Source organism: Streptomyces sp. SS8, from assembly GCF_054072955.1.
Genome location: NZ_JBSVCZ010000012.1, coordinates 1 through 114,413, shown reverse-complemented (window position 1 = coordinate 114,413; position 114,413 = coordinate 1). Strand labels below are relative to the sequence as shown.

The following is a 114,413-nucleotide window of genomic DNA, read 5'->3' as shown; positions in this document are numbered from 1 at the left end:
AGGACGGCTCGATGCTGTTCCCGCCGGTGCGGGGCATCGTGCCGGACGCGGCGGCGGTGGACGCGGATATGGAGATCGGCGGCGCGGGGCGGGACGGGGGCGCGCGGTGAGCGGCGACGGTGACCTGAAGTTCTCCAAGGAGGCCCTGGACCTCATCACCAAGGGCCTCAACGGGGCGATCGACGAGCTGAAGCAGGTGGGCAGTTCGGAGACCGACTCCATCCAGGGCGCGGGCTTCGACTCGATGGTGCTGACGGCCATGGAGGCCGGCCACCCGGGGCTGGCCGGGGAGTTCGAGGGCTTCTGCGAGGACTGGGAGTGGGGCGTACGCGCCCTGGTCATGGAGGCCAACAAGCTGGCGGCCCGGCTGGACCTGGCGGCGGGCATGGTCCACGCCGAGGACCGGTACTGGGAGGGCACCTACAAGATCGCGGCCAACTCCTTCGTCGGCAACCCCCACCTGTCCGGGCAGGAGGTCACCCAGCGGGAGTGGGACGAGCTGATCTCGCTGGACAACTACCGGCCCGACTACAGTGCCGAGTCGTTCCGCACCGCCCAGCAGGAGATGGCGCAGACCTGGAAGGACACCGCCCGGAACGTGACCAGCGAGGGCCAGGGCGGCTTCCTGAACGACCTGGCGATGGACGCGGCCGGGGTCGAGGAGCACCATCGCGAGACGGTGCGGGACGTGATGTTCGGGCCCTCCCCGGAGGAGCGGGCCCAGCAGCAGGCGCAGCAGCAGGCCGCGCGGCAGGGTGACGGGGGCGAGGGCTGATGGGCTGGGACCTCATTCCCGACAGTCTCGAGGACGGCTTCGAGAAGGGTGTGCGCAAGCTCGGCGACGGCGTCGAGTGGCTGGGCGACAGGACGGCCGAAGGGCTGGACAAGGCCGGCTGGGAGTCCGGCGCGGACTGGGTGCGCGACAAGTCCCGCTCCACCGCGAACGCGATGGGCGCGGACACCGACGAACTCCAGCTCGGGCAGACCGAGGACCCTAAGAAGCTGGTCTACGGCAGCGCGGGCAAGCTCCGCTCGACCGCGGGCCATCTGAAGGACTTCGCCAAGTCCTTCGACAACGTCGGCAAGGGCATCAAGGGGCTGGACTCCTCCGGGATCGAGGGCGAGGCCGCCGACACCTTCCGGACGAAGGCGGCCGAGGAACCTCCCAAGTGGTTCAAGGCCGCCGACGCCTGCGAGAAGGCCGCGGGCGCCCTGGAGGACTTCGCCGACACCGTGGAGTGGGCGCAGGGCCGGGCCAAGGAGGCGATCACCAAGTACGAGGCCGCCGTCAAGGCCTCCGAGGACGCGCGGACGGCGCACAACAAGAAGGTCGACGCGTACAACAAGGCCGTCGACGCCTACAACGCCAAGGTGAAGGCGGGGGACGACCCGGGTACGCCGCCGGTGTGCCCGGCCGCCTTCAAGGACCCGGGTCCGGCGAAGGCGGAGGAGGCCGAGGAGATCCTCGCCGAGGCGCGCAAGCAGCGCGACACGGCGGCGGAGAAGGCCCGGTCGGCCGTGAAGGCGGCGCGGGAGAAGGCGCCGCCCAAGCCGTCGTACGGCGAGCAGTTCAAGTACGGCATGGCCGGAATGCACCTGGAGAACTCGCACATGCTGGGCGGGTTCCTCAAGAGCGGCACCGAACTGGTCGCCCTGGCCCGCAGCCTCAACCCCACCGACCTGTACAACCTCGGGCACCCGGGCGAGTACGCCACCACCCTCAACAGCACGGTCGCCGGACTGCTCCAGGCGTCCAACGACCCGGTGGGCACGGGCAAGCAGATGGTCTCGGCCTTCATGAAGGACCCGGCCGAGGGCGGCGGCCGGCTGGTCTTCGACGCGGCGCTGACCGTCCTGACCGGCGGTGCCGGGGCGGGCGTCAAGGGCGTGCGGATCGCGGCCGACGCCGCGGACGCGGCAGCCGATGCGGGCAAGGCCCGCCGCGCCCTGGACAACGACGGCCCGGAGCAGCACGGCAGCAAGCCGGAGGAGCGCGACTCCGGCGGCACGGACCCGGTGGACCTGGCCACGGGGAGGATGTTCCTGCCGCAGACGGACATCACCCTGCCCGGTGCGATGCCGCTGGTCTTCCGGCGGTACGTGGAGTCCGGGTACACCGCCGGGCGGTGGTTCGGGCCGTCGTGGGCCTCCACCGTCGACCAGCGGCTGGAGGTGGACGCCGAGGGCGTGGTGTTCGTCGCCGAGGACGGGCGGCTGCTGGCGTACCCGCACCCGGCCCCCGGCGTGCCCACGCTGCCGTCGGCCGGCTCGGCACGTATGCCGCTGGAGCGTACCCCGGACGGCGGCTACACCCTCACCGAACCGGACACCGGACGGGTGCGGCACTTCGCCCCGCCGCCCGGGGGCGGGGACGGCGGGGCGGACGGTGTGGCGCGGCTGGAGCAGATCACCGACCGGGCCGGACACCAGATCCTCTTCGCCTACGACGAGGCCACCGGCGCCCCGCTGCGCATCGAGCACAGCGGCGGCTACACCCTGCACCTGACCGTCGAGGACGGCCGTGTCACCGCCCTGTCGCTGGGCGATCAGGTGGTCAGGCGCTACGGCTACACCGACGGCCACCTCACCGAGGTCGCCGACTCCTCGGGGCGGCCGCTGCGGTTCGAGTACGACGACGAGGCCCGGGTGATCGCCTGGACCGACTCCAACGGCCGGCGCTACGACTACGTCTACGACAACCTGCACCGGTGCGTCGCCGAGGGCGGCACCGAGGGCCACATGCAGGTCCGCATCGCCTACGACGGGATCGACCCGGACACCGGCCACAAGGTCACCACCCTGACCACCGCCGCCGGGCACGCCACCCGCCATGTGATCGACGACCGCTGCCGCACGGTCGCCACCACCGACCCGAACGGCCACACCACCCGCTACACCTACGGCGACCACCGGCAGCCGCTGACCGTCACCGATCCCCTGGGCCGCACCACCGTCTTCGCCTACGACGGGCACGGGCGCCTCACCGGCCTGACCCGCCCGGACGGGCGGCGGATCGCCGTCACCCGCGACGGCCTCGGGCTGCCGGTCGAGGTCCGCGAGGTGGACGGGGCGGTGTGGCGGCACGCCTACGACGAGCGCGGCCTGCGCACCGCCACCACCGACCCGGCCGGCCACACCACCCGCTACGCCTACGACGGGTACGGCCATCTGGTCTCGGTCACCGACGCCCTGGGCCGGGTCACGTCCGTGCGCTGCGACGCGGCCGGGCTGCCGGTGGAGATCACCGATCCTCCCCCTGCCTCCGGCGGGGGGACCCCCATGGGCGCCGTCACCCGCTACACCCGCGACGCCTTCGGCCGCCCCACCGCCATCACCGACCCCCTGGGCGCGGTCACCCGCCTGGAGTGGACGGTGGAGGGCAGGCTCGCCCGCCGCACCGGCCCGGACGGAGCCGAGGAGCGGTGGGAGTACGACGGGGAGGGCAACTGCGTCCGCCACACCGACGCGGCCGGCGGGGTGACCACCTACGAGTACACCCACTTCGACCTGCTGGCCGCTCGCACCGGCCCGGACGGGGTGCGCCACACCTTCGAGCACGACGCAGAGCTGCGGCTGACCCGCGTCACCAACCCCCAGGGCCTGAGCTGGTCGTACGAGTACGACCCGGCCGGGCGCCTGATGTCCGAGACCGACTTCGATGACCGCACCCTGTCCTACTCCTACGACGCGGCCGGCCAACTGGCCGCCCGTACCACCCCGCTGGGCGAGACCATCGCCTTCGCCCACGACGAGCTGGGCCGCCTGGTCCGCAAGGAGGCCGGGGGCAGGGTCACCACCCTCGCCTACGACGCGGCCGGACGGCCGGTGGAGGCCGTCGGGCCCGACGCGGAGGTGCGCTGGCACCGCGACCGGCTGGGGCGGGTGAAGACCGAGCTGGTGAACGGCCGGGCCCTGTCGCTGTCCTACGACGCGCTGGGCCGCCGCACCCGCCGCACCACCCCCACCGGGGCGGTGTCCTCCCTGGCCTACGACGCGGCCGGCAACCGCACCGCCCTGACCACCTCCGGCCGCACGCTGGACTTCACCCACGACGCCGCCGGGCGCGAGACCGCCCGCCGCATCGGCGAGCACCTCACCCTGGCCCAGTGGTGGGACCCTGCCGGGCGCCTGACCGGCCAGGCCCTCACCGCCGGGCCGGAGAACGCGGTCACCGTCCAGCAGCGCACGTACCACTACCGGCCGGACGGCCACCTCACCGCCGTCGACGACCTCCTGTCCGGCCACCGCGCCTTCGACCTCGACCCGGCCGGACGCGTCACCGCCGTCACCGCGGCCGACTGGAGCGAGAGCTACGCCTACGACGCGGCCGGCAACCAGACCTCCGCCTCCTGGCCCGCCGGGCACGCCGCCGCCGACGCCACCGGCGAGCGCGCCTACACCGGCACCCGCCTCACCCGGGCCGGGCGCTTCCGCTACGAGTACGACGCGGCCGGCCGCACCGTCCTGCGGCAGCGCGTCCGGCTGTCGAAGAAGCCCGACACCTGGCGCTACGAGTGGGACGCCGAGGACCGCCTCACCACCGTCACCACCCCCGACGGCACCCGCTGGCGCTACCTGTACGACCCGCTGGGCCGCCGTATCGCCAAGCAGCGCCTGGCGGCGGACGGGGAGACCGTCACCGAACAGGTGGACTTCACCTGGGACGGCCCGGTCCTCGTCGAGCAGACCACCACATCACCCGATCTGCCGCACCCGGTCGCCCTCACCTGGGACCACGACGGCCTCACTCCCCTGGCCCAGACCGAACGCCTCCTCGATCCCGCCGACCAGAGCGAGATCGACCGGCGATTTTTCGCCATCGTCACCGACCTCGTGGGCGCCCCCACCGAACTCGTCGACGAGACCGGCACCGTCGCCTGGCACACCCGCACCACCCTGTGGGGCACCACCACCTGGAACCGCGACGCCACCACCTACACCCCCCTGCGGTTCCCCGGCCAGTACCACGATCCCGAGACCGGCCTGCACTACAACTACTTCCGCTACTACGACCCGGCCACCGCCCGCTACACCACCCCCGACCCCCTCGGCCTGGCCCCCTCCCCCAACCCGGCCACCTACGTCCACAACCCCCACACCTGGACCGACCCGCTGGGCCTCGCGCCTTGCGGACCGCAATTCGATTACATGAGCGATCCAGGGGCGGATAACTGGATTCCGTCTGGACACCCCGTGACCCACGGAGAGACAGGCACGTTGATCGGCGACGACGGCGCCAGCGTGAGGAACTTTCAGAACGTCCTAAACCGCGGGGAGCATGATGTGGTAGCGCATGGATCCCGTGATGGTTTCCTTGCAATGCCTGGTGGGTCTGTGAACGGCGGGCAACTAGTCGACGCCGTCCTGAACAACCCTCACTACGGCGGCGGACCTCTTAGACTTATGGTGTGCCACTCGGGAAGCTCTGGAATAGCTCAACAGGTCGCCAACGAGCTCGGCGTGACAGTCCGAGCTCCGACAAACATGGTGGGAACGAACCCCGCCCTTGGCCGAGGGCAGGATCCTTTGATTCATGACGGTGGATACTGGAGAGTTTTCCTTCCGATCATTCAATAAAGGAGAAGTCGTGAAGTTTATCGGTTTCTTTAGGGAAATGCACCACGAAGGAAAAGAAGCGGAAAGGGAGTCAGTCCTTGAAGCGATCCAGATTCAAGGCGATTACAACACAGCAGACATGACCTCTTATCTAGCCTCGGGGCACCCGATTCTCGACATTATGGAAGTAACTTCCGATTTGATTGGAGGTAAATTTCAGTCACCCGGAGGGTCGTCTGTCATGACGGACGGCGAGTACGCATGGAGGGCCGATCTGGTGGAGTACGTCAAGCACTACAGAATTAACCTCCCGCAGGATTTTATCCAATGGGTGGACGAAAAATACTATAAGGTTCCCGAGGTAAGCCAACAGCGCCTCATCGACATCTCCATCTCAGTTAATCAGTTTCTAGGGTTTAAAGCCGCCCCAGGAGCTGGACCACAGAGAAAAGGAGAGGAGAATTAAAGCCCTGTGATAGGAGCTTCCATCCACACGGCTCCGCCGGGATGAGGATGTAAGAATTTCACGGCTGGTTCGGTATCGCGGAATCACCTGAGGAGTCAGGCGCAGGGGGCTTGGAACTAGGTATAGATGGACTGCAGACACGGATCTCTGATATCGACTGGACGACTGCCGAAGCCGAGTTAAAAATTTACAACGGCGAGTACTCCATCATGGTCAACGGCTTGATCAACCGCCGCCGTGATGAGGCTGCCGAACTGGAGAAGCTCTTGCGTTACATCGCGACTCGCTTCCCGGGTTCCTGGGGGCTACTCTACGAACGCTCCGCCGACATGGAGGAGCCGCCGGGGCAAAACGCCTTCCACGTCCGAGTCATGGCCAGAGGTGAAATCCAAACTCGCTTGGACCCTTTCCTCTCCCCCGCCCGGTCTGTCATCGAGGAGTGAGTGAAAAGCTGCGGCCTGCCGACCGGGCTCGGTGAGGTGGATTTCCCATGGACATCACTCTGAACAGCATCGCCCCCGGACTGGCACTGCTCGTTCAGGACGGCGCCGCCGTGGGGTGGAGCCTGACCGATCCGGCGTGCTATCTCACCACCGGGTACCGGCCCCTGACCAGTCCCCGCCCTCCCCGGACACCCGGCGGCAGTTGGCCGAGTACCTGGCTCTGTTCACCCGACCCCTGGTCGACAAGGTGATGGACGAGGAGCCGGGCGCCTGGCACCGGCTGCGTACAGCCGAGCAGGTCCTGCGCAACCAGCGGGAAGACCGACGCAGAGCCGAGATCCTGCACCGGCTCGTCATCCGCATGATCGAAGAATGCGAGTGAGTTGCTTCTTTCAGGTCAAAGACAAGGACGTTTGGAATCCAGCAAACCTTGCATCCAGGACGTTCCATGCGGAGGCCTTGGCGCTCGCGCAAATATTCGGGGTCCCTTCTGGTCTGGAACCCATCATAGATGATGAGTGTCGCGTCGAGATCCATGATTTCGCTCTCTTCATAGAAACCCTTTTGCATGAGCATCAGAGAACCAGCCACGCCGTCCTGAGGCCCCTCCTCAAAGGGTCATCGGAGTTGGGCTGGTGCTACTCAAGCGTGCCGGAGAAGGAGACGAGCCCCTCCTACAGGGTGCTGGGGATTTTTGGGAGAAAAAACGCCAAATCCTTTCCAGCGTAATTTTGCGAGGATGACAGGATCACCAAGTTGGGTAGTAGTCGGCCTTGAAGCGGCGGCGACCACGGCCGATTCCGGACCCCGGACCGAGCAAGGAGGGACGGATGGGGATCATGCTGTTTCCCGGAGATGGTGATGTGACCAGCCCGGATGTCTCCTGGTCATACAGCGGGTTCAGCACGTTCGGGCAGTGGCTGGCACAGGCTGAGGGATTCACTCTCGCCGAAATGTATGGATTCGGCGGAGATCGTCCATGGGACGGCGTTTCCACCCCGCTGGCCCGACTGCTCGACCATCCGGACGATGACGGCCCCAACCTCACGCACTCTCAATGCACTGCCATGCTGCCTCGGTTGGAAGAAATCATCAGTCAGCAGCACAATGACGGTGATCCCAAAATTCAACGACTCGTTGACGATGCTCGCCGGTTGGTCAATGCCATGAAAATCTGCGTGGACAAGGAAGTCGAACTCATCTTCAACTGAACACCGCATGCGATTTTCCGCTGGAGATGAACAGCAATTACGAGAGACCTTCACGATGCGCCACCAATTAAAAACCTAAATCCTTGCCTTCCTCCGGAGAGCACCATGCACAAGACGACATGTTCTCACTGCCGACAGGATTGGGGCTGCCTGTTCCGGCACATGGATACCGGCGAGCGGTTCCATCTGCGCCCTGAATGCGAATCCGTCTGGCTGGAGGGAAGCGATCTGCGTTTGGGCACCGAAATCCACTTGAGTGAATTCCTGTCTTTCGCTGACCCTGGTCAGGAATGGGAGATCATCGAAACCATGGATCAATAACCTCGCCTTGCCCTCAAAACTTCTCTCCTGACGCAAGGCTTCATCCAGGTCGCTGCCGACGTGTTACGGGCCTCCGTCGCGGTGTGCGCCCGCCACCAGGGGAACCGGTGCGCCTGGTGACGGGCGCGGTATAGCGACCGGAGTCGGCCAGCAGGCTCATCCGGTCGCCGGAACCCGTCCGACGTCCTGCCGGTCACCGCCGCCGTTCCCCGGCGCCGGCCGGATGCGGGCTCGTTCTCGCGCCGCGCTCGGCACCCCCGGAAGGTTTCCGGAAGTTTTTCGATCAGTAGCCAGCTCGTTGCCTTCAGATCCAGGGTTCCATCGACCTTACCTGAAGGAAGGATGCCGTCACGGCCTCTTGACCAGGCATGACCTTCTCCTGACAGATCCTCGATGGGCCTTCAACTCCCGTAAAACTTCCGGGAACTGTTGACAACCCAAGGGTGTCGGACCAACCTATCGGCATCGACAGGCCCCACCGCTGTCGAGCCGGGCCGCCCGCCGTGGCCCGGGCCTTCCGGTTGTCCGCCCCACGGCGGACGACCGTCCCCCCACCGTCGTCGATACGACGCCGGCGCGCGGTGGCCCCCCACGGCCGCCGACGGTACGCCGGGTCGTGTCGCGCTGCCCGGCCTCAGGGCCGGCCTTCGCGAGGAGGAAGCGAAGCATGGACAGGAACGACGCCCCCACCCCCAAGTCGATGAGCCGCCGCGGCTTCGTCGGCCGCGCCGGTGCACTGGCGGTCGCCACCTCCGGGCTGATGCTGCCGGGTACCGGCACCGCCCACGCCCAGACCGTCAGCTCGAACCAGACGGGCTACCACAACGGCTACTACTACTCGTTCTGGACCGACGCCCCGGGAACGGTCTCCATGACCATGGGCTCCGGCGGCAACTACAGCACCTCGTGGCGCAACACCGGCAACTTCGTCTGCGGCAAGGGCTGGGGCAACGGCAGCCGCCGGACCGTGCACTACTCGGGCAGCTTCTACCCGTCGGGCAACGGCTACCTGTGCCTGTACGGCTGGACGTCGAACCCGCTGGTGGAGTACTACATCGTCGACAACTGGGGCACCTACCGGCCCACGGGAGAGTACCGGGGCACGGTCAGCACCGACGGCGGCACGTACGACATCTACAAGACCACCCGCTACAACGCCCCCTCCGTCGAGGGCACCAGGACCTTCGACCAGTACTGGAGCGTCCGCCAGCAGAAGAAGACCGGCGGCACCATCACCACCGGCAACCACTTCGACGCCTGGTCCCGGGCCGGGATGCGGATGGGCAGCTTCAACTACTACATGATCATGGCGACCGAGGGCTACCAGAGCAGCGGCAGCTCCAACATCAACGTGAGCTGACGGCGGCGCCCCGGCCCGTCCGGGGCCCGCGCGGGACTGCACCTGTGGCGCGGTGGCCGAGGGCCGCCGCGCCACAGGCATGCTCCACGGGCGTACTCCGCGCCACGGGCGCCGGGGACGGCTACGCCAGTCCCGCCACCAGTTCGGCCAGGTCCTTGCGGCGGCCGGTGTAGAAGGGGACCTCCTCGCGGACGTGGAGGCGGGCGCGGGAGGCGCGCAGGTGGCGCATCAGGTCGACGATGCGGTGCAGCTCGTCGGCCTCGAAGGCCAGCAGCCACTCGTAGTCGCCCAGCGCGAAGGAGGCGACGGTGTTGGCCCGCACGTCCGGGTAGCCGCGCGCCATCTTCCCGTGCTCGGCCAGCATCTCGCGGCGCTCCTCGTCGGGGAGGACGTACCACTCGTAGGAGCGCACGAACGGGTAGACGCACACGTACGCGCGCGGCTCCTCGTCGGCGAGGAAGGCCGGGATGTGCGAGCGGTTGAACTCGGCGGGGCGGTGCAGCGCCATGTTGGACCACACCGGCTCCATCGCGCGGCCCAGCTTCGTGCGCCGGAAGAGGTTGTACGCCTCCTGGAGCGCGTCGGCGGTCTCCGCGTGCCACCAGATCATCACATCGGCGTCGGCGCGCAGCCCGGAGACGTCGTAGGTGCCGCGCACGGTGACGTCCTTGGCGGCGAGCTGGTCGAACAGCTCGCGGACCTCGTCGGCGTGGCCGGCGCGGTCCTCCGGCAGCGCCTCGCGCAGGCGGAAGACGGACCACAGGGTGTAGCGGATGACCTCGTTGAGGTCCTTGGCCTTCTTGCCCGCGTTGGGCGTCTTGCGGGGTTCAGCAGTCATGGGTTCATTCTCCCCCTGTCCGCGGGACGGCCGGTGGCCGGGCCCTCGATCCCGACTGGAGCACCGCCTCGGCGGCGGTGCGGGCGCCGGCGATGCACGCCGGGATGCCGACCCCGTCGTAGGCCGCGCCGCAGACGGCCAGGCCGGGCAGGGCGGCGAGGTCCCGGCGCACACGGGCGACGCGCTCCAGGTGGCCGACGGGGTACTGCGGCAGTCCGCCGTCCCAGCGGGTGACGGTGGAGGCGGCGGGGCGGGCGGTGAGCCCGATGGCGGTCTCCAGGTCCCGCAGGGACAGCTCCACCAGATCGGCGTCGTCGCGGCCGAGGACCTCCTCCTCGCCGTGGCGGCCCAGGGAGGTGCGCAGGACGAACAGGTCCGGGTCCTGGGCGGCGTTCCAGTGCCACTTGTTGGTGGAGAAGGTGGAGGCCTTGATCGCCCGGCCGTCGGTGGCGGGGACGAGGAAGCCCCGGCCCTCGGGCACGCGGGCCAGGTCTCGGCGGCGGAAGGCCATGGTGACCAGGGCCATGGAGGCGTACTCGATCCGCTCCAGCCCGGCCGCGGTGGACGGGGAGTGGCCGGCCAGCAGCCGTGCGGCGGCGGGGGCGGGTGCGGCCAGGACCACCGCGTCCGCCTCCAGCGGGCGGCCCGCGGCGATGACCCTCCAGCCGTCGCCGGTGCGGCGCAGCTCGGTCACGGGGGTGTCGGTGCGGATGTCGGCCCCCGCGGCGCGGCAGGTGTCGGCCACGGCGGCAGGCAGCCGTCCCATGCCGCCCTCGATGCCCATGAAGACGGGCCCGTCCTGCCGGCCGGCCGCGGCGCGTTCCTGGACGCCGCGCACGGCGGCCAGCAGCGAGCGCTCCTTCCGGGCCGCCTCGAACAGGGCGGGTACGGAGGCGCGCATCGAGATCCGGTAGGCGTCTCCGGCGTAGACCCCGCCCAGCAGCGGCTCCACGAGCCGGTCCACGACCTCGCGGCCGAGGCGGGCGGCGACGTACTCGCCGACGGCCACGTCCTCCCCGGTCTCGGTGCGCGGCAGTTCGGCGTCCTCGGCGGCGCGGGCCAGGCCGTCGGGCGAGACGATCCCGGCGAGGACCGCCGGGTCGGCTGGTACGCCCATGACGTGGCCGGTGGGCATCGGGCGGACCTCGCCGCGGGTCCAGATCGCCGCGGTGCCCGTGGCGGGCGGCTGGAGGGCTTCGCCGAGGCCGGCGGCGCGGGCGAGGTCGAGGCCCTCGGGGCGGCGGGCGAGCATCGACTCGGCGCCCAGGTCGACGGCGGCGTCCGCGATCCGGCCGGCGTACAGCTTGCCGCCGAGGCGGGGGGAGGACTCCAGGACGGTCACGCGCGCGCCGCCCTCCAGCAGGCGGTGGGCGGCGGCGAGCCCGGAGATGCCGCCGCCGATGACGATGACGTGCATGGCTCCACTCTCCCAGACCGCCGCCGGACCCGGCGCGCCGCCCCGGCCGGAGGGGACGCGGGACGGCACCGGGTGCGGCGGTGGGCGGCGGTGGCACGGCTGCGGCCCGGCGGTGGCTCTTCCGAGTCCCGAACGTGACCGCTTCGCTACCGGGGACCGGCAACCGGCCCGCGCGTCCGTCCGTCCAACTCCCGACATCCACCGATGCGTTGGGGGGCATTGATGTTCACACGCGGATTCACGGCCACGGCCGGCGGCGGCGCGCCCGCGCGGCGCGGGGCGCCGGCCGCGCTGCTGCTGGCCGCCGCGCTGGCGGTCACCGGCTGCGGCGCGGCGGGGGACGGCGACGGCAGCGCCGGCGCCAAGGCGGACCGGGGCGTCGCGGCGCCCGAGGCACCCCGCCAGGATGCGGGGCAGGAGGCGGGGGCCTACGAGCAGGGCGCCTCGCAGGCCGACCGCGGGAGTGCCGACGGCGAGAGGGTGGCCGACGACGCGCCCGACCCGGCCGCGACCCATGTCATCCGTACGGCGTCGCTCACCGTCACGGCCGAGGACGTGTCCGAGAAGCTGGCCCGGGCCCGCACGGTGGTGGAGACCGCGGGCGGGTACGTGGCCGACGAGGACACCGACAGCGACTCCGAGGGGCACGACCGCTCCCGTATGACGCTGCGGGTCCCGCCCGAGGAGTACCAGGGGGTGCTGGACGAGCTGGCCGGGCTCGGCAAGCAGGTCGAGCGGAAGGTGTCGACGAAGGACGTCACCGATCAGGTGGTCGACGTCGAGAGCCGGATCAGGACGCAGAAGGCCAGCGTGGAGCGGGTGCGCAAGCTGATGGAGGAGGCCGGGGCGCTGTCCGACGTGGTGACCCTGGAGTCCGAGCTGAGCAGTCGGCAGGCGGATCTGGAGGCGCTCCAGTCTCGGCTGAAGTCCCTGGAGAGCCGCACCGGGATGGCCACGATCACCCTGGTGCTGCGCGAGCCGGACGCGGAGCCGGCCGAGCCGGAGGAGGACGGCGCGCCGTCCTTCCCGGACGCCCTGGCGGGCGGGTGGCAGGCCTTCGTCTCGACGGTCCGCTGGATCACGGTCGTCCTGGGCGTGCTGCTGCCCTTCGCCGCGTCGGCGCTGCTGGTGGTGCTGGTGTGGCGGCTGGTGCGTCCCTGGCTGCCGCGCCGCCCGGAGGGGACGCTGCCGCGGCGCACCGGGCCCGCCGTGCCGCCGCCTCCGGTGACGGTCCCGGGGCCGGTGGCGGCGTCCGGTGCCGCGCAGGGCACGGCGCCGGACACGGGCGCGGCGCGGCGGGACGGTGACCGCGCGGAGGGTTCCGGGGCCGCCCCGGAGGAGGCGGGGGCTCGGAAGACCCCGGAGACCCCGGAGGCCCCGGATAAGGAGTGAGTGAACGCCGGTGGGCCGGGTCCCCCCGGAAGGGGGCCCGGCCCACCGGCCTTCCGCGCGTCCCGCCGGGACGGAGCGGTCTCAGCTCGCGGTCTGCTCGTGCACGTACTCCACCAGGCGGGTGAGCGCGTCGGGGTCGGTGTCGGGCAGCACCCCGTGGCCGAGGTTGAAGATGTGTCCCGGCAGGCCGCGGGCGGCGTCCAGCACGCGCCGCGCCTGGGTCTCGACGGCCTCTCGGGGCGCGAAGAGCACCGCCGGGTCGAGGTTGCCCTGCACGGCCTTGTCCGGGCCGATCCGGCGGGCGGCCTCGTCCAGCGGCACCCGCCAGTCCGCGCCGACGACGTCCGGGCCCGCTTCGGACATCGCGCCCAGCAGCTCTCCGGTGCCGACGCCGAAGTGGATGCGGGGGACGCCGTAGTGGGCGACGGCGTCGAAGACCTTGACGGAGGCCGGCAGCACCGAGGCGCGGTAGTCGGCGGGGGCCAGGGCCCCGGCCCAGGAGTCGAAGAGCTGGACGGCGCTCGCGCCCGCCTCGATCTGCACCCTCAGAAAGGCGGTGGTGATGTCCGCGAGCCGGTCCAGCAGGTCGGCCCACAGCTCCGGGTCGCCGTACATCATCGCCTTGGTGTGCTCGTGGTTGCGGGACGGCCCGCCCTCCACGAGGTAGCTGGCGAGGGTGAAGGGCGCGCCGGCGAAGCCGATGAGCGGGGTGGCGCCCAGTTCGGCGGTGAGCATCCGGACGGCCTCGGTGACGTACTCCACGTCGCCCGGCTCCAGCGGGCGCAGCCGCTCCAGGTCGGCGCGGGAGCGGACGGGCCGCTCGACGACGGGGCCCACCCCGGGCCTGATGTCGAGGTCGAGGCCGATGGCCTTGAGGGGCACGACGATGTCGCTGAAGTAGATGGCCGCGTCCACCCCGTGGCGGCGGACGGGCTGGAGGGTGATCTCGGTGACGAGGTCGGGGCGCATGCAGGAGTCGAGCATCCCGATGCCCTCGCGCACCTTCCGGTACTCCGGCAGGGAGCGTCCGGCCTGCCGCATGAACCACACCGGGGTGTGCGGCACGGGCTCGCGGCGGCACGCCCGCAGGAAGGCGGAGTCGGCGAGCGCGGGGTCGGCTGCCGCTGGGGCGGCGGGTCCCGCTGCGGAGGGGGGCTGGGCTGCGGTTCGGTCGTCGGCGGTCACAATCAGAAGTCTCGCACGTGTCCCTACCCGGCCGGAGCACCCGTTCCGCCTACGCTGCCGCTCATGGCAGCGGCGCGAGCACACCAGGCGGACGGTACGGCGGGTCCCGGCGGTGAGGAGGCGCCGCGGGCCTTCCGGCAGGCCGTGGCGGCGCTGGCGGGGGTGCGGCCGCGCCCGGAGGTGCGGCTCGGCCCGCTGCCGCCGCCCAGGAGGCTGGCGCCGTTCGCGCACGCGGTGGAGGCGTCGGTCGAGGCCGGGGGCGAGGAGCTGGCCGACGGGCGGTTCGTGCTGCTGCACGATCCCGCGGGGCAGGAGGCGTGGCGGGGCTCGTTCCGCGTGGTGACCCTGGCCCGTGCCCAGCTGGAGCCGGAGATGGCGGGGGATCCGCTGCTGCCGGAGGTGAGCTGGTCGTGGCTGACGGGCGCGCTGGAGGCGCGGTCGGCCGGGTACGCCGCGGAGGGCGGCACGGTGACGCGGGCGGACTCCCACTCCTTCGGGGAGCTGGCGGACCGGGCGGTGCGGTCGGAGCTGGAGATCCGCGCCTCGTGGACCCCGCGGGAGGGTCCGGGGGAGGCGGCGGCCGGACATCTGGCGGCCTGGTGCGACCTGCTGTGCCAGTGCGCGGGGCTGCCTCCGGAGGAGGGCGAGGGGGCGTCCGTCGTACCACTGCCGCAGCGCCGTGGCCCGCAGCCACTCTGATGGTTCCCCGGATCGAGTTCCTGTCCGATTTGCCGGAATTTTTCACTCACTCATTCGTGATCATTCCCTAAAGACGGACCGGCGGAGTGCCGAAGGATTCTGTGACCCCTCACGGGGCTCATCCCATCCCGACTTCCCCCATAGTCGGCTTCCGTCCGCTCTCCACTCCCCAGGAGGCCCGGTGTCCGTTCTTCTTGAGCACCCCACAAGCCTGGTCGCCTACCGCCCGAACAAGCCGACGGCCATGGTCGTCGTCGCCGACCCCCGGGTCCGTTCCACCGTCACCCGCCACCTGTGGGCGCTCGGTGTCCGGGACGTGATCGAGGCGTCTTCGGTCGCGGAGGCCCGCCCCCGCGTCGCCAACCCGCGCGACATCTGCGTAGCCGAGGTCCACCTGCCCGACGGCTCCGGCCTGACCCTGCTGTCCGAGACCCGGGCGGCGGGCTGGCCCAACGGTCTGGCACTCTCCGCCGCCGACGACATCGGCGCCGTGCGCAACGCCCTCGCGGGCGGTGTCAAGGGCTATGTCGTCACCGGCACCCGCGGCACCCCCGGCCACCCCGGGCGTCCCGGCACCGCACCCATCGGCGCCGCCGCCGCCCGTATGCACCGCCGCCCGCCGGGCGCTCCCGGCCACTCCGGTGGCTACCGCGAGCTGTCCGGCCGGGAGATCGAGGTGCTGCGGCTGGTGGCGGAGGGCCAGTCCAACAAGGCGATCGGCGTCTCCATGGGCCTGTCGGCCCTGACCGTCAAGAGCCACCTCGCCCGGATCGCCCGCAAGCTGGGCACCGGCGACCGCGCGGGCATGGTCGCGGTCGCCCTGCGCACCGGCATCATCCACTGACCCCGTTACCCGGCCTCCCACTCCCCCACCCCTGCGACCACACCCCCTCACCGCTGCGACCGCATCCGCCCGCCCGGCCGGCTCCCCGGCCGGGCGGGCGGATGTGCGGGCGGGCGGATGTACGGCGCCCCCCGTGTGACGTTCCGTCGGCGGACGACGCACATCACGTGCGCATGGATACCCTTGTCGCGTGACCGACGCCCAAGAGACCTCCATAAGCAACGCAGCTCGGCCTCCCGCACGGGAGGAAGGTCCGGCGCCGGTCCCCTTGCTGGAGCCGCGCGAGGGCATCCCGCCCGTGACCGCGGCGCCCGAGGCGCTCGCCGGGGTCGTGGACGCCTTCGCCGCGGGCCGCGGCCCCGTGGCCGTCGACGCCGAGCGGGCCTCCGGGTACCGCTACGGGCAGAGCGCCTACCTCGTCCAGCTGCGCCGCGCGGGCGCGGGGACCGCGCTGGTCGACCCGGTCGGCTGTCCTGACCTGACCGCCCTCGGCGAGGCGATCGCGGACGCCGAGTGGGTGCTGCACGCCGCCACCCAGGATCTGCCCTGCCTGCGCGAGACGGGCATGCGCCCGACCCGGCTGTTCGACACCGAGCTGGCCGGGCGGCTCGCGGGCTTCGCCCGTGTCGGCCTCGGCGCGATGGTCGAGAACGTCCTGGGCTACTCCCTGGAGAAGGGCCACTCAGCCGTGGACTGGTCCACCCGCCCGCTGCCCGAGCCCTGGCTGCGGTACGCGGCGCTGGACGTGGAACTCCTGGTCGACCTGCGCGACGCCCTGGAGGAGGAGCTGGAGCGCCAGGGCAAGCTGGAGTGGGCGCGCCAGGAGTTCGCCGCCATAGCGGCGGCACCGCCGCCCGCTCCCCGCAAGGACCCCTGGCGCCGCACCTCGGGCATGCACAAGGTGCGCAGGCGGCGGCAGATGGCGGCCGTACGGGAGCTGTGGACGGCCCGTGACCAGGTGGCGCGGCGCCGCGACGTCTCGCCGGGCAAGGTGCTCACCGACGCGGCCGTCGTGGAGGCCGCGCTGGCGATGCCCGCCACCGTGCAGGCGCTGGCCGCGCTGCCCGGCTTCGGGCAGCGGATGGGGCGCAGGCAGCTCGAGCAGTGGCTGGCCGCGGTCCAGCGCGCCCGCGTCCTGCCCGAGTCGGAACTGCCGCAGCCGGCCCTGACGCCGGCCGGGCCGCCGCCCCCGCGCGCCTGGGCCGACAAGGACCCGGCCGCCGCGGCCCGGCTGACCGCCGCGCGGGCGGCGGTGACGGCGCGCGCGGAGGAGCTGAACCTGCCCCAGGAGAACCTGCTCGCCCCCGACACGGTGCGGCGGCTGTGCTGGGAGCCCCCGGGCGAGGCCACCGAGTCCGCGGTCGCGCAGGCGCTGCGCGGCCTCGGCGCCCGGCAGTGGCAGATCGAGCAGACGGCGCCGCTGCTGACGGCCGCCCTGTCGGCCGTCCCTTCCGACGTCTGACCGGGGCCGCCCGGGACACGGCCCGGCCTCCCGGTCCCCCTCCCCCGCCGCGGGCGGGGAACCGGGCTTTCGCTCGCGCGCGGTTCCCGCATAGGGTGATCGCGCACTGACAACTCAGGGGGGATGAAAATGTCCTATCCGAACTACCCGAACCAGCCGCAGCCGCAGCCCCACAACCCGTCGAACACGCTCAGCATCGTCGGCATCGTGCTCGGCTGCGTCGCCTTCCTCTTCTGCCCGCCGGTCTTCGGCATCGCGGGCATCATCTGCGGCGCGATCGCCACCTCCAAGGGCGAGCGGCTGGGCAAGACCGCCCTCGGGGTCTCCATCGCGGGCCTGGTCGGCGGCCTGATCCTCGGCTTCGTCGTCTTCCAGGGGATGCAGGGCATCTGATGTCCCCTGGCGCTCCGCGGCCGGGGCCGGCCGCACGGCGCTTTGCGGTTTCCGGGCCCGCTCCCTCGCGGGGCGGGCCCGTGGCGTGCCGCCCGCCCGGCGGCCGGGGCACACGGGAGTGTGACGTGCGACTCCCTCGGAAGGGGGCTGTCCACCTGAGGGTTACCGGCAAGTAGCATAAGCTCCGGGAAGCGCGCCGTACGGCGTACCACCGCACCCCTGGAGGAGAGCCAACGTGCCTCGTACCGCTAGGGACGTCGTCTTCGTCGACGGCGTCCGGACCCCGTTCGGCAAGGCGGGCCCGAAGGGCATCTACCACGAGACGCGCGCCGACGACCTGGTCGTCAAGTGCATCCGTGAGCTGCTGCGCCGCAACCCGGACCTGCCCCCGGAGCGCATCGACGAGGTCGCCATCGCCGCGACGACCCAGATCGGCGACCAGGGCCTGACCCTGGGCCGCACCGCCGGCATCCTGGCCGGGCTGCCGACGACGGTGCCGGGCTACTCCATCGACCGCATGTGCGCCGGCGCCATGACCGCCGTGACGACGACCTCCGGGTCGATCGCCTTCGGCGCGTACGACGTCGTGGTCGCGGGCGGTGTCGAGCACATGGGCCGTCACCCGATGGGCGAGGGCGTGGACCCCAACCCGCGCTTCGTCTCCGAGAAGCTGGTCGACCAGTCCGCCCTGTTCATGGGCATGACGGCGGAGAACCTTCACGACCGCTACCCGCACATCACCAAGCGGCGCGCCGACGAGTACGCCGTGCGCAGCCAGGAGAAGGCCGCCAAGGCGTACGCCGACGGCAGGATCCAGGCCGATCTGGTGCCGATCTCCGTGCGCCGCTCCAACGAGGAGGCCATGGGGTCTCCCCAGCCCGGAGGGCGAGGGGAAGAGACGGGCTGGGGCCTGGCCACCGCCGACGAGCCGATGCGCCCGGGCACCACCCTGGAGCAGCTCGCGGGTCTGAAGACCCCCTTCCGTGCGCACGGCCGGGTCACCGCGGGCAACGCCGCCGGTCTCAACGACGGCGCCACCGCCTCCCTGCTGGCCGCCGAGGACGTGGCCCGGGAGCTGGGCCTGCCGGTCAAGATGCGTCTGGTCTCCTACGCCTTCGCCGGTGTGGAGCCGGAGGTCATGGGCGTCGGCCCGATCCCCTCCACCGAGAAGGCGCTGGCCAAGGCCGGTCTGTCGATCGGCGACATCGGCCTGTTCGAGATCAACGAGGCCTTCGCCGTCCAGGTGCTGGCCCTGCTGGACCACTACGGCATCGCCGACGACGACCCGCGCGTCAACCAGTACGGCGGCGCCATCGCGTTCGGCCACCCGCTGGCCTCCTCGGGTGTGCGTCTGATGACGCAGCTCGCGCGGCAGTTCGAGGAGCAGCCGCACGTCCGCTACGGCCTGACCACCATGTGCGTCGGCTTCGGCATGGGCGGCACCGTGATCTGGGAGAACCCCCACTGGGAGGGCAAGTGAGCAACACCGCCGAACTGCTGAAGGGCGCAGCCGAGCTCTTCCCCGACGAGGTCGTCACCACCGCCCACGTGCGTCACCTCGACCTCCCCCAGGGTGCGGGCCGCTTCGCGCTCATCACCCTGGACAACGGCCTGGACCACACCAAGCCCACCACGCTCGGCCCGCAGTCGCTGGTCAACCTCGACAAGGCGATCGACCAGGTCGAGGCCGAGGCCGCCAGGGGCGAGATCACCGGCGTCGGCGTGACCGGCAAGCCGTTCATCTTCGCCGTGGGCGCCGACCTCAAGGGCGTGGAGGTCGTCAGGAGCCGTGAGGACGCGCTGGCCATCGGCAAGGGCGGCCACGACGTCTTCAAGCGGCTGGCCTCCCTGGCCGTGCCGACCTTCGCCTACTACAACGGCGCCTCGATGGGCGGCGGTGTCGAGGTGGGTCTGCACTGCTCCTACCGGACCGTCTCGCGGGCCATCCCGGCCTTCTCCCTCCCCGAGGTCTTCCTCGGTCTGGTCCCCGGTTGGGGCGGCTGCACCCTGCTGCCGAACCTGATCGGCGCCGACCGCGCGGTCTCGGTGATCATCGAGAACTCGCTCAACCAGAACAAGCAGCTGAAGGGCGAGCAGGTCTTCGAGCTCGGCATCGCCGACGCGATCTTCGACGGCGCCGACTTCCTGGAGCAGTCCCTGATCTGGACCGCCTCGGTGCTCCGCGGCGAGCTCGAGGTCGAGCGCCCGGACGTCGACCGCGGCGAGGCCTGGGACCAGGCCGTGGCCCGCGGGCGCGGCATCGCCGACTCCAAGGTGCACGGTGCGGCCCCGGCCGCCTACCGCGCGCTGGACATCATCGCGGCGGCGAAGAACGGCGACCTGCGGCAGGGCTTCGACGCCGAGGACCGCGCCCTGGCCGACCTGATCATGGGCGACGAGCTGCGCAGCGGCCTGTACGCCTTCAACCTGGTCAACAAGCGCGCCAAGCGCCCCGCCGGCGCCCCGGACAAGAAGCTGGCCCGCCCGGTCACCAAGGTCGGCGTGGTCGGCGCCGGTCTGATGGCCTCGCAGCTGGCGCTGCTGTTCGCCCGCCGCCTGGAGGTGCCGGTCGTGCTGACCGACATCGACCAGGAGCGGATCGACAAGGGCGTGGGCTACGTCCACGAGGAGATCGACAAGCTCCTGCTCAAGGGGCGCGTGGGCCAGGACAAGGCCAACCGCCTCAAGGCCCTGGTCACCGGCTCGCTGGACAAGGCCGCCGCCTTCGGCGACGCGGACTTCGTCATCGAGGCCGTCTTCGAGGAGATGGGCGTCAAGCAGCAGGTGTTCGCCGAGGTCGAGGCGGTCGTGCCCGAGCACGCCGTCCTGGCCACCAACACCTCCTCGCTGTCGGTCACCGAGATGGCGAGCAAGCTGAAGCACCCCGAGCGGGTCGTGGGCTTCCACTTCTTCAACCCCGTCGCCGTGCTGCCGCTGCTGGAGATCGTCCGCGCCGAGCAGACCGACGACGCCTCGCTGGCGACGGCCTTCGCGGTCGCCAAGTCGCTGAAGAAGACGGCCGTGCTGGTCAAGGACGCCCCGGCGTTCGTCGTCAACCGCATCCTGACCCGTTTCCTGGGCGAGGTGCTGCGCTCCATCGACGAGGGCACCCCCGTCGAGGTCGCCGACCGCGCGCTGGCTCCGCTGGGCCTGCCCATGTCGCCGATCGTCCTGCTGGAGCTGGTCGGACCGGCCGTCGCCCACCACGTGGCCGGCACCCTGCACACCGCGTTCCCCGACCGCTTCGCCGTCTCGGAGAACCTGGGCCGCGTCGTCGAGGCGGGCAAGCGCGGCCTCTACGTCCACGACTCCGGCAAGCCGGAGCTGGACCCGGAGGTCGCCGCCCTGTTCGAGACCGGCGACACGGTGCTGACCGAGGAGCAGGTCCGCGAGCGCGCGCTGAACGCGATCGCCGAGGAGATCCGCCTGATGCTCGACGAGGGCGTCGTCGCCGAGGCCCACGACATCGACCTGTGCCTGATCACCGGCGCGGGCTGGCCCTTCCACCTGGGCGGCATCACGCCGTACCTGGACCGCGAGGGCGTCTCCGAGCGCGTGGCCGGCAAGCGGTTCCTGGAGCCGGGCGTGGCCTCCGTCCCGAACTGACGCACCGGGCGGCCCGCCGCCCCCTGCCCGTCCACGGCGCCCGTCCGCACCCCGAGTGCGGGCGGGCGCCGTCGCGTGCGCGGGGCTCCCGGGGGCGGTGGCCGGGCTGTGACCGGGCGGTGGCCGTGGCAGGCTTGGGCCATGCCCGGACGCCTTCGCCCCCTGCTCGTCGTGGACGCCGCCAACGTCGTCGGCTCGGTGCCGGACGGCTGGTGGCGGGACCGGCGCGGCGCCGCCGAGCGGCTGCGGGACCGCCTCGCGGCGCGGGTGGACGCGGCCGGCGAGGACGGCGAGGACGGCGAGGAGATCGTGCTCGTCGTGGAGGGCGCCGCCCGCGAAGTGGCCTCCGTACCCGGGGTGCGGGTGGTGGAGGCGCCCGGCAGCGGCGACGACCGGATCGTGGAGCTGGTGGCGGCCGAGGGCCGCGGCCGGCCCTGCACGGTGGTCACCGCCGACCGCGGGCTGCGCGAACGGGTGGCGGCGCTGGGCGCCGGTACGGCCGGGCCGCGCTCGGTGCGCTGACCTCGCGCTCCCCTCTCAGCGGGCGCCGGCCGCGCCCCCGTCCGCGCGTCCCCCGCGCTCTTCGCTCTCCCCCTGCCCCCGCTGTTCCCCGCGCTCCGGCCGCAGCACGTACACCACCGCGCCGTCCACCCGCTCCGCGCGCTCGTAGTACGCCGCGAGCAGGTAGCGCAGCGTCGGCATCCGGGAGGGGGCGTACGGCTTGCCGCGCGAGTCGTCCACGATCACCTTCGGCGGGTCCTCGGACAGCTCGGCGCGGAAGGTGCGCCAGCCGCCCTCGACGCCGTACCGCTGGCCCACCCGGGGCCCGTCACGGCCGCCGCTGAAGTTGGTGAGCAGGCCGGCGGTGAGGTAGCGGCTGGCCGGACGGCGGTCGGCCAGCCAGTAGCCCTCCGGGTGCATGCCCCACAGCAGCACCTTCTCCTGCGGTCCGGCGTGCCGCCGCGCGGCGTCGGCCACCTTGCGGGCGTGGTCCAGCTCGGCGCTGCCCGCGACCGCGCTCCAGCCCAGGAACAGCGCGCACGACAGCGCCGCGCACAGCGCGGCCCGGCGCGTCCACCCGCCGCCCAGCAGGTGCAGGGCGCCCGCCCCCAGCAGGGCCAGCGGCGGCAGCAGCTGCAGGTAGTAGTGGCCGAAGAAGTGGAAGCCTGAGACCACGGCGACCGCGGCGGCCGCCAGCCAGACCCACAGGTCCGCCGTCAGGACCCGCCGCCGTGCCGGCGGGCGCCGCCGCAGCGCCGCCGCCAGCGGCAGCAGCAGCCCCGCGAAGCCGGCCGCCGCGATGGCGGTGTTTCCCAGTCCCCGGCCGAGCACGTGCAGCTCCGATCCGGTGAAGGAGGCGTACGCACCCGATCCGGTGACCGTCCAGAACAGGAAGCGGGACCAGCCGCAGGCAGCCGCCACCGCCGCCACCGGCAGTACGCAGCCCGCGCCCAGCCGGAGCAGCGCGGCCCGCCGCGGGTCGCCGGGCGGCGCCGAGCGCCACAGCAGGAACAGCACCGGCAGCAGGGTCGCGCCGCCCGTCTGCTTGACCAGGAAGGCGCCGGCGACCGCCAGGCCCGCGGCCGTCCAGTGCCTGCGGTCGGCGCACCACAGGGCCGCCGCGGTGAACGGCAGCATGAAGACCTCGAAGTTCGCCGCCTGGGCGTCCTCGGGGTTCAGGCCCACCGAGGCGAGGACGAACAGCACGCCTGCGGCCCATGCGGCCCGCTCGCCCCAGCGGCGGCGGGCCAGGGAGGCCAGCAGCGCGGCGGTGGCGGCCACCGCCGCCACCGCCGCGGCCTTGACCGGCCACAGCGAGGCGTCGCCGAAGACGGCGAAGGCCCCCTGGTACAGCCAGGGCACCAGAGGTGGTTTGCGGTCCACGACGGTGTCGTAGAGCGTCCCGCCGTCCGCGAGCATCCGGGCCTGGGTGGCGAGGAAGCCCTCGTCGGGGTTCCACAGCGGCCGCAGGAAGGACGGGACGCGGGTGAGTGCGGCCAGCAGCACCAGCACGGGCAGCAGCCGGGGCCACAGCGGGCGCGGCCGGCCGGCGGGCGAGGCCGCGGGCCGGTGGGCGAGGCCGCCGGCCGGCCGGCGGGTGCCGGGCTCCCGCACCCGTGCGGCCTTGTCCGGTGCCGTGCGGGCGCTCGGCAGCCGCACGGACCGGGGTGGGTCGGAGGCGGTCGGCATGGACTACAACCTATCCGTCCCCTCCGCCGCCACCGCCGCTCCGGCGAGCGCCGGTGCGGCGTGCCGGGGCGGCGGAGGCGGCTTCGGGAACCGGGCTCGCCGGTCCGTCCGGGGGCGCCGGACGGACCGGCCGGGGAAGGGGGCTCGGCCGGGCCCCGGGGCGTCAGTCCCGGGCGGCCTCCGCGCCGAGACCCTCCGCGCGCTCGGTGTCGCCGGCGCCGTCGGTGTCACCGGTGCCGTAGCGGCCGCCGAGCTTGGCGACCAGACCGGTGACCTGGCGGGCGATGTCCGGCGCGGTCAGACCGATCTCGGCGAGCACCTCGGCGCGGGAGGCGTGGTCCAGGAACTTCGCGGGGATGCCGAAGTCGCGCAGCGGCACGTCCACGCCCGCGTCGCGCAGCGCCTGCGCGATCGCCGAACCGACGCCGCCCGCCCGGCTGTTGTCCTCCACGGTGACCACGACGCGGTGGCGGTCCGCCAGCGGCGGCAGCGCCTCGTCGACCGGCTTGACCCAGCGGGGGTCCACCACGGTGGTGGAGATGCCCTGCTTCTCCAGCAGGTCGGCCACCTCCAGGCACATCGGGGCCAGCGCGCCGACCGAGACCAGCAGCACGTCCGGCCGCTCGCCCTCCTCCGTCCGCGCCTCGCGCAGCACGTCCATGCCGCCGATCGTGGAGACGGCGGGCACGGACGGGCCGACGGCGCCCTTGGAGAAGCGCACCACCGTCGGGGCGTCCTTCACCCCGACGGCCTCGCGCAGCTGGGCACGGAGCTGGTCGGCGTCGCGCGGGGCGGCGATCCGCAGTCCGGGGACGACCTGGAGGATCGACATGTCCCACATGCCGTTGTGGGAGGCGCCGTCGGTGCCGGTGACCCCGGCCCGGTCCAGCACGAACGTCACCCCGCACCTGTGCAGGGCGACGTCCATCAGCACCTGGTCGAAGGCGCGGTTGAGGAAGGTGGCGTAGACGGCGAAGACCGGGTGCAGTCCGCCGGTGGCCAGTCCGGCCGCCGAGACGGCGCCGTGCTGCTCGGCGATGCCCACGTCGTAGACGCGGTCGGGGAAGGTCTCGGCGAACTTCTGCAGACCGACCGGCTGGAGCATCGCGGCGGTGATGGCCACGACGTCCGCGCGCTCGCGGCCGAGCTCGACCATCTCGTCGCCGAAGACCGAGGTCCAGTCGGCGCCGGAGGCGGCCACCGGCAGCCCGGTGTCGGGGTGGATGACGCCGACGGCGTGGAAGCGGTCGGCCTCGTGCTGGACGGCGGGCTGGTAGCCGCGGCCCTTCTCGGTCAGGCAGTGGACGATGACCGGGCCGCCGAAGCGCTTGGCGCGGGTCAGGGCGGACTCCAGGGCCACTATGTCGTGGCCGTCGATGGGGCCGAGGTACTTCAGGCCCAGATCCTCGAACATGCCCTGCGGGGCGATGACGTCCTTGATGCCCTTCTTGGCGCCGTGCAGGGTCTCGTACAGCGGCCTGCCGACGACCGGGGTGCGGTTGAGCAGGTCCTTGCTGCGGGCCAGGAAGCGCTCGTAGCCGTCTGTGGTGCGCAGGGTGGCCAGGTGGTCGGCCAGGCCGCCGATGGTGGGCGCGTAGGAGCGCTCGTTGTCGTTGACGACGATGACCAGGGGGCGGTCCTTGGCGGCGGCGATGTTGTTGAGCGCCTCCCAGGCCATGCCGCCGGTGAGCGCGCCGTCGCCGATGACCGCGGCCACGTGGTGGTCCTCGCGGCCCAGCACCTGGTTGGCCTTGGCCAGTCCGTCGGCCCAGCCCAGCACGGTGGAGGCGTGGGAGTTCTCGATGACATCGTGCTCGGACTCGGCCCGCGAGGGGTAGCCGGAGATCCCGCCCCTGGCCCGCAGTCTGGAGAAGTCCTGCCGCCCGGTGAGCAGCTTGTGGACGTAGCTCTGGTGTCCGGTGTCGAAGAGGACCTTGTCCCTGGGCGACTCGAAGACCCGGTGCAGGGCGATGGTCAGCTCGACCACGCCCAGGTTGGGGCCGAGGTGGCCGCCGGTCTTGGAGACCGCCTCGACGAGGAAGGTCCGGATCTCCCGGGCGAGCTGGTCGAGCTCTTCGGGGCTGAGCCGGTCGAGATCGCGCGGTCCCGTGATGCGGGTCAGCAGAGCCACCCGTGCCTCCTTGCTGGTCGAGCCGTACGGGCTTGTGCCGATCCGATGAGTCTAATGTTCCGGTCGCCCGGTCGTGCGGCGGCCACCGCGTTGCCGCCGTCCGGGTGTGTCGCGGTGTGTCGCGGGAACGGCCCCGGCCGGGGCACGCACACGCCCGGTGCCGGGCCCCTGGGGCGAGGGGCCCGGCACCGGGCGGATTGAAGGGGCGGGTGGGCGGTCAGCTCCGGCCCGCCGAGCGCTGGGTGCGCCGGGAGACCGAGTCGATGACGACCGCGGCCAGCAGCACCGCGCCCGTGATCATGTACTGGATGGCGGCGGCGATGCCCAGCAGGGCCATGCCGTTGGCGATCGAGCCGATCACCAGCATGCCCAGCAGCGCGGACCACACCGAGCCGCGCCCGCCGAAGAGGCTGGTGCCGCCGATGACGGCCGCGGCGATGGCCTCCATCAGCAGGTTGCCGCTGCCCGCGCCCTGGTTGGCGGCCAGGATGCGGGAGGCGATCATCAGTCCGCCGAAGGCGGCCATGGTGCCCGCGATGGAGAAGACCGAGATGCGCACCAGTTCGACGTTGATGCCGGCGCGGCGCGCCGCCTCGGTGTTGCCGCCGAGCGCGAAGACCTTGCGGCCGTAGGAGGTGCGCTTGAGGACGAAGTCCAGCGCCACCAGCACGACCAGGAAGATCAGCAGCGCCAGCGGCATGCCCCGGTACTGGTTGAGCATGTAGGCGGCACCGAAGGCCAGCAGTGCCAGCACGCAGGTGCGCACGATGATCTCGCTGAGCGGACGGGCGGGGATGCCGGCCGCGGCGCGGCGCCGGGCGCCGGCGAACTGGACGGCGAAGAAGACGCCGACCGCGACCGCCGCGGTGCCGTAGGCGACGGCGATGTCGGTGAAGTAGTGGTTGGACAGGGTGCCGACCAGGCCGTCGCGGTCCAGGTTGATGGTGCCGTCGGTGCCCAGCACCTTCAGCATCAGGCCGTTCCAGGCGAGCAGGCCCGCCAGGGTGACGACGAAGGCGGGGACGCCGATCTTGGCGAAGAAGTAGCCGTGGAAGGCTCCGACCGCGGCGCCGGTGGCCAGCGCCAGGAGGACCGCCAGCCACTCGTTCATCCCGTTCTTCACCGCGAGCACGGCGAAGACGGCGGAGGCCAGGCCGCTGACCGAGCCGACCGACAGGTCGATCTCGCCCAGCAACAGCACGAAGACGATGCCGACGGAGATCAGGCCGGTGCCGACGATGTAGACCGACAGGTTGGAGAGGTTCTCGGCGGACAGGAAGGCGGAGTCCTGGAACTGGAAGATCGCCCAGATGAGGATCAGGCCGACGACGACGGGGACGGAGCCCAGCTCGCCGGTGCGCATCTTCCGCTTGAAGTCGGTCCAGTAGCCCGCCAGGCCCTCCTCGCGCACGAGCAGCCGGGGGTCGACGGCGGGCGTGGCGCCCTGGGCGGCCGCGGCGTTGCCGGAGGCGGAGGCTGCGGCCCCGGAGTTCTCGGGGTTCTTGGAAAGCTTGGTCTCACTCACGGTCGGCTCCCCGCGGTACGCGCCTTGCGGCGGGTCACGGCGTTCTCCGTGGCGCCGGTGATGGCGGAGATGATCTCTTCCTGGGATGTGTTCGCGACGTCGAAGACGCCGTTGTTGCGGCCGAGCCTGAGCACCGCCACCTTGTCGGCGACCGCCTTGACGTCCGCCATGTTGTGGCTGATGAGGATGACGGCCAGACCGCGTTCGCGCAGCCTCTCGACCAGGTCGAGGACCTGGGCGGTCTGCTCGACGCCGAGGGCCGCGGTGGGCTCGTCGAGGATGACGAGTTTCGGCTCGCCCAGCATCGAGCGGGCGATCGCGACGACCTGCCGCTGGCCGCCGGAGAGGGAGGCGACGGGGATGCGGACGCTGGGGATGCGGATCGACAGGGTGTCGAGCAGTTCCCGGGCGCGGCGCTCCATCTCGATCTCGTCGAGGACGCCGGAGCGCAGGATCTCGCGCCCGAGGAACAGGTTGCCGACCACGTCGAGGTTGTCGCAGAGCGCGAGGTCCTGGTAGACGGTCGCGATGCCCAGCTCCTGGGCGTCGTGCGGCCGGCCGACCTCGACGGCTCGGCCCTGCCACTCGAAGACGCCCTCGTCGGCGGGGCCGACGCCGGCGATCGTCTTCACGAGGGTGGACTTTCCGGCGCCGTTGTCGCCCACCAGGGCGACGACCTCGCCGGCGTGGACCTCCAGCTCGACGTCGGTGAGCGCCTGAACGGCACCGAAGCGCTTGGAGATTCCGCGCAACGCCAGTACAGGCGTAGCGGACACGTGAACCAACTCCTAGGACAAAACGGGGGGTGGGGACCGCACGATGCCCGCGCCCGGCGGGGTGGAAGGGGGCGCGGGCACCGGTGGGCCGGCGGAGTGCCGGACCGTTACTTCAGACCGGCCTTCTCGCACGCCTTGGCGTACTTGGCCGTGCAGATCTCCTCCACCGTGTAGAGGCCGTCCTTGACGACGGTGTCCTTGAGGTTCTCGGCGGTCACCGCGATCGGCTCGATCAGGGTCGCGGGCACGTCCTTGGTGGTCGCGCTGTCGACGGTGGTCTCGGTCTCCGGCTTCTCGCCACGGGCCAGGGCGACGGCCATCTCGGCGGCGGCGTAGGCCTCGGGCTGGAAGGGCTTGTAGACCGTCATGAACTGGTCGCCGGAGATGATGCGCTGGACGCCCGCCAGTTCGGCGTCCTGGCCGGTGACCGGCGGCAGCGGGTCGACGCCGGCGCTCTTGAGGGCGGTGATGATACCGCCGGCCATGCCGTCGTTGGCGGAGTAGACGCCGACGATGTTGTCCTTGCCCAGGGAGGCGATGGCGCCGCTCATGTTCTTGTTGGCCTCTTCGGGCTTCCAGCCGGTGGTGTCGTAGGACTTGCCCACCTTGACCTTGCCGTCCAGGACGGACTTGGCGCCCTTCTTGAACATGGCCGCGTTGGGGTCGGTCGGCGACCCGTTCATCATCACGATCTGGCCGTCCTCGGCCTTGTCACCGAGCTCCTCCAGCAGCGCGGTGCCCTGGACCTTGCCGACCTGCTCGTTGTCGAAGGAGGTGTAGGCGGAGATCGGGCCCTCGGCGAGGCGGTCGTAGGCGACGACCGGGATGCCGGCCTGGTCGGCCTTGTTGACCGATCCGGCGATGGACTTGGCGTCCACCGCGTCCAGGATGATCGCGTCCACCTTCTTGGTGATCATCGAGTTCATCTGCTGCTGCTGCGTCGACGCGTCCTCCTTGGCGTTGACGTAGCTGATCTCGCAGTCGGAGCAGAGCTCCTTGATTCTCTTCTCTATGAGCGGCTTGTCGAAGTTCTCGTAGCGGGCCGTCTGGTCCTCCGGCAGCAGCAGGCCGATGGTCAGCGGGCCGTCCTTCTTCTCGTCGTCGCCGCCCGAGGCACCGCCTCCGGCCTCCTTGGCGCTGCCGCAGGCGGCCAGCGAGACGGCCATGGCGGTCGCGGCCGCGGCCACGGCGGCACGGCGCAGTTGCGTGTTCATACAGAAACCTCCCTGACGAGGCCGCGTCACTGCGGCCGAGGTGGCAGGAAGTCAACTCGCAGTAACACCTGCCGTCAAGAAGTAAATTCTTAACGAGACAGCAACGATGCCATGCGTGAACAAGGTGAACATAGAGTGGCGATGAGAGCGCTCTCGCAGACGCGACACGGGCACGAAGGTCCCTTTGCTCCCCGTCCGTCCCGTCCCTCTCTTCGCTTGTTTTCCGCGCGCCCGGCCCGCGCCCGGCCCGAGCCCCCCGGCCGGGCCCGTCAGGCCCCGGCCGAGGCTGCGACGGCCGGCACGCGCCCGGCGGCCCCGTTCAGCGAGCCGTCCAGCAGCGTGGAGTCGCCCATCTCGCTCAGCACCAGCGCCAGCGCGCCCAGCACCTCCGCGCGGCCGCCCAGCGCGCCGGGCACCACCGTCAGCTGCCGGGCCGCGCTGGGGATGGCGTACCGGGAGACCGAGTCGCGGATCGGGCCGAGCACCAGCTCGCCGGCCTCGGCCAGATCGCCGCCGAGCACGACCCGGCTGGGGTTGAGCAGGTTGCACAGGTTGGCCACACCGCTGCCCACGTGGCGTCCGACGTCGGCCACCACCCGGCGGCAGCCCAGGTCGCCGGAGCGGGCGAGCCTGACCATCTCGGGCATGGTCAGGTCGGGCCCGTGACTGGAGTGCAGCAGCGGCAGGACGTAGCGGGCCGCGGTGAAGGTCTCCAGGCAGCCGCGGTTGCCGCACCGGCACACCGGGCCGGACTCGTCCAGCGTGATGTGCCCGATCTCGCCCGCGGTGCCGCCGGGGCCCCGGTAGATCTGGCCGTCGATCACCAGGCCCGCGCCGACGCCGCTGGCGACCTTGATGTACGCCAGGTCCCGCGCGCCGCGTCCGCTGCCCCACACCAGTTCGCCCAGCGCGCCGAGGTTGGCGTCGTTGTCGACGTGGACCTCCACGCCGAGCCGGGAGGACAGCTCCTCGCGCGGGTTGGTCCCGGCCCAGCCCGGCAGGATGGTGCTGGAGCCCAGCACGCCGGTCTCGACGTCGATCGGGCCGGGGACGCCCAGGCCCAGCCCGATGACCTTCTCGCGGCGGAAGCCGGTCACCTCGATCAGCCGTTCCACCAGCCGCTCGGCCCGGTCGAAGCCCTGGGAGGCGGAGGCGTCCACGTCGATGGGCTCGGACTCCTCGGCGAGCACCTGGTGGGCCAGGTTGCCGACGGCCACGCGCAGGTGGGAGTGGCCGAAGTCGACGCCGACGACGATCCCGGCGTCCCCCGACAGCGAGACGCTGCGGGCCCGGCGCCCTCCGGCGGAGGTCGGGGTGACCTCGACCGTGCCGTTGTCCTTGAGCTCCCGGACGATGTTGGAGACCGTCGCGGCCGACAGCCCCGTGGTCCGCGCGATCTCCGCCTGGGTGAGCGAGCCCGCGATGCGTACGGCTCGTACCACCCGCTCCAGATTGGCCCGGTGCAGAGAGGACTGCGACCCCGGAGTCTCCACGACTCATCCACTCCCGCCTCGACGGGCGGCTCGACGACCTGCCCGTGGGCCGCACCACGCCGACGGGGTGCGGCTTGTCTCCAACACGTGAACCATAAGAACAGCCTGAAGCGTTCTCTCCCGTCAAGACCTTGAGCGGGGTGGGCGCTCGGATGTTGCCCACGCACGGACGGTGACGGACTGTGCACGCGGAAGCCCCGGGGCGGCCACCGGTGTGCGGTGACCGCCCCGGGGCGGGTGGCGGGTGGCGGGTGGCGGGTGCCTACTTCAGCGCGCCCGCCGTCAGTCCCGCCTGCACCTGGCGCTGGAAGACGACGTAGACGACGAGGATGGGCAGCACGGCCAGGGTCAGGCCGGCGAAGAGCCCGCCCCAGTTGCCGCGGTAGCCGGTCTGGGCCGCCAGATTGGCCAGGCCCTGGGTGAGCACGTACTTGTCGGCGTCGCCCACGTGCACCACCTGGGGGATGAGGTACTGGTTCCACTGCCCCAGGAAGTTGAAGATCCCCACGCTTATCAGGCCGGGCTTGGCCATCGGCAGCATGACCTGGAAGAAGATCCGGCTGTGCGAGGCGCCGTCGATCTCGGCGGCCTCCGCGATGGAGGAGGGCAGGGTGCGGAAGAAGGCCGACATGAAGAAGACGGTGAACGGCAGCGAGTAGGCGATGTAGACCAGGATCAGGCCGTGGTAGGTGTCCAGCAGCGCGAAGTTCTTCATCACGAAGAACAGCGGCACCAGGGCGACGATGATCGGGAACGCCATGCCGCCGACGAACAGGAAGTACACCAGCCGGTTGCCGGGGAAGTCGTAGCGGGCCAGGACGTAGGCCACCATCGAGCCCAGGAGCATGGTGCCGACCACCGAACCGCCCACCACGATCACCGAGTTGATCGTGTACTGGCCGATGTTCGCCTCGTTCCAGGCGAAGGACCAGTTCTCCCAGTTCAGCCTGGTCGGCAGCGACCAGGGGTCCTCCAGGATGGCGCCGGAGGACTTGAAGGAGTTCATCACCGCCCACAGCAGGGGCCCGGCGGCCATCACGGCCCACAGCACCAGGAAGGCGTGCGAGAAGGCGTTGAGGGTGCGCCCCTCCGTACCGCCTCCGTCCCGCCCGGCGCCCCTGCCCGGCGCGCCGGCGGGCCGCTGTGGGCCGGCTGTGCCCTTGGTGAGGGCCACGGCGGTCTCCTCGGGGTCCCCCGGCCTGAGGGAGGGCGACGGTTCGGCAGTGGTCATGGCTGGTTCTCCCGCTGGCCTGTCAGAACTCGATCCGGTCCTTGCTCCGCCCGAACGCCATCGCCGCCACGGAGAAGACCATGGTGACGATCAGCAGGGCGACGGCGACGGCGGTGGCGTAGCCGGCCTGTCCGTCCTGGAACGCCTTGTTGTAGAGGTAGACCGGCGCGACGATGGTCGAGTAGGCGGGGCCGCCCGCGTTCACCGTCAGGATGTGCACCACGGCGAAGGCGTCGAGCGCCATGATGCCCATGTACACCCAGCCGGTCTGCACGGTGTCGCGCATCAGCGGCAGGGTGACGCGGAAGAACGTGGTCGTCCGGCCCGCACCGTCCAGCAGCGTCGCCTCGTAGATCTCGCGGGGGATGGAGCCCATCGCCGCGGAGAACAGGACGACGTAGAAGCCGACGTTCGCCCACACCATCACGACCACGACGCACCAGAAGGCCAGCCGGGGGTCGCCGAGCCAGCTCTGCTGCCACTCCCCCAGGCCGACGGCCGACAGTATGCCGTTGAGCAGGCCGCCGGCGGGGTTGAAGATGTACTTCCACAGCACCACGACGATCGCGATCGACAGCGCCTGCGGGAAGAAGTAGACGATCTTGTAGAAGTGCGAGCCGCGCACCCCCGCCACGGCCTCGCCCCGCCGGTGCCGGCCGCCGACGTTGAGCATGAAGGCGAAGAACAGGCCCAGTCCGAGGGTGACGACGGGCAGGACCAGCAGCAGCAGGACGTTGTGCCACAGCGCCTTGCGGAAGATCTCGTCCTCCATCAGGCGGCTGAAGTTGTCCAGCCCGACGAAGGCGAAGTCGCTGCTCAGGCCCGTCCAGTCGGTGAGCGAGTAGTAGAACGTCTGGAAGAACGGCGACACGACCAGGACGCCGTAGAGCACCAGGGGCACCGCCAGGAAGCCGGCGATGAACCGGTACTTCAGATAGGCCCGGTGGTGGGGGGAGACGCGCCGCTCCCCGCGGCCTCCGCCGGACCTTCCCGGCGGGGGCGCCGCTTGCTTGGTGGCCTCGGCAACCGCCGGGCTGTCACTGGCCATGCCGCCCTCGTCCCATCTCCGCCTTCCGGCTGTTCCGGTTCTTCCGGCCGCTCCGCCCCTGCCGGGGCCGGCTCACGCGTGCCTGTACTTCCTGACGGAGTCGTCCCCGGCCGTCCGGTCGGCGTACTCCTGGCACTTGTCCATGGCCTCTGCGGGCTTCATCCGGCCGGCCAGCAGTTCGGCGAGCACCGAGCCGATCTGCTCCTTGTGGAGGGTCTGGTACCAGTCGAAGATGCGCGGGTTGACCACGTTGTCCCCGGCGTCCTTGAGCGCCTGGCTGGAGGAGGCCAGCCCGGGGGACATCTCCATGCCGTCGGTGGCGCCGGCCACGCAGGTCAGCGACTTCACCAGCTTGGAGAAGTTCTGCGCCGACTCCTTGCTCAGCATGATCCGCAGCAGTTCCATGCCGCCGGCCGGGTTCTTGGCCTGGGCGGGCACTATGAACGGTTCGCCGGCCTGCGCCCACAGGGTGCCGAAGGGCATCTTGTCGGAGTCGTCCAGTCCGGTGACCGCGCCGCAGGCCATGTCGAAGTCGGCGGGCGTGGTGTCGGCGGCCTCGTTCTCCACCCAGGAGCCGTTGGGGATGAAGATGCACTTGCCCTTGGTCCACTGGGTCTGGGACTGGATGTGGTCCAGGCCGGGGGTGCCCCGCAGGATGTAGCCCTTGGCGGACAGCTCGTGGTAGGCCTCGAAGGCGCTCTTGACCGCGTCGTGCTTCCAGGCGTTCGGCTCCAGGTTGTCGATGGCGTCCAGGACCTCCCGGCCGCCGATCTTCCCGATGAACGGGTAGAGGGTGAAGGGGATGTAGTACGGGTGCTGGCCGGCGTACGTCCAGCCCGCGATGCCCTTCTTCTTGGCCTTGGCGCACAGGGCGAGCATCTCGTCCCAGGTCCTGGGGTACTCCCAGTCGTTGTCGGCCAGCAGCTTCTTGGAGTACCACTGGCCGTAGACGGTGTAGGCGTAGTTCAGGCGCCAGACCTTCTCGTCGCCGTACTGGCCCATCTCGATGGTGCCCGGCAGGAGGGTGTCGCGGACCTTGGTGTCCGGGTCGTCGACGGAGGGGGCGTCCAGCAGGGGGCTCAGCTCGGCGAGCTGGTCCTTGGCGATCAGGGTGGCCGCGTCCATCTGCTCGGCGCCGGAGTTGTCGATGAGGTCGGGCGGGTTGCCGCCGACCATTCTGGGCTGGAGGACCGAGCGGATCTTCTGGGTGGCGGTGAGCTTGACCTTGCCGTAGCTCTTCTCGTAGATCTTCGCGGCGTCCTTGCCGTACTGGGTGCCGAAGCCGCCGTCGAAGATGACGAAGTCCACGCCGGCGTCCTTGTTGACGCCCAGCGGGTTGTCCTTGGTCTTCTGGCCCTTGGCGACCTCGTTGTCGCTGCCGCCGTCGCTGCTGGCGCAGGCGGAGAGCGCGCTCATGGCGGGGACGGCGATCAGGCCGGCCGCGGCGGCCCGCTTGATCAGATCACGACGGTTGACATCGGTGGATCCCATGCTCAAGTCCTCGCCTTCTGTAAAGGACTCCGGCGGTGTGCCGGAACTGCCGGACACCGCTTACGAGTTGAAGCTGAGTTGTGCGGGATGTAACGCCGGTCGCACGAAGCCGCGCCGGGCCCTGTCCGTGCCCTTCCCCCTCGGGAGCCACGACTTTCGAGCCTTCGTCTTCTCATATGACCGCTCGGACGCCGACAGGTATAGTCCACTCTCCTTCCGGGGGGCAAGATCGGTGCGCGTTCGGGTGCCAGTCTTTCCCGAGTTGAGACCTCCGGGAAACGCGGCGGGGCCGTACCTCCCACCATGGGAGGTACGGCCCCGCCGTCACCGCTTGAACGCCGCCGTCCGGGCCGCTGTCCGCCGCCCGGGTGACCGGGCGGCGGACAGCGGCCTCTCAGGTCGCGTGCCGGCCGCGGATCACCCGTGGCTCACTTGCGGATCAGCGAGCGCAGCACGTACTGCATGATGCCGCCGTTGCGGTAGTAGTCCGCCTCGCCGGGGGTGTCGATGCGCACCGTGGCGTCGAACTCCACGCCGGTGTCGGTGGTCACCTTCACCGTCTGCGGGATGCCGCCCTCGTTCAGCGCGGTGATGCCGCTGACGGAGAAGGTCTCCTCACCCGTCAGGCCCAGCGACTCGGCCGACTGCCCCTCGGGGAACTGCAGCGGCAGCACGCCCATGCCGATCAGGTTCGAGCGGTGGATGCGCTCGTAGCTCTCGGCGATGACGGCCTTGACGCCCAGCAGCGCGGTGCCCTTGGCCGCCCAGTCGCGCGAGGAGCCCGAACCGTACTCCTTGCCCGCCAGGACGACCAGCGGGATGCCGGCGGCCTGGTAGTTCTGGGAGGCGTCGTAGATGAAGGAGACCGGCCCGCCGTCGACGGTGAAGTCGCGGGTGTAGCCGCCCTCGGTGCCCGGCGCGATCTGGTTGCGCAGGCGGATGTTGGCGAAGGTGCCGCGGATCATGACCTCGTGGTTGCCGCGGCGCGAGCCGTAGGAGTTGAAGTCGCGGCGCTCCACACCGTGCTCGGTGAGGTACTTGCCGGCCGGGGTGTCGGCCTTGATGGCGCCGGCCGGGGAGATGTGGTCGGTGGTGACCGAGTCGCCCAGCTTGGCCAGGACGCGGGCGCCGGAGATGTCCTGCACCGGCTCCGGGTCCATGCCCATGCCCTCGAAGTACGGGGGCTTGCGCACGTAGGTGGACTGCGGGTCCCACTCGAAGGTGTCGCCGGTGGGCACCGGCAGCGCCTGCCACTGGGCGTCGCCCGCGAAGACGTCGGCGTAGCTGGAGCCGAACATCTCCTGGCCGATCGCGGAGGCGACGACCTCCTCGACCTCCTGCTCGGAGGGCCAGATGTCCTTGAGGAAGACCGGGTGGCCGTCGGAGTCGGTGCCCAGCGCCTCGGTGGTGATGTCGGTCTTCATCGAGCCGGCGATGGCGTACGCGACGACCAGCGGCGGGGACGCCAGGTAGTTCATCTTGACGTCGGGGTTGATCCGGCCCTCGAAGTTGCGGTTGCCGGAGAGCACCGAGACCACCGCGAGGTCGTGCTCGTTGACCGCCTTGGAGACCTCCTCCGGCAGCGGGCCGGAGTTGCCGATGCAGGTGGTGCAGCCGTAGCCGACGAGGTTGAAGCCCATCTTGTCGAGGTACGGGGTCAGGCCGGCGCGGTCGTAGTAGTCCATGACGACCTTGGAGCCCGGGGCCAGGGTGGTCTTGACCCACGGCTTGCGGGTCAGGCCCTTCTCCACCGCCTTCTTGGCCACCAGGGCGGCGGCGACCATGACGTAGGGGTTGGAGGTGTTGGTGCAGGAGGTGATCGCGGCGACGGTCACGGCGCCGTGGTCCAGCTCGTACTCGGTGCCGTCGGGGGCGGTGACCTTCACCTTCTGGGTCGGGGCGCCGTTGGAGATGGCCGGGGCGTCGGAGGCCGGGAAGGACTCCTTGCTGGCCTCGTCGACGTCGCCGCCGTCCTTGACGTAGTTCCGCACGTCCTGCAGGAACTGGTTCTTGGCGTCGGCCAGGACGATGCGGTCCTGCGGGCGCTTGGGGCCGGCGATGGAGGGGACGACTGTGGAGAGGTCCAGCTCCAGCTTCTCGGAGAAGTCCGGCTCGGCGGCCGGGTCCAGCCACAGGCCCTGCTCCTTGGCGTACGCCTCGACCAGCGCGATCTGCTGCTCGGAGCGGCCGGTCAGGCGCAGGTAGCTGATGGTCTCGCCGTCGATCGGGAACATCGCCGCGGTGGAGCCGAACTCCGGCGACATGTTGCCGATCGTGGCGCGGTTGGCCAGCGGTACCGCCGAGACGCCCTCGCCGTAGAACTCGACGAACTTGCCGACCACGCCGTGCTTGCGCAGCATCTCGGTGATGGTCAGCACCAGGTCGGTGGCGGTGGTGCCGGTGGGCAGCTCGCCGGTCAGCTTGAAGCCGACCACCCGCGGGATGAGCATGGAGACCGGCTGGCCCAGCATCGCGGCCTCGGCCTCGATGCCGCCGACGCCCCAGCCCAGCACGCCCAGGCCGTTGACCATGGTGGTGTGCGAGTCGGTGCCGACCAGGGTGTCGGGGTAGGCCTGCCCGTTCCGGACCATGACGGTGCGGGCCAGGTGCTCGATGTTCACCTGGTGGACGATGCCGGTGCCGGGGGGCACGACCTTGAACTCGTCGAAGGCGGTCTGGCCCCAGCGCAGGAACTGGTAGCGCTCGCGGTTGCGGCCGTACTCCAGCTCGACGTTCTGCGCGAAGGAGTCGGGGGTGCCGAACTTGTCGGCGATGACGGAGTGGTCGATGACCAGCTCGGCGGGGGCCAGCGGGTTGATCTTCGACGGGTCGCCGCCGAGCTCCTTGACGGCCTCGCGCATGGTGGCCAGGTCCACCACGCAGGGCACGCCGGTGAAGTCCTGCATGATCACGCGGGCCGGGGTGAACTGGATCTCCTGGCTGGGCTGGGCGCTGGCGTCCCAGCCGCCCAGCGCCCGGATGTGGTCGGCGGTGATGTTCGCGCCGTCCTCGGTGCGCAGGAGGTTCTCCAGGAGGACCTTCAGGCTGTACGGCAGCCGGGCGGAGCCCTCGACCTTGTCCAGCCGGAAGATCTCGTACGACTCGTCGCCCACCTGCAGCGTGCTGCGGGCGTCGAAGCTGTTCGCCGACACGACAGTCTCCTTCAAGTGCATGGGTTCGCGCGTACCACCGCGATCCTGCCGCCCCGGGCCCCGACCGCTTCGCTCAGGCTCACCTAAGTGGAGGGTCGCCCGGCGAAGCCTCGGTGGACGCGGCGGCGGTACGTCTCTCGGTAGATATCTCGATGTCGAGATAACTCTAGTACATGGCCGCCCCGCGGTCATGCCCCACCTCGCCCCGGGTACCCGTACACCCTCGTCCAAGCACCGGCGCGGAGGCGGGGCGGACATGCGCTTGCCCGATAAAAGGGTGAAAGTAGGAAGAAAAACAGGAACACACCCAAGCCCCGGATGTTGACATCTCATATCTGAGATAACATCCACCACATGACCGACGACTATCTCATGCGCATCGGCAAGCTCATTCGTGACGCCCGCCAGCACCGTGGCTGGACCCAGGCCCAGCTGGCGGAGGCGCTGGCCACCAGCCAGAGCGCGGTCAACCGCATCGAACGCGGCAATCAAAACATCAGCCTTGAGATGATCGCCCGTATCGGTGAAGCCCTGGACAGTGAGATCGTCTCACTGGGCTACTCCGGTCCGATGCATCTGCGGGTCGTCGGAGGCCGCCGCCTGTCCGGCGCCATCGACGTCAAGACCAGCAAGAACGCCTGCGTCGCCCTGCTGTGCGCCTCCCTGCTGAACTCCGGCCGCACCGTGCTGCGCCGGGTCGCCCGGATCGAGGAGGTCTACCGGATCCTGGAGGTGCTCGGCTCCATCGGGGTGCGCACCCGCTGGATCAACGACGGCGCCGACCTGGAGATCGTCCCGCCGGCCGAGCTGGACCTGGACGGCATCGACGCCGACGCCGCCCGCCGCACCCGCAGCATCATCATGTTCCTCGGTCCCCTGCTGCACCGCATGGACCACTTCCGCATCCCCTACGCCGGCGGCTGCGACCTGGGCACCCGCACCGTGCAGCCGCACATGAGCGCGCTGCGGCACTTCGGGCTGGAGGTCACCGCGACCGAGGGCACCTACCACTCGGTGGTGGACCGCTCCGTGCGCCCCACCCGCCCGATCGTGCTGACCGAGCGCGGGGACACCGTCACCGAGAACGCCCTGCTGGCCGCCGCCCGGCACGACGGCACCACCGTCATCCGCAACGCCTCCTCCAACTACATGGTCCAGGACCTGTGCTTCTTCCTGGAGGAGCTGGGCGTGCGGGTGGAGGGGGTCGGGACCACCACGCTGACCGTCCACGGCGTCCCCCGCATCGACCGCGACGTGGACTACTCCCCCTCCGAGGACCCGGTGGAGGCGATGAGCCTGCTGGCCGCGGCCGTGGTCACCGAGTCGGAGCTGACGGTGCGGCGGGTGCCGATCGAGTTCCTGGAGATCGAGCTGGCCGTGCTGGAGGAGATGGGCCTGGACCATGACCGCGGCGCGGAGTACCGCGCCGACAACGGCCGTACCCGCCTGGTCGACCTCACCGTGCGGCCCTCCAAGCTGGAGGCGCCGATCGACAAGATCCACCCGATGCCGTTCCCCGGCATCAACATCGACAACGTGCCCTTCTTCGCGGCCATCGCCGCCAGCGCCCAGGGCAAGACCCTCATCCACGACTGGGTCTACGACAACCGCGCCATCTACCTGACCGACCTCAACCGGCTCGGCGGCCGCCTCCAGCTCCTGGACCCCCACCGCGTCCTGGTCGAGGGCCCCACCCGCTGGCGGGCCGCCGAGATGATGTGCCCGCCCGCCCTGCGCCCGGCCGTGGTCGTGCTGCTGGCGATGATGGCGGCCGAGGGCACCTCGGTGCTGCGCAACGTCTACGTCATCAACCGCGGCTACGAGGACCTGGCCGAGCGGCTGAACTCGGTGGGCGCGCGCATCGACATCTTCCGCGACATTTGATGACCGAGTGCCGCCGCACCCCCTCCTGACCTGCGGTGCAATGGGTCAGGAAGGGGTGCGGCCGCATCTCTGGGACTTCTCCGGGACTTTGAGCCCGCGGCGCGCCACAGGCCACGCTCCACGGGGTCCGGCGACCGACCACGGCTACGGCTACGCGAAGATCGCGTCGATGGCGGCGCTGCCCTCCTCCAGTGGAGCGATCACGCCCGCCGCGGCCAGATCGGGCTTCCACACGCGGAAGTTGAAGTAGTTCCGGTTGACGGCCTTCCGCCGGCGTCCCGTCATCAGGAGGTCGCAGGTCCTCGGCCGCCGGTGTTTGGCTTCCACCGGCGTCTCGGCAGGAGTCGGGTCGTCCCAGGGCAGCGTGACCGGCACCGGCGCGAACTGATCCACGTGCTGCCGGATCGCCCGGGCCACGCTTGACGGCAGTGGCACGTCCCGGACCTTACGCCCCTTGGGGAGTGCGAAGCACAGTTTTGCCCGCACCGCCTTGACCTGCCGCCGGACGTAGACGACTTCCTTGGTGAAGTCGATGTCCTCCAAGGCGAGCCCGAGCGCCTCCCCTTGCCGGAGCCCAAGGCCCGCGCCGACCACGAGGAGGAGCCGGTATCGCTCCGGCAAGGCCGCCCGCACCGCAAGCACCCGGTCGGGCGGCCACGCTTCGACTCTGCCGGGCGCGGCGGCGGGTGGGCCGACCGTGCTGGAGTGGCACGGATTGCGTCCGAGGCGACGCTCCTCGACGGCGCTCTGGAGGATGCTGGAGAGCGTCGCCCGGACGAGAGGGTGTGACCGAGATACGCGCCAAAGGGGCAATGGGATGATCTTGAAGCCCTGATCTGCTCGGATGTACGTGCGGCGGCGTGCAGTGGGGTCGCGTTCGGCGACGTGCCGGGCGACCGGGTCGACGCCGGGGCGGGCGTATCTCTCCAGGAAGCGGACGGAGGCGTGGCGGAGCGGGCCGGCAGCATCGGGGGCGAGGTGCCGTCCTCGGCGTCGTGTGTCAGAGCGCTGTGCCGGAGCCGGTGCGGAGTCCAGCCGTCCAAGTCTTCAATGTCCTCGGGCGAGGCGAGCGGGTTGGCCGGCAGCCGGGTGTTCTCCTCGAAGATTTCCTCAGCTCGGCGGCAGGAGAGCCGGACCCGGCCGGTCGCCGGGCACACGTCCGGCGTCGGCGTTCCGGCCGGGGCCTTGCGGTCGGTGAGGAACAGCGGGCCGCGGGTACGGCGGGCGATGAGCCGGGGCAGGAGCCGGGCGATACCGGACTGTCAGGGAATCCACTCCGTCGCCCCGCCCTTGGCGGTGATCTTCCCTCGCTTGTCCTGCGGGCACAGGTCTTCCACAGATCCGGGCGGAGGACTTCGCGATGCCCGTGCCGGTGAGGTAGCGCTCGGCCGCCGCGGTGTACGACGCGGGTGGGTCGGACAGAAGTACGGCCCGAGCGCACGGCATCCGAAGTGCGCCCCCCGCTCCCGAGATCGGTCACTGGTTCGATCGTCACGCCACCCCACCCTTCCGGCACTGCCGCAGTAAATCAGGCATTTACTGCGGTAGTTCTTCCGGTTTCCGATGGGCGGCTGCGGTGAGCCGGGCGGCCAGATCCTTGAGCGCCTGCCGCAGTTCGTCGGGATGGCGGATGGTGAAGGGCCACTCCAGGGAGGCGAGCAGGTGGGCCACGCCGTCCAGCCGTTCTGCCCGTGCGTGCATGAGAACGCCGGTGGGCTGGGCGGTGAGGGCCACCGCTGGGTGAGGCAGCCGGCGAGCGATCTCATCGAGGGGGCCGTGGATCATCACCTCGACCTGCCAACGGTAGAGCCCCTGGGCGAGGGTCGAGGTCAGGTGGGCGACGGGGTCGAAGCCGTCGGGTGCGATGAAGCTGCCGGCTCGGGGGGCGACTGAGGCGATGCGGTCGATACGGAAGGTGCGCAGGCTGTCGCGGAGGTGGTCGTGGCCGACGACGTACCAGCGGCCGGTGTGGAAGACCACGCCGTAGGGGTCGATGTCGCGTTCGGTGTGTTCCTGGCGCCAGGACTGGTGGCGGATGCCGACGGTCGTGCGGGCGCGGGACGCCTGGGCCAGTGCCAGCAGGACGCTGGTTCCGGGTGCCTGACCGATCACGGCGTTGGCGGTGAAGGACAGGGTCTCCCGCATGGCGGCGAGCGGTTCGCGCAGGGTGTGTGGAAGCACCCGCTCGATCTTGGCCAGGGCACCGACGCTGGCCGGTGCCGCGGTGCCCATGCCCAGACGCTCTGCCGCGAGCAGGCCAAGAACGACGGCGAGAGCCTCGTCATTGGTGAGGACCAGAGGGGGCATGCGGTAGCCGCGGGCCAGTCGGTAGCCGCCGTAGCGGCCGCGTTCGGCCTCCACGGGGATGCCCAGTTCCCGCAAGTGCGCGGTGTACCGGCGCACCGTGCGCACGTCGGTGTCCAGCCGGTCGGCCAGCTCCACCCCGGTGAGCCGGGCGTTGGACTGGAGGAGTTCCAGCAGGGTCAGCACACGGGTCAGGGGATGCGACATGGATCACTCGGCATTTCAGGGCGGATTCTGTCCTGTATCGACTCTACGCTCCCCGCAGCACCTCACTTCAGGGAGACCGCATGGCCACCTTCGTACTCGTTCCCGGCGCCTGGCTCGGGGCGTGGGCCTGGGAAGACACCGCCCGCGCTCTGCGGGAGCACGGCCACACGGCGCTGCCGCTGACACTGACCGGCCTGGCCGAACACGCAGGCCAGGGCAGCCCCCAGACGGACTTGGACACGCACATCGCGGACATCACGGGATTCGTCGAAGAGCACGCTCTGCGCGACGTCACGCTGGTCGCTCACAGCTACGCGGCCGCCCCGGTCACCGGGGCAGCTGGACGTCTCGGCGATCGGCTGGAGCGCGTGGTCTACGTGGACAGCGCCCCGTTCGTCGCAGGCATGTGCATGCTCGACCTCATGCCACCGCAGGCAGCGGACCAGCTGCGCCGGCACGTCGACGCTTCCGGCGACGGGTGGCGGCTACCGATGCCGCCCTTTGAGGTCCTGGGCTTGTCCAGCAGCCTCGACGGGCTCGATGAGGGCCAGCGGAACGCTCTGCGCACGCGTGCCACCCCTCAGCCGTTCGGCACTTTCACCCAGCGTCTCGCCGGCCCGGCCGAGCCCGCCCCCGGTGTGGACCGTGTCCTGATCGCCTGCCGTGACTTCACGGGGCTGCTGGATGCCGGGGTGCCGATGCTGGCCTTCCTGAACCAGCCGCCGTGGCGACGCTTCAACCTGCCCACCGGGCACTGGCCGATGCTGTCCGCGCCCGCCGAACTCACCCGTGTTCTCGACAAGGCCGTCTCCTGACCGCGCCGGCCGAGAGGCACAGCCCGATGCCTGACCACGAAAGCGTCCGCAGGCTGCGGGCCTGTGCGCAGGCCCTGGCCGGCGGAGCACGGGAGGACTCTGCCGAGGCGGTCGTCCGACGGGTCTTCGCCATCCAGGCCCAGGACGCCACGGCCGCCGGCCTGGGCATCCGAGTACGCGGCCGGGACATCACCGCCCAGGCCGTCCGCACGGCATACGAGAAGGAGCGGAGCATCGTCCGCAACTGGTACATGCGCGGCACCCTGCACACCATCCCCAGCGACGATGCCCGCTGGATATTGCGATTGCTGTCCCCGCGGATCCTTGCCGCAACCAGCCGCCGCTACCAGCAGCTGGGCCTGGACGATGATCTGCGCCGGCGTGCCGACCATCTCATCCGGCGTGCTCTTGCCGCGCACGGCCCACTCACCCGGGCCGAGCTGACCGAGCGCCTTACCACCCTCGGTATCCCGCCGGACGGGCAGGCGCCGTTCCACCTGATCCGCCACGCGGCGCTCACCGGCATTCTCTGCCATGGTCCGCAGCGCGCCGGTCAGGCCACGTATGTGCTGCTCAACGACTGGCTGCCCTCCGCCGGGCGCTTCCGGTGGGAGGGCGACGACGCTCTCGCCGAGCTGGCCCGCCGGTACCTGGCCGCGCACGCCCCCGCCGCCTTGGAGGACTTCGCCGCCTGGTCCGGACTGCCGACCACCTGGGCCCGCAGGGTCTGGAAAATGCTGGCGGAATCCGGCGTGATCACCGAGTACGGCGTATTGACCATGCTCGCCGGGCGGGTGAAAGAACTCCCACGCTCGTCTGAAACCCCGGACGTTCGCATGCTGCCCGCCTACGACAACTACCTGATCGGCTACCGCACCCGCGAGGCGTCCGTCCCCGCTCTCCACCAGGCCCGTGTCTGGCCGGGAGGCGGCCTCATCCGCCCCACCGTCATCGCCGACGGCTTGGCCATCGCCACCTGGACCCGTGGCCCCGGCTCACGCTCCATCCAGGTGGATGCGTTCGAACCTGTCCCGCCCCAGACCGAGCAGGGTATCGACATGGAGAAGGAGGCCGTCATCGGCTTTCTGCGACCCACCACATAGCCGACCCGCATCCCGGTCCGAAAAGGCGGCCGCATAGGCGAGAACGCTGGGTCAAGCGGCCTGACCGAGTCCGGCGGCGATCAGACCCTGCTCACGGGGCGGGGTGAGGTCGACGTCAGGCTTTGGGTCGTACGCTTCCGGCTGGATGCCGACTTCGTGGGTGCTGTACTCGCCGAACCGGTTGATGTGTTCGGTCAGGTACGGCGAGATGTGCGCTACGACGGAACGTGGACGCCGGAAGGTCCGCACCGCCTGACCAATTCGCTGCACTCATCGGTCATGAACGCGAACGAGGCGGAGAAGGGCGAGGTCTGCCAGAAGATCGGTGATTACGCCAACAGCGGAGAAATCGGTAATGGATCCATACGAGTGGTACCGCCGGTTTGGCGCCGTGGCGTTCACTCTCGCCCCGGCAAGCCCCCGGGGGCTTCTCACGGGCCTTGGTGTCGCCGAGTATCAGGTGGTCGACGACGTACTCGAAGAGCTGCGAGAGCATCACGAGTACGCGTGGATTCAGGAGAACACGGGTGCTCCGGAGGTTCGTGAGGCGCCTTTGCTCGCTGCGGCAGCTGTCAACAGTGAGTGGTCCGTTGCACTCGAAGTCGACGGGATGACGGGGTGGGTGGGATGCGATACGCAGATCCTGCGGTCGGTGTCGGACTCGTGCGGTGTCGCGTACAACTGCTTCCACGACAGTGGTAAGGCGCAGGTGTCCATATCCCGCGACGGTATGGAGCCGGCGGGTATCAACACGCTGAGTGGAAATCGGTGGGGTGCGCTTGGAGAGGACGTGGACCGGTCGTTGACGGAGGCTGTATTCCGCGGTGGAGGCTTCCGGTCGTTGGCGCCGCACCTGCAGGAGATGCGTGACGTAGAGCGGCTGGATACGGCTTTCTACGCCATCTCGCGCCACCGCCTGACCGACTGTGTCAACGCGAACGGCTGGATCGCGGGTTCCGCTCGACGCGTCTGAGAGTGTCTGGAAAGCCCATCAGTGACCCGATCTCGCGAGGCGACGCACGAGGAACATGGCAGGCCACGGCACCGCATGGCCCTTCCGCGACATCTGACGGCCGAAACGCCGCCGCGCCCCCTCCGGCCCGCGATGCGCTGTGATGCGGCGGGCCGGCAGGGGCTGCGGCGGTAGGACCGGTAGGACCGGCGGGACTCAGCCGGACCGGGAGGCGGAGGCGGAGACGGCGCAGGCCGCGGACAGCAACTGGGCGTCGAGCAGGCCGGCGTCCGCGAGCCGGGTGCCCCTGGAGTACGCCCCGAGGACGGCCTTGGCCAGCGGAAGCGCCTCGGGCGGGCGGCGGAGCAGCGGCTTGACCCAGGCCTCGACGGCCGCGTCGAGTTCACCGGCCGGCACCGTCTTGTGGAGGATGGACATCTCCTGTGCCTCCTCGGCTCCGAACGGGGCGCAGGTGAGGAGGAGTTCGCGGATCCTGGCGGTTCCGGCCTCGCTGAGCAGCCGGGGCAGGACACCGCCCCACACCGGTGCCACGCCCAGGGCGACCTCGGGCAGCCGGAACCGGGTGGTGTCCGCCCCGGCCCTCAGGTCGCAGAAGACGGTGAGGGCGAGGCCGGCGCCGATGACCTTGCCGTGGACCTGGGCGATGGTGATCGCGGTGGTGGTGTCCAGGGCTTCGCACACGCGCCGGGCCTTGTCGGCGATCATCCGGAGTCCGCCCCCGGTGGGGTCCGTCTCCAGGGAGGCGGCGAACTCCTCCCGGTCGGCGCCCAGGCAGAAGTGCTCCCCCTCCCCGGAGAGCACCAGGACCCGGATCTCGGGGCGGTCGTTGGCCGCGCCGAGGACGGCGAGGAGTTCGTCGAGGGTGGCGGCGGTGAGGGTGTTGCCGGTCTCCGGGCTGTCCAGGCGGACATGCAGAACGGGTCCGTCCTGGCTGACGCGGAGTGTCTTGTACCGGTTTTCCATCGGGGTGGTCACGGGCACCTCATGGCAGGGCGACGGGCAGGGTGAGCATGCGGCGGAAGGCCACCCGCGGGGCCCACTGGGGCTCGCGGGCGAGGACGAGGGAGGGGAAACGTTCCAGCAGAGCGGTCAGCAGGGTCGTGGCCTCCAGGCGGGCCAGGGGCGCGCCGAGGCAGTAGTGGATGCCACCGCTGAAGCTCAGGTGGGCCGCCTTGCGGCGGACGTCGAAGGTGTCGGGGTCGGGGCAGTGGGCGGGGTCGCGGTTGGCGGCGCCGATCATCAGGTGCACCATCTGGTCCGCGCGGATGTCGACGCCGGCGACGGTGAGGTCCTTGCGCGCGATGCGGCTGGCGACGTGGGTGGGTGCGTCGTACCGCAGCGCCTCCTCGACCGCCGCGGGCACCTGTTCGGGGTGGCCGCGCAGCCATTCCCACTGCCGCGGGCGCTCCAGGAGGAGCTGGACCATGGTGGCCAGCAGGGTGGAGGTCGTCTCGAGCGCGGCCAGGAGGACGAACAAGGTGGTGTGGTAGACGGCCTCGTCGGCGGCCTCCCGGTCGGGCTCGATCCTGTCCCAGGCCCGGATCCAGGCCGAGACCGGGTCGGAGCCGGGTCTGGCGCGGCGCTCGCGGACCAGGGCGGTGAAGTAGCCGCGCAGCTGCGCCGTCGCCGCGTCGGACAGCGCGAGCTGGCTGGCGGAGGGGAGGAGTTCCTGGGCGAAGACCTGATCGTGGGTGAGGTCGCGCAGCAGGGGGTGGTCGGCGGCCAGCAGGCCGAGCCACCGGCCGATGGTCATGACGGGCAGTTCCTCGGCGACCAGGGGCACGAAGTCCGCCTCTCCACCGGTGAGGTGCTCGGCGAACCGGTCGACGAGACCGTCGGTGATGTCGGCGACCGGACGCCGCAGCCCCTCCAGCGACCTGCGGTCGAGCCCGCCGCTGGTCACCCGGCGCACCCGGGTGTGGTCGGGCGGGTTGAGCGCGGGCAGGGTCTTGCTCATCTCCTGGGAGGACACCGCGCTCCACCGCGTCGCCTCTCCCTGGGCGGCACGCCACCGGGCGTCGGGGACGTGCCAGTCCCTGCTGCGCAGGATCCGGTCGGCCAGGTCGAACGAGGTGACCAGGTGTCCTCCCCACGGAGCCGGGATGATGCCCCCCATCGCCCGGAGTTCCGCGTAGTAGGGGTAGGGGTTCCTCTGGCCCGCGGCGGTCCGCAGACGGGATATGAGGGCCGCGGTGGAACGCCGGTCGGTGGAGGGGGCTGTCGCGGATCCCACGCGGGGCACTCCTTCATGACGGTCAGTCGGGAAGACCTGCCGTCCCTACCCGTGCGGCAGAATGACTATGCGAATATCCCTCCGTCACATGCTGTTATGTAGATCACGCCCCGGTGAGCCATTTGAGGAAGGAACTCCACCGCGTGGCCTTCGCATGGGAGTGCGACACGGAGGACGCGGCGTGGTGAGCGGGCTCCGCTGCCGGCGCCGAAGTCTGCCGCGGACGGGCCGGGGACTGCCGGGCCGACGGCGGGGCGGGGGTGAAGTGGACGGGCAGGGTGGTGAGCGTTCTGCTCCAGGGCGTCGGCTGCCAGGTCAGGCGGTCGAAGTCGATGCCCAGGGAGATGTCGGGCAGACGGGTGAGCACCCTCTCGATCGCCTTGGTCCCGATCAGGTTGGCGGGGTCCTTGGCGGGGCACACGTGGGGGCCCGCGCCGAACGCGAGGTATGCCCGCCCCCTGAGGGCGTAGCGGTCCTCGGTCACGGCGGGGTCGGTGTTGGCGGCCGCGAAGCTGATCACCACGGGATCGTCGGCCCGCAGGAGCCTGCCGTCGAGTTCCACGTCCTGCACGGGGTAGTGCACGGCGTAGTTGGCTATGGGTGCGTACTTCCACAGCACTTCGTTGACGGCGTCCTCGACCAGCACCTGGGTGCCCGTGTACCGGTCGTCGCCGAGCATCAGGGCGATGCCCGTGCTGATGAGGGACGTCAGCGGTGCGGTGCCCCCCGACAGCAGCGTGACGAGCTGGTTGACCATCTCGTCGTCGTTGAGGCCCGCGGGGTGCTTGAGCATCTGGGAGGTCACGTCGGCCCCCGGCGACCGCCGCTTGAGGGTGACGAGCCGGTGCAGGGCCTGTCCGAGGATCTGGTTGGCCTGCTCGGCGTCGGATCCGCCCTCGAATATCCCGGAGACGCCGAAGACGATGTCGTCGCCGATGTCGGGCGGACACCCGAAGAGTTCGCTGAAGACCAGCAGGGGCAGCTGCTGGGCGTAGTCGGTGACGAGGTCGGCCCTGCGGCCGCGGCCGCTGATCTGGTCGATGAGGTAGTCGGCGACCTGTTCCACGTGGCGCCCCAGCTGGTGGGGGTCCACGGTGTCCAGGCCGTCGGTCACCACCTGCCGCAGCCGCGCGTGGTCGGCCCCGTCGGAGAACAGGGCGTTGGGCCGGTAGCCCATCATGGGCAGGGCCGGGCTGTCGGCCGGTACGCGGCCCTCGTTGAGGGCACGCCAGCGGCGTGCGTCCCGGACGAACGTGTCGGGGTGCTGCAGGATGTGCAGCGCGGCCGCGTAGCTCGTCACCAGTTCCGCTTCGACGCCGGGCGCCACCTCCACGGGCGCGCTGGCCCCGAACTGCCTCAGATGGTCGTAGTAGCTGTCGGGGTCGTCCCCGAACTCGGTTGTGTACAGGGGGACTCTGCCGTGGGCGGGGCAGCCGGGCGGGGGCTGCCGGTAGTCCGATCGGTGCTGCACGGGGGGCTCCTAGTCGGTGCGGGAGAGGAGATACTCCACGAAAGTGATCAGGGTGTTGGCCGAGGACGCCTGGTCCCGGACGTCGCAGGGGACCACGGGCACGTCGTCGGGCAGGTTGAGCGCCTCGCGGACCTCTTCGGCGGCGTAGGAGGGGGCTCCGTCGAAGCGGTTCACCCCGACCGCGCACGGCAGTCCGTACTGCTCCACGAGGTCCAGGACGGGGAAGGACTCGCCCAGTCGCTCCGGGTCGACCAGCAGCAGCGCGCCCAGGGCCCCGATCGAGAGGTCCTCCCACAGTTGCTGGAAGCGCTGCTGCCCGGGGGTCCCGAACAGGTACAGGACCAGTTCCTCGCTGAGGGTGAGGCGGCCGAAGTCCAGGGCGACCGTGGTCGTCGTCTTGTCCGGCGTGCCGGCGAGGTCGTCCACGCCGGCACTGGCCTCCGTGATCAGTTCCTCGGTGCGCAGCGGCTCGATCTCGGAGATGCTGCCGACGAAGGTGGTCTTGCCGACACCGAAGTGACCGACGACCAGGATCTTCACCGTCGTCCGGACGGACCGGCCCAGGTGGACCGGCCCACGGTCAGGCGAATCGAGCACGGAGGCCATGCAGTACATCCTCGAGAAGTTGTCTGGGGACGCGCTCGGCGCTCGGCACCGGAGCACGGGTCAGGATCATTCCTTTTTCGGCCAGTTCCGCGAGCAGCCCGCGCACGATCCCCAGGGGGAGGCCGAGGTACCCGGCGATCTCGACGACCGAGAGGTAGCCGCCCATGCACAGTTCCAGCACACTGCGGCTCTCCGGGGACACCACCCACCTGTCGGGCGCGTCGTCGGCGGCCGTGATCAGTGTCGTCACCGAGAACTCCCGTTCGGAGGGAATCTCACGGCCGCCCGTGATGACGTAGGGACGTACTAATCTTCCGGTCAGCTCGAAGGCCGAATCTTCAGTGCTCACGATCCATCAGCCATCTCGCGAGGCGGGGCGGTCATCTCTTCGCCGAGGCTCTGCACGAGCTGGTGCATACGGAAGGTGATCCCTTCCATGTCGACGTCCGTCGAGGCCGAGACGGCCAGGTACGCCCCGCTGCCGGCCGCCACGAGGAACAGCCATCCGTGGTCGAACTCGACCACCGTCTGGCGCCACTGCGACTCCCCCTCGGAGCCCACGAAGCCCGCCGTGGAACGGCTGATCGACTGCAGGGCGCTCATCGCCGCGGCCGTCCTGTCGGCCAGATCGGGGTGAAGGGCCTCGGTCATGCCTCGCTTGAGACCGTCGGCCGAGACGAGCAGCGCGTGCCGCGCGCCGGGCACCTTCAGGATGTTCGCGAGCATCCATGACAGGTCTTCCTGCATCAAGACTCCTGCCCTTCCTGATTCGTCACGGGGAGCTGCCGGCCCGTCCGCGTGCCTCTCTGCAGCGCCGCCATCCTGGCGGCGGCGGACTCCACGTTCTGCCCCGGCTGCCTGCCGGCCTCCGCGGAGGTGGTGTGCACCAGGGCGATGGGGGCCTTGCGCTCACCCCTCTTGGGCAGGCCGTTGGCGGTGCGGTCGCCGGAGGGGTTCTGCGGGGCAGGGGCGTTCTGCGGGGTGGCTGCCATGGCCGGTGTGCTCCTCCGCTCGGTGTACTCCGTCGTCAGGAGCCCCTCGGGAATGCGCACGATCGCCCGCGCACCGCCGAAGGGAGAGGTGGTGCTGACGTCCACGGCGAAGCCGAAGCGGCGCGCCAGTTCGGCCACCACGGGGAAGCCGAACTGCGGAGGGTTGCCGAGTTCGGACAGACCGGGCCGGTACGCGCCCGAAAAGAGCTCCGCGGCCTTCTGCTTCCTCTCCGGGCTCAGACCCGGGCCGGCGTCGTCGATGACGATGCACAGCCCCTGGTGGACGGGCTGGAGGTTCACCTCGATCGTGCTCTCGGGCCGCGAGTAGCTCGCGGCGTTGGCGAGCAGCTCGGCGACGGCCAGGGCGACACCGTCCACCGCCGCGGGGACGATGGCGAAGTTGCTCTGGGAGCGGATCTGGACCCGGTCGAAGGGACCGATCTGGCCCTGGGCACTGCGGATCACGTCATGGACCGACGCGGGCTCCCTGCGCCGCCCGGGGAACCCGCCGCACAGGATCGTGATGCCCAGGGCGCGACGGGCGAACTGGGCGTTGGCGCGGTCCACCTCCAGCAGTGACTGCAGGATCTTGTGGCCGCCGTACTCCTGTTCCAGCCGGTCCAGCATGAGCTGCTGCTCGCCGGCGAGGAGACGGAGAGTCTGCATGGCGGACTTGAGGACCGCGGAGATCTTTCCGTCGGTGACCTCCCTGACCTCCCTGGCGGCCTCTTCGGCGTTCTCCTCGGCCCTGGCGAGTCGTTCCCGGGTTTCCGCCAGGCCCCTCTCCAGCTCCCCGATACGGTTGTTCTTCAGCGTTAAATCACTGGCCAATTGCCGGGCGCGCCGTCTGCTCAGGAGGAGTACGGCTGTGACGACAAGCGCCACAGCAGCAAGAACCCAGAAGACTGGGTCCGTGAAGTAATGTGCCATGAGCTCTCTTCGTTTAACGAGGGGTCATGAGTGAAACCGCGCTTCGCTTGTATCGCAGGAAACGCAGAAGCGCACCGGCACGCCGCGATCCCCCCGCCGCGCCCGCTGCGTGCTCAGCACCGCCAAGCGTAGCCGGTGCGGATCCGGTCGTTCCGCACCGTCAGGAACTTCCCCTCGCAGCACACTTGGCGGCCTGGGTCCGGCGAGCAAGGTGCTGGCGAGCAAGCGCTTCGATCTTAGCACCGCACATCCTGATGCCGTTTTTGGAAAGTCGGGCCATTTCGCCATCGCGGGCATATTTCCCTGTCACTCACCTTTTGGGCGTTTTGCTTCTCCGCCCACCCGGCGAGAGCGAAGCCGTGAAGCCGGGCGGCGCCAGGCACGGCATGGTCGTCATCATCACTTTTCAGACGGAATTCACAGGAGATCCCCCGGGCCTTCATGCGGGGCATACGGGCATACCGGTAAAGGCACGCTCGACGCGGGAACGGCCCTCTCGGCAAGAGGGCCGTGTTCCTCCCTCCGTGCCGGGAGTCCGGCTCGGCCGCGGCCGGCGCGGGATGCCGCGCCGCCCGGCACTTCACCGATCGGCCTGCGAGGGGGGCGAGGTCACGGCCGGGAACGGCCCCCGAGGACGACCGTCCGCTCGTCGGAGCAGGTTTCCGCAGCTTCGCCGGGCCGCTCCCCCCGGCGGAAGTCCCGCGGGCTGACGCCGCGTTCCCGTTTGAACGCGGTGCTCAGGGCGAAGGGGCCCGAGTAGCCCACCCGCCGGGCGACGCCCGCGACGGACAGTTCGGGGTCGCGCAGCAGTTCGGCGGCGAGCGTCAGCCGCCACCCGGTCAGATAGGACATCGGCGGCTCGCCGACGAGTTCGGTGAAGCGGCGGGCCAGCGCCGCCCGGGAGACCCCGACGGCGGAGGCCAGCGAGGCGACCGTCCACGGCTCGCCGGGCCGCTCGTGCAGCAGCCTCAGGGCCTGCCCCACCACCGGGTCGCCCTGGGCCCGGAACCAGGGCGGCGCGCCGGTGCCGGGCTCCGCCAGCCAGGAGCGCAGGACGTCGATGAGCAGCAGGTCGAGCAGCCGGTCCAGGACCACCTCCTGGCCGATCTCCTCCTTGTCCACCTCGGCGGCCAGCATGCCGATCAGCGGGGTGCGAACGGCCGAGGCGGGCCGCAGCAGCAGGGCGGGCAGGCCGTCGAGCAGTCTGCGCCCGACCTCGCCGGGCGCCTGGTAGGTGCCGCTGAGCATCACGGTCGACCCCGCACGGTGCGGCTGGCCCCAGGTGCGCACACCCAGGGACATCGCCTCGGTGAGGTCCTCCCCCTCCGTGGTGCCGCAGCGCTGCCCGGGGCCGACCGTGATGCCCGGCGGCGTCGCCGGGTCGTCGGCGAGCGTGTACGGCTCGGGCCCGCGCAGGACCGCCACGTCCCCGGCCGCCAGCCGCGCCGGCTCGCCGCCCTCGCGCAGCACCCACGCCGAGCCGTGCAGCACGGTGACCAGCGACAGGGGCGCGCGGTCCTCGATGCGCAGCCCCCATGGCGGGTTGAACACCGACTTCAGCAGGAAGGCGCCCCTGGCCCGGGGGCTCCCCAGCAGTCCGCCGATCGTGTCCACAGCTCTCGTCCCCCCGCCTCTCGGTCAGACGTCCCAGACCCCGGTGGCCGCGGTCTCCTCGACGTACTGCGAGAAGTCCTTGGGCTCCCGTCCGAGCACCTCCCGGACGCCGTGCACCACACCGGCGTTGCGGCCGTCGGTGATGAGGGTGAAGAGGTCCGCGAACTCCTCCGGCGCGCCCGCCTTCCGCAGCATCGCACGGTATTCGTCGGCGTCGACCGGGGTGTAGGTGATGGTGCGGCCGGTGGCCGCCGACAGTTCGCGGGCCACGTCGTGGAAGCTCAGCGCCCGGGGGCCGGACAGTTCGTAGGTCCGGCCGGTGTGCCGGTCGTCGGTGAGGGCGGCGACCACGACGTCGGCGATGTCGTCGGCGTCGACGAACGGCTCGACGGCGTCCCCGGCGGGCAGCGCCAACTCACCCGAGCGGACCGGGTCGAGGAAGAAGTCCTCGCTGAAGTTCTGGTTGAACCAGTCGGCCCGCACGACGGTCCAGTCGCAGCCGGAGGCCTTGAGCGCCTCCTCGCTGGCGACCGCGCCCTCCTCGCCCCGACCGGAGAGCAGCACCAGGCGGCGCACCCCCCCGCTCGACGGCGAAGGCCGCGAACCGTCCGACGGCCTCCTTCGCCCCCGGGAAGGCGAGGTCGGGGTAGTAGGTCACATAGGCGGCGCGGGCCCCGTCCAGCGCGGCCTGCCAGGTGCTCTCGTCCTCCCAGACGAAGGTGGTCTCGCCGCTGCGGGAGGCGGGACGCACGGGGCGGCCGAGCGCCCGGAGGCGGTCGACCACCCTCCGTCCGGTCTTGCCGGTGCCGCCGACGACGAGGGTGGGCGCGGTGTCGTTTCCTTGAGTGTTCACGGCTTCATTGAAGTGCGCGCCCGGCGGACGCTCCATGGCTGCCGGACTCACGTTCATACGCGATCGTCTCGGCCTGCGAGCACGCGGTGCGCGGGTGTGGCCACACCGCCGGGGCTCACACGGCGAGGGCGGCGGCCACGGGGCCGAAGCCACACGGTGAGGGTGTGCCGTTCGCCGCGCCGGTGCCCGGCGCGGCAAGCAGCGCGCCCGAAGTCGATCAGCGCTCCGACGCGAAACGCACGAACCGGGTCCAGCCCTCGCGGCCGACCTTGAAGGCGGGGCGGGCCAGGTCCTTGGAGTCCCTTACGTGGACGGCCTGTCCGTCGATCGCGACCTCCACGCAGTCATCGCCCTGGCTGCCGCTGTAGCTGGACTTGAACCAGTCGAGTTCCGTCGTCTTCACAGCTCTCCTCGCAGTCGCTCCAGCAGGGCCCGGGATTCGTCGGGGCTCAGGGCCTGCGAGCGCAGTGTTTCATAGCGCTGACAGAGCAGCCGCATCTCTTTTCGGTCCGAGATCAGCCGTCCGTTCTGCTGCCCCTCGGAGTACCCCAGCCACCGTCCCTCCGGAGTCTCCAGGATTCGCGTCGGCCCGTCCAGGCACGCATGCAGCCCCGCTTCCAGCGGCACGACCTGGAACGTCACGTTGCGTGGGGCGGTGAGTTCGAGGACGTGGTCCAGCAGTTCGCGCATCATCTCCGCGTCACCGAACCGCCGCCGGAACACGTGCTCCTCGACGATGAAGCTGAACGGTACGGTCGGCCGCTCCCGCATCATCCGCTGTCGGTCCATCCGGGCGGCGAGTTGGTCCTCCAGTTCCTCATCAGTACGCAGCGGGATGGTGCCCTCGAACACCGCCCGCGCGTACGCCTCGGACTGCAACAGCCCCGGGACCAGCCGGCACTCGTAGGTCGACAGGCTCGCCGCCTTCCGTTCCAGCCTCGCCCACTGCCGGAACCACGCGGCGAGCCCCACCTCGCCCCGCGTGAGGTGGCGGGCGGCCTTGCGCAGGGCGCCGGTGTTGCCGAGGGCGAGCTCCGCGCGTTCCACGAACGCCCGGTCCGGCATCCGGCGGCCCAGCTCCACCGACGCCACCGTGTGCTTGGAGTACCGCACCCAGGTGCCGAGTTCGGCGCGGCTCAGACCCGCGTGCTCGCGCAAGGCCTGGACGACCGCGCCGAAGGTGCGCATGCTGTCCGAGGGGTGCGGCTCCCGGTCCCACTCCCGTTCCGGGCCCGAGTGCTCCTCGTCGTCCGCGGCCTCCCGCGTGGCCTCGTCCCCGTCGCCGGTCCCGGCCCCGGTCCCGATCCTGGCCTCGTCGTCGGCCTCGTCCCCGGCCCCGACTTCGCCCTCGACTTCGAACCCGACCTCGACCCCGACCCCGGCCCTGTCGACGTTGTCCATCCGCCGCCCTCTCCGCTTGCTCCGTGCTGAGTGCCTGGACCGCGACGGCTACCGAAAGCACTCGCGACCAACACTCAGCGTGACGGAACACTTTCCGCGTCGTCCACCGAAGTGCTCGTACGCTCACCCCGCGTACGCGATCCCGCACTCGTTCACGCCCCTCGCGCGCCCCCACCTCGCCCCGCACGCCCCGAGCAACACCGCATGCTGGACCGCTCCTCCGCCGACGGCGAGGCGCACCCCTGGCGCGGGATCTCGGATTGCGCGGCCGGATCTCACGGCCAAGGGCCACTCGACGGCCGGTCGGCCACCACTGCGGGACGGGGCGGCCGAAGCGTTCACCCCTGGGGTCGGCGAAGTGCCCAGGCTCGGTCGCCCGGCGTCGGCTCGGTTCGCCAGCGGGCCCGCAGGACCCCGTCGTCGTCGGGCATGACGGCAGTTCACAGAGGCACGCGCTCACCCGCGTCACGGACAGGAGCGCGGCGGTACGGGCACAGGACAGCCGTTTGTGGCTCAGCGGAGTGCTTGGGCAACACGCTGCCTGAGGCGTTCGCCGCGAAGGCCCTCGACCACGCGGCAACTGGGTCTGTTTCGTGCGGCCCAGTGGAACAGGAGGTGACACCGCTGCGTCACGGTGTCACCTCCTGTTCCACTGGGCGCACGGAAAGAGTTCGGTATCTGTGCTTATCATCGACGGGGACCTGCCTTCGGCAGTCAACTCACTCGCCGAGGGCGTGCAGTTGGCCGTAGGTGCAGCAGTCGCGACAGAACCGGTCCGTGTAACGGGAAGGCAACAAACCCCGCGCGCTGCTCCTGGCCGACACAGCGCCGCACCAGGATTGAAACGCAAAAGGGCCGACTGTCACGCCCGACCTGGCAGTTTCCTCATCGTTCGGAAGCAACCCGGCTCACGCAGTATGGCCCCAATCCTCAAGGAGATATCGCATCGTGCCCACCATCAGGAAGACCGCCCGGAGCCTGTTCGCCGTGGCGTTACTGGCCGCAGGCTTCAGCGTCACAGCTCCGACGAATACCGCGTACGCCATGAATCAGACACCTTGCACTACTGGCGACTTGCTGCACGTATGGGGCCATTATGACCGTCCGCTCATTGTCGGCCCTTCCGGTCCCTTCGAATTCTGCGCCGCCAACGCGGGAACCATGCGGCTCGGAGCCGGTGCCTGGGTGGACAAGATCTCCACTGGGAACAACGACATCCAGATGAACGACGCCAACGGCGCTACCATCAGGATCAGTCGCTGGAACATCGTGACCTACCCCAACCGGCCGCCGAACATCACATCTATTCAGATCTTCTGAGACGCCGGCATATTCAGCGGCGGCGCGCTCGGGATCGTCGCCCGGGCGGGTTCTCGTCGTGTCTCAGGGCCGGGCGGCGCGTTGCCGGACGCGCGGTACGAACCCGTGCACCAACTGCGCAGTATCGAGGGCATAAGGGCCATGGACGAGGGGCCGACCGGGCCCCGGCGACGATGACCGGGGACGCCGTCTCCCGGGCCTGGACCGCGACGGCCGCCGAAGGCGCTCGCGGGCACCGGCCGGCGTGACGGAACGCGCTTCCGTACCGTCCACCCGAAGTGCCCGTACACGGACTCCGCGTACACGGCTGCGCACTCGTTCGCGCCCCCGCGCGACCCCCACCCTGGCCCGCATGAACCGAGCGACACCGCAGGCCGGACCGGCCCTCGCCGCCTTCACGCAACTGCTGTCGTCCACGCGGCGCGGGGCCCGTCTGGCCCGGCTCCTGACCGTGACCGAGATGCTCTCCTGGGAGGTGCCGCAGGACCTCGCCGAGGGCGCCGAACTCGTCGTCGCGGAGCTGGCCGCCAACGCCGTCCTCCACGGGCACGTGCCCGGCCGCTGCTTCCGGCTGGCGCTCACCTACGACCGGCCGGCCGGCCGCCTGACCGTCGAGGTGACCGACGCCCGCGGGGAGTGCAAGCCGCGCACCCCCGCACCGGGCGCCGGACCGGATGACGGGCCGGACGCCGAGACCGAGCCGCTCCGCACCGGCGGGCACGGCCTCACCCTCGTCACCGCCCTCGCCGACCACTGGGACTGTGTCCCCCACCCGCCCGGCGGCAAGACCGTCCGCGCGATCCTCGCGGCCCCGGTCGCGGAGACCTGAGTCGAGCGCCCAGGGCCGCCGGGGGTCAGAAGCCCGGCAGCAGCTCCGCCAGTCGCGCCGCCCGCTGCCAGCCGCCCGCCAGCGTGCCGCCGAGCAGCATGCCCGCCGCCGCGGTCCACGGGAGGAAGTCATCCGGCAGACCCGCCGCCTGACCGCCCAACCACGCCCCCAGGGCTCCGCAGAACGCGGCGGCGATCACGGCCGCCATCAGAGCCGACTCCCGCAGCGCCCTGCGGGTCAGCGTCACCGGTTCCGCGTCCGCGAGATCCGCCTCGGGCAGCAACCGGCCGACCCGGCCCTCGGCGTACCGCTCGCAGACCACCACCAGCTTTTCCGCGAGGTCCCGCAGTGCGTCCCGCGGTTCGGCGTCCACCCGGCACAGGTCCCGGCGCAGCGCGCCCGCCACCCGCTCGGCGTGCTGCCGGGCGGCGGCCCGCCGCGGCGAGGAGCCGCCCATCGTGCCGCGGGCCCGATGGGCGTGCAGCACACGGGGCTCGGTCAGGCGGTACAGACGGTCGACCTCCCGGAGACGTTCGGCACGCTCGGCGTCCGGCGCATCCAGAGCGCGGACGCAGGCAAGCACCGTGGCCGCGCCCACGTGGACCAGTTCGTCGCGCCGTCCGGTCCGGTCCAGCCTGTTCATCAGCCACACACTCGCCATGCTCATGGACAGGCAGACGACCGCGGACGAGGCCAGAGCGCCGCTCATGGCGACCGTTTGCGAAGCCCCCCGGAGCGCGGAGCCCACGGCCGCAGCCGAGAAGAGCCCACCGAAAAGGGCGAACGGCAGGAGGAGGACGCCGACGATCTCGACCCACTGAGGGCTCGCCTTCCCCTCACCGATCAGCGCACGGGTGCGGGGCGCATCCTGCGGCGTACGGGACAGACTGCCCAGCGCCGCGTCGTAAGCGTCCCGCATCGCCACGGCGTCCGCAGCCCGCCGCCGGTCCTCCCGTTCCCGTAAACGCTGGTAGTGCAACTCGTCCACGGTCCCTCCCGCCCGGTCGGTTTCTCTCCCGCGGCCCCGCCCGGCCGTCACGATATCCGGCCCGGCCCCGCACGTCCCGGCGTCGCCGTCATGGTCGCGGGCCCGGCCGACCGGGGCGCCCCAGCGCCCCCGAACCTCGGTGCGGCAGGCCGGCCGCCGGCCCGTCGCGCGTGATCACCCACCGGCGGAAACGGCGGGAAACGGCCGGCGCACTACACTGGCCGCCGGACCGGAACACAAACCAAGGAGACACAGGACCGTGACGGCCATCGTCGACGAGTTCAGGTGGCGCGGGCTGATCGCCCAGTCCACCGACGAGGACGCATTGCGCAAGGCTCTGGCGAACGGCCCCGTCACGTTCTATTGCGGCTTCGACCCGACCGCGGCCAGTCTGCACGTCGGGCACCTGGTGCAGGTGCTCACCGTCCGCCGGCTCCAGCAGGCCGGGCACCGGCCGCTGGCGCTCGTGGGCGGCGCCACCGGCCACATCGGCGATCCCCGGCCGACCGCCGAGCGCACCCTGAACGACTCCGAGACCATCGCCGGGTGGGTGACCCGGCTGCGCGCGCAGATCGAGCCGTACCTCTCCTTCGAGGGCGACAACGCGGCGGTCATGGTCAACAACATGGACTGGACCTCGGGCCTGTCCGTGATCGGGTTCCTGCGGGACATCGGCAAGCACTTCCGGGTGAACAAGATGCTCACCAAGGAGTCGGTCGCCCAGCGCCTCGCCTCCGACCAGGGCATCTCCTACACCGAGTTCAGCTACCAGCTGCTGCAGGCCATGGACTTCCTGGAGCTGTACCGGCGGTACGGCTGCACCCTCCAGACCGGCGGCAGCGACCAGTGGGGCAACCTCACGGCCGGCCTGGACCTGATCCACCGCCTGGAGCCGCACGCCGAGGTGCACGCGCTGGCGACGCCGCTGATGACGAAGGCGGACGGCACCAAGTTCGGCAAGACGGAGACGGGCACGCTCTGGCTGGACCCGGAGATGACCACTCCGTACGCGTTCTACCAGTTCTGGCTGAACACCGACGACCGGGACATCTCGCGGTACATGCGCATCCTCTCCTTCCGCTCCCGCGAGGAGCTGGAGGAGCTGGAGAGGATGACCGAGGAGCGGCCGCAGGCCCGTGCCGCGCAGCGCGCCCTGGCCGAGGAGCTGACCACGCTGGTGCACGGCGCCGGCCAGTGCGCGGCCGTGGTCGCCGCGTCGAAGGCGCTGTTCGGGCAGGGCGATCTCGCCGGGCTGGACGAGGCGACGCTGGCCGCCGCGGTCTCCGAGCTCCCGAACGCGAAGGTGAGCGAACTCGGCCAGATCACCGACCTGTTCGCGCAGGTCGGCCTGGTGGCGAGCAAGTCGGCCGCCCGCCGCACCGTGAAGGAGGGCGGCGCCTACGTGAACAACGTGAAGGTGACCGCCGAGGACGAGGTCGCCACGGCCGACCAGCTGCTGCACGGGCGCTGGCTGGTGCTGCGGCGCGGCAAGAAGAACCTGGCGGCGGTGGAGGTCACCGGAGCCTGACACGGCCCGCGAACGCGGCGGCCCGGGGCGATGCCCCGGGCCGCCGCGTTTTCCGCTTCGGGCTCCCCCGGGGCCGCCGCGCCGGTGCGGCCGCGGCCGGGCCCTCGCCGGGCCGACTCCCGCCGGAGTGACCTGCCTCACACCCTGTCACAGCGGCCGCCCGCGCGGTGTCTTGAGGTCGGACATCCGAAAACGGAGGAGGCACCATGACGGGGAACACGAACGTGGTCGTGATCGGCGGCGGATACGCGGGCGTGATGGCCGCGAACCGGCTGACGCGGCGCGACGACGTGGCGGTGACGCTGGTCAACCCGCGCCCGGACTTCGTCCACCGGGTCCGCCTGCACCAGCTGGTGGGCGGTTCCAACGACGCGGTCGTCGCCTACCGGGACGTCCTGGCCGAGGGCGTCCGGCTGGTGGTCGGCGCCGCGGCCCGGATCGACGCGGAAGGGCGCGGCGTGGCGCTGGCCGACGGCGAAACGCTCGGCTACGACTACCTGGTCTACGCCGTGGGCAGCGGCAGCGCGGAGCCGGGCGTGCCGGGGGCGGCCGGGTTCGCCCACCCGATCGCCACCCTGGAGGAGGCGCGGCGGCTGCGCCCGGTCGTCGCCGCCGCTCCCGCGACGGCCCCGGTGACGGTGGTCGGCGCCGGGGCCACCGGCATCGAGACCGCCGCCGAGCTGGCCGAGCAGGGCCGCCGGGTGACCCTGGTCTGCGGCGGCGTGCTCGGCCCGTACCTGCACCCCCGGGCCCGGCGCTCGGTCGCGGGGCGGCTGGCCGGGCTCGGCGCGACGGTCCTCGACGGCCCCGGCACGAGGGTGGTGGCGGTGACCGGCGACGCCGTGCGGCTCGCCGACGGCCGCGAGCTGCCCAGCGAGATCACCGTCTGGACCGCCGGCTTCGGCGTGCCGGACCTGGCCGCGCGCAGCGGGCTGAGCACCGACGCGGTGGGCCGTCTGCTCACGGACGAGACGCTCACGAGCGTGGACGACGCGCGCATCCTCGCGGCCGGGGACTCGGCGGCGCCCTCCGGTCTGCCGCTGCGGATGAGCTGCCTGAACGCGATGCCGCTGGGCGCGCGGGCCGCCGACACCGTGCTCAGCCGGCTCGCGGGCGAGGAGCCGGAGGAGCTGCGCCAGTCGGTCTACGCCCAGTGCCTCAGCCTGGGCCGGGGCGCGGGGGTCTACCAGCTCGCCAACCGGTCCGACGTCGCGGTGCGGCTGTACGTCGGCGGCGGGCCGGGCGCCAGGCTCAAGGAGCTGGCCTGCGAGGGTATGACCGGGCATCTGACCAAGGAGGCGCGCAAGCCCGGTTCGTTCGGTCTGCACAGCTTGCCGGGAGGCGGCGCCAGGCGGCGGCGGCTGCTGCGCGACCGGCGCGCCGGGGAGCCGTCCGCCGGGACACAGGCCGCCGACCGGGCGGCCTGAGCGGTGGGAGCCGCGAGAGTCACGCCGTGGACGCGCACGGACGCGGCCGGCCGCGCACGGCCACCGGGGCCGCCGGGGCCGCCGGGGCAGGCCGCGAGGGGCGGGGAGAACGGGGAGAACGGGGACGGCGGGGAGAGGGGACGAGGGATGGACGACGGGGCCACCGGCCCGGCGACCGAGGCGTTCCTCGCCCACCGCGCCCTGCTCTTCACCGTCGCCTACGAGATGCTCGGCTCGGCGGCCGACGCCGAGGACGTCCTCCAGGAGACCTGGCTGCGCTGGGCCGCGGCCGACCGGGGGCAGGTGCGCGACCAGCGCGCCTATCTGGTGCGGATCACCACCCGCCAGGCGCTCAACCGGCTGCGCACCGTCAAGCGCCGCCGGGAGGCGTACGTCGGCTCCTGGCTGCCCGAGCCGCTGCTCACCGTGCCGGACGTGGCCGAGGACGCCGAGCTGGCCGAGAGCGTGTCGATGGCGCTGCTGCTCGTCCTGGAGACGCTGTCGCCAGCCGAGCGGGCCGTGTTCGTGCTGCGCGAGGTCTTCGACGTCGGCTACGGCGAGATCGCGGCCGCCGTCGGCAGGAGCCCCTCGGCCGTCCGCCAGATCGCCCACCGCGCCCGCCGGCACGTCGACGCGCGCCGCCCCCGCCGCCCGGCTTCTCCGGAGGAGGGCCGGGCGGTCCTGGAGTCGTTCCGGCGCGCGGTCGAGACCGGGGACCCGCAGGCCCTCCTGGAGGTGCTCGCCCCCGAAGTGGTCCTGATGAGCGACGGCGGCGGCGTCAGGCACGCCGCGCTGCGGCCGGTCACCGGCGCGGAGCGGGTGGCCCGTATGTTCGCCGGCGGCATCGGCCGGCTCGAAGGCACCCTCACCACCGAGCCGACCGTGGTCAACGGCGGTGCGGCGCTCCTGGTCCGCCTGGACGGCGAGATCGACGGCGTCCTGGCGGTCCGGGTCGAGGACGCCCGTATCACCGGCCTCTACTACGTCCGCAATCCGCGGAAGCTGTCCCACATCACCTCCGAGACACCGCTCACCCTGCGCTGAGCACCGGTGGGCCCGCCCGGACGCCCCGCCTGCGGGCGGGGCGTTCCGTGTGCCGCGGGGGCCGCCGGAGACAGGGAGCCGACACATGCGTCGGCATCATCGGATAGGATGCCGACACAGCCGTCGTCAAGATTCGGCAAAGCGGCGGGTGCGCCCTGCCGCCGTGCCCTCCCCTCCCCTGCCCTCAACCGCTCCCCCTTCGCCCGGAGATCCCGTGTTCCTCGCCCTGCGCGACCTGCGCTTCGCCCGCGGTCGCTTCGCCCTGATGGGTGCGGTCGTCGCGCTCATCGCCGTCCTCGGCGTCCTGCTGTCCGGACTGGCCTCCGGCCTCGCGGACGCCGGCATATCCGGCCTGCGCGCACTGCCCATGACGCACATGGCCTTCGACGAGAAGGCCACCAGCGAGCAGTTCTCCCGCTCGACCGTGGAACAGGCCGACTGGCAGGCATGGGCCAAGACCCCGGGCGTGGAGCGGGCCGAACCCTTCGGGAACACGCTGGTCAACGCCCAGGTGACCGAGGGCGCCGAGAAGGGCGAGCAGGTCAATCTCGCCGTCTTCGGCATGGAGCCGGACTCCTCCCTGGCCCCCGAGCCCACCGAGGGCGAGCGCATCGGCGAGGACGGCGCGGGCGTCGTCATCACCCGGGAGATCGCCGATCTGGGCGTGGAGATCGGGGACGTCCTCACCGTCGACAAGAGCGAGGTCCGGCTGACCGTCGTCGGCCTGGTCGACGACACCGTCTCCTACGGCCACATCGGCGTCGCCTACACCGATCTCGACACCTGGCGCCATGTGCACTACGGCCTGCCGGGCGAGCTGCCCGAGGCCGCGCGCGAGCAGGCCACGGCCGTCGCACTGACCCTCGGCGACGGCGCCGGCGCCCCGGCCGTGGCGGCCGTGGAGAAGGCGACCGGCACCCGCGCCGACACCAAGGAGGCCACCTTCGGCGCGTCCCCGGGCTACACGGCCGAGTCGAGCACCATGGCCCTGATCAAAGGCTTCCTGTACGCCATCTCCGCGCTCGTCGTCGGCGCCTTCTTCACCGTCTGGACCGTGCAGCGCAAGGCCGAGATCGCGCTGCTGAAGGCGCTCGGCGCGCCCACCAAGTACATCCTGCGCGACGCGCTCGCCCAGGTCGTCGCCGTACTCGTCGGCGCGACGGCCCTCGGCACCGCCGCCGGACTGGCGCTGGGGAGCGCGATGATCGGCAAGGCGCCGTTCTCCCTGTCCGCCCCGGCCATCGCCACCTCCTCCGGCCTGCTCATCGGGCTGGGGACCGTGGGCGCCGCCGTCGCCGTCCGCCGCATCACCGCCGTCGACCCCCTGACCGCCCTGGGAGCCACCCGATGACCACCCCCTCCACCGCCACCGGACACCGGGCCGCGCAGGACGCACCGGACGCCGCGGGCTCCGGCGGACTGCGGCTGCTCGACGTCACCCTCACCCTGGGCGACGGCGACACCGCCGTGACCGCCCTGGACCACGTCGAACTGGCCGTCGTCCCCGGCGAGTTCGTCGCCGTCGTCGGCCCCTCGGGCTCGGGCAAGTCCAGCCTCCTGGCCGTGGCCGGCGGCCTCCAGCGGCCCACCTCCGGCACCGTACGCGTCGCCGGCACCGAGCTGACGGCCCTGTCGGACAAGGAGCGCACCGCGGCCCGCCGTCGCCACATCGGCTTCGTCTTCCAGCAGTCCAACCTGCTGGCCTCGCTGACCGTCCGGGAACAGCTCCTGCTGCCCGCGCACATCGACGGGCGCCTCGACGGCGCGGCCCGGGCCCGTGCCGACGAGCTCATCGAGGCGGTCGGGCTCGCGCACCGCGCCGGCTCCCGGCCGCACCAGCTCTCCGGCGGCGAGCGCCAGCGCGCGGGCCTGGCCCGCGCCCTGATGACCTCCCCCGCCGTCCTGCTGGTGGATGAGCCCACCTCTGCTCTGGACCGGGTGCGTTCGGCCGAGGCGGTACGGCTGATCGCCGAGCAGACCCACGAGCGCGGCACGGCCACGGTCATGGTCACCCACGACACGGCGATAATGGACGCTGCCGACCGGGTGTACGAGATGGTCGACGGCCGCCTGTCCTGACCGGGGCCGTGGGCCGGTGCGCACTCCCGGACCCGTCCGCCACCCCGGAGTCCGCACCGCATGCCGAAGATCAACGCCTCCACCGTCGCCGAACACCGTGCCCACCAGCGCGAGGCGCTAGTGGGGGCCGCGATCGACATCCTGGTGAGCGAGGGCGCGGCCGCCGTCACACCGGCGGCGGTCGGCGCCCGGGCGGGCCTGGCCCGCTCCAGCGTCTACCAGTACTTCGACTCCTCGGCGGCCCTGCTGGCGACCGTCACCGAGGAGGCCTTCCGGCGGTCGAACGAGGCGCTCGCGGGCGCCATGGCCGCGGCGAGCGGCCCGGTCGAGCGCGTCGAGGCGTTCTTCCGGGAGAGCCTCCGCCTGGGCGCCGAGGGCGCGCACCGGCCGGCCGCGGCCCTCATGGGTGCCGGCCTGCCTCCCGCCTGCCAGGAGCGGCTGATGGAACTCCACCTGGAGCAGGTCGAACCGTTCCGCGCCGCCGTCCGGGAGATCGGCGCCCCCGACCCCGAGCTGACCGCCGACCTGATCGCCGGGATGCTGCACACGGCCCTGGCCGCCGTGGAGCGTGGCGCTCCGCTGGACGCCGTGACCGACCGCACCCTGGCACTGGTACGCCGCTGTCTCTCCCCAACCCCGGCAGGCGGCGCGGAACGCGGCCGGCGCGAGGACGGCCGGGCCTGAGCCGACCCGACCGGGGAGAGGTCCGCGAGCAGGACGGTGGCGTCTGCATCCTGGACGCCCCGCTCAAGGTCAGCCACTGCCCGGTCGGTTGTCCTCTCCGGTGGTGACGTGGTCCGGGGTTTCCCGCCGAGGCCGGCTGACGGCCGAACCGGGGAACACGCGGGTCGTACCTCCGTATAGGCGCATACGGCGGCAGCGGCCCCGGCGTTTCGGTCCTCGGCCGCCTTACACAGCTCCGGCCGAGCCGCACGGGGCGAGTCGGCACACCGTCACCCGCGCGATCCACGAGGTCCGTCCCCTGCCGGCGCTGCGCGGCCTCGCCGTCTCGCAGCGACCCGGATCCGCCATGCGCTCAGCCAGTGTTTTACGCACCCTTGACCTTCCCGATCACGTTACACAAGTTGCCTGCTGCTGCAGGAGAGTTGCCGATTCACGCGATCAAGTCCGCGTGTTGGAGCCTGCCTGCGTCCTGCTCCGACCAAGAAGGTGAGGCACCCTTGGTTTGTCGAAGACTCAGGACCTCAGCAATCGCCGCAGCAGCCGGATTCACGGTGCACTTCATGCTCGACCACGAAAACGCCTCCGCGTTCTTTCGATGGACCCGTACCCGCCATCGCTCCGCGCCTGGGGGTGGGCCCCTTCCTCACCCTCCTGGGTGTGGTATCAGCTCTTCCGGCGTTGCTGCACCGAAGGTCCGATCTGCTGCCTCGCGCTAGATCTCGTGTGGTTTCGTCTGCGCCGGCTTCCCTCGAATACCGTTTACGGACCGCGCTGTTCCGGCACGGGGTTTCTTCACGCCTCCGGAGGCGGAGGGTGCGGGCCCGGCAGAGACCGGGGTGCGCGGCGGCGCCGGACTCTTCGACTCCCACGCGTGAGACGCTCAGCGGGCCCCGGTGGCGGAACCTTCCCCGCCGGCCCGTTCGCGTGCCGCCCGGACCAGCCCCTCCGCGTCGTCGGCGTGGAGACGCACCGCGCTCACCTCCGCGCCGCGCCCCGGAGAAGGTGGACTGCCACGGGCCGGGTCAACCGCCCGCCCCTGCTTCCCTCCCGGCCACGTAGACGGTGTTGGCCGACTCCTCCCCCGGCCGGTAGGGGTTGGCGAAGCGGACGACATGGGCCTCGGCGGTGGCGAAGACCCGTGCCAGTACGGCGGTGAAGTCCTCGTCCGGCGGATCGTCGGACCACAGTGCGAAGACGCCGCCGGGGTGGAGGTGCTCCGACAGGGCGCGCAGCCCGGCCTCCTCGTAGAACGGGGCGTGGCCGGGGTGCAGCACATGGCGCGGCGAGTGGTCGACGTCCAGCAGGATCGCGTGGAAGCGGCCGCCGGGCCGCTGCGGGTCCAGCCCCTCGGTGCCCGCGGCCCGCTCGAAGAAGTCGCCCCGCACGAGCCGGCAGCGCCCATCCGACACCAGCGCCTCGCCCAGCGGCACCAGCTTCTCCTCGTGCCAGCGGATGACGTCGGGGAGGGCGTCGACGACGACCAGCGAGCGCACCCGCGGGTCCTCCAGCACGGCCCGCGCGGTGTAGCCGAGGCCGAGCCCGCCCACGGCCACGTCCAGCCCGGCCGCGCCCGGCCCGGCCGCGTCCCCGGGGAGCGCGGCCAGGCCGAGGCGGGCCAGTTCCGTCTCGCCGGCCGTGAAGAGACTGGACATGAGGAACTCGTCGCCGAGCTTGACCTCGTACACCTCCCGGCCGGTCACCGGGTCCCGGCGGCGGCGCAGGCTGATGTCGCCCATGGGAGTGGGGCGCCAGTCGATCTCCTCGAAGCGCGGGCTCATACGGTCGCCTTCCGGTGCGGTCCGGTGCTGTGCGGTGCTGTCAGGCGTCGATGACGACGGGGATGATCAGCGGCTTGCGGCGGTAGGTGCGGAAGGCCCAGGACGCCACGGAGCGGGCGATGAGCTGCTCGAGCTGCTGCGCGTCCCCCACCCCCTCCTCTGCCGCCGAAGCCAGGGTCTTCTCGATCACCGGAACGGCCGAGGCGAACGTGTCCCCGTCGTGGACGAAGCCGCGGGCCAGGAAGTCCGGGGGCTCGGCCAGCGCCCCGGTGTCGGCGTCGACGATGGCGACGACCGTCACCACGCCCTCGGAGGCGAGGGTGAGCCGGTCCTTCAGGGACGCCTCGGTGGCGCCGCCGACCTCCATGCCGTCGACGTAGACGTTGCCCGCCGGCACCTTGCCGGTGATGGAGGCGCGCCCGTCGACGAGGTCGACGACGACGCCGTCCTCGGCGACGACGACCCGGTCTGGGTCGACACCGGTGCGGATGGCGAGGTCGGCGTTGGCCCTGAGGTGCTTGAACTCGCCGTGCACCGGCATGACGTTGCGGGGCTTGACGATGTTGTAGCAGTACACGAGCTCGCCGGCGCTGGCGTGGCCGGAGACGTGGACCTTGGCGTTGCCCTTGTGGACGACGTTGGCTCCCCAGCGGGTCAGCCCGTTGATCACCCGGTAGATGGCGGTCTCGTTGCCGGGGATGAGGGAGGAGGCCATCAGCACGGTGTCGCCCTTGCCGATGCGGATCATGTGGTCGCGGTTGGCCATGCGCGACAGCGCCGCCATCGGCTCGCCCTGCGAACCGGTGCACACCAGCGTGACCTTGTGGTCGGGCAGCTTCTCCAGTTCCTTCATCCCGACCACCAGGCCGGAGGGGACCTTCAGATAGCCCAGCTCACGGGCGATGCCCATGTTGCGGACCATCGACCGTCCCACGAAGGCGACCTTGCGGCCGTAGGCGTGGGCGGCGTCCAGCACCTGCTGGATGCGGTGCACATGGCTGGCGAAGCTGGAGACGATGACCCGCCGGGGCGCGGTGCGCATCACCTGCTCGATCGCGGGGTTCAGATCGGCCTCGGCGGTGGTGAAGCCGGGGACCTCGGCGTTGGTGGAGTCGGTGAGGAAGAGGTCGACGCCCTCCTCGCCGAGCCGGGCGAAGGCGCGCAGGTCTGTGATGCGGCCGTCCAGCGGGAACTGGTCCATCTTGAAGTCGCCGGTGTGCAGCACCAGGCCCGCGCCGGTGCGGATGGCGACGGCCAGGCTGTCGGGGATGGAGTGGTTGACCGCGACGAACTCGCAGTCGAAGGGACCGAAGCCCCGCCGGTCGCCCTCGCGCACCCGCGCCGTGCGCGGCTTGATGCCGTGCTCCTTGAGCTTGGCCTCCAGGAAGGCCAGCGTCAGCTTGGAGCCGACGACGGGGATGTCCGCCCGCTCGCGCAGCAGGTACGGTACGCCGCCGATGTGGTCCTCGTGGCCGTGGGTGAGCACCACGGCCACCACGTCGTCCAGGCGGTCGCGGATGGAGGTGAAGTCCGGCAGGATCACGTCCACGCCGGGCTGGTGCTCCTCGGGGAAGAGCACGCCGCAGTCGACGATCAGCAGCTTGCCGCCGTACTCGAAGACGGTCATGTTGCGGCCGATCTCCCCCAGGCCGCCCAGGGCGACGACCCTCAGCCCTCCCTCGGGCAGCTTGGGGGCGGGCTTCAGCTCAGGGTGTGGATGACTCATACCCCGACGCTATCCGAGGGCGGCCGGGCTGTCCCATCGCCCCTCCCACCAGCCGCTTCGCGTCGCGCGGCGCAGGCGGGCCGAGCGGGGGCGCAGGCGAGGCGGCGGGACGGTGGCGGGCGGGGCGGGTGCGGGCGGGCTCAGCCCTGCGGGCCGAGCCTGCGGCGCAGGGTGGCGGCGAAGTCCTCGGCGGCCATGAGCTGGGCGCGCAGGGTCTCGCACCGGGCGTCGGCGACCTTGCGGTAGGTGTCCAGGCGCTCCCGCAGCCGCTCCCGTTCGGCCTCCTCCAGCGGCTCGCCGGAGGCGAGCCGGTCGGTGATGGACAGCAGGTCCCGCATCTCCTCCAGGGAGAAGTCCAGCGGTTTCATCCGGCGGATGACCATCAGGCGGTCGACGTCGGCGGCGGTGTAGAGCCTGAAGCCGCCCTTGGTGCGGGCGGAGGGGACGACGAGGCCGACCTCCTCGTAGTGCCGGATGGTGCGCAGCGACAGGCCCGTCCGGTCGGCCACCTCGCCGATCTGCATCCGCTGCTCGTCCGTCACTGCCGATTCCCCTCCGATGCCCGAAAATTTTTCGGATTCTTAATCCTCAACCCTACCGCGTGATATGAATCACAAGATCCCGCACGGGATTCACCTGCGTTTTACAGGAAAGCAGCCGTAATCATCCCTCACGTCAGGGTAGGGTTTGTTCATGGGCGGAACACCGCCCTCCCCAATCCCGTCGGGCAATGATGCCCGACCGGCGGCCCTCCACGGCCCGCCGATCCCCGGTTGCGCCCCCGTCGCCGACGACGGCCGCGGCCGACCGGCCCCTCCCGCTCCCACCCGGAGCCGCGCACGCTGCGCGCGCACGCCCGACGCCTGCGCGCCCGATACGGAAACGGATGCATGTCCGCCGACACCTCCGCAGCCTGGCGGCTGCGCCCCTCCCGCCCCGACTGGCTCGCCTCGCCCAAGGTCTTCCGCACCGAGGTGCTGGCCGGCCTGGTCGTCGCCCTGGCCCTGATCCCCGAGGCGATCTCGTTCTCGATCATCGCCGGGGTGGACCCGGCCGTCGGCCTGTTCGCCTCCTTCACCATGGCCGTGGTGATCTCCGTCGTGGGCGGCCGCAAGGCGATGATCTCCGCCGCCACCGGCGCCGTCGCCCTGGTCATCGCCCCGCTCAACCGCGAGCACGGCCTGGGCTATCTGGTCGCCGCCGTCATCCTGGGCGGCCTGATGCAGATCGCGCTCGGCGCGCTCGGGGTGGCCAAGCTGATGCGGTTCGTGCCGCGCAGCGTGATGGTCGGCTTCGTCAACGCCCTCGCCATCCTGATCTTCATGGCGCAGGTGCCGGAGATCACCGGCGTGCCCTGGGCGGTCTACCCCCTGGTGATCGGCGGCCTGGCCCTGATGGTGCTCTTCCCCAGGGTCACCACGGTGGTGCCCGCCCCGCTGGTGTCCATCGTCATCCTGACCGTCGTCACCATCGCCGCCGGCATCGCGGTGCCCACCGTCGGCGACAAGGGCGAGCTTCCCTCCGCCCTGCCCGTCCCCGGCCTGCCCGACATCCCCTTCACCACCGACGCGCTGATCACCATCGCCCCCTACGCGTTCGCCCTCGCCCTGGTGGGGCTGATGGAGTCGCTGATGACGGCCAAGCTGGTCGACGACATCACCGACACCCACTCCAACAAGACCCGCGAGTCCATCGGCCAGGGGATCGCCAACGTCGTCACCGGCCTCTTCGGCGGCATGGGCGGCTGCGCGATGATCGGCCAGACCATGATCAACGTCAAGACCTCCGGCGCCCGCACCCGCCTGTCGACCTTCCTCGCCGGTGTCTTCCTCCTCATCCTGGTGGTCACCTTCGGGCCCGTGGTCTCCACCATCCCGATGGCCGCCCTGGTCGCGGTGATGATCCTGGTCTCCTTCGCCACCTTCGACTGGCACTCCGTCCAGCCCAGGACGCTCAAGCGGATGCCCGTCGGCGAGACCGCCGTGATGGCCGTCACCGTCGCCGTGGTCGTGGCCACCCACAACCTCGCCATCGGCGTCGTCGTCGGCGTCATCACCGCCATGGTGATCTTCGCCCGCCGCGTCGCCCGCCTCGCCGAGGTCTCCGGCGTCGTGGACCCCGACGGCACCAGCGTCGTCTACGCGGTCACCGGCGAGCTGTTCTTCGCCTCCTCCAACGACCTGGTCTACCAGTTCGACTACGCCGGCGACCCCGACGACGTCGTCATCGACCTGTCCGACGCCCACATCTGGGACGCCTCCTCGGTGGCCGCCCTGGACGCGATCGAGACCAAGTACGCCGCCCGCGGCAAGAAGGTCACCATCGTCGGTCTCAACAAGGCCAGCGCCGCCATCCACGGCAGGCTCGCCGGACAGCTCGCCGACAGCCACTGACCGCGAGGCCCCCGCGAGGAGGCACGCGGGGGCCTCCGGAGGCGGTTCAGACGCCCAGGACGGCCTTGGCCGTCAGGAAGTACAGGACCAGACCGGTGGCGTCGACGAGGGTGGTGACCATCGGGGCGGAGACGACGGCCGGGTCGATCCGCAGCCGCCGGGCCAGCAGCGGCATGGTGCCGCCGATGGTCGCCGCCCAGCCGCAGATGAGCACCAGGGTGATGCCGACCACCAGGGCGATCTTCGCGTTGACGAACACCGTGCCCACCACCAGGCCCAGCACGGCCAGCAGGGCGCCCAGGACCAGGCCCACCCGGCACTCGCGCCAGATCACCTTCAGCAGGTCCGAGCCGCGCACCTCGCCGACCGCCAGGGCGCGTACGCAGGCGGTGGCCGCCTGGGCGCCGGCGTTGCCGCCCGCGCCGATGAGCATGGGGATGAACAGGGCGAGGGAGGCGACCTGCTCCAGCGTCGCCTCGAACGCCTGGGTCACGCCGACGGTCAGCGTCGCCGCGACCAGCAGCAGGCTCAGCCACAGGGCGCGGTAGCGGGCGAGCTGCCAGACGGAGGCGGCCATGTAGTGGCCGGCCCAGGGGGCGGCGCCGGACTGGCGGGCCACGTCCTCGGTGTCGGCGGCCTCGATGACCTCCACCGCGTCGTCGATGGTGAACAGGCCGACGAGCCGGTCCTCGCTGTCCACCACCGGCAGGTTCAGGTCGTTGGTCTCGCGCATCAGCCGGGCGGCGTCCTCGGCGGAGTCGGTGGCGTACGCGGAGGCCGGCTCGGTGACCACCAGCTCCGCCACCAGCCGCCCCGGCTCGTTGAGCACCAGCTCGCGCAGCTCCACCACACCGGTCAGCCGCCGCCCGGCGTCCACCACCGGCAGCGTGTACACCGTCTCCGCGTCCGGCCCCTTCTCCCGCACGGTCCGCAGGGCCTGCTCGACGGTCAGGTCCTGCGGCAGCGCCACCACCTCGGGAGTCATGTAGCGGCCGACCGAGCCCTCCGGATAGCCGAGCAGCGCGGAGGTCATCCTCCGCTCGTTGGGGCTCAGCCCGGCCAGCACCCGGTGGGCGACCTTGGCCGGGGCCTCGCGCAGCATCCTGGCCCGGTCGTCGGGGTCCATGCCCTCGACCAGCTCCAGGAAGGAGCGGTCGCGCAGCCCCTGCAGGATCTGCTGCTGGTCGACCGGCTCCAGCTCCTCGAAGACCGCCAGCGCCCGGTCCTTGTCCAGCAGCCGGAAGGCCACCCCGGCGTCGGCGGCGTCCATACGGCCCAGCTCGTCGGCGATCACATGCGGCGGATGCGTCTCCAGCCACTCCAGGATGCCGTGCAGATCGTGGTCCCTGACCAGATCCCGCAGCGAGGCGGCGGACTTCACGGTCGGCTCGTGGGAGAGGTGCGGCATGGCAGGTCCTCGGAAGGGCGTGGGGATCGGACGACGGGCACGAGGACCACCGCGGGCGCCGTGCGCCGTACCGCGCCGACGGCGGCGGAAGGGCGCCGCGGGAACGCGAAGGGGGGCGAGGAACGCCTACGCGGTGGCGGTATGCGGACTGGGAGGCTCGCCGCGCATCGCGGCACCACCCCCGTTCACGGATCCACAGCCGGTACACGCGCCACGCCCCGGAGGACGTGATCGCAGGATATCGCGCCCGGTCCACCGGGACGGCGGCCCCCGTCACGGCGGACAGAACGGTGCGCGGAAGACACCCGGGGCGCCCCTTCGGTCGCGGCGCACCAGAAGACCCCGGCCCCCGGCGCGGAAGGAGGCGCCGGGGGCCGGGGGTCGCGGGCGGGTGCCGGAGGCGTCAGCCGAGCTTCTCCGTCTGGGCCTCGATGACGGCGGTCGGGAGGTCGAAGTCCTCACCGCTGCCGGCGGCGGCGATGTTGAAGGAGGAGAAGACGGCCAGCGTGGCGCCCTGACGGACCACGGCCAGCTTGAGCGGGACCTTCTCGCCCTCCTGCTCGGTGGTCACCGTCCATGCGGCGGCCTCCTCGCCGCCGGTGACCTTCTCCTCGCCGATGCCGGTCACCTTCTGCCCGTCGCCCTTGATGCCCCCGGTGAACCCGCCGGAGCAGGACTCGGCGGCGGTGCGCAGGTCGGCGAGGGCCTTCTGTGCTCCCCCGTCCTCGTAGGAGGCGAGGGTGACCATCGTCGTCGTGGCGTCGAGGGCGCCCATGATCGCGTCCTCGAAGTTCTCCAGGTCCTCCTCGGTCAGCTCCTCGGAGCCGCCCGTGCCGCCGTCGGCCGGCTTCTCGGGCTCCTGGGTGACGATGCGCTGGGCGGTCGCCGCCGGGTCGCCCAGTGGCACGCCGAGCTGGGCGTGGGCCAGGGGCGCGCACTCGTCCTTGTCGGAGGAGACCTCCTTGGCGGAGACGCTGTCCCCGGCACCCAGCTTCTCGACCTTGTGGCCCTCCACGTCGCCGTCGGCGAGGACGAGCTTCTCCAGCTCGGCGGAGGTCTTCGCCCCGGCGGCCGGCCCGGCGGAGGAGGACTTCTCGGACTTGCCCGCCTTGGCCTTCTCCTCGTCGCCCCCGCCGGAGTCCGAACCGCCGCAGGCGGTGGCCAGCAGGGCCAGACAGGCCGCGGAGGCGGCGAGGGCGGTACGGCGTACGGCGGTGGATCGCATCGTGTGCTCTTTCTGCTCCGTTGACGGCCCCAACGCCGTCGCCCGGAGGGCGTGTTCGGCACCGGCCCGCCACAGGTCCCTGTGACGGGCCAACTCTAGGAGTCCACTCCGCGGCGGAGACGGGAAGTCTCGGACCGGCGTTCGATCGTGACGGTGATGTGATCATCCCGGGCCCGGGCCGTGAAACCCCCGCCCGCACCGCCTCCGTCGCCGTCCCGCCACCCCTCCGTCCCGCCCCGCTCCCGGCGAGGCGGGTCGGGCCGGTGCGGTGTGGGGCGGCGGGCGCAGAGGTCAGCCGGTCAGCGGCGCCTGCCGAAGTTCTGGACCCACCAGGGGCCGCCCGCCTTCTCGCTCACCCCGATGCCGATGTCCTGGTAGGCGCAGTTGAGGATGTTCCTGCGGTGGCCGGGGCTGTTCATCCAGCCGTTCATCACCTGCTCCGGGGTCTTCTGGCCCCTGGCGATGTTCTCCGCCAGCGCGGACCAGGAGTATCCGGCGGCCTCGACCCGCGAGGCCATGGTGGAGCCGTCGGGGCCGACGTGGGAGAGCACACCGTGCTCCGCCATGGTTCCGGCGTAGGCCTGGGCGGCGCGGGCCAGCCTCTCGTCCACCGTCAGCGGCCGGCAGCCGGCCTTGGTCCGCTCGGCGTTGACCAGCTGGAGCACCCGTCGCGCGGCCGCGCCGTCCGTCTCCGGCTCCGGCTCGGCCGGGCGGGAGGCGGTCGGCTCGGGCGCGGGGGTCTGCTCCGGCGCGGAGGGCCGCGGGGTGCCGGGCTCGCCGTCCGCCGGGGGCTTCGAGCCGAGGTCGACGGTCAGGCCGAACTTGTCCAGCACCTCGGTGACGGGCTGGAAGAAGGTGGTGCCGCCCCTGCTGCAGTCGCCGTTGCCGCCCGAGGTGAGCCCGACGGCGACGCTGCCGGCGAAGAGCGCTCCGCCGCTGTCGCCGGGCTGGGCGCACACGTCGGTGCGGATCAGGCCGTGGACCCGGCCCTGCGGGTAGTTGACCGTGGCGTTCAGCCCGGTGACGGTGCCGCCGTGCAGGCCCGTGGTGCTGCCGCTGCGCTGGACGCGCTGGCCGACGAACGCCTCGCCGGCACCGGTGATCTCCTGGGTGCCGCCGTTGTAGAGGTTCACGGCGGCGGGGCGCGGCACGTCGGGGTCGTCGTAGCGGATCAGCGCGTAGTCGTCGCCGGGGAAGCTGCTCTCCACGGCCTTGCCCACCCGCTGCCGCGAGGAGTCCCCGCTGCTCCAGGTGGCGCCCTTCTTCGTGCAGTGGCCCGCGGTGACGATGAAGTACTCGTCCCCCTTGCGGGCGTTGAAGCCGGCCGAGCAGCGGGAGCCGCCGGAGGTGATGGCGTCCCCGCCGGCGACGAAGGGCTCGAAGACGCCCTCGATCCGCTCTATTCGGGCCTTTCCGCCCAGTTCGGCGACCTTCTCGCGCAGCTCGCGCCACTTCTTCCCGGTCACGGTCGAGTCCGCCGTGACCAGCACCTTGTTGGTGCGGGGGTCCACGGCCCAGGAGGTGCCGGGGGTGCGGGTGCTGCGGTCCAGCGACGACTTGGCCCCGGCGAGCTCCTCGGTGGTGCTGGCCACCTGCTTCGCCACGGCTCCCGCCTTGCGGACCGCTGTCAGGTCGCCGTCGTCGACGACGTTGACGACCAGCTTCTTCTCGGCGGGGTCGTAGTAGGACCCGGCCGCCTCCTCGCCCAGCTTCGCCTCCAGCCGGTGGGCCAGGGTGCTCGCCTGGGCCGCGCTGAGGAGCGAGGGCGCGGGGATGGCGTCCGCCTCGGGCTGCAGCACGACGACCGTGGTGGCCGCCACGGACGCGGCGGCGGCGCCGATGGCCGCCTTCAGCACCATCGGCCGTCTGCGCGCCCGCCGTCCTCGCTGCTGCTTCACCTTCACAGATCCGCTCCGTTCTCTTGTGGGGGGATCGCCCTGGGGCGACGTCCGAGGGGACGCTATCGGCGCAGATCAGCGAGGTGAGCGGGTTTCAAAGTGCCCTCAGGGACAGCTAAGGAACAGCTAAGGCGGGCCGTCGCTCCCCTGCATCCCGGCCCCCCGCTTTCCGGCCCCCCGCCTCCCCGTCTCCGCTCCCCGCGACCGTCCGGGGCGGGAAGGGCGGGCACGGGAGGGCCCGGGGAGGCGGAGCCAGGACCGGCCCCGCCGCCCGTGGGAGGCGCGCTCGCCGTCCGGTGTGCGCTCGGGCGCCAGCTCCAGCTCCATCCGCACCCGCGCCCCGCCCAGCGGCGCGCGGCCGACCTCCAGCCGGCCGCGTCCGGTGTCGGCGGCGCGGTGGGCTATGTCCAGGCCCAGGCCGGTGGAGCCGCCGACGCTCGAGCCCCGGGCGAGCGCCCGCTCGGGATCGGGGATGCCGGGGCCGGCGTCGTCCACGGTCACCACCACCGCGTGCGCCGTACGGTGCACCCCCACCGCCAGGGCCGTGCCCTCCGGGGTGTGCCGGAAGACGTTGCCGACCAGGGCGTCGACGGCCGCGGCCAGATCCTCCTCCGGCAGCGTCACGGGGGTGGGCTCGTCCGTCACCGTCACCTCGCAGTCCCGGCCCTGCTGGGCGGCCAGGACCGACCAGAAGTCGGTGCGCGCCGACACCACGCGCGCCGCCTCGCACGAGGGTCCCGGCCCCGGCGGGGCCGGGGCGGACGAGGCCGCCGACAAAGGCGTGCGGGCAGCTTTGATGATGGAGTCGAGTTCCTCCTCCAGATGGGTGACGGCCGCCTCCAGCCGGTCGGCGTCCTCCCGGTGCAGGCCGGAGGCGATGCGCTCGGACTCCAGATGCAGCGCCGTCAGCGGCGTCCTGAGGCGGTGCGAGAGGTCGGCCACCAACTCGCGTTCCATCGCCAGCAGTTCGACGACACGGTCGGCCATGGCGTTGAAGGCGGCGCCGGCCTCCTGCAGTTCGGGAGGGCCCTTCGGCTCCAGCCTCCTGTCCAGGTCCCCCTCGCCCAGGGCGTTGGCGGCGCGCGAGAGGTCCCGCGAGGCGCGCACCACCCGTGCGGCCAGCCGGTCGGCGACCAGCACCGACCCCGCCACCAGGGCCAGCGCCAGGGCCGACATCACCATCCAGGAGGTGCCCACGCCGCGCTCGAACTCGGCGCGCGGCACGAAGGACTCGACCACCGCCACCCGGTCCCTGGCCAGCACCACCGGCTGCAGATGGACCCAGCCCCCCTCGGTGTCCTGGGCGAAGGTCCGCTGCTGCCGGGCCGCCCGCCGCCACGCGTCGGCGGGCGCGTACGAGGCGCCCACCAGGCGTCCGCCGGGCAGGTGGACGCCCAGCCGGCCGGTGTCGTCGACCTCGGCCACGGCCTGCTGCACCTCGTCCGGGCGGGTGGTCAGGGCCAGCACGGGGGCCAGTGCCGCCGCCCGCTGCTCGGCCACCGTGATCGCCCGGGACCTCACCTCGGACTTGACCAGCAGGGCCAGCGGGATCAGGAAGGACAGCGCGACCATGGAGGTGACGGCCAGCGCGACGCCGGCCAGCGTCCGTCTCATCGCGGCGTCACCAGCTTGATGCCCACGCCCCGCACGGTGTGCAGATAGCGCGGCCGGCTCGCCCGCTCGCCGAGCTTGCGGCGCAGGGAGGACACGTGCACGTCCAGGGTCTGCTCCTCGACGTAGGACTGGCGCCACACGTCCGCCAGGACGCGGCGGCGCGGCACCACCCGGTCCGCGCGCTCGGCGAGATAGGTCAGCAGGTCGAACTCACGCCGGGTCAGGCGCAGTTCGCTGCCGTCCAGGAAGGCCGACCGCGCCTGCCGGTCGATGGCCAGGCCGCCCACGCGTATCGCGCCGTCCCGGGGCTCCGCCGCCGGGGCTCCCGGGCGCTCGGCCGCCGCGGCGGAGCGGCGCAGCACCGCCCCGAGCCGGGCCGCCAACTGCCCGCCGGAGAAGGGCTTGACCAGATAGTCGTCGGCCCCGGCGTTGAGCAGCCGGATGATCTCGGCCTCGTCGTCGCGCGCGGTGGCCACCAGTACCGGCACCTGCGAGATGCTGCGCAGCATGCGCAGGACGTCGACGCCGTCGAGGTCGGGCAGCCCCAGGTCGAGCACCACCGCGTCCGGCGGCTGCCGCGTCACCTCCCGCAGGGCCTCGAAGCCGTAGGGGGAGCTGCGCACCACGTGGTCGTGCCGGGACAGGACGTCGATGAGCCTGGCCCGTATCACGGGGTCGTCCTCGACCAGAAGTACCGATGCCATGGCCAGGGACGGTAACGGGTGCCGCCGGCGCGTCCGCAACCAGTGCCCTGACAGGGGGCTTTCGCGGGCCCCTGGCCTTTCCGGGCCTTCACGGGCCCTCGCGCAGGCGGCGGCGGCCGGTCGGGCAGTATGGGGCGGTGCCCCGCTACCTGCGCTACGTACTGCTGTGGCTGTCGTGCACGTCCCTCAGCGTGACGACGGTGAGCCTCACCGTCCAGTTCGTGGTCGGGACGACCCGGCCCACCCCGCCCGTCGCCCGCGACACCCCGGGGACGGTCGTCTCCTCCCCGACGGCGAGCGCCGAGCCGAGCAGGTCCCCCACGCCCGGGCCCACCCCCTCGCCCACCCGGCGCGCCTCCTCCCCCGCCCCCGCGCCGAGACCGACGCTCTCCCCCACCACCCGTCCCGCCACCCGCCCCGCCCCGTCCCCCTCCGCGAACACCGGAGGCGGCGAGGAGGGCTGCCACACCGCCGGCGCCGAGGTACGCACCTTCCAGACCACGGGAGGACGGGCGTCCATACGTTTCGGCAGCAGCGGCGCCTGCCTGGTCTCGGCGCTGCCGGCCGGCGGCTTCACCGCGGCGACGCAGCGCGGTGGGCCCAGGGAGCTGACCGTGGTCTTCACCGGCGACTCCTTCCGCTCGCAGATCGAGGTCACCTCGCCCACGCCCTCCAGCTACAACGTGGCGGTCAGGGAGTCGACCGCCTGAAGGCGGCCGGGGTACTGCCGGTCGTTTCGGTGCCCGCCGTAACGACCGGCCCGCATGATGGGCGCCATGGACTCCCCCGACCGCGCCCGCCGAACCCTCCCCTCCCCCTCCAGCCGGCGCCCCGAGCACACCGGCTCCGGCCTCGCCCGGCTCGCCGGGCTGCTCGCCGACGACACCAGGGCCCTGTTCTGCCTGGCGATGCTGGACGGGCGGGCGTGGACGGCGGGCGAGCTGGCCCGGCTGGCCCACGTCGCGCCGTCCACGGCCGGCGAGCACCTGGACAAACTGGTGGCCGGGGGCCTGCTGGCCCAGGAGCACCAGGGCCGGCACCGCTACGTGCGGCTGGCCGGCCCGTCGTCCGCGCGCCTGGTCGAGGAGCTGGCCGCGCACGCGGGGCCCCCGCCCGCCGCGCGCTCCCTGCGGGATGCCTCCGCGAACACGGCGATGGCCCGGGCCCGCACCTGCTACGACCACCTGGCCGGACGCCTGGGGGTCGCGGTCGCCGACGCCCTGCTGGAGCGGGGGCTGCTGCGGCAGGAGGCCGGGTTCGCGGTGACCGGGGCCGGGCTGCGGTGGTTCGGCCGCCTCGGCATCGACCTGGGAGCCCGCCCGTACGGCCGCCGCCCGGCGGCCCGCGCCTGCCTGGACTGGACCGAGCGCCGCCCCCACCTGGCCGGGGCCGCCGGGGCCGCACTGTGCCGGCACTCTCTGGAGGCCGGCTGGTGCGAGCGGATCGGCACCCGGCGGGCGCTGCGCGTGACCGGTGCCGGGCGGCACGCCCTGCACGAGCTGCTGGGCCTCACCGGCGCCGACCTCGACGGCGGGACGGCGGGCACTTCCGGTACGGCGGAGACGGCGGAGGCCACGGCATGAGCGTCGACCGGAGCCGGCGCCGTGGGGGAGGGGGACCGTCCGTGGTGAACGCGTCCGCCGCATCCGCCGCGTCCGCCGCCTTCCGCGCGCTGCACCGCCGCGGGCGGCCGCTGCTGCTGCCCTGCGCCTGGGACCACGCCTCGGCCGCCGCCCTGGCCGCGCACGGCTTCCCCGCCGTCGGGACCAGCAGCCTGGGAGTGGCCGCCGCGGCCGGACTGCCCGACGCCACAGGAGCCGCGCGGGAGCGGACCCTGGCGCTGGGGCGGCGGCTGACCCGGCTGCCGGTGCCCGTCAGCGTGGACGTCGAGGGCGGGTTCTCCGAGGACCCCGCTCAGGTCGCCCGCCTGGCGCGGGAGCTGGCCGGGGCGGGGGTGGCCGGGGTCAACCTGGAGGACGGGCTGCCCGGCGGGCGCCTGGCCGATCCGGTCCACCACGCGGAGAAGATCGCGGCCGTCAAGGAGGCCGCCCCGGCGCTGTTCGTCAACGCCCGCACCGACACCCACTGGTCGGCCGCCGACCCCACCACGGCCGCCGCGTTCCGCCGGGCCCGCGCCTACCGGGAGGCCGGGGCGGACGGCGTCTTCGTGCCCGGCCTCACCGACGAGGACGGCATCCGGGTACTGGCGGGCGAGCTGGACGCCCCGCTGAACGTCCTGTACTCCCCCGGCGGCCCCACCCGCGAGCGGCTGACCGAGCTGGGCGCGGCCCGGATCAGCCTGGGATCGCTGCTGTTCCGCGCCGCCCTCCAGCGCGCCGTGGAGCTGGCCGCCTCCCTCGCCGACCCCGTCGCCCCACCTCCGCCGATGCCCACCTACGACGAGGCCTGCGCCCTGGCCGCCCCCTGGGCGGACGGGGGCTGAGACTTCTCCCCTCCGCCCAGGGGCGGCGCGGCGCTCACTTGCGGTTGTACAGGCGCATGGTGGCCGTTCCGAAGACGGCCACCAGCACCGCGCCCCACCCCAGCGACCAGGCGATCTCGGTGGCGGGCCAGTCGCCCGCCATCAGTGCGCGCACCGCCGAGGCCAGATGGGTCACGGGACTGTTGTTGACGAAGGCCTGGAGCCAGCCGGGCATGGTGGACGGGTCGACGAAGACGTTGCTGAGGAACGTCAGCGGGAAGATCACCATCATGCTGACGCCCATCACCGACTTCTCGGTGCGCAGCATCAGGCCGAACATCGTCCAGATCCACGAGAAGGCGAACGCGAAGACGATCAGCAATGCCACCCCGGCCACCACTCCGGGCACGCCGCCGGCCGGGCGGAAGCCCAGTACCAGGCCGAGGGCCAGCATCACCGCGCAGGCGATGGTGTAGCGCAGCATGTCGCCGAGCAGATAGCCGACCATCGCCGAGGGGCGCCAGATCGGCAGGGTGCGGAACCGGTCGAAGACGCCCTTGGCGATGTCGATGTTGACCGCCACACCGGTGTACATGGTGATCATCACGATGTTCATCACCAGGATGCCCGGCAGCAGGAACTGCACGTACTGGTCGGTCGAGCCGGCCAGCGCGCCCCCGAAGAGGTAGGTGAACATCAGCACCATCATCACCGGGAAGACGGTGACGTCGAAGAGCTGCTCGGGCACGTGCTTGATCTTCAGCACCGCCCGCCAGCCGAAGGCGGCGGAGGCGGCCCAGGCGCTGGGGCGTGGCGGGCGCTCCCCGGAGACCAGCAGGCCGGCCAGGGTATCGGCCGCCGCGGGGGCCGGCTCGCCCATCTCGCCGGTGCGCTGTCCGCGGGTCGTGGCGGTGCTCATGCCGGGATCTCCTCTTCCTCGTTCGCGGGGGCGTCGGTACGGGCGGCGGGGCGGTCGGTGAGGGCGAGGAAGACCTCGTCCAGACTGGGCTGGCCCAGCGAGAAGGTGTCGACGGTGATGCCGGCGCGGGCCAGTTCCGCCAGCGCCCGGGAGGCTTGCTCGGCCGCGCCCGCGCCGTCGCCGTGCAGACCGACTCGGGCGGTCAGGGCCACCGGGTCGGGGTCGAGCTGGATCCGCGCCTCCAGGACGCGGGCGAGCAGCCGCTCGGCCTCGGGCCGCCGCTCGGCCTCCCGCAGCCGCAGATGCACCGCGCCGGCGCCCACCGAGGCCTTCAACTCGCCCTTGGTGCCCTCGGCGATGACCTTTCCGTGGTCGATGACGGCGATGCGGGAGGCGAGCTGGTCGGCCTCGTCGAGGTACTGGGTGGTCAGCAGCACCGTGGTGCCCCGGGAGACCACCGCCCGCACGATGTCCCACACCTGGTTGCGGCTGCGCGGGTCCAGGCCGGTGGTCGGCTCGTCCAGGAAGAGCAGGTCGGGGGTGTTGAGGATGGACGCGGCGATGTCGATGCGGCGCCGCATGCCGCCCGAGTAGTTCTTGACCTGCTTGCCCGCCGCCTCGGCGAGCCCGAAGGCCTCCAGCAGCTGCTCGGCCCGCCGCCGGGCGGCGGGCTTGCGGTGGCCCAGCAGCCTGCCCAGCAGGATCAGGTTCTCCGCGCCGGTCAGGTCCTCGTCCACCGAGGCGTACTGCCCGGTCAGGCTCACCCGGGCGCGTACGGCGTCGGCCTCGTGCAGCACGTCGTGCCCGAAGACCCGGGCCCGGCCGCCGTCGGGGCGCAGCAGGGTGGCGAGCATCCTGACCGTGGTGGTCTTGCCCGCCCCGTTGGGGCCGAGGACCCCGTAGACCGTGCCCGCCGGGACGGCGAGGTCCACGCCGTCCACCGCGCGGGTCTCCCCGAACACCTTGACCAGCCCGGATGTCTCGATCGCCAGGCCGGATGCGCTCTCGCCCATGTTCCGTCGTCCTCGTCGCTCGTCGGTTCTGCTGCTTCCCTCGGCCTTCGGACCGTCCGGGGGCGCCGGACTCATCGCTTCCCCGGGATCCTCTCCGCCGGGTCTCCCCGGTCTGCCGGGCGTTCCGGGTCTCCCCGGCCGGCGGGGTCGTAACGGATGTGCGGGCACGGTGCGCCTCCTCGGTCGTCCTCAGTCGTCGCGGACCTCGATGCCCAGCGCCCGGGCGAGCGCGGGGGCGAGGTCCAGCAGTTGCGCCGGGCCGATGATCGCGCCCCTGAGCGAGTCGTGGCCCGCCGTGATCCCCAGCCCGGCCGCGTCGCGCAGATCGACCCGCGTGAGCCCGGCCTTCTCCAGCCGCACCCCGTCCAGGACGGAGCCGGGGAACGCCACGTCCTCCAGGACCGCCTCGCCGAAGTCCACGTCGCGCAGCAGGCAGTCCACGAAGTACACCTCGCGCAGGCGCGCGGAGCGGAGATTGACCGAGTCGAGCTTGCAGTTGAAGAACGTCACGCGGCGCATCCGCGCCTCGAACGCCTCCACCCCGGCCAGGGCGCCGGAGACGGCCTCGGTGTCCGTCCAGTCGGTCTCGGCCAGGTCGGCGCCCACCCATCGCACGGTGTGCAGCCACACGTCGTTGAAGCGCGCCCGCCGGTAGCGCCCGCCGTCGAACCCGACCGAGGTGAAGGCCGACTCCATGAAGCCGGCGCCGCCGGCGTCAGCGCCGTGGAAGCCGTCCCCGTCGAAGTGGACGGTGTCGTAGGTGCGCTCCCGCTCCAGCCGTCCGCCGCCGTCGAACGGCCGGAGGTACCGCGCGTAGGGCAGGTCGGCCAGTTCGCGTGGAACCGGCGGGGCGGGCGGTGTGCGCCGGGGGCGTGGGGTTCGCTGGGCGGGCATGGGGGCCTTCCGGGCCGGACGGCGGGTTTCGCCTCGAACCCTAGGCGCACCCTCTGACAATGCCCGTGCGTCCGCGGTGGGCACCACGCCCCGCGGGGGCGGCAGCGCCTGTGGCCCGCGGGGGGCGGCAGCGTCCTACGCCCCCGCGAGGGTGGCGACCATGACCGCCTTGATGGTGTGCATGCGGTTCTCCGCCTCGTCGAAGACGACCGAGTGCTCCGACTCGAACACCTCGTCCGTCACCTCCAGCGACTCCAGGCCGTACCGCTGGTGGATCTCCCGGCCCACGGCCGTGCCCAGGTCGTGGAAGGCGGGCAGGCAGTGCAGGAAGCGGACGCGCGGGTTGCCGGTGGCGCGCAGGACGTCCATGGTGACGGCGTACGGCCGCAGCAGCTCGATGCGCTCCTCCCAGACCTCCTTGGGCTCGCCCATCGACACCCACACGTCGGTGGCGACGAAGTCGGCGCCGGCCACGCCCTCCTCGACCTTCTCGGTGAGGGTGACGCGCGCGCCGGTGGTCTTCGCCAGGGAGCGGGCGGCGGCGATCACCGGCTCCTCGGGCCACAGGCTCCGCGGTGCCGCGATGCGCACGTCCATGCCGAGCAGGGCACCGGTGACCAGGTAGGAGTTGCCCATGTTGTTGCGGGCGTCGCCGAGGTAGGCGTAGGCGGTCTCCGTCAGCGGCTTGTCGCAGTGCTCGGTCATGGTGAGCGCGTCGGCGAGCATCTGGGTGGGGTGCCAGTCGTCGGTGAGCCCGTTGTAGACGGGGACGCCGGCGTGTGCGGCCAGTTCCTCCACAGCCTCCTGGCTGCTGCCCCGGTACTCGATCGCGTCGTACATCCGCCCCAGCACCCGAGCGGTGTCGCGCACCGACTCCTTGTGGCCGATCTGGGAGCCGGACGGGTCGAGGTAGGTGGTGTGGGCGCCCTGCTGGGCGGCGGCGGTCTCGAAGGCGCAGCGGGTGCGGGTGGAGGTCTTCTCGAAGATCAGCGCGATGCCGCGTCCGCGCAGCCGCTGCTCCTCGGCGCCCGCGCGCCGGGCCGCCTTCAGCTCGGCGGCCAGCTCGATCAGGTGGCGGAACTCCTCGGGGGTGAAGTCCAGCTCCTTGAGGAAGTGGCGGCCCGTGAGATCGATCGCCATGGGGGTCTCCTGGGGACTGTCGCGTCGGATACGGCGGGAAAGCCGGAAGTCTATACGAACATTCGCATCTCTATGCAGATGGGGGTGTCCCCGCCCCGGACCGTATCCGTACGGGAGCCCTCCGCCCCGCGCCCTTCCCCGCCGCGTCCGCGCTCTCCCCCGCCCGCGCCTACACCGCGTCGCGCTCGACCGGGCAGCTCATGCACCGCGGCCCGCCCCGGCCCCGGCCCAGCTCGCTGCCGGGGATCGTGATGACCTCGATCCCCCGCTTGCGCAGGTGCGTGTTGGTGGTGACGTTGCGCTCGTAGGCGATGACCACGCCCGGCTCGACGGCCAGCACGTTGCAGCCGTCGTCCCACTGCTCGCGCTCGGCCGCGTGCACGTCCTGGGTCGCGGTGAGCACCCGGATGCCGTCCAGGCCCAGGGCCGCGGCGATGGCCCGGTGCATGTGCTCGGGCGGGTGGTCGGTGACCTTCAGCTCCGACTCGGCCGCGCCGGGCTCGATGGTGTAGGAGCGGAGCATGCCCAGGCCCGCGTACTGGGTGAAGGTGTCGCCGTCGACCATCGTCATCACCGTGTCCAGGTGCATCAGGGCGCGCTTCTTGGGCATGTCCAGGGCCACGATGGTGCGGGCCGAGCCCGCCGCGAACAGGCCCCGGGCGAGCATCTCCACCGCCTGCGGGGTGGTCCGCTCGCTCATCCCGATGAGCACCGCGCCGCCTCCGATGACCAGCACGTCCCCGCCCTCGATGGTGGAGGGGTAGGCGCCCTGGCCCTCGGACCAGATGTGGAAGTCCCCGCCCTCCGGCGTGCCGGATTCCTGAGCGCCGGGTACGCCGGGTGCGCCGGAGGACGGGGCGAACAGCGGGTGGTGGTGGTAGATCGCCTCGAAGTGGATCGTCTCGCGCTGCCGGGCGGGCCAGCGCATGGCGTTGATGGACACCCCGTCGTAGATCCAGGCGGAGGTGTCGCGGGTGAACAGGTGGTTGGGCAGCGGGGCGACCAGGAAGTCGTCCAGGTCCATCACGTGGAAGCGCACCGAGACCGGCTCGGGGTGCCGCTCCAGGTACTCGCGCTTGGTCATCCCGCCCACCAGCGCCTCGGCCAGCTCCGCCCCGGGCATCTCGTCGAAGACGGCCCGCAGGTGGTCGGCGGCCAGCGGCCCGTACTCCTTCTCATGGAAGGTGCGGTCCAGGACGAACGCGCGGGCCGCGGGGACCTCCAGGGACTCCGCCAGCAGGTCGCCGAACAGGTGGACCTCCACGCCCCGGTCGCGCAGGACGTCGGCGAAGCCGTCGTGCTCCTGGCGGGCCCGCCGCACCCACAGCACGTCGTCGAAGAGCAGGTCGTCCCGGTTGGTCGGGGTGAGCCGTTTCAGTTCCAGGTCGGGGCGGTGCAGGATGACGCGGCGCAGCCGCCCGGTCTCGGAGTCGACGTGGAATCCCATGCCACCATCCTCACCCCGAGCCGGGCGGCTACACCCCGAGCCGGGCGGCTACACCCCGGGGCGCCGGCCGGCCCCCGGCACGGCGGTCACCCCCGGTGCGGCTGCCGTCGCCACCGCCGCAGCCGCTCCCACGGCCGGGGCGGGGGCCCGCCCGTTCGGCGGCCTCGGTCAGGACCCGCACCATCTCCTGGGTCCTGAGCAGGCTCTCCGCGATCCGGTCCCTGCGCTCGGTGAGCACGGCCAGGTCCCGTTCGGCCTCCTCGTGTGCCGCCAGGACGATCTCCTCGGCGCGGCGCCGTGCCCTGGCGAGGATCTCCTCGGCCTGCCGCGTCCCCGGTTCGTGGCCGCACCGGTCGCACCGCCAGGCCCCCTCCGGCCGCTGTCCGTCCCCTCCCATGGCCCCTCCTCCCATCGGTCGCGGCCAGCCTGGCAGGGCGGCCCGGCGGTCACAGCCTGGGGTCGACCGGCTCGGACTCCAGGGCGAGGACGGCGAAGACCGCCTCGTGCACCCGCCACAGCGGCTCACCATCAGCCAGTCGGTCCAGCGCCTCCAGGCCGAGGGCGTACTCGCGCAGGGCCAGGGAGCGCTTGTGGCCAAGGTGGCGCTCCCGCAGCCGCCGCAGGTTCTCCTCGCGGGCGTACTCCGGGCCGTAGACGATCCGCAGGTACTCCCGCCCCCGGCACTTCACCCCCGGCTGGACCAGCCGCCCGTCCGGGCCGCGCACCAGGGCGTCCAGCGGCTTGACGACCATGCCCTCGCCCCCGGCCTCCGTCAGCTCCAGCCACCAGTCGGTGCCCGCCGCGACGGACGCCTCGTCGCCGGTGTCCACCACCAGGCGCCCGGTGCGGCGCAGCAGCCCGGTGCCGTCGGCGTCGGCCAGCCGGTCCAGCCGGGCGAGCTGGTCGACGTGCGGTACGGCGGCCAGGCTGCGGCCGCGGACGGCGAGGATCTGGAAGGGGGCGAGTTCCACACCGTCGAGCCCGTCCACCGGCCGGCAGTAGCGGCCGTACGCCCCGGTGAACGCCGCCGCGTCCGCCGCGCGCTCCCGCTGCCGCGCCAGCAGCCCCTCCACCTTCGAGCCCCGGGCGGCCGCCGCCTCCAGGGCGGCCAGCGCGCCGGGGAAGGCGGCTCCCGCTGCCGCGCCGACCGCCGCGTACTGCCGGCGCAGCAGCCCGGCCGACTTCAGCGACCAGGGCAGCAGCTCGGCGTCCAGCAGCAGCCAGTCGGTGTCCAGTTCCTCCCACAGCCCGGCACCGTCGGCGGCGGCGCGCACCCGGGCGAGGACCTCCTCGGTGACGGCCCGGTCGTCGAAGAACGGGCGTCCGGTGCGGGTGTGGAGTGCGCCCGTCTCCCCGCCGGTCACGCCGAACCGCTCGGCCGCGGTGTCCGCGTCGCGGCAGACCAGGGCGACGGCGCGCGAGCCCATGTGCTTCTCCTCGCACACCACCTTCGCCACGCCCGCCGCCCGGTACTCGGCGAACGCCTCGGCCGGGTGCTCCAGGTAGCCCTCCAGCTTCGAGGTGGCACAGGGCGCCATCGTCGGCGGAAGGTAGGGCAGCAGGCGCGGGTCGATCGCGAAGCGGCTCATCACCTCCAGCGCGGCGGCGGCGTTCTCCTCGCGCACCGCGACGCGGCCGGCGTGGCGGGTCTCCACCACGCGGCGGCCGTGCACGTCGGCCAGGGCGAGCGGGCGGCCCTGGTGCCCTCCGGGCGCGTCCGCCGTCAGCGGCTTCACCGGCTCGTACCAGACCCGCTCGGCGGGGATGTCCACCAGTTCACGCTCGGGCCAGCGCAGGGCGGTCAGGGCGCCGCCGAAGACGCAGCCGGTGTCCAGGCAGATGGTGTTGTTCAGCCAGGCCGCGCGCGGGGTGGGGGTGTGGCCGTAGACGACGGCGGCCCGGCCCCGGTAGTCCTCGGCCCACGGGTAGCGCACGGGCAGGCCGAACTCGTCGGTCTCGCCGGTGGTGTCGCCGTACAGGGCGTGGCTGCGGACCCGGCCGGAGGTGCGGCCGTGGTACCTCTCCGGCAGCCCCGCGTGGCAGACGACCAGCGCGCCGCCGTCGAGGACGTAGTGGCTGACGAGCGAGCCGATGAACTCCCCCACCCGCGCCGGGAACTCCGGGTCGGCGGCGGTCTCCTTCTCCAGCTGTTCGATCGTCTCGGCGAGCCCGTGGGTGTGCCGGACGTTGCGGCCCCTCAGGTAGCGGCCGAGCTTGTTCTCGTGGTTGCCGGGGACGCACAGCGCGTGCCCTGTGGCGACCATGCCCATGACCAGGCGCAGCACTCCGGGGCTGTCGGGGCCGCGGTCGACGAGGTCGCCGACGAAGACCGCGGTGCGCCCCTCGGGGTGGCTCGCGTCCACCGCGCGGCCGGCCGCGTCGCGCTCGATCGCGTAGCCGAGCCTGCCCAGCAGGGCCTCCAGTTCGGCGCGGCAGCCGTGGACATCGCCGATGATGTCGAACGGGCCGGTCAGGTGCCGCAGGTCGTTGTAGCGCCGCTCCAGCTCGATCCGGGCTGCGGCCACCTCCTCCACCCCGCGCAGGATGTGCACCTTGCGGAAGCCCTCGCGCTCCAGGGAGCGCAGGGAGCGGCGCAGTTCGCGCCGCTGGCGTGGGATGACGTGGGCGGGCATGTCCGCGCGGTCGGGGCGGACGGCGTTGCGTTCGGCGCAGACGTGCTCCGGGACGTCCAGGACGATCGCCACGGGCAGCACGTCGTGCTCACGGGCCAGCCTCACGAGCTGCCGCCGGGCCTCGGTCTGCACGTTGGTGGCGTCCACCACGGTCAGGCGCCCGGCGGCCAGCCGCTTGCCGGTGATGTAGTGCAGCACGTCGAAGGCGTCGGAGCTGGCGCTCTGGTCGTTCTCGTCGTCGGCGACCAGGCCCCGGCAGAAGTCGGAGGAGACGACCTGGGTGGGCGCGAAGTGGGTGCGGGCGAAGGTGGACTTGCCCGCGCCCGTGGTGCCGACCAGCACCACCAGGGACAGGTCGGGTACGGCGAGGGCCGTCGTACGGGCCGGGACGGGGTCCGCCGTACCGGCCGGGGTGGACGCGGGGGCGGGTGCCGGGGTGCGGTCCGTCATGCGGCTGTCTCCTTCGCGGTGGCCGGCACCTCGGCGGCCAGGCGGAACAGGGCGAGCTGGGTGGGCGGGCCGACCTCGGGGTCGTCCTCACCGACGGGCCGGAACTCCACGGTGTAGCCGTGCCGTTCGGCCACGCCCCGGGCCCAGGCGCGGAACTCCTCACGGGTCCACTCGAAGCGGTGGTCGTGATGGCGCACCCGGCCCGCGGGCAGGGTCTCCCAGCGCACGTTGTACTCGGCGTTGGGCGTGGTGACCACGACCGTCCCCGGCCGGGCCGTGCCGAAGACGGCGTACTCGGCCGCGGGCAGGCGCGGCGGGTCGATGTGCTCGATCACCTCGCCGAGCACGGCCGCGTCGTAGCCGGACAGCCGGGGGTCGGTGTACGTCAGCGAGCCCTGGGTGAGGGTGACGCGGGCGGCCTGCCGCTCGGGCATCCGCTCCAGGCGCAGTCTGCGCCGCGCCTCGTGCAGGGCGCGCATCGACACGTCCACACCCGCGATCTCGGTGAAGCGGGTGTCCTTCAGCAGCGCCTGCACCAGCTGGCCCTGCCCGCAACCCAGGTCCAGGACGCGGGCGGCGCCGCTCTCGCGCAGGGCGGCCAGGATCGCCTCCCGGCGCAGGACTGCCAGCGGGGCGGGGCGCTCGTCGGTGTCGGCGCCCTCGTCCACCGCGTTGTCCAGCTCCTCGGCCTCGCTGCCGTCAGCCTCGGCCAGACGGGCGAGCTCCAGGCGTTCCAGGGCCTCACGGGTCAGGCGCCGGCGGCGGGTGAGGTAGCGGCCGGCGATGAGCTCCTGCTCGGGGTGGTGCTCCAGCCAGCCCTCTCCGGCGCGCAGCAGCTTGTCCACCTCGTCGGGGGCGACCCAGTAGTGCTTGGCGTCGTCCAGCACCGGCAGCAGGACGTACAGGTGGCGCAGCGCGTCGGCGAGCCGCACCTCGCCCTCCAGCACCAGCGACACATAGCGGGAGTCGCCCCACTCGGGGAAGCGGGTGTCCAGCGGCACCGGTTCGGCGTCCACCGTCCAGCCCAGCGGCTCGAAGAGGCGGCGGACCAGCTCGGGGCCGCCGCGGGCGGGCAGCGCCGGCACCTCGATCCGCAGGTGCCTTCTGTGCTCGGGCAGTTCGGGGCGGGCCCGGCACTGGCCCTTGAGCGCGCTGGAGAACACCGCGCCCAGCGCCACGGCCAGCAGCGAGGAGGCCGCGTACGGGCGGTCGTTGACGTACTGCGCCAGGGCCGAGTCCGGTGCGCCGCCGCGCCCCTTGCCCCGGCCGCGGCGGACCAGGGCCACGGGGTCCACCTCCAGCAGCAGCGCCGCGGTGCAGCGCTCGGCCCCCGCCTCGGGGTAGAAGACGTGCGCGGTGCCGTGGGAGGTGGAGAACTCCTGCGCCCGGTCGGGGTGTTTGTGCAGCAGGAACCCGAGGTCGGTGGCGGGCCGCTCGGCGCTGCCGGTGGTGGTCATCGTCAGGAACACCCGAGCGAGTATGGTCCGTTCGGGCGGGCCGCCCCAGCGGTTTTCCACAGAACGGGGCGCTGGTACGACTATCCCTCCGGTCCCGGTCCCGGTCCCGGTCCCGGTTCCGGCTCAGGTCCCGGTCCCGTCTCCCGTCCCGCCCCTGCCGCGAGCTCCGCCGCCAGGGCGGCGATCTCCGCCGGGCCCACCCGGCAGCAGCCGCCGACCAGCCGGGCGCCGTCGCGCACCCACGCGCGGGCGGCGGCCGGGTCGAAGGCGGTCTCGCCCGTCCATGCGCCGTGCGCCGCGTCCCAGCCCTCGCCGCTGTTGGGGTAGACGACCACCGGCTTGCCCGTGGCCCGCGCCGCCAGGCGTACGGCGGGCGCGGCGTCACGCGGATCGCAGCAGTTGACGCCGACCGCGATCACCTGGTCGTTGCCGGCGACGACGGCGAAGGCGTCCGCCAGCGGCTGGCCGGCGCGGGTGCGCGGCCCGGCGACGGTGTACGACAGCCACACCGGCACCCCGCAGCCGGCCGCCGCACGCAGCAGGGCCTCGGCCTCGTCGGCGTCCGGCACCGTCTCCAGGGCCAGGGCGTCCGGGGCGGCCGCCGCCAGCGCCTCGATGCGGGGCCGGTGGAAGCGCTCCAGCTCGCCGACCGTCAGGCCGTACCGGCCGCGGTACTCGCCGCCGTCGGCGAGCACCGCGCCGTACGGGCCGACCGAGGCGGCCACCCACACCGGCACACCGGCCGCGCCCGCCGCGGCGCGGGCCAGGGCCACGCTGCGGCGCAGCAGGGCGTCGGTCTCCGCACCGCTCAGCCCGCGACGGGCGAAGCCGGGGTGGGACGCCTGGTAGCTGCCGGTGATGAGCACCCGTGCCCCCGCCCGCGCATAGGCGGTGTGGGCCGCCTCCACCTGGGCGGGGTCGTCGGCGAGCAGCCGGGCCGACCACAGCTCGTCGGACAGGTCGCAGCCCTGTGCCTGGAGCTGGTTGGACAGCCCCCCGTCGAGGACGAGGGGGCCGCGCGCCAGGGCGTCCGCGAGCGGAAGCGCGGGCGTGGACACGGGACCGGGCACGGGCGTGGGACCGGGCGGCGGCGCGGGCGGTGTGCTCATGCCGGGTTCACCCCAGTTGGCTCTGCACCTGGGAGGAGATCAGTTCCAGGTGGTCCAGGTCATGCAGGTCCAGGATCTGCAGGTAGATCCTGGAGGAGCCCGCCTCCGCGTAGCGGCCGATCTTGTCGACCACCTCGGCCGGTGAGCCGGCCAGACCGTTCTCCTTCAGCTCGTCCACCTCGCGGCCGATGGCCGCCGCGCGCCGCGCCACCTCGGCGTCGTCCCGGCCCACGCAGGCGACCAGGGCGTTGGAGTAGATCAGGTCGTCCGCGGCGCGGCCGTGCTCCTCGGCGGCGGCCCGCACCCGGCCGAACTGCCGCCGGCTGTCCTCGACTGAGACGAAGGGGACGTTGAACTCGTCGGCGAAACGCGCGGCCAGCGCCGGGGTGCGCTTGGCTCCCATGCCCCCGATGAGCACGGGCACCCTGTCCTGTGCGGGCTTGGGCAGCGCGGGCGAGTCGGCGAGCTTGTAGTGGGCGCCGTCGTAGGAGAAGGTCTTGCCCGGTTCGGTGGCCCACAGCCCGGTGACGATCTCCAGCTGCTCCTGGAGCCGGGAGAACTTCTCCTTGGGGAACGGGATGCCGTACGCGGTGTGCTCGGCCTCGAACCACCCAGCCCCCAGACCGAGTTCGACCCGCCCGCCCGACATGGCGTCGACCTGTGCCACCTGGATGGCCAGTACGCCCGGCAGCCGGAAGGTGGCCGCGGTCATCAGGGTGCCCAGCCGGATGCGCCTGGTCTCGCGGGCGAGGCCCGCCAGGGTGATCCAGGCGTCCGTCGGGCCGGGGAGGCCGTCGACGTCGCCCATCTTCAGGTAGTGGTCGGAGCGGAAGAAGGCGTCGAATCCCAGGTCCTCGGTGGCCTTGGCGACCGCGAGGAGGGTTTCGTAGGAGGCGCCCTGCTGGGGTTCGGTGAAGATGCGCAGATCCATGCCCTCCATCCTGCACCTTCGCTACGCCTCCTCCCGCACCGGCGGGCCGTCCCCGCACACCGGGGCGGCGCCCTCGCACACCGGCGCGACTCCCTCCTGTACGAGCGGGATCCCGGTCTCGTCCGTCGGCGGGGCCCGGCGGAAGGGCCGGGGTCTGAGGGCGAGCCGTCTGAGGATCGCCGTCACCCTGTCGCCGCACTCATCAGCCGCGTCGATGCCCTCGATGCACCTCCAGTAGAGCCCCTCCTCCTCCGCGTCGACCGCCACCCGCACCAGTGCGCCCCCGGCCTCGCCCAGCAGATCGCCCAGCTCGTGCAGGGCCGAGAGAGGGTCGCTCATCTCCGTCAGACGGGCGGCGCGCGCCCCGTCGGACCGCTGTCCGGGGCCGCGCAGCGAACCACAGGCGCGTCCGCTCGCCTCACGCAGTCCACCGGCCTGGGCCCGCACCTCGGGCGGACCCGCCGTGGCCAGGTGGACTCCTACTGCCTCCGCGAGCGCCTGCGCCTGCCACGCCTCGGTAACGACGTCAGCCGCTTCCTCACTGTGTGCGAGCGCTCGCCGCGTGATCTCAATGAGTGGTACCGCATCCATCCACCTTTTCCCTCCGCAATCATTAGCTACCCAGCGTGATACCCAAGGCTGCGCTTGGCTAGAGGGTTCGGGAAAACTGCGGAAAAACTCGACACTGTGGAGAAGTTCATCACTCCGAAGAGTGACGATTGGCCTTCCCTGGAGCGGCACCGCAACCGTCCGTCTCGCCGACTCCCCCGCCACCCCCTCCATCACTCCGGGTAATCGGAAAGCGTCGTTCGTTCCGCTCGATCTTCGCCTCCAGCGCGGCCGGCGCGTCGATGCCCAGCACCTCGCAGAACTGCAGCAGATAGGCGAGGACGTCGGCCACCTCGTCCGCGACCCGCCCCGCGGTGCCCGGGTCCTCCATCACCCGCGCCGACTCCTCGGGGGTGAGCCACTGGAAGATCTCGGCCAGTTCGGCCGCCTCCACGCCCAGCGCCGTCACCAGGTTCTTCGGCGTGTGGTACGGCTCCCACCGCCGCGCCGCCGCGAACTCGGCCAGTCTGCGCTGGAGTTCGCCCACCCTCCCCTCGGGCCGCCCGTACGGCACCGGATGGTGCCCCGCCCCCCGGCCACCTTCGGCGTCCCCGCGGTCTCCGTCGTCCCCGCCGCTTGCGTGCACCTGTCCGTCGTTCACGCTCCAGACCTACCATCCGGGCGGCGGGCCTACGGGACGGCGGTGCCGACGGGCCTGGCGCTCAGCACGTACGTGCCGGTGCGGTCGGCGACGGCGAGGTGGAACGGCGCTCCCCGTGCCAGCAGTTCACAGGCGGCCCGCTGCCGCTCCTCGTCCCCGTGCCACCGGCGCAGTTCCGCGGGCGCCTCGGCGGCTCCGGCGGACCCGTCGGCCTCGGCGGGCCCGTCCGGCAGGGGAACGAGGGCTCCGCCCGGCGCCCAGCGAGCCGTTCGCGGGTCGGGGTCGAGCCCGTCGGCGATCCGGCGGGCCTGCTCCCGCAGCCAGTCCAGCACCCGGCGGCGGTCGGCCGCCTCGTAGGCGCCGAGGTGAACGGCGACCGTGCCGCCGTTCACCGCCCCCACGGCGACGGCCTCGGCCCGGTAGGCCGGGAGCCGGACGGCTTCCCCGCCTCCCCTGCGTCCGGGGTGGTCACGGAGGCCCGAACGGCCCGCCGTCCGCACAAAGTCGCGTACGACCAGGCGTGCGCCGCGCCATGAGAAGTTCCCCGCGGCCCCGGCGGGGCGGCCGGCGCGGGCAGAGGGTTCGAAAACGTCGATCACACCCTCCACCGTGGCTCCCGCCACGATGGAGGGACAAGCGATCACACACGTCCAGGAAGGCGGTGTACGCGCCCGTGGGCGGCGCTGTACGTGCTGTCCACCACGGCGGCACCGGGGTGCCGCGCGGGGCCGCCGGTCAGCGCCGATCCTCCGGGCGGTCCCCCGGTCGAGCGGCCCCCCCCGGGACACCCCACCAGCGTGTCCGCCTCCGGTTCCCCCGCCCCCGGCCCGTCGCCGCAGGACCGACGCCGGCGGCCCGGCTCGGCCGCTATCCGACGTCCGCCCTGATCGAGTCGCCGAAGAGACCGTCGGTGAAGGTGACCGCCTTCGGCTCGATCTTCCCCTTGACGGTGACGGTGCCGGTGACCTTCTCGCCCTCGGCCAGTTCGACCGTGTCGATCTGGCGCTCGTCCGCGGCGAGTTCGACGTCGTACTTGGAGCCGTCCGCGGCCGTGACCTCGAAGTACAGCGGGTTTACGCCGACCTTCTCCGCACCGTTGTTGACGACCGTGACCAGCACGGAGGTGTACTCCCCGCCGTCGGCGAGGATGGTGGGCCGGAAGTCGGCGGCCTCCGCCGTGACCTGGATCGGCGCGGGAGCCTCCTCCTGGGGCTCCTCCCGCGGCTCCTCCTCGCCCTTGTCCTTCTTCTCCCCGCCGCCGGGCTCCTTCGGCGCCGCCGACGCGGCGGGCTTCTCCGCGCTCTCGTCGCCACCCGCGCCGAGAGCCGCGCCGATGACGCCGATCACGACGAAGAGGGCGATGACGCCCAGGCAGCCGAAGCCGATGATCTTCCCCGCGCCGGACTTCTTCTGCGGTACGGGCGGCATCGGCTGTTGCGGCCGGCCGGGCCCCCACTGCTGCTGGTACCGCGGGCCGGGATTGTGCTGGGCCACCGGAGGACCCCCCTCTTCCTGATCTGTGCTACTGCCTCCGGACCTCAGAGGCACGGCGCTCGGCCGGGGCCGGACCCCGGTGCACCCCGCCGGGCCGGTTCGGCCGACAACCACGGGCGTGCGCTCCACGAAGAACCATAGAACAAGGAAACTAAGTTCACAAGTAAAACGACCGAAGACGGGATCAACCAAATACTGCGAGGCCGTCGTGCGCACGCGCGGCCGCATGCCGGGCCCCTCCTCCCGCGTACGGCCCGCCCGCCGCGGATGGGAGACGGGTCCTCGGAAACACTGGTGGAATGCGCACCGAACCTGATGTGGGATCCGACCGTGAGCCGCTCGCCCGTCTGCTCGACGCCGCCGGGGCGGCCGTCGACGCCGGGGTCGGATGGCTCGCGGAGGCGGGGGACGAGTGGTCGAAGCGGAGGTTCAAGGCGTCGGGCGAGGAGGTCACCGACGCCGACGCCGAGGTGGAGCGGCGCATCACGCGTGTGCTGCAGGAGCGCACGCCCGGCATCCCGGTCGTCGGCGAGGAGACCGACCGGGAGGACGGGGATTCGGTACCGTCCCGCTGCTGGCTGCTGGATCCGATCGACGGCACGATGAACTTCACCCGCGGTGCCCCGCTGCACGCCGTCTCCCTGGGTCTGGTGGACGGTGGCGAGCCCGCGCTGGGCGTGCTCCACGCCCCCGCCCTGGACCGCCGCTGGAGCACGGGACCGGGCACGGACGCGGTCCCCGGCGCGGACGCGGCGGGTGAGGGCGCCCGGGAGCTGTCCCGGGCGGTGGTCGGCGTCACGGGCGCCGGGGGCGTCGGCTCCCCGTCCGGGAGGCTGCTGGCCGCCCTGCTGGACGGGGCCTACCGGGTGCGGATGCAGGGCTGTATGAGCATGGACCTGATCGGCGTGGCCGAGGGCTGGCTGGACGCCTGCGTCTGCGTCGGCGCCAAGCCGTGGGACGTGGCCGCCGGAGTGGCGCTGCTGCGCCGCCGCGGGTGGACGGTGCTGGACGGCGACGGGCGGCCGTACGTCTTCGGTGCCCCGGTCCTGGTGGCGGCGAACGGGCCGCTGGCCCGGGAGCTGGCCGCCCTGAGCCGGGCCCGGCTCCGGTAGCCGGACGCGGGCCGGGGCGGGCCCGGTGACGGTGCGATACGGATGCGTGCGTTCCCGTGGCGGAGCACGCGGCGAGCCCCTACCGTACGCGCATGCGCCACCCCGCTGAGCTGTACTACGCGCCCAGTCTGCCGCCCGACGAAGTACAGGCACTGCTCCGCCGCGACCAACTCCTCCTGCGGACCTGCCAGGCCGCGCTGGGCCGCGTCGGCGGGGACGTCCTGGGGCTGTCGGTGGAACCGCGCCCCGGCGAGGTCGTCATCCACGCGGCGGTTCCCCGGGAGACGCCCGAGACCGCGCAGAACCTGCAGGAGATCGTCTCCGAACTGAAGATGCTCCTGATGGGGAGTCCCGAAGACCGGTCCGACATCACGACCGAGGTCCACATCGGCCCGCCCTGCCCCGCGGTCTGGCCCGGTTACGGCCATGCGCTGGTCTACGTGGCCAAGTGGAACGACCTGGACGAGGGGGAGGACAAGGAACCGGAGAAGGCGGGGGAGTGGTAGGCGCCGCTCCCCCGCCGTCCCGGCTCCCATGGCGTCTGTCGTCCCGCCGCCGCAGCCGGACAGGCGGGCGGCGCCTGCCTCCCGCCGCGCCCCGGGCACGGCGGGAGGCGGAAAACCGGCGCCCGTACGCGCGGCGGCGCTCCCTCGGACGGTCCGCCGGAGGTCGGCCCGGGCGGACGCTCAGTGCGCGGCCGGGGCCGGGCCGACCAGCTTCTCCAGGACGTCCTCCATGGTGACGAAGCCCAGCAGCTCGTCGCGGTCGCCGGTGACGGCGGCCAGGTGGGTGCCGCCGGCGCGCATGGTGGTGAGGACGTCGTCCAGCGGGGTGCCCGCCCCGACGCGTACGACGGCGCGCAGCGCCTCGGACGGGAAGGGCCGGTCGCGGTGCACCACGCCGATGGCGTCCTTGACGTGCAGATATCCCAGCACCGCACCGCCGGGTCCGGTGACCGGCAGCCGGGAGAAACCGACCGTGGTGGCGGTGCGCTCCAGCTGGTCGGGGGTGACGGTGTGGCCGACGGTGTGCATCTCGGCCAGGGGCACCAGCACCTCGGACGCCGGGCGGCTGCCCAGTTCCAGGGCCTCGCGCAGCCGCTCGTGACCACCCGGCTCGATCAGTCCGGCCTCGCTGGCCTCCCGTGCCATGCGGGTGAGTTCGGCGTTGGTGAAGATCGATGCGACCTCGCCCCTGGGCTCGACCCTGAGCAGACGCAGCAGGGCGTTGGCGAAGGCGTTGATACCGAAGATCACCGGCCGCAGGCCCCGGGTGAGGGCGACCAGCGGCGGTCCGAGCAGCAGTGCGGTGGGCACGGGTGCGGCCAGGGCGATGTTCTTCGGCACCATCTCGCCGATGAGCATGTGCAGATAGGTCGCCAGAGCCAGCGCGATGACGAAGGCGATCGGGTGGACCAGGGCGCCGGGGACGCCGACGGCCTCGAACGGCGGCTCCAGCAGGTGGGCGATCGCCGGTTCGGCGACCGCGCCCAGCACCAGGGAGGACGCGGTGATGCCCAGCTGGGCGGTGGCCATCATCGCCGACAGGTGCTCCAGGCCCCACAGGGTGGTGCGGGCGCGCCTGACTCCCTTCTCGGCGTGCGGCTCGATCTGGCTGCGGCGCACCGAGATCAGGGCGAACTCGGCGCCGACGAAGAAGGCGTTCACCAGGATCATCAGGGCGCCGATGGTCAGCTGCAGGGCGGTCATAGGGCGTCCTCCCGGTGGGTGCGGCCGGCCGCCCCGGCGGAGGCGGCCTCCTCGGAGGCGGTCTCTCCGGGCGCGGTGATCCGTATGCGGTCGGCGCGGTGGTGCTCGACGTCGAGGACACGCAGCTCCCAGCCGTCGATCCCGACGGTGTCGCCGGGTACGGGGATGCGTTCCAGGCGGGCGGCGATCAGGCCGGCGGCGGTCTCGTAGGGCCCCTCGGGCGCGGCCAGTCCGATCGCGGCCAGCACGTCCAGGCGGGCGCCGCCGTCGGCCTCCCAGCGCGCCCGTCCACCGGGTGCGGGGGCGGCGGGGCGCAGGTCGGGCTCCTCCAGCGGGTCGTGCTCGTCGCGAACCTCGCCGACGACCTCCTCGACGATGTCCTCCACCGAGGCGACCCCGGCGGTGCCGCCGTACTCGTCGATGACGACCGCGATGGTGCGGCGGGCGCGCAGGCGCTCCAGCAGCCGGTCCACCGGCAGGGTCTCGGGGACCAGCAGCGGTTCGCCGAGCAGTTCGGTGACGGGGGTGGCGGAGCGCCGGCCGGCCGGGAGGGCCAGGACGTCGCGGATGTGAACGGTGCCGATCACCTCGTCCAGGGTGTCGCGGTAGACGGGGAAGACCGACAGGCCGGTGGCCAGGGTGAGGTTCTCGGCGTCGGCGGCGGTGGCGTGCGCCTCCAGGGCGCGGACGTCCACGCGCGGCGTCATCACGTTCTCCGCGCTCAGCTCGCTCAGGTGGAGGGTGCGTACGAACAGCTCGGCGGAGTCCTCCTCGATCGCGCCCTCCCTGGCGGAGCGGCGGGCCAGGGAGACCAGTTCGTCCGGGCTGCGGGCGGAGGCCAGTTCCTCGGTGGGCTCCAGGCCGAAGCGGCGCACGAAGCCGTTCGCGGTGCCGTTCAGATGGCGGATGAAGGGCCCGAAGACGGCGGTGAAGCCGCGCTGCGGGCCGGCGACGACGCGGGCGACCGCCAGCGGGCTGGAGATGGCCCAGTTCTTGGGCACCAGCTCGCCGACCACCATCAGCACGACCGTGGAGACGGCCACACCCAGCACGGTGGCCACCGTGGAGGCGGCGGAGCCCAGTCCGGCGTCGCGCAGCGGTCCGCGCAGCAGCGCGGCCAGGGACGGTTCGGCGAGCATGCCGATGACCAGCGAGGTGACGGTGATGCCGAGCTGGGCGCCGGAGAGCTGGAGGGTGAGCTGCCGGACGGCCTTGAGCGCGCCCTCGGCGCCGCGCTCCCCCTGGCGGGCGGCGCGCTCCAGCTCACCGCGCTCGACGGTGGTCAGGGAGAACTCGGCGGCCACGAAGACCCCGCAGGCCAGAACGAGGGCCAGGGCCGCCAGCAGGAGAAGGACTTCGGTCACCGTGCCACCCCCGCTCCCGGAATCGTCGCGGAGCGGCCGCGGATGGCACGGCTGGTACTGGGAGGTTCGCCCATGGCGAGTGTGCTGCTCCTTCTGTGTCGGTCCTGGTTCGGGTACCTCGGGCCGGGCCGAGGCCTCCCGAGGAAGTGTAAAGGATTGGCAAAACAGCACCACGGGGCCGGAAAGCCACCCCGGGGGCCCGCCCCCGGCACTCACCCCGCTCCACCACACCCCGGCGCCGGGACCCCTGGCACCGGAGGGCGCCCCACCCTCTCCAGGGCACCCCGGCGACAGTGCGGCACCTCCCTGATTCTACGATTCTGTAGAAACCCTGGGAACGAGGACGCGGAGGCGGGGCCCGAGCCCCTACGATTTCCGTCCACCGCGTCGGCGCGGCCCGGCCTCCTCCCGATACCCGGAGTGTTCATGCCCCTGTGGAACCGCCTCGCGGAGTCCGCCCGGACAGCGCGACTCCGGCTGGCGGCGAAGAGGAACGAGCTGACGGGCGGCGCGTTCCGCGACGCGTCCATGGCGATGTGCGCGCTGGTCGCCGCGGCGGACGGGACGATCGACCCGGCCGAACGACGCCGCGTCGCCCAGTTGATCGAGCACGACGAGGTACTGCGGAGCTTCCCCGCCGACGAACTGCGTGACCACTTCGAGGGCTGGCTGGACCGGCTCACCACCGACTTCCACCTCAACCGGGCCGAGGCACTGCGGGAGGTCGCCAAAGCCGCTCGCAGGCCCTCCGAGGCCCGCGCCGTCGTCCGTATCGGCATAGCCGTCGGCGGGGCCGACGGCTACTTCGACGCGGCCGAACTGGTGGTGGTCCGCGAGGTCTGCCACCTGCTCGACCTGCCGCTCCACGAGTTCGGGCTCTGAGCGGCCCGCCGCACCGTCCGGGCGGCCGGCGCCGGGCCCGCCCCGGTCACCGGGAGCGGAGGCGCGATCCCGTCCCCCGGTGCGGGGAGGCCGCGGCGGGACGGGGCTCCGGTGACCAGGGCGGGAGCTGGTGGGGCCACCGCACATAGGTGAACGGCGACGCGCCCGACCGGGGGACGACCACGCCGACGGGCCACACCCGCAGCATGTAACTCCCGGTGTCGTCGGCGGCGGTGAGCCGGAACGACAGCCCCTCGGCGAGCCGTTCGGCCGCGGCCTCCTGCGACTCCCCGTCCGCGCACCACCGCCGCAGCTCGGCGGGCACGTCGGCGCTCCGGCCGGGCCGGTCCGGCACGCGGCCGAGCGTGCCACGCCCCGCCCAGCGGGCCGTCGCCGGGTCGGGGTCGAGCCCGTCGGCGATCCGGCGGGCCTGTCCGCGCAGCCACCGCAGCGCGAGCCCTCCGCTGGGGCCGGTGTACCTGCCCAGCAGTACGGCGACGGGGGCGCCGTCCACCGGCCCCTCGGCGGTGACGTCGGCCCGGTAGGCGCGTACGCGCCCGTCCCACCGGCCCGGGCGGGACACGGCCCGGACCGGACCGGGCACGGCCGGGCGCGCACCGGGCCACGGCAGATGCCGTACGGGCCCGGCGGGGCGGTCGGAGCGGACGGAGGAAGTCGAGGGTTCGTTCGTCACGCCCCCACGGTGACCTCTGATAGCTCAGCGTGACAAGTGGTTACGCAGAGCGAATGTGGTTGTTGTGTGCGCCGGGAGGTGGCGCGGCGTGCGCCGCGCGCCGTCACGCCGCGACTCCGCCGCCTCTCACCCCTCAACGGCCGAACCCGGCTCCCGGCGGGCTCAGTCGCTCAGTTCCGGCTTGCCGAACAGCGCCGCGTAGCCGGAGGGCAGCTGGCTCAGCACCTGGTTGAGCTCGCCCCCGGAGATCGCCCCGGCGGTGGTGGACAGCACGGCGCTGGCGTCCCACTCCGCGGTCCTGGGCCGCGACCCGGTCCGCTCCCCCACCCGCCGGCAGAACTCCTCCACGCCGTACGTCCCGGGCCTCTCCGGGCTGCTCTCCATCAGGAAGTCGCCCAGCGGGCCGGGGAGCTGGGCTGCCAGGTCCTCGGTCTCCCCGGGGGTGATGCGGGAGGCGAGCACCTCCAGCACGGCCGTGGTCACCTCCTCGGCCTCCCGCCGGTTCTCGTACTCCCCCAGCTCGCGGACCCGGGCGAGGAACTCGTCGTACCTCATCGCCGCACCCCTCCTCGTCGGTCGGCGGACATCACCTCGGCGGCCCGTTCCGCGTTCCACGGATCGCGCCGGCGAATCGCCCGGCGCGAGACGTTCGCGCGGGGCCGGACCTCGTGGGGCCGCCCGGCGCGCCGGGTGCGCCGGTCACGGGCTCGGGCAGGCGGGCGAGGAGGGCCAGTTCGCGGGTGAGTGCGCCGGCCAGCAGCCGGGCCCCGCCGGGGAGGGTGTGGGTGACGGCGGTGAGGGTGTAGGCGCCCGCGTAGTCGGTCAGGGCCAGGCAGGCGGTCCCGGGGGCGAGTACGGGCGGCAGGGGGACGATCCGCTCCAGCGGCCGCCCGTCCAGGGACCACGGGCCGCGCGGCCAGCCGAAGGCCAGGCAGGTCACGGGGCAGAAGCCCGGCGAGCAGCTCAGCGAGGCCAGCAGGCGCACCGCCCAGGGGCCCAGCAGTCCGGCGGCGCCGACCGCGCGGCGGACGGTGTCCGCACCGCCACGGAGGGGGCCGAAGGCTGCCAGCGCGCCCCGGCAGGCCGCCAGCCGCTCCGCGGGGCCGGCGGCGGTCACGGGGAGCGGCACCCGCACCGCCGAGACGGCGGTGCCGAGCATCCGGTCCTCCTGCGGCGTGCGCAGGTCCACCGGGAAGGAGCCGTACAGCGGGCGCGGTGCGCCGGGCCAGCGGTCCGGGTCGCCGTGGACGGTGCGCAGGGCGCCCGCGGCGGCGGCCAGCAGCACCTCGTTGAGGGTGGCGCCCAGGCCGGGCAGGGCGCGGCGGGCGGCCCGCACCGCCTCCGCGTCCACCTCCGTCCAGGCCAGGTCCGGGCGCGGGCGGAGGCCGGGCGGCAGCGGCAGGGCCCGGCCGGGCCCCGCGCCGGGTGCCGCGGGCGGACGGGAGCGGTCCAAGCGGGCGGCCCCGAGCGCTCCCACCGCCCCCACGCCCGTGCCCCTGCGGACGCCACGCCCTGGGGTGCCGTCGAACAGGCGGCTGAGCAGGATCTCCAGGGACCGGCCGTCCAGCAGGGCGTGGTGGGCGGTCAGCACGACGGCGAACCGCCCCCGGCCCGCGCCCCGTACCAGCGTCAGCCGCCAGGGCGGCAGCCCGGCGGGCAGGGCGCGGGTGACGAGCCGGCCGAGCAGGGCGGTGAACGCGGCACCGTCACCGCTGTCTGCGGCATCAGCGGCGGTGTCGGTGGTGTCGGCGGCGTTGACGACAGTGACGTGGCGGCGGACCTCGAACCGGTCGAGCGGCAGCCAGCGGTGCCCGCGCAGCCGGGCCGGCGGGGCGGGGGGCAGCAGCACCAGACGCAGCCGGGGAAGGCGGCCCCAGCGCTCCAGGACGCGGGCGCGCAGCGCGTCCGCGTCCGGCGGCCCGCCGGTGAACAGCGCTGCCATTCCGACCGTTTCGGGAACTCCCCGCGCACCGCAGTGGACTTCCTCCACCGGCGACAGGGCGGTGCTCGTCTCCATACGCCTTCCCGCTCACTCATCGAGAACTCGCGCAAACCTTCGACGGTTCACCCGGAAAACACACGAGTCACCTGTCCGCGCCTTTTCTGTTCCTGTGTCAGTATTCTGGCGGAACGCCCGGCGGGAAGAGGACCGACGCACCTGCGGTCCCGGACGGCGCGGCGATCAGAACGGCGACCGGACCTGTGAACGTGCGGCCGGTGGGCGTCCCCGGGAAGCCGCCCGACGCCGCGCCGAGCCCGGCCCACGGAGCCACCGGAGGGAATTCGGAGCCGTCTCCCGTGAAATCGCGGACACCGATCGCCGGCCACTGGAGGCCGGTAGCCGGTCTCCGGTCGCAAAAGAACACGAACACCCATCGGAAAACCGACGCAACCTTCTCGACGCGAACTCCTCGGGGAACAGCATGGCGGATGTCTTCGGAAAAGAACGGTCGGCTCTCCACCGCCTGGCGGAGCAGAGCACGTCCCGGCCCTACTACCGCCCTCTCTCCTCCCGGGGCGCGGAGGTCGGGATCGACGGCCGCACGGTGGTCATGGCCGGATGCAACGACTATCTGGGGCTGTCGGCCGACCCCCGGGTGACCGAGGCCGCCGCCCGCGCGCTGCGCCGCCACGGCGTCTCCTGCTCCGGCTCCCGCGTGCTCAACGGCACGCTCGCCCTCCACGAGGAACTGGAGGGCCGGCTGGCCGCTTTCGTCGGCGGCGAGGCGGCCCTGGTGACCACCACCGGCTTCCAGGCCAACCTCGCGCTCGCCGCCCTGCTGGACGAGCGCGACGCCGTCTTCGCCGACATGTCCAACCACGCCTCGCTGGTGGACGCCGTCCGGCTCGGCGGCGCCGCCCACCACCGCTACCGCCACCGCGACCTCGCCCATCTCGGCCGCCTGCTGGCCGCCTCCGAGTCCATCTCCGAGCCCGGCCGCGGCCGTCTGATCGTCACCGACGGCATGTTCTCCATGGAGGGCGATCTGTGCCCGCTGCCGGGCCTGGTGGAGCTGGCCCGGCGCCACGGCGCCCGGCTGGTGGTGGACGGCGCCCACGACATCGGCCTGCTGGGCGCCGGTGGACGCGGCGTGACCGAGCACTTCGGGCTGACCGGCGAGGTGGACCTGGTCACCGGGACGCTGTCGAAGTGCTTCGGCTCCGTCGGCGGGATGCTGATCGGCCCCGCCTCCGTCGTCGAGCACCTGCGCCACAGCGCCCGCTCCGTCCTCTTCTCGGCCGCGATGCCGCCGCCCTCGGCGGCCGCCGCCCTGGCCTCGCTGGACATCATCGAGTCCGAGCCGGAGCGCAGACAACGGGTGTTCGGCCACGCCCGGCGGCTGCTCGCCGGGCTGCGGTCGCTGGGCTGGGACACCGGCGACTCGACCACCCCGGTGGTGCCGGTGTACGTGGGCGACTCCCGGCTGTGCCTGCGGGTGTGGCAGGAACTGCTGGACGCCGGGGTGTTCACCAACGCCGTGGTGGCGCCGGCCGTGGCCCGCAACCGGGCGCTGATCCGGGTGACTCCCCAGGCGATCCACACCGACGACCACATCACCCGCGTCCTGGACGCCTTCGCCCGGGTACGGCGCGGCCTGGGCACGCTCCTGCCGGCGCCGGGCGGGCCCGGGCGGTCCGAGGCGGTGGTGGCGTGAACATCTCTCCCGCGCGCCCCACACTCCCCGCGAGCGCCTCCCCCGTCACCTCCGCACCCCTGACCGTCCGTCCGGTGCGCGGGCGCGCGGACACCGCCGCCTTCGCCGCCCTCCCCCGCGCCCTGCACCGCGGCGACCCGTACCGGGTGCCGCCCGCCAAGGGCGACCAGAGGGCCCTTGTCGACCGACGGCGCAACCCGTTCTTCGAAGTCGGCACGGCCGAGTTGTTCCTCGCCCGCCGGGGCCGGAAGGCGGTCGGGCGGATCGCCGCCGCCGTCGACTCCCGCTACCAGGCCCTCCACGACGCGCGCGGCGGCCTGTTCGGCCTCTTCGAGTGCGCCGACGACCCCGAAGCCGCCGCCGCCCTCTTCGACGCGGCCGCCGGCTGGCTGCGCGAACGCGGCCTGGAGACGATGCTCGGCCCGCTGGGCTTCTCCGTCCACGACGAGTGCGGGGTCCTCGTCGAGGGCTTCGACGGCCCGCCCACCGTGATGATGCCGTACAACCCCGCCTACTACCCCGCCCTGTACGCCGCCTGCGGGCTGGCCAAGGCCAAGGACCTGCTGTCCTGGCGCGTCCCCGTGCCGCCGGGCGGCGAGCCGCCCGGGGCCGCCGCCCGCGCGGCCCGCTGGGCAGCGGACGCGCCGGACGTACGACTGCGGCACCTGGACCCCTGTCGCCGGGAGGCGGACCTGGCCGCCGTCCGCGACATCTACACCGACGCCTGGTCCGGCAACTACGCCTCCGTCCCCATGACCGGCCGCGAGTTCTCCCACGCGATGGACCGGCTGCGCCCGCTGGTACGGCCGGAGCTGGTGTGGTTCGCCGAGGTGGGCGGCGAACCGGTCGCCTTCACCTTCTGGCTGCCCGACGTCAACCAGGCGCTGCGCGCCGCCCGCGGCACACCCCTGGAGCGCTCTCTGGGGCGCCCTCTGGGGTGGCTGCGCACGGCCCGGGCCGCCCGGCGCATCGACCGGGCCCGGGTGATCCTCACCGGCGTACGGGCCGCCCACCGCGCCCGCGGGCTGACCGCCGCGCTGCTCGCCGAGGCCCAGCGGTCGGCCTTCCGCCTGGGCTACGCCGAGAGCGAGTTCTCCTGGCTGCTGGAGGACAACCGTGACGCCAACCGCTACGCCCAGGCCTTCGGCGGCGTCCTCCACCGCAGGCACCGCCTCTACCGGCGCGACCTCGCGGACGGCCGCGGACTGCGCCCCACCGCCGCGACCCCGCCCACGGCCGTCCCCGGAGCCCGTCGGTGAGATATCTGGTCACCGGCGCCACCGGCTTCGTCGGCACCCATCTGGTGCGCCGGCTGCTGGCCGAGGGCCACACCGTCGCCGCCCTGGTACGGGATCCCGCCCGGGCCCGGCTCCCGGCACCGGTGGAGCGGCTGGACGGCGACCTCGCGGACGGCCGCGGCCTGCGCCGGGCCGCCGCCTGGGGCGCCGACCGCGTGATCCATCTGGCCGGCGCCGTCAGGGCCGCCCGCCCGAACGGCTACGCCCCCGTCAACGCCGCCGGCACCCGCCGTCTGTGCGAGGCCCTGGCCGAGCTGCCGCGCCCGCCCCGGCTGGTCCACTGCTCCTCCCTGGCCGCCGCCGGGCCCTCCCCGTCCGGCCGACCGCGCCGCGAGGACGACCCGCCCGCGCCGGTGTCGGCGTACGGCCGCAGCAAGCTCGCCGGCGAGGAGGCGCTGCGCGCCGTGGCCGGTGCCGTGCCCGGCACCGTCGTGCGCCCGCCGATCGTCCACGGCCCCGGCGACACCGACTTCCTGCCCGCGCTGCTGGCCGCCGTGCGCTGCGGCGTGCTGCCCGTGTGCGGTTTCGGGCCGCGCCGCTACTCGCTGATCCACGTCGACGACCTGTGCCGCCTGCTGCTCGCCGCGGCCGACCGCGGCGCGACCGTCGGCCCCGGCGAGGGCTCCCGCGGGATCTACCACGCCGGTGACGGCGCCGGGCACAGCTGGCAGAGCCTCGCGGCGGCCGTGGCGGCGGTGACCGGCCACCGCCCGCCCACCGCCGTCCCGCTCCCCCTCCCGGTGGCGTACGCCGCCGCCCGGTGCGCCGAGGCGGCGGCTCGGATCAGGGGGCGGCCGTCGGTGTTCTGCCGCGACAAGGTCCGCGAACTGGCCCACCCCGCCTGGGTCTGCGGCCATGAACGGGCCACCCGCGACCTCGGTTTCACCCCCGAGGCCGTCTGGCCCGCGGGCCTCGCCGACGCCCTGCGCCCCGCACCCGCACCCGCACCCGCACCCGCACCCGAGCCCGTCCCCGAGAGGACCCAGTCTTGACGCCCCAGTCCCGCCCCGCCCAGCCCCTCACCGCCCGGCCCCGCACCGGCCGGGCCGCACGGCTGCGGGCCTCCCCGCCCCTGTTCCGCTCCCCGTTCCTGGACCGCTTCACCCGCGTCCACCCGGCCGTGCCCGTCGCCCTCTACGGCCCCCTGACCGTCCTGCTCGCCGCCCTGGCCGCGCCCCGCCTGGGCTGGGCGGCCCTGGCCGGCCACATCCTGCTCGGCTACGTGCTGTGGACGCTGACGGAGTACTGGGTGCACCGGGCCCTCTTCCATATGACCCCGCGCGGCGCGCGCGGCAGGCGGCTGCACTGGATGGTGCACGGCGTCCACCACGACCACCCCGACGACCCGCGCCGCCTGGTCATGCCGCTCCTGGCCAGCCTGCTGCTGACCGGTCTCCCCTTCGCCGCCCTCCACCTGGCTCTGGACGGCGGCGCGGCCAACGCGGTCGCCGCCGGGTTCACCGCCGGATACGTCCTCTACGACGAGCTGCACTTCCTCCTGCACCGCCCCAGCCCGCCCACCGCGCTCGGGCGCCGCCTGCGCAGACACCACCTGCGCCACCACTTCCAGGACGACAGCCGCGGTTTCGGGGTGAGCTGCCCCTACTGGGACCACGTCTTCGGCACCGCGCCAAAGCGTCCGGCGGGGCGTACCGACCCGGGGCGTCCGGCGGCGGGCGGGGCGGCGGTGCGCTGAGCGCGCCGGGCCCCACCCGGTCCGCGTTCCGGGCCCGGCGGCGGACGCGGGCCCGGAAGGCGGGCCGGAGCGGATCCCCGGGAGCCGGCCGGGCTCAGACGGCCCGGAACACCACGGACACGTTGTGACCGCCGAACCCGAAGGAGTTGCTGACGGCCACGCCGACACGCTGCTCGCGCACCGCCTTGGTCACCAGGTCGATGTCGAACTCCGGCGCGGGCGCGTCGGTGTTGGCCGTCGGCGGCACGGCGGACCGCTCGATGCTCAAGGCCGTGAGCACCGCCTCCACCGCACCCGCGGCACCCAGCGAGTGCCCCAGAACGCCCTTGGCCGAGGTCACGCTCGGACCGTGGCCGAAGACCCTGGCGATCATCCTCGCCTCCGCCGCGTCGCCCAGCGGGGTGGAGGTGGCGTGCGCGTTGACGTGGTCGACGTCTCGCGGCTCCAGGCCCGCGTCCGCCAGCGCCGCGGTCACCGCCAGCTCCGCGAACCGGCCCTCGGGGTGCGGCGCGGTGGGGTGGAGCGCGTCGGTGCTGGTACCGCAGCCGGCCAGCAGGGCGCGCGGGCGCACACCGCGCGCCCGCGCGTCCTCCAGCCGCTCCAGCACCAGGACGGCCGCGGCCTCGGCCATCACGAACCCGTCGCTGTCAGCCGCGAACGGCCGTGAGGCCGCCGCCGGGTCGCCGGTGCGCGACGACAGCGCCCCGGCCCGCTGGAACCCGGCCACCACCAGGGGCGTGACCGCGGCCTCCGTGCCGCCCGCCAGGACGACGTCGCACAGACCGGCGGCCAGCCAGTCGCGGGCCACCGCCAGCGCGCTGGCCCCCGATGCGCAGGCGGTGGAGACCGCCATGCTCGGACCGCGCGCCCCCAGCGCGAGCGCCACCTCGCCGGCCGCCATGTTCGGCAGCAGCCTCGGGATGACCACCGGCGACACCGCCTCGTGGCCCTCCCGCCGCATCCGGCCGAACTCCGTCTCCCAGGTGGCGGCGCCACCCAGGCTGCACCCGACGGCCGTGCCCATCCGGGCCCCGTCCCAGGAGGACGGATCCAGCCGCGCGTCCCGCAGCGCCTCGTCGGCCGCCGCCAGCGCGATCCTGGTGAAACGGTCCTGCCGCCACAACTGCCGCCGGCGCTTGCGGTCGGCGACTTCCACCTCGGGGACGCGGCAGCTGAAGTCCACCGGCAGACCGGCCAGTTCGCCGTCCCGGGAGGCCGTGGGGCAGGCGTCGCAGACCCGGCGCCAGGTCTCCTCCACCCCGGCCCCGGCCGGGGTGACCGCACCCAGGCCGGTCACCGCGATGTCGGGCCGGGTCACCGCGGAGCCACCGCCGTGCCCGCGCCCCACGCGGCCTCGACCGCGTCGGCGATCTCCCCCAGCGTGGTGTCCAGGGTGATCTGGTCGTCCGCGAACGGCACACCGGTGCTCTCCCGCAGGGTCAGGGCGAACTCGACCCGCCCCAGCGAGTCCAGGTCGATCTCCTCCAGCGTGGCGCCGGGCGACAGCTCGCCCTCGGTGAACTGGAACTTGCCGACCAGGATGTCCGCAACGACGCCGTATGCCTTGCCCATCGGGCCTCCTCGCGCGCTCAACTCGGACCGGCCGGAACCGGCCCCCTTCCGCGCCCCATCCTTGTGGCTCGGCACGGCCGGACCGGGAGCGGAACGGCCCGGAAAGCGCATTTCACCCGTACGAGGCAGCGGGCCGCGTCCCCGCCGCACACGGGCTCGGCCCCGGCCCCTCCGTTTCGCCGGAGGGACCGGGGCCGTGGTGTTGCTTCCGCGCCTGCTGGCGCGGTTCCGGCGAGGCCGGTTACCGCTGCCCGCCGTCGCTGTTCTGGCCGCCCTTGCGGCCGGCCTCGGCGGCCCTCTCACGGTCGTTCGCGAAGTTGCCACCGCTCTCGTGGCCACCCTGGCGGCCCGCCTCGGCCGCGCGCTGCGGGTCGTTGGCGAAGTTGCCACCGCTTTCGTGGCCACCCTGGCGACCGGCCTCCGCGGCGCGCTGCGGGTCGTTGGCGAAGTTGCCACCGCTCTCGTGACCGCCCTTGCGACCGGCCTCCGCGGCCCTCTCACGGTCGCTGGCGAAGTTACCGGGGTTGTTGGAGTTGTTGGACGCAGCCATGACTGCTCCCTTCACTCGCTGTCTTGCAGGTCCCTTCGCAACATCGGGTGCCCGACCCACCTGGTCGTAATCACCGCAAATCACAAGAAATGTGATTGACACTCGAGTCCGACTCCCCCCATGCGCCGCCAACTCCGCACGGTGCACGGAACCCGGGATTCCGCGGCGAGCGACGGCCGAAACCGGTGCGCGGCATCCACTGGAACATCGGCCCCCAAGCGCCTTGCTAGGCTCGTCCGCCCATGGACACCGACACCGGGGACGGCGCTCTGATCGCGGCCCCGCCGGGGCGGGTGACGCTGTCGGACCGCCGCACACAACGCAGTTGGCCGGTCGACCTCGCGCCCTACCGGATCGCGGCCCTCCCCGTCACCCGGGCCTGGTACGCGCAGGTCACCGGCTCACCGCCCGACACCGCGCACGGCGGCCGGCTGCCCGTCGAGGGCGTCTCCTGGCTGGACGCGGTCCGGTTCTGCAACGCCCTGTCCCTGCATGAGGGGCTGACTCCCGCCTACCGCATCCCCCCGGACGGCGGCGGTGGCGACGGGGACGGCACGGGCGTCGAGTGGGACGAGCGCGCCGACGGGTACCGGCTGCCGACCGAGGCCGAGTGGGAGTACGCCTGCCGCGCGGGCACGGCCGGCCCGCGCTACGGCCCGCTCGACGAGATCGCCTGGCATCGCGGCAACTCCGGCGAGCGCGTCCACGCCGTGGGCGGCAGACGGCCCAACGACTGGGGTCTGTACGACATGCTCGGCAACGTCTGGGAGTGGTGCTGGGACCGCTACGACCCCGAGGTCTACGGCCCCTACCGAGTGCTGCGCGGCGGCGGGTGGTTCGACGAGCCCTGGAGTTGCCGGGCCTCGGTGCGCCGCCGCAGTCATCCGACCCTGCGGATCGACGATGTGGGCTTCCGTCTCGCCCGCTCCCTCCTGCGCTGACGTCGGCCGGAACCGGGCAACGGGAGTACCGCAAACCGCTTGGCACACTTTTCTTGCGGGTGGTGCAGCGGCGGAGACCCGGCCCGCCCGTCCGGCGCGGGTGTTAGCGTCCGAGCGCATGGACGACAACGTGTACACAGGCAGCGCCGGGCCGGACGCGGCGCTGGACCGGGGCTGGCTGCTGGGCCACTTCAAGGACGCGGGCGACATCCGGCACAGCGAGGCGCTGGAGATCAAGTGGGGCGTCCACCCGCGTGGCGAGCGGCGGCGGCAGTGGGTGCGCGGCGAGGAGCGCACCACCTTCCAGATCCTGATCGAGGGGCGTTTCCGCGTCGAGTTCCCCGGCCGCAGCGTCGTCCTGGCCGAGCGGGGCGACTACGTGGTGTGGGGCCGGGGCGTGGACCACTCCTGGATCGCCGAGGAGGACTCGACGCTGCTGACGGTCCGCTGGCCCTCCGTCCCCGGCTACGCGCTGCCGCCGCGGGAGTGAGACCGGAAACACCACCCGGCCGCCGCCCGCCCCCTCCCTGCCCGGCCGACGACCGCGAGTATCAGTGGAGGACGGAGAGCCCGGCCGCGTCGAAGGAACGCAGGTCACCGAAGCGGCCGGCCAGCACCTTCGCCGCCCATTCCGGGTCGCCCAGCAGGGAGCGGCCGACCGCCACGAGGTCGAACTCGTCGCGCTCCAGCCTCTCCAGCAGGGCGTCGATGTCCGTGAGGCCGCCGTCCGCTCCCTGGAACGCGGCGAAGAACTCGTTGTCCAGGCCGACCGAACCGACGGTGATGGTGGGGCGGCCGGTCAGCTTCTTCGCCCAGCCCGCCAGGTTGAGGTCGGATCCCTCGAACTCCGGCAGCCAGTAGCGGCGCGTGGAGCAGTGGAAGAGGTCCGCCCCCGCCTCGGCCAGCGGAGTCAGGACGGCCTCCAGTTCCTCGGGCGTCTCGGCGATTCTGGCCTGGTAGTGGCTCGCCTTCCACTGGGAGGTGCGGAAGCTGATCGGGAAGTGCGGGGAGACGGCCTCGCGGCAGGCCGCCACGATCTCCGCGGCGAAGCGGACTCGGGAGTCCAGGTCGCCGCCGTAGGCGTCGGTGCGCCGGTTGGTGTGCGACCACAGGAACTGGTCGACCAGATAGCCGTGAGCGCCGTGGATCTCGACGCCGTCGAAGCCCCTGGCCTCGGCCGCGGCGGCTCCGGCGGCGAACGCGGCGATCACGTCGTCGATGTCGGAGCGTGTCATGGCACGGCCGGTCCCGTCGCCCTCCAGGGGGATGCCCGAGGGGCCCGTGCGCGGGGCATCGGGGAACGGCGGGGCCCCGGCGGCGCGCACCATGCCCACGTGCCACAGCTGCGGCATGACCGCCCCGCCCTCGCGGTGGACCGCCTCGGCCACCTTCTCCCAGCCCGCGAGCGCGTCCTCGCCGTGGAAGCGGGGCACCCGGTCGCTGGTGCCGGCCGACGGGTGGTCGACGTAGGTGCCCTCGGTGACGATCAGGCCCACCTCGGCGGCTGCCCGGCGGGCGTAGTACTCGGCCACGTCCGGGCCGGGCACGCCGCCGGGCGAGAACTGGCGGGTCATCGGCGCCATCACGATGCGGTTGCGGAGTGCGAGGCCGCCCAGGGAGAAGGGGCGGCCGAGCGTGTTCCGGGCGCGCGCGGACGGGTTGTCGGTCATGGGGTGTACGCCTTCGGTCGTCGGGAGGCCGCGTCCGGGTGGGGCGCGGCACGGTCCGTGCAACCGATGCCGCCTCCGGTCGATTCCCTTGACCGGCAAGGGTTTTCGGACATCCGCGGACAGGGCCGGCCGACGGGCGGCGAGGCCGCCCGCGGGACGGTCAGCGGGCGGTTATGACCAGCGCCGCGCTGTCGTCCTCGCTGGGGGCCGCGTCGTCCGAGAAGCGGTCGACGGAGGCGACCACCTCGTCCAGGAGTTCCCGGGCGCCCGCGCCGTCCTCGCGGCCGGCGCGGGCCAGGGCGGCGGCCAGGCCCTCCTCGCCGAGGAACCGGCCGTCGGCCGAACGGGCCTCGGTGAAACCGTCGGTGACCAGGAACAGGGTCTCCTCCGGCCGCAGGGTCAGCCGCGCCGTACGGACGGCCGGATCGGGGACGATGCCCAGCAGCATCCCGCCGGCCGTGATCTCCTCCACCCGCCTGCCGCCGCGCCGCACCAGGGGCGGGACGTGACCGGCCCGGACGAGCTCGACCTCCAGCCCGTCCTTGCCCGGTGTCATCCGGCCGTAGACGAGGGTGACGAAGGCGCTGCCGTGCCGGACGCCCTCCAGCAGCGCGGTGTTGACCTCCGCGACGGTCCTGGCCGGGTCCTCGACGAGCCGGGCGACGGCGCGGGCGGTGTGGCGGACCAGCCCGGTGACGGTGGCGGCCGACGCGCCGCGCCCGCACACGTCGCCGATCATGAAGGCCCAGCGACCGCCGCCCAGCGGGAAGACGTCGTAGAAGTCGCCGCCGACGTCCAGCCCCTCGCCGGCCGGCCGGTAGCAGGTGGCGACCTCGGCCCCGGGCACGGCGGGCGGTTCGGGCAGCAGCAGCCCTGCCTGGAGGTCGCGGGCCAGCTCGACCCGCTCGGTGTACTGGCGCGCGTTGTGGGCGATGACGGCGGTGCGGCGGGCCAGCTCCTCGGCAAGCGCCACCGTGCGCCCCTGGAGTGGGTGTTCCCCGGTGAACAGCAGTGTCAGCACGGCGAAGGGGCCCCCTCTCCAGCTCAGCGGTACGCACACGTAGCCGGTGACGCCCAGCTCCAGCCAGGGGCCCGGGGACGGCGGGACGTGGCGGACCACCTCCGTCCCCCCGGTCTCCAGCACCCGGGCCATCATCTCGCCGTCCGGGCGGAGCCCGCTCCGCGCGGACTCCTGCGGCCACCGCTCACCGCAGTCCCCGGCGGCGAACGCGGCGACCCTCCTCAGCCGTCCGCCGTCGAGCACGTCCACCGCGCTCATCGGCGCCAGCGCCGGGACGCTCAGCTCGGCCAGCCGGTGCAGGCTGTCGTCGAAGTCCAGATCGCGGCCGATACGGGTGCTGGCCTCCAGGACGAAGGCGAGGTCCTGCCGGGCGGCCCGCTCCTTGGCCTCGGCCCGCTCGCGGGCCTGCTTGGTCTGATGGCGCTCCACCGCCAGGGCTGCGGTACGGGCGAAGGCGGCGGCCAGGGCCAGGTCGGCCTCGCGGGGCATGAGCGGTTCGCGGTGGTACATCGCGAAGGTGCCCAGCAGCCGTCCGTCCGTCCCGGTGATCGGAGTGGACCAGCAGGCGGCCAGCCCCGCCCTCAGGGCGGGCTCGCGGAAGTCCGCCCAGTACGGGTGGGTGGCGATGTCGGCGACGACGACCGTCTCGCGGCGGTGGGCCGCGGTGCCGCACGAGCCGATGCCCTCGCCCACGGCGATGCCGTCGATGGCGCGGTTGTAGAAGTCCGGCAGGCTCGGCGCGGCGCCGTGGCGCAGACGGCGGCCGTCGGCGTCGGCGAGGAGCACCGAGACCAGGACTCCCGGGTTGAGCTCCTCGATGGCGGCGGTCATGGCACGCAGGACGTCCCCTACGGGCGCGTCCAGGGCGATCTGCTCCAGCAGGGCGCGCTGCTCGGCGGCGAGCTGCCGGGCGTGCCGGACGGCGGTGGTGTCCACGCCCAGGGCGGTGACGCCGACCACCCGGCCGCCCGGCTCCCGGCGCGGCTCGTAGGTGAAGTCGTAGTACGCCTCGTTCGTCGCCTCCGGCGGGCCCAGCAGGATCCTGGCGCCCTGGGCGGTGTAGGGACGGCCGGTGCGGTAGACGCCGTCGAGCAGGTCCATGATTCCCTGCTCGGCGAGTTCGGGGGCGAGCTCGGCAAGGGGGACGCCGGTGGTCTCCTTCCGGCCCAGCGCCCGGAAGAAGGCGGGGTTGGCCGTCTCCACGACGTGGCGTGGACCCGACAGTTCGGCGAAGACGGCGTCGGAGGCGCGGAACAGGCCGTGCGTCTCGTCGACTGCGAGCGTGTCGGGACGTGCCCCGTTCACCGGTGCCGCGGCGGTCGTATGCGTCGCATGTGCCTCCATCGGTGTTCCCCACTCCACTGCGAACCCCGGCCCACTCGTCGTCCCGGCCTGATCCGGCCCGGGCCGGCCATCTCGAACGGGCGGTAATTCGATACTCCGGCACGGGGCGCGGTAAGTCCAGCAAGTGCCGGACGCCCTCGGCCACCTGCGCCGCGCGCCCGCACCCGTTCGGGCGGGCCGGCGGGTTCCGGACAGCCCCGGACCGCGGCGTGCGGCGCGGCCGGACTACGCCGCCCTGCCCCTGTCGTCCCGGTCCTCGTCGAGGACCTCGGCGTCCACCACGTCGTCGTCCGCGCCGGAGGCCCTGGCA

Annotated in this window: 101 protein-coding genes and 2 pseudogenes (1 of these 103 running past the window's edge); 43 read left to right on the top strand and 60 right to left on the bottom strand. The window is 72.5% G+C overall.

All coding sequences use genetic code 11. From position 1 onward, the window contains the following. From ACW69E_RS14110 to ACW69E_RS14065, 10 genes and pseudogenes are all read left to right on the top strand, one after another. Positions 1–110, top strand: the end of a protein-coding gene (locus ACW69E_RS14110) for a hypothetical protein (protein WP_457498567.1). Its footprint begins 310 nt before the window's first position; the window shows 110 of its 420 coding nt (coding positions 311–420); its start codon lies off the left edge, out of view; its stop codon occupies positions 108–110. Next, entirely contained in the window at positions 107–775 is a 669-nt protein-coding gene (locus ACW69E_RS14105) for a hypothetical protein (RefSeq protein WP_457498566.1), read from the top strand. The genes ACW69E_RS14110 and ACW69E_RS14105 overlap by 4 nt, the downstream gene beginning before the upstream one ends. Then, positions 775–5,577, top strand: a complete 4,803-nt coding sequence (locus ACW69E_RS14100) for a putative T7SS-secreted protein (RefSeq protein WP_457498565.1) — start codon at positions 775–777, stop codon at positions 5,575–5,577. The genes ACW69E_RS14105 and ACW69E_RS14100 overlap by 1 nt, the downstream gene beginning before the upstream one ends. 10 nt (positions 5,578–5,587) lie before the next feature. Beyond that, entirely contained in the window at positions 5,588–6,022 is a 435-nt protein-coding gene (locus tag ACW69E_RS14095; RefSeq protein WP_457498564.1) for a hypothetical protein, read from the top strand. A 65-nt stretch (positions 6,023–6,087) separates the two neighbouring features. Next, positions 6,088–6,465 (top strand): annotated as a pseudogene (locus ACW69E_RS14090) (Imm7 family immunity protein); the annotation flags it as partial. 136 nt (positions 6,466–6,601) lie between these two features. After that, entirely contained in the window at positions 6,602–6,847 is a 246-nt protein-coding gene (locus ACW69E_RS14085) for a hypothetical protein (protein WP_457498563.1), read from the top strand. Next, positions 6,838–7,194, top strand: coding sequence for a DUF6086 family protein (locus tag ACW69E_RS14080; RefSeq protein ID WP_457498562.1), 357 nt, complete (start codon positions 6,838–6,840; stop codon positions 7,192–7,194). The genes ACW69E_RS14085 and ACW69E_RS14080 overlap by 10 nt, the downstream gene beginning before the upstream one ends. Before the next feature lie 101 nt (positions 7,195–7,295). Beyond that, the gene (locus ACW69E_RS14075) at positions 7,296–7,676 is read left to right on the top strand and encodes a hypothetical protein (RefSeq protein WP_457498561.1); all 381 of its coding nucleotides are present in this window, start codon (positions 7,296–7,298) and stop codon (positions 7,674–7,676) included. Positions 7,677–7,781: 105 nt separating this feature from the next. Next, positions 7,782–7,997, top strand: coding sequence for a hypothetical protein (locus ACW69E_RS14070; protein WP_457498560.1), 216 nt, complete (start codon positions 7,782–7,784; stop codon positions 7,995–7,997). A gap of 667 nt (positions 7,998–8,664) precedes the next feature. Next, positions 8,665–9,357 (top strand): glycoside hydrolase family 11 protein, encoded by a 693-nt coding sequence (locus ACW69E_RS14065; protein WP_457498559.1) that lies wholly within the window; start codon positions 8,665–8,667, stop codon positions 9,355–9,357. Positions 9,358–9,478: 121 nt separating this feature from the next. Here the strand turns inward: ACW69E_RS14065 and hemQ are convergent, their stop codons facing one another. Further along, the gene (gene hemQ / locus ACW69E_RS14060) at positions 9,479–10,195 is read right to left on the bottom strand and encodes a hydrogen peroxide-dependent heme synthase (protein ID WP_457498558.1); all 717 of its coding nucleotides are present in this window, start codon (positions 10,193–10,195) and stop codon (positions 9,479–9,481) included. Positions 10,196–10,199: 4 nt separating this feature from the next. Continuing rightward, a complete protein-coding gene (gene hemG / locus ACW69E_RS14055) occupies positions 10,200–11,612 on the bottom strand; it encodes a protoporphyrinogen oxidase (RefSeq protein ID WP_457498557.1) in 1,413 nt (470 codons plus the stop codon). Between the two features lie 222 nt (positions 11,613–11,834). Here hemG and ACW69E_RS14050 point away from each other — a divergent pair, with 222 nt between their 5' ends. Beyond that, the gene (locus ACW69E_RS14050) at positions 11,835–13,004 is read left to right on the top strand and encodes a DUF4349 domain-containing protein (RefSeq protein ID WP_457498556.1); all 1,170 of its coding nucleotides are present in this window, start codon (positions 11,835–11,837) and stop codon (positions 13,002–13,004) included. 81 nt (positions 13,005–13,085) lie between these two features. Here the strand turns inward: ACW69E_RS14050 and hemE are convergent, their stop codons facing one another. After that, a complete protein-coding gene (hemE, locus tag ACW69E_RS14045; RefSeq protein ID WP_457498630.1) occupies positions 13,086–14,093 on the bottom strand; it encodes a uroporphyrinogen decarboxylase in 1,008 nt (335 codons plus the stop codon). Between the two features lie 159 nt (positions 14,094–14,252). Here hemE and ACW69E_RS14040 point away from each other — a divergent pair, with 159 nt between their 5' ends. The 7 genes from ACW69E_RS14040 to ACW69E_RS14010 all read left to right on the top strand — a co-directional run bounded on the left by ACW69E_RS14040 (position 14,253) and on the right by ACW69E_RS14010 (position 21,715). Beyond that, positions 14,253–14,888 (top strand): DUF3000 domain-containing protein, encoded by a 636-nt coding sequence (locus tag ACW69E_RS14040; RefSeq protein WP_457498555.1) that lies wholly within the window; start codon positions 14,253–14,255, stop codon positions 14,886–14,888. Between the two features lie 181 nt (positions 14,889–15,069). Beyond that, on the top strand, positions 15,070–15,732 hold the full coding sequence (locus tag ACW69E_RS14035) for a helix-turn-helix transcriptional regulator (RefSeq protein ID WP_206349989.1): 663 nt from the start codon (positions 15,070–15,072) through the stop codon (positions 15,730–15,732). A 190-nt stretch (positions 15,733–15,922) separates the two neighbouring features. Then, entirely contained in the window at positions 15,923–17,194 is a 1,272-nt protein-coding gene (locus tag ACW69E_RS14030) for an HRDC domain-containing protein (RefSeq protein WP_457498554.1), read from the top strand. Positions 17,195–17,323: 129 nt separating this feature from the next. Beyond that, a complete protein-coding gene (locus ACW69E_RS14025) occupies positions 17,324–17,587 on the top strand; it encodes a hypothetical protein (protein ID WP_457498553.1) in 264 nt (87 codons plus the stop codon). Between the two features lie 235 nt (positions 17,588–17,822). Continuing rightward, positions 17,823–19,067 carry a thiolase family protein gene (locus ACW69E_RS14020; protein WP_457498552.1) on the top strand — a complete coding sequence of 415 codons (1,245 nt, stop codon included), beginning with the start codon at positions 17,823–17,825 and terminating at the stop codon, positions 19,065–19,067. Beyond that, positions 19,064–21,193, top strand: coding sequence for a 3-hydroxyacyl-CoA dehydrogenase NAD-binding domain-containing protein (locus ACW69E_RS14015; protein WP_457498551.1), 2,130 nt, complete (start codon positions 19,064–19,066; stop codon positions 21,191–21,193). The genes ACW69E_RS14020 and ACW69E_RS14015 overlap by 4 nt, the downstream gene beginning before the upstream one ends. Before the next feature lie 141 nt (positions 21,194–21,334). Next, entirely contained in the window at positions 21,335–21,715 is a 381-nt protein-coding gene (locus ACW69E_RS14010) for an NTP pyrophosphohydrolase (protein ID WP_457498550.1), read from the top strand. 15 nt (positions 21,716–21,730) lie between these two features. Here ACW69E_RS14010 and ACW69E_RS14005 read toward each other — a convergent pair whose 3' ends face one another. From ACW69E_RS14005 to acnA, 10 genes are all read right to left on the bottom strand, one after another. Next, positions 21,731–23,383: an ArnT family glycosyltransferase gene (locus tag ACW69E_RS14005; RefSeq protein WP_457498549.1), complete on the bottom strand. Its 1,653-nt coding sequence runs from the start codon at positions 23,381–23,383 to the stop codon at positions 21,731–21,733. A 163-nt stretch (positions 23,384–23,546) separates the two neighbouring features. Then, a complete protein-coding gene (gene dxs / locus ACW69E_RS14000; RefSeq protein ID WP_457498548.1) occupies positions 23,547–25,514 on the bottom strand; it encodes a 1-deoxy-D-xylulose-5-phosphate synthase in 1,968 nt (655 codons plus the stop codon). A 217-nt stretch (positions 25,515–25,731) separates the two neighbouring features. Beyond that, complete coding sequence (locus ACW69E_RS13995) at positions 25,732–27,039, bottom strand: sugar ABC transporter permease (protein WP_457498547.1); 1,308 nt, start codon at positions 27,037–27,039, stop codon at positions 25,732–25,734. Then, on the bottom strand, positions 27,036–27,824 hold the full coding sequence (locus tag ACW69E_RS13990; protein WP_457498546.1) for an ATP-binding cassette domain-containing protein: 789 nt from the start codon (positions 27,822–27,824) through the stop codon (positions 27,036–27,038). The genes ACW69E_RS13995 and ACW69E_RS13990 overlap by 4 nt, the downstream gene beginning before the upstream one ends. A gap of 98 nt (positions 27,825–27,922) precedes the next feature. Further along, positions 27,923–29,029: an ABC transporter substrate-binding protein gene (locus ACW69E_RS13985; RefSeq protein WP_457498545.1), complete on the bottom strand. Its 1,107-nt coding sequence runs from the start codon at positions 29,027–29,029 to the stop codon at positions 27,923–27,925. A gap of 269 nt (positions 29,030–29,298) precedes the next feature. After that, complete coding sequence (locus ACW69E_RS13980) at positions 29,299–30,522, bottom strand: ROK family transcriptional regulator (RefSeq protein WP_457498544.1); 1,224 nt, start codon at positions 30,520–30,522, stop codon at positions 29,299–29,301. 262 nt (positions 30,523–30,784) lie between these two features. Next, a complete protein-coding gene (locus ACW69E_RS13975) occupies positions 30,785–31,753 on the bottom strand; it encodes a carbohydrate ABC transporter permease (RefSeq protein ID WP_457498543.1) in 969 nt (322 codons plus the stop codon). 22 nt (positions 31,754–31,775) lie between these two features. Then, the gene (locus ACW69E_RS13970) at positions 31,776–32,801 is read right to left on the bottom strand and encodes a carbohydrate ABC transporter permease (RefSeq protein WP_457498542.1); all 1,026 of its coding nucleotides are present in this window, start codon (positions 32,799–32,801) and stop codon (positions 31,776–31,778) included. Positions 32,802–32,873: 72 nt separating this feature from the next. Beyond that, positions 32,874–34,292: an N-acetylglucosamine/diacetylchitobiose ABC transporter substrate-binding protein gene (gene ngcE, locus ACW69E_RS13965; protein ID WP_457498541.1), complete on the bottom strand. Its 1,419-nt coding sequence runs from the start codon at positions 34,290–34,292 to the stop codon at positions 32,874–32,876. 428 nt (positions 34,293–34,720) lie between these two features. Continuing rightward, positions 34,721–37,444: an aconitate hydratase AcnA gene (gene acnA, locus ACW69E_RS13960; RefSeq protein ID WP_457498540.1), complete on the bottom strand. Its 2,724-nt coding sequence runs from the start codon at positions 37,442–37,444 to the stop codon at positions 34,721–34,723. A gap of 354 nt (positions 37,445–37,798) precedes the next feature. Here acnA and ACW69E_RS13955 point away from each other — a divergent pair, with 354 nt between their 5' ends. Continuing rightward, positions 37,799–39,328: a helix-turn-helix domain-containing protein gene (locus ACW69E_RS13955; protein WP_457498539.1), complete on the top strand. Its 1,530-nt coding sequence runs from the start codon at positions 37,799–37,801 to the stop codon at positions 39,326–39,328. A gap of 150 nt (positions 39,329–39,478) precedes the next feature. Here the strand turns inward: ACW69E_RS13955 and ACW69E_RS13950 are convergent, their stop codons facing one another. Beyond that, on the bottom strand, positions 39,479–39,949 hold the full coding sequence (locus ACW69E_RS13950) for a hypothetical protein (RefSeq protein ID WP_457498538.1): 471 nt from the start codon (positions 39,947–39,949) through the stop codon (positions 39,479–39,481). Positions 39,950–40,864: 915 nt separating this feature from the next. Beyond that, complete coding sequence (locus tag ACW69E_RS13945; RefSeq protein WP_457498537.1) at positions 40,865–41,839, bottom strand: helix-turn-helix transcriptional regulator; 975 nt, start codon at positions 41,837–41,839, stop codon at positions 40,865–40,867. Between the two features lie 80 nt (positions 41,840–41,919). Between ACW69E_RS13945 and ACW69E_RS13940 the strand changes: the two genes are divergently transcribed. Continuing rightward, positions 41,920–42,654, top strand: a complete 735-nt coding sequence (locus tag ACW69E_RS13940; protein ID WP_457498536.1) for an alpha/beta fold hydrolase — start codon at positions 41,920–41,922, stop codon at positions 42,652–42,654. A 26-nt stretch (positions 42,655–42,680) separates the two neighbouring features. Continuing rightward, the gene (locus tag ACW69E_RS13935; protein WP_457498535.1) at positions 42,681–43,757 is read left to right on the top strand and encodes a winged helix DNA-binding domain-containing protein; all 1,077 of its coding nucleotides are present in this window, start codon (positions 42,681–42,683) and stop codon (positions 43,755–43,757) included. A 51-nt stretch (positions 43,758–43,808) separates the two neighbouring features. On the opposite strand, the gene ACW69E_RS13930 is transcribed toward ACW69E_RS13935, so the two are convergent. Then, positions 43,809–44,027: a hypothetical protein gene (locus tag ACW69E_RS13930; protein ID WP_457498534.1), complete on the bottom strand. Its 219-nt coding sequence runs from the start codon at positions 44,025–44,027 to the stop codon at positions 43,809–43,811. Between the two features lie 85 nt (positions 44,028–44,112). On the opposite strand from ACW69E_RS13930, the gene ACW69E_RS13925 reads away from it, so the two are divergent. Beyond that, positions 44,113–44,730, top strand: a complete 618-nt coding sequence (locus tag ACW69E_RS13925; RefSeq protein ID WP_457498533.1) for a hypothetical protein — start codon at positions 44,113–44,115, stop codon at positions 44,728–44,730. Between the two features lie 195 nt (positions 44,731–44,925). Here ACW69E_RS13925 and ACW69E_RS13920 read toward each other — a convergent pair whose 3' ends face one another. From ACW69E_RS13920 to ACW69E_RS13870, 11 genes and pseudogenes are all read right to left on the bottom strand, one after another. Then, positions 44,926–45,693 carry an enoyl-CoA hydratase/isomerase family protein gene (locus tag ACW69E_RS13920; protein ID WP_457498629.1) on the bottom strand — a complete coding sequence of 256 codons (768 nt, stop codon included), beginning with the start codon at positions 45,691–45,693 and terminating at the stop codon, positions 44,926–44,928. Between the two features lie 19 nt (positions 45,694–45,712). Continuing rightward, positions 45,713–46,963 carry a cytochrome P450 gene (locus ACW69E_RS13915; RefSeq protein WP_457498532.1) on the bottom strand — a complete coding sequence of 417 codons (1,251 nt, stop codon included), beginning with the start codon at positions 46,961–46,963 and terminating at the stop codon, positions 45,713–45,715. A gap of 103 nt (positions 46,964–47,066) precedes the next feature. Further along, positions 47,067–48,434, bottom strand: a complete 1,368-nt coding sequence (locus tag ACW69E_RS13910; protein WP_457498531.1) for a cytochrome P450 — start codon at positions 48,432–48,434, stop codon at positions 47,067–47,069. Between the two features lie 9 nt (positions 48,435–48,443). Continuing rightward, the gene (locus ACW69E_RS13905; protein ID WP_457498530.1) at positions 48,444–49,040 is read right to left on the bottom strand and encodes a GTP-binding protein; all 597 of its coding nucleotides are present in this window, start codon (positions 49,038–49,040) and stop codon (positions 48,444–48,446) included. Next, positions 49,015–49,389, bottom strand: coding sequence for a DUF742 domain-containing protein (locus ACW69E_RS13900; protein WP_457498529.1), 375 nt, complete (start codon positions 49,387–49,389; stop codon positions 49,015–49,017). Before ACW69E_RS13900 ends, ACW69E_RS13905 begins: the two co-directional genes overlap by 26 nt. Continuing rightward, positions 49,386–49,787, bottom strand: a complete 402-nt coding sequence (locus tag ACW69E_RS13895) for a roadblock/LC7 domain-containing protein (protein WP_457498528.1) — start codon at positions 49,785–49,787, stop codon at positions 49,386–49,388. Before ACW69E_RS13895 ends, ACW69E_RS13900 begins: the two co-directional genes overlap by 4 nt. Beyond that, positions 49,787–50,863 carry an ATP-binding protein gene (locus ACW69E_RS13890; RefSeq protein ID WP_457498527.1) on the bottom strand — a complete coding sequence of 359 codons (1,077 nt, stop codon included), beginning with the start codon at positions 50,861–50,863 and terminating at the stop codon, positions 49,787–49,789. Before ACW69E_RS13890 ends, ACW69E_RS13895 begins: the two co-directional genes overlap by 1 nt. Before the next feature lie 708 nt (positions 50,864–51,571). Then, positions 51,572–52,576, bottom strand: a complete 1,005-nt coding sequence (locus ACW69E_RS13885; protein ID WP_457498526.1) for an AraC family transcriptional regulator — start codon at positions 52,574–52,576, stop codon at positions 51,572–51,574. Positions 52,577–52,600: 24 nt separating this feature from the next. Further along, positions 52,601–53,465, bottom strand: a pseudogene (locus ACW69E_RS13880) (NmrA family NAD(P)-binding protein). 181 nt (positions 53,466–53,646) lie between these two features. Beyond that, entirely contained in the window at positions 53,647–53,832 is a 186-nt protein-coding gene (locus tag ACW69E_RS13875; protein ID WP_279951856.1) for a DUF397 domain-containing protein, read from the bottom strand. Continuing rightward, entirely contained in the window at positions 53,829–54,830 is a 1,002-nt protein-coding gene (locus tag ACW69E_RS13870) for a helix-turn-helix domain-containing protein (protein ID WP_457498525.1), read from the bottom strand. Before ACW69E_RS13870 ends, ACW69E_RS13875 begins: the two co-directional genes overlap by 4 nt. A gap of 948 nt (positions 54,831–55,778) precedes the next feature. Here ACW69E_RS13870 and ACW69E_RS13865 point away from each other — a divergent pair. Beyond that, entirely contained in the window at positions 55,779–56,150 is a 372-nt protein-coding gene (locus ACW69E_RS13865; RefSeq protein ID WP_457498524.1) for a beta/gamma crystallin domain-containing protein, read from the top strand. 352 nt (positions 56,151–56,502) lie between these two features. Beyond that, complete coding sequence (locus ACW69E_RS13860) at positions 56,503–56,979, top strand: ATP-binding protein (RefSeq protein ID WP_457498523.1); 477 nt, start codon at positions 56,503–56,505, stop codon at positions 56,977–56,979. Positions 56,980–57,004: 25 nt separating this feature from the next. On the opposite strand, the gene ACW69E_RS13855 is transcribed toward ACW69E_RS13860, so the two are convergent. Next, on the bottom strand, positions 57,005–57,967 hold the full coding sequence (locus tag ACW69E_RS13855) for a hypothetical protein (RefSeq protein WP_457498522.1): 963 nt from the start codon (positions 57,965–57,967) through the stop codon (positions 57,005–57,007). Positions 57,968–58,226: 259 nt separating this feature from the next. On the opposite strand from ACW69E_RS13855, the gene tyrS reads away from it, so the two are divergent. The 6 genes from tyrS to ACW69E_RS13825 all read left to right on the top strand — a co-directional run bounded on the left by tyrS (position 58,227) and on the right by ACW69E_RS13825 (position 64,729). Beyond that, positions 58,227–59,495 (top strand): tyrosine--tRNA ligase, encoded by a 1,269-nt coding sequence (gene tyrS / locus ACW69E_RS13850; protein ID WP_457498521.1) that lies wholly within the window; start codon positions 58,227–58,229, stop codon positions 59,493–59,495. A 206-nt stretch (positions 59,496–59,701) separates the two neighbouring features. Next, a complete protein-coding gene (locus ACW69E_RS13845; RefSeq protein ID WP_457498520.1) occupies positions 59,702–60,922 on the top strand; it encodes an NAD(P)/FAD-dependent oxidoreductase in 1,221 nt (406 codons plus the stop codon). Positions 60,923–61,069: 147 nt separating this feature from the next. Further along, positions 61,070–61,966: an RNA polymerase sigma-70 factor gene (locus ACW69E_RS13840; protein WP_457498519.1), complete on the top strand. Its 897-nt coding sequence runs from the start codon at positions 61,070–61,072 to the stop codon at positions 61,964–61,966. A 214-nt stretch (positions 61,967–62,180) separates the two neighbouring features. After that, positions 62,181–63,317, top strand: coding sequence for an ABC transporter permease (locus ACW69E_RS13835; protein ID WP_457498518.1), 1,137 nt, complete (start codon positions 62,181–62,183; stop codon positions 63,315–63,317). Next, positions 63,314–64,045, top strand: coding sequence for an ABC transporter ATP-binding protein (locus tag ACW69E_RS13830; RefSeq protein ID WP_457498517.1), 732 nt, complete (start codon positions 63,314–63,316; stop codon positions 64,043–64,045). The genes ACW69E_RS13835 and ACW69E_RS13830 overlap by 4 nt, the downstream gene beginning before the upstream one ends. Before the next feature lie 60 nt (positions 64,046–64,105). Then, positions 64,106–64,729, top strand: coding sequence for a TetR/AcrR family transcriptional regulator (locus ACW69E_RS13825; RefSeq protein WP_457498516.1), 624 nt, complete (start codon positions 64,106–64,108; stop codon positions 64,727–64,729). A 1,022-nt stretch (positions 64,730–65,751) separates the two neighbouring features. Here the strand turns inward: ACW69E_RS13825 and ACW69E_RS13820 are convergent. The 3 genes from ACW69E_RS13820 to ACW69E_RS13810 all read right to left on the bottom strand — a co-directional run bounded on the left by ACW69E_RS13820 (position 65,752) and on the right by ACW69E_RS13810 (position 68,757). Beyond that, positions 65,752–66,507 carry a spermidine synthase gene (locus ACW69E_RS13820; RefSeq protein WP_457498515.1) on the bottom strand — a complete coding sequence of 252 codons (756 nt, stop codon included), beginning with the start codon at positions 66,505–66,507 and terminating at the stop codon, positions 65,752–65,754. A 40-nt stretch (positions 66,508–66,547) separates the two neighbouring features. After that, positions 66,548–68,233, bottom strand: coding sequence for a ribonuclease J (locus tag ACW69E_RS13815; RefSeq protein ID WP_457498514.1), 1,686 nt, complete (start codon positions 68,231–68,233; stop codon positions 66,548–66,550). 140 nt (positions 68,234–68,373) lie between these two features. Next, complete coding sequence (locus tag ACW69E_RS13810) at positions 68,374–68,757, bottom strand: MerR family transcriptional regulator (RefSeq protein ID WP_457498628.1); 384 nt, start codon at positions 68,755–68,757, stop codon at positions 68,374–68,376. A gap of 366 nt (positions 68,758–69,123) precedes the next feature. On the opposite strand from ACW69E_RS13810, the gene ACW69E_RS13805 reads away from it, so the two are divergent. Continuing rightward, positions 69,124–70,626, top strand: a complete 1,503-nt coding sequence (locus tag ACW69E_RS13805; RefSeq protein ID WP_457498513.1) for a SulP family inorganic anion transporter — start codon at positions 69,124–69,126, stop codon at positions 70,624–70,626. A 46-nt stretch (positions 70,627–70,672) separates the two neighbouring features. Here ACW69E_RS13805 and mgtE read toward each other — a convergent pair whose 3' ends face one another. The 5 genes from mgtE to ACW69E_RS13780 all read right to left on the bottom strand — a co-directional run bounded on the left by mgtE (position 70,673) and on the right by ACW69E_RS13780 (position 77,475). Then, positions 70,673–72,034 (bottom strand): magnesium transporter, encoded by a 1,362-nt coding sequence (gene mgtE, locus ACW69E_RS13800; RefSeq protein ID WP_457498512.1) that lies wholly within the window; start codon positions 72,032–72,034, stop codon positions 70,673–70,675. A gap of 403 nt (positions 72,035–72,437) precedes the next feature. After that, positions 72,438–73,259 carry a hypothetical protein gene (locus ACW69E_RS13795; protein WP_457498511.1) on the bottom strand — a complete coding sequence of 274 codons (822 nt, stop codon included), beginning with the start codon at positions 73,257–73,259 and terminating at the stop codon, positions 72,438–72,440. Between the two features lie 299 nt (positions 73,260–73,558). Further along, positions 73,559–75,163, bottom strand: a complete 1,605-nt coding sequence (locus tag ACW69E_RS13790; RefSeq protein WP_457498510.1) for a CAP domain-containing protein — start codon at positions 75,161–75,163, stop codon at positions 73,559–73,561. 120 nt (positions 75,164–75,283) lie between these two features. Next, complete coding sequence (locus tag ACW69E_RS13785; protein WP_457498509.1) at positions 75,284–76,771, bottom strand: sensor histidine kinase; 1,488 nt, start codon at positions 76,769–76,771, stop codon at positions 75,284–75,286. Next, positions 76,768–77,475 carry a response regulator transcription factor gene (locus tag ACW69E_RS13780; RefSeq protein WP_457498508.1) on the bottom strand — a complete coding sequence of 236 codons (708 nt, stop codon included), beginning with the start codon at positions 77,473–77,475 and terminating at the stop codon, positions 76,768–76,770. The genes ACW69E_RS13785 and ACW69E_RS13780 overlap by 4 nt, the downstream gene beginning before the upstream one ends. 137 nt (positions 77,476–77,612) lie before the next feature. On the opposite strand from ACW69E_RS13780, the gene ACW69E_RS13775 reads away from it, so the two are divergent. The 3 genes from ACW69E_RS13775 (at position 77,613) to ACW69E_RS13765 (ending at position 79,918) form a co-directional block, all read left to right on the top strand. Further along, entirely contained in the window at positions 77,613–78,185 is a 573-nt protein-coding gene (locus ACW69E_RS13775) for a hypothetical protein (protein WP_457498507.1), read from the top strand. Between the two features lie 66 nt (positions 78,186–78,251). Further along, positions 78,252–79,058 (top strand): ArsR/SmtB family transcription factor, encoded by an 807-nt coding sequence (locus ACW69E_RS13770; protein WP_457498506.1) that lies wholly within the window; start codon positions 78,252–78,254, stop codon positions 79,056–79,058. A 41-nt stretch (positions 79,059–79,099) separates the two neighbouring features. Beyond that, a complete protein-coding gene (locus ACW69E_RS13765; RefSeq protein WP_457498505.1) occupies positions 79,100–79,918 on the top strand; it encodes an isocitrate lyase/PEP mutase family protein in 819 nt (272 codons plus the stop codon). A gap of 34 nt (positions 79,919–79,952) precedes the next feature. Here ACW69E_RS13765 and ACW69E_RS13760 read toward each other — a convergent pair whose 3' ends face one another. From ACW69E_RS13760 to ACW69E_RS13695, 14 genes are all read right to left on the bottom strand, one after another. Beyond that, positions 79,953–80,816: an ABC transporter permease gene (locus tag ACW69E_RS13760; RefSeq protein ID WP_457498504.1), complete on the bottom strand. Its 864-nt coding sequence runs from the start codon at positions 80,814–80,816 to the stop codon at positions 79,953–79,955. Beyond that, positions 80,813–81,829 carry an ATP-binding cassette domain-containing protein gene (locus ACW69E_RS13755; protein ID WP_457498503.1) on the bottom strand — a complete coding sequence of 339 codons (1,017 nt, stop codon included), beginning with the start codon at positions 81,827–81,829 and terminating at the stop codon, positions 80,813–80,815. The genes ACW69E_RS13760 and ACW69E_RS13755 overlap by 4 nt, the downstream gene beginning before the upstream one ends. A 189-nt stretch (positions 81,830–82,018) precedes the next feature. Next, complete coding sequence (locus tag ACW69E_RS13750; protein ID WP_457498502.1) at positions 82,019–82,723, bottom strand: pentapeptide repeat-containing protein; 705 nt, start codon at positions 82,721–82,723, stop codon at positions 82,019–82,021. A gap of 135 nt (positions 82,724–82,858) precedes the next feature. Next, positions 82,859–83,863, bottom strand: coding sequence for an ornithine carbamoyltransferase (gene argF / locus ACW69E_RS13745; protein WP_457498501.1), 1,005 nt, complete (start codon positions 83,861–83,863; stop codon positions 82,859–82,861). Positions 83,864–84,032: 169 nt separating this feature from the next. Next, positions 84,033–85,310: an arginine deiminase gene (locus ACW69E_RS13740; protein WP_457498500.1), complete on the bottom strand. Its 1,278-nt coding sequence runs from the start codon at positions 85,308–85,310 to the stop codon at positions 84,033–84,035. A gap of 28 nt (positions 85,311–85,338) precedes the next feature. Further along, the gene (locus ACW69E_RS13735; RefSeq protein ID WP_457498499.1) at positions 85,339–85,707 is read right to left on the bottom strand and encodes a hypothetical protein; all 369 of its coding nucleotides are present in this window, start codon (positions 85,705–85,707) and stop codon (positions 85,339–85,341) included. A 49-nt stretch (positions 85,708–85,756) separates the two neighbouring features. Further along, on the bottom strand, positions 85,757–88,393 hold the full coding sequence (locus tag ACW69E_RS13730) for a polynucleotide kinase-phosphatase (protein WP_457498498.1): 2,637 nt from the start codon (positions 88,391–88,393) through the stop codon (positions 85,757–85,759). Next, a complete protein-coding gene (locus ACW69E_RS13725; protein WP_457498497.1) occupies positions 88,390–89,862 on the bottom strand; it encodes a 3' terminal RNA ribose 2'-O-methyltransferase Hen1 in 1,473 nt (490 codons plus the stop codon). Before ACW69E_RS13725 ends, ACW69E_RS13730 begins: the two co-directional genes overlap by 4 nt. 68 nt (positions 89,863–89,930) lie before the next feature. Continuing rightward, the gene (gene mmuM / locus ACW69E_RS13720) at positions 89,931–90,959 is read right to left on the bottom strand and encodes a homocysteine S-methyltransferase (protein WP_457498496.1); all 1,029 of its coding nucleotides are present in this window, start codon (positions 90,957–90,959) and stop codon (positions 89,931–89,933) included. Between the two features lie 7 nt (positions 90,960–90,966). After that, entirely contained in the window at positions 90,967–91,890 is a 924-nt protein-coding gene (locus tag ACW69E_RS13715) for an LLM class F420-dependent oxidoreductase (RefSeq protein WP_457498495.1), read from the bottom strand. A gap of 21 nt (positions 91,891–91,911) precedes the next feature. Further along, positions 91,912–92,481 carry a DUF6099 family protein gene (locus ACW69E_RS13710; protein ID WP_457498494.1) on the bottom strand — a complete coding sequence of 190 codons (570 nt, stop codon included), beginning with the start codon at positions 92,479–92,481 and terminating at the stop codon, positions 91,912–91,914. A gap of 109 nt (positions 92,482–92,590) precedes the next feature. Further along, positions 92,591–92,986, bottom strand: a complete 396-nt coding sequence (locus ACW69E_RS13705) for a nucleotide pyrophosphohydrolase (RefSeq protein ID WP_457498627.1) — start codon at positions 92,984–92,986, stop codon at positions 92,591–92,593. A 143-nt stretch (positions 92,987–93,129) separates the two neighbouring features. Then, the gene (locus tag ACW69E_RS13700; protein WP_457498493.1) at positions 93,130–93,699 is read right to left on the bottom strand and encodes a hypothetical protein; all 570 of its coding nucleotides are present in this window, start codon (positions 93,697–93,699) and stop codon (positions 93,130–93,132) included. 268 nt (positions 93,700–93,967) lie between these two features. After that, positions 93,968–94,594, bottom strand: coding sequence for a DUF4352 domain-containing protein (locus ACW69E_RS13695; protein WP_457498492.1), 627 nt, complete (start codon positions 94,592–94,594; stop codon positions 93,968–93,970). Positions 94,595–94,893: 299 nt separating this feature from the next. Between ACW69E_RS13695 and ACW69E_RS13690 the strand changes: the two genes are divergently transcribed. Then, a complete protein-coding gene (locus ACW69E_RS13690) occupies positions 94,894–95,706 on the top strand; it encodes an inositol monophosphatase family protein (RefSeq protein ID WP_457498491.1) in 813 nt (270 codons plus the stop codon). A gap of 92 nt (positions 95,707–95,798) precedes the next feature. Continuing rightward, the gene (locus ACW69E_RS13685) at positions 95,799–96,212 is read left to right on the top strand and encodes a hypothetical protein (protein ID WP_457498490.1); all 414 of its coding nucleotides are present in this window, start codon (positions 95,799–95,801) and stop codon (positions 96,210–96,212) included. A 180-nt stretch (positions 96,213–96,392) separates the two neighbouring features. Here ACW69E_RS13685 and ACW69E_RS13680 read toward each other — a convergent pair whose 3' ends face one another. Together ACW69E_RS13680 and ACW69E_RS13675 are read right to left on the bottom strand one after the other, a co-directional pair. Continuing rightward, the gene (locus ACW69E_RS13680) at positions 96,393–97,415 is read right to left on the bottom strand and encodes a hemolysin family protein (protein WP_457498489.1); all 1,023 of its coding nucleotides are present in this window, start codon (positions 97,413–97,415) and stop codon (positions 96,393–96,395) included. Next, positions 97,412–98,779 carry a hemolysin family protein gene (locus tag ACW69E_RS13675; RefSeq protein WP_457498488.1) on the bottom strand — a complete coding sequence of 456 codons (1,368 nt, stop codon included), beginning with the start codon at positions 98,777–98,779 and terminating at the stop codon, positions 97,412–97,414. The genes ACW69E_RS13680 and ACW69E_RS13675 overlap by 4 nt, the downstream gene beginning before the upstream one ends. A 426-nt stretch (positions 98,780–99,205) precedes the next feature. Here ACW69E_RS13675 and ACW69E_RS13670 point away from each other — a divergent pair, with 426 nt between their 5' ends. Further along, positions 99,206–99,661: a tellurite resistance TerB family protein gene (locus ACW69E_RS13670; RefSeq protein ID WP_457498487.1), complete on the top strand. Its 456-nt coding sequence runs from the start codon at positions 99,206–99,208 to the stop codon at positions 99,659–99,661. A 46-nt stretch (positions 99,662–99,707) separates the two neighbouring features. Here the strand turns inward: ACW69E_RS13670 and ACW69E_RS13665 are convergent, their stop codons facing one another. The 3 genes from ACW69E_RS13665 to ACW69E_RS13655 all read right to left on the bottom strand — a co-directional run bounded on the left by ACW69E_RS13665 (position 99,708) and on the right by ACW69E_RS13655 (position 102,372). After that, the gene (locus tag ACW69E_RS13665; protein WP_457498486.1) at positions 99,708–100,355 is read right to left on the bottom strand and encodes a hypothetical protein; all 648 of its coding nucleotides are present in this window, start codon (positions 100,353–100,355) and stop codon (positions 99,708–99,710) included. 162 nt (positions 100,356–100,517) lie between these two features. Further along, on the bottom strand, positions 100,518–100,910 hold the full coding sequence (locus ACW69E_RS13660) for a DUF2267 domain-containing protein (RefSeq protein ID WP_457498485.1): 393 nt from the start codon (positions 100,908–100,910) through the stop codon (positions 100,518–100,520). 31 nt (positions 100,911–100,941) lie between these two features. Beyond that, positions 100,942–102,372 carry a wax ester/triacylglycerol synthase domain-containing protein gene (locus ACW69E_RS13655; protein ID WP_457498484.1) on the bottom strand — a complete coding sequence of 477 codons (1,431 nt, stop codon included), beginning with the start codon at positions 102,370–102,372 and terminating at the stop codon, positions 100,942–100,944. Positions 102,373–102,778: 406 nt separating this feature from the next. Between ACW69E_RS13655 and ACW69E_RS13650 the strand changes: the two genes are divergently transcribed. The 4 genes from ACW69E_RS13650 to ACW69E_RS13635 are packed head-to-tail and all read left to right on the top strand — an operon-like array spanning position 102,779 to position 107,005. Next, positions 102,779–104,011: an aminotransferase class I/II-fold pyridoxal phosphate-dependent enzyme gene (locus ACW69E_RS13650; protein WP_457498483.1), complete on the top strand. Its 1,233-nt coding sequence runs from the start codon at positions 102,779–102,781 to the stop codon at positions 104,009–104,011. After that, a complete protein-coding gene (locus ACW69E_RS13645; RefSeq protein WP_457498482.1) occupies positions 104,008–105,270 on the top strand; it encodes an N-acetyltransferase in 1,263 nt (420 codons plus the stop codon). Before ACW69E_RS13650 ends, ACW69E_RS13645 begins: the two co-directional genes overlap by 4 nt. After that, the gene (locus ACW69E_RS13640; RefSeq protein ID WP_457498481.1) at positions 105,267–106,301 is read left to right on the top strand and encodes an NAD-dependent epimerase/dehydratase family protein; all 1,035 of its coding nucleotides are present in this window, start codon (positions 105,267–105,269) and stop codon (positions 106,299–106,301) included. Before ACW69E_RS13645 ends, ACW69E_RS13640 begins: the two co-directional genes overlap by 4 nt. Next, positions 106,298–107,005: a sterol desaturase family protein gene (locus tag ACW69E_RS13635; protein ID WP_457498480.1), complete on the top strand. Its 708-nt coding sequence runs from the start codon at positions 106,298–106,300 to the stop codon at positions 107,003–107,005. Before ACW69E_RS13640 ends, ACW69E_RS13635 begins: the two co-directional genes overlap by 4 nt. 94 nt (positions 107,006–107,099) lie before the next feature. Here the strand turns inward: ACW69E_RS13635 and ACW69E_RS13630 are convergent, their stop codons facing one another. From ACW69E_RS13630 to ACW69E_RS13620, 3 genes are all read right to left on the bottom strand, one after another. Further along, complete coding sequence (locus ACW69E_RS13630) at positions 107,100–108,323, bottom strand: beta-ketoacyl-[acyl-carrier-protein] synthase family protein (RefSeq protein WP_457498479.1); 1,224 nt, start codon at positions 108,321–108,323, stop codon at positions 107,100–107,102. Beyond that, positions 108,320–108,577 carry an acyl carrier protein gene (locus ACW69E_RS13625; RefSeq protein WP_158239010.1) on the bottom strand — a complete coding sequence of 86 codons (258 nt, stop codon included), beginning with the start codon at positions 108,575–108,577 and terminating at the stop codon, positions 108,320–108,322. The genes ACW69E_RS13630 and ACW69E_RS13625 overlap by 4 nt, the downstream gene beginning before the upstream one ends. A gap of 241 nt (positions 108,578–108,818) precedes the next feature. Next, on the bottom strand, positions 108,819–109,127 hold the full coding sequence (locus ACW69E_RS13620; RefSeq protein ID WP_457498478.1) for a general stress protein: 309 nt from the start codon (positions 109,125–109,127) through the stop codon (positions 108,819–108,821). Positions 109,128–109,369: 242 nt separating this feature from the next. On the opposite strand from ACW69E_RS13620, the gene ACW69E_RS13615 reads away from it, so the two are divergent. Both ACW69E_RS13615 and ACW69E_RS13610 read left to right on the top strand, forming a co-directional pair. After that, positions 109,370–110,068, top strand: a complete 699-nt coding sequence (locus ACW69E_RS13615) for a formylglycine-generating enzyme family protein (RefSeq protein ID WP_457498477.1) — start codon at positions 109,370–109,372, stop codon at positions 110,066–110,068. 118 nt (positions 110,069–110,186) lie between these two features. Next, a complete protein-coding gene (locus tag ACW69E_RS13610; protein WP_457498476.1) occupies positions 110,187–110,558 on the top strand; it encodes a signal peptidase I in 372 nt (123 codons plus the stop codon). Between the two features lie 61 nt (positions 110,559–110,619). Here the strand turns inward: ACW69E_RS13610 and ACW69E_RS13605 are convergent, their stop codons facing one another. Continuing rightward, a complete protein-coding gene (locus tag ACW69E_RS13605; RefSeq protein ID WP_457498475.1) occupies positions 110,620–111,738 on the bottom strand; it encodes an NADH:flavin oxidoreductase in 1,119 nt (372 codons plus the stop codon). 160 nt (positions 111,739–111,898) lie between these two features. After that, on the bottom strand, positions 111,899–114,064 hold the full coding sequence (locus ACW69E_RS13600; RefSeq protein WP_457498474.1) for a SpoIIE family protein phosphatase: 2,166 nt from the start codon (positions 114,062–114,064) through the stop codon (positions 111,899–111,901). Positions 114,065–114,413: the final 349 nt, after the last annotated feature.

What these genes read in the sequence shown, in the direction of transcription:
- ACW69E_RS13805 (WP_457498513.1), top strand. Translation starts at nt 69,124, where the DNA reads ATGTCCGCCGACACCTCCGCAGCCTGGCGGCTGCGCCCCTCCCGCCCC.
- ACW69E_RS14075 (WP_457498561.1), top strand. Translation starts at nt 7,296, where the DNA reads ATGGGGATCATGCTGTTTCCCGGAGATGGTGATGTGACCAGCCCGGAT.
- ACW69E_RS13710 (WP_457498494.1), bottom strand. Translation starts at nt 92,481, where the DNA reads ATGGATGCGGTACCACTCATTGAGATCACGCGGCGAGCGCTCGCACAC.
- hemG (WP_457498557.1), bottom strand. Translation starts at nt 11,612, where the DNA reads ATGCACGTCATCGTCATCGGCGGCGGCATCTCCGGGCTCGCCGCCGCC.
- ACW69E_RS13760 (WP_457498504.1), bottom strand. Translation starts at nt 80,816, where the DNA reads ATGAGCACCGCCACGACCCGCGGACAGCGCACCGGCGAGATGGGCGAG.
- ACW69E_RS13735 (WP_457498499.1), bottom strand. Translation starts at nt 85,707, where the DNA reads ATGGGAGGGGACGGACAGCGGCCGGAGGGGGCCTGGCGGTGCGACCGG.
- hemQ (WP_457498558.1), bottom strand. Translation starts at nt 10,195, where the DNA reads ATGACTGCTGAACCCCGCAAGACGCCCAACGCGGGCAAGAAGGCCAAG.
- ACW69E_RS14070 (WP_457498560.1), top strand. Translation starts at nt 7,782, where the DNA reads ATGCACAAGACGACATGTTCTCACTGCCGACAGGATTGGGGCTGCCTG.
- mgtE (WP_457498512.1), bottom strand. Translation starts at nt 72,034, where the DNA reads ATGCCGCACCTCTCCCACGAGCCGACCGTGAAGTCCGCCGCCTCGCTG.
- ACW69E_RS13940 (WP_457498536.1), top strand. Translation starts at nt 41,920, where the DNA reads ATGGCCACCTTCGTACTCGTTCCCGGCGCCTGGCTCGGGGCGTGGGCC.
- ACW69E_RS13785 (WP_457498509.1), bottom strand. Translation starts at nt 76,771, where the DNA reads ATGAGACGGACGCTGGCCGGCGTCGCGCTGGCCGTCACCTCCATGGTC.
- ACW69E_RS13945 (WP_457498537.1), bottom strand. Translation starts at nt 41,839, where the DNA reads ATGTCGCATCCCCTGACCCGTGTGCTGACCCTGCTGGAACTCCTCCAG.
- ACW69E_RS13920 (WP_457498629.1), bottom strand. Translation starts at nt 45,693, where the DNA reads ATGGAAAACCGGTACAAGACACTCCGCGTCAGCCAGGACGGACCCGTT.
- ACW69E_RS13955 (WP_457498539.1), top strand. Translation starts at nt 37,799, where the DNA reads ATGACCGACGACTATCTCATGCGCATCGGCAAGCTCATTCGTGACGCC.
- ACW69E_RS13690 (WP_457498491.1), top strand. Translation starts at nt 94,894, where the DNA reads ATGCGCACCGAACCTGATGTGGGATCCGACCGTGAGCCGCTCGCCCGT.
- ACW69E_RS13860 (WP_457498523.1), top strand. Translation starts at nt 56,503, where the DNA reads ATGAACCGAGCGACACCGCAGGCCGGACCGGCCCTCGCCGCCTTCACG.
- ACW69E_RS13715 (WP_457498495.1), bottom strand. Translation starts at nt 91,890, where the DNA reads ATGGATCTGCGCATCTTCACCGAACCCCAGCAGGGCGCCTCCTACGAA.
- ACW69E_RS13620 (WP_457498478.1), bottom strand. Translation starts at nt 109,127, where the DNA reads ATGGCTGCGTCCAACAACTCCAACAACCCCGGTAACTTCGCCAGCGAC.
- argF (WP_457498501.1), bottom strand. Translation starts at nt 83,863, where the DNA reads ATGGCGATCGATCTCACGGGCCGCCACTTCCTCAAGGAGCTGGACTTC.
- ACW69E_RS14025 (WP_457498553.1), top strand. Translation starts at nt 17,324, where the DNA reads ATGTCCTATCCGAACTACCCGAACCAGCCGCAGCCGCAGCCCCACAAC.
- ACW69E_RS13625 (WP_158239010.1), bottom strand. Translation starts at nt 108,577, where the DNA reads ATGGGCAAGGCATACGGCGTCGTTGCGGACATCCTGGTCGGCAAGTTC.
- ACW69E_RS13610 (WP_457498476.1), top strand. Translation starts at nt 110,187, where the DNA reads ATGGACGACAACGTGTACACAGGCAGCGCCGGGCCGGACGCGGCGCTG.
- ACW69E_RS13750 (WP_457498502.1), bottom strand. Translation starts at nt 82,723, where the DNA reads ATGCCCGCCCAGCGAACCCCACGCCCCCGGCGCACACCGCCCGCCCCG.
- ACW69E_RS14065 (WP_457498559.1), top strand. Translation starts at nt 8,665, where the DNA reads ATGGACAGGAACGACGCCCCCACCCCCAAGTCGATGAGCCGCCGCGGC.
- ACW69E_RS14005 (WP_457498549.1), bottom strand. Translation starts at nt 23,383, where the DNA reads ATGCCGACCGCCTCCGACCCACCCCGGTCCGTGCGGCTGCCGAGCGCC.
- ACW69E_RS14080 (WP_457498562.1), top strand. Translation starts at nt 6,838, where the DNA reads ATGCGAGTGAGTTGCTTCTTTCAGGTCAAAGACAAGGACGTTTGGAAT.
- ACW69E_RS13810 (WP_457498628.1), bottom strand. Translation starts at nt 68,757, where the DNA reads ATGCAGATCGGCGAGGTGGCCGACCGGACGGGCCTGTCGCTGCGCACC.
- ACW69E_RS13970 (WP_457498542.1), bottom strand. Translation starts at nt 32,801, where the DNA reads ATGGCCAGTGACAGCCCGGCGGTTGCCGAGGCCACCAAGCAAGCGGCG.
- mmuM (WP_457498496.1), bottom strand. Translation starts at nt 90,959, where the DNA reads ATGAGCACACCGCCCGCGCCGCCGCCCGGTCCCACGCCCGTGCCCGGT.
- ACW69E_RS13840 (WP_457498519.1), top strand. Translation starts at nt 61,070, where the DNA reads ATGGACGACGGGGCCACCGGCCCGGCGACCGAGGCGTTCCTCGCCCAC.
- ACW69E_RS13615 (WP_457498477.1), top strand. Translation starts at nt 109,370, where the DNA reads ATGGACACCGACACCGGGGACGGCGCTCTGATCGCGGCCCCGCCGGGG.
- ACW69E_RS13655 (WP_457498484.1), bottom strand. Translation starts at nt 102,372, where the DNA reads ATGGAGACGAGCACCGCCCTGTCGCCGGTGGAGGAAGTCCACTGCGGT.
- ACW69E_RS13830 (WP_457498517.1), top strand. Translation starts at nt 63,314, where the DNA reads ATGACCACCCCCTCCACCGCCACCGGACACCGGGCCGCGCAGGACGCA.
- ACW69E_RS13795 (WP_457498511.1), bottom strand. Translation starts at nt 73,259, where the DNA reads ATGCGATCCACCGCCGTACGCCGTACCGCCCTCGCCGCCTCCGCGGCC.
- ACW69E_RS13935 (WP_457498535.1), top strand. Translation starts at nt 42,681, where the DNA reads ATGCCTGACCACGAAAGCGTCCGCAGGCTGCGGGCCTGTGCGCAGGCC.
- ACW69E_RS13975 (WP_457498543.1), bottom strand. Translation starts at nt 31,753, where the DNA reads ATGACCACTGCCGAACCGTCGCCCTCCCTCAGGCCGGGGGACCCCGAG.
- ACW69E_RS14010 (WP_457498550.1), top strand. Translation starts at nt 21,335, where the DNA reads ATGCCCGGACGCCTTCGCCCCCTGCTCGTCGTGGACGCCGCCAACGTC.
- ACW69E_RS13815 (WP_457498514.1), bottom strand. Translation starts at nt 68,233, where the DNA reads ATGAGTCATCCACACCCTGAGCTGAAGCCCGCCCCCAAGCTGCCCGAG.
- ACW69E_RS13730 (WP_457498498.1), bottom strand. Translation starts at nt 88,393, where the DNA reads ATGACGGACCGCACCCCGGCACCCGCCCCCGCGTCCACCCCGGCCGGT.
- ACW69E_RS13780 (WP_457498508.1), bottom strand. Translation starts at nt 77,475, where the DNA reads ATGGCATCGGTACTTCTGGTCGAGGACGACCCCGTGATACGGGCCAGG.
- ACW69E_RS14040 (WP_457498555.1), top strand. Translation starts at nt 14,253, where the DNA reads ATGGCAGCGGCGCGAGCACACCAGGCGGACGGTACGGCGGGTCCCGGC.
- ACW69E_RS13755 (WP_457498503.1), bottom strand. Translation starts at nt 81,829, where the DNA reads ATGGGCGAGAGCGCATCCGGCCTGGCGATCGAGACATCCGGGCTGGTC.
- ACW69E_RS13925 (WP_457498533.1), top strand. Translation starts at nt 44,113, where the DNA reads ATGGATCCATACGAGTGGTACCGCCGGTTTGGCGCCGTGGCGTTCACT.
- ACW69E_RS13650 (WP_457498483.1), top strand. Translation starts at nt 102,779, where the DNA reads ATGGCGGATGTCTTCGGAAAAGAACGGTCGGCTCTCCACCGCCTGGCG.
- ACW69E_RS13770 (WP_457498506.1), top strand. Translation starts at nt 78,252, where the DNA reads ATGGACTCCCCCGACCGCGCCCGCCGAACCCTCCCCTCCCCCTCCAGC.
- ACW69E_RS13680 (WP_457498489.1), bottom strand. Translation starts at nt 97,415, where the DNA reads ATGACCGCCCTGCAGCTGACCATCGGCGCCCTGATGATCCTGGTGAAC.
- ACW69E_RS13825 (WP_457498516.1), top strand. Translation starts at nt 64,106, where the DNA reads ATGCCGAAGATCAACGCCTCCACCGTCGCCGAACACCGTGCCCACCAG.
- ACW69E_RS13740 (WP_457498500.1), bottom strand. Translation starts at nt 85,310, where the DNA reads ATGGGATTCCACGTCGACTCCGAGACCGGGCGGCTGCGCCGCGTCATC.
- ACW69E_RS13870 (WP_457498525.1), bottom strand. Translation starts at nt 54,830, where the DNA reads ATGGACAACGTCGACAGGGCCGGGGTCGGGGTCGAGGTCGGGTTCGAA.
- ACW69E_RS13605 (WP_457498475.1), bottom strand. Translation starts at nt 111,738, where the DNA reads ATGACCGACAACCCGTCCGCGCGCGCCCGGAACACGCTCGGCCGCCCC.
- ACW69E_RS14100 (WP_457498565.1), top strand. Translation starts at nt 775, where the DNA reads ATGGGCTGGGACCTCATTCCCGACAGTCTCGAGGACGGCTTCGAGAAG.
- ACW69E_RS13820 (WP_457498515.1), bottom strand. Translation starts at nt 66,507, where the DNA reads ATGAGCCCGCGCTTCGAGGAGATCGACTGGCGCCCCACTCCCATGGGC.
- ngcE (WP_457498541.1), bottom strand. Translation starts at nt 34,292, where the DNA reads ATGGGATCCACCGATGTCAACCGTCGTGATCTGATCAAGCGGGCCGCC.
- ACW69E_RS13660 (WP_457498485.1), bottom strand. Translation starts at nt 100,910, where the DNA reads ATGAGGTACGACGAGTTCCTCGCCCGGGTCCGCGAGCTGGGGGAGTAC.
- ACW69E_RS13905 (WP_457498530.1), bottom strand. Translation starts at nt 49,040, where the DNA reads ATGGCCTCCGTGCTCGATTCGCCTGACCGTGGGCCGGTCCACCTGGGC.
- ACW69E_RS13895 (WP_457498528.1), bottom strand. Translation starts at nt 49,787, where the DNA reads ATGCAGGAAGACCTGTCATGGATGCTCGCGAACATCCTGAAGGTGCCC.
- ACW69E_RS13845 (WP_457498520.1), top strand. Translation starts at nt 59,702, where the DNA reads ATGACGGGGAACACGAACGTGGTCGTGATCGGCGGCGGATACGCGGGC.
- ACW69E_RS13685 (WP_457498490.1), top strand. Translation starts at nt 95,799, where the DNA reads ATGCGCCACCCCGCTGAGCTGTACTACGCGCCCAGTCTGCCGCCCGAC.
- ACW69E_RS13985 (WP_457498545.1), bottom strand. Translation starts at nt 29,029, where the DNA reads ATGAACACGCAACTGCGCCGTGCCGCCGTGGCCGCGGCCGCGACCGCC.
- ACW69E_RS13670 (WP_457498487.1), top strand. Translation starts at nt 99,206, where the DNA reads ATGCCCCTGTGGAACCGCCTCGCGGAGTCCGCCCGGACAGCGCGACTC.
- ACW69E_RS14050 (WP_457498556.1), top strand. Translation starts at nt 11,835, where the DNA reads ATGTTCACACGCGGATTCACGGCCACGGCCGGCGGCGGCGCGCCCGCG.